The organism is Francisella salimarina (assembly GCF_007923265.1).
Taxonomy (GTDB): Bacteria; Pseudomonadota; Gammaproteobacteria; order Francisellales; family Francisellaceae; genus Francisella; species Francisella salimarina.
On record NZ_VOJA01000003.1, the window covers coordinates 461372 to 576714 of the forward strand.

Sequence of the window (115343 nt, forward strand, 5' to 3'; positions counted from 1 at the left end):
AGCTTATAGATAAAAGGTTTTATATACTAATATAATAATCTTAAATAAGAGGTGTTGTCCTTAATACAATATCAAAAATTTATTAATTGTTTTTATCTGTGATAATATAGAATTGTTTTAAGTAAATGGTATATATTTTGATTTCAATAGGAAAATATTCTAGATTAAAGATTCTTGAGAAAACTTCGAATTGGCTGGTTCTAGATGCTTTGGAGCTTGGTACAGCAAACATTGCTAGTTCGGAATTCTGTGATACAGTAAACGTTGGCGAAAGTGTAGAAGTTTTTTTGTATCATAACTCAAAGGCTGAGCTTATCGCGACTACAAAAAGAGTTCCAACCGTAGGTCAAGTATCTTATTTGAGAGTCAAAAATATTACAGATATAGGAGCTTTTTTAGACTGGGGACTTGATAAGGATCTTTTTGTACCATTAGCCGAGCAACATAGACCATTTGAAATTGGAAAGTCGTATATTGTCTATTTATATCTTGATAAGATTAATAGACGTATAACAGCTTCTTCAAAAATCAATAAGTTCATAAAAGATTACGCAGGTAATGATATAACTCAAAATCAAGAAGTGGATCTTATAATCGCGAATTCTACAGACATAGGTTATAAAGCAATAATTAATAACAGTTATTGGGGAATCATTTATTCTTCAGAGGTGTTTAAGAGATTAAGTTTTGGCGAATCTGTTAAGGGATATATAAAAAATATTCGAGATGATGGGCGTATAGATCTGTCGTTACAGCTAGTGCACAAAGATTTAGATAGAAATGCTGACTTGGTAGAAAAGTATCTTGTAGAGCATAATGGTTCTGCTCCTTTTAATGATAAATCTAACCCTAATGATATAGCGCGCGAGTTTGGAATTAGTAAGGCTGCTTTTAAGCGAGCTATAGGAACTTTGTTAAAAAGAAAAAAAATAGTAATTAGAGAAGGCAGTATTCATTTAAATGGATAATATTCTGTAAATATTATATTGTTATTAAGAGTTTATATTAGTATAATAATGTCTTGCTCTTTGCTATGCAAAATAATTTTGTATAGCTTATCAGTAAAAAACTAACAATGATAAACCGGAAGGAGTTTACAAAATGAAACATTATGAAATCGTGTTAATGATTCATCCAGATCAATCTGAGCAGCTTGATGCTATGCTTGGTAAATATCGTGGAATCATTGAAGAAAAAGGTGGAAAAATCCATAGATTCGAAGATTGGGGACGTCGTCAATTAGCTTATCCTATCGAGAAACTTCATAAAGCACATTATGTGTTATTCAATGTTGAGTGTGATGTTGAGTCTCTAGAGAAGCTTCAAGAAAACTTAAAGTATAACGATGCAGTTTTACGTCGTTTAGTAATTTCTAAGAAAGAAGCTGTTACAGAGCCATCAATCATGATGGAAACTAATGAAAAAGAAGTAATTTAATAGAGGGATTTTAAGATGAGTCGTCGTAAAGTTTGCCGTTTCACTGTTGATGGTGTAAAAGAAATTGATTATAAAGATGTGAATAAGTTAAAAGCTTATATTACTGAAACAGGTAAGATCGTACCTAGTCGTGTAACTGGTACATCAGCTAAGTATCAAAGACAGCTTGCTACAGCTATTAAAAGAGCTAGATTCTTGGCGTTATTACCATACTGTGATCGTCACTTTAACTAATACTGGAGGTTGATTACAATGCAAGTTATTTTAAAAGAAAAAGTTGAAAACCTTGGTGTATTAGGTGATATAGTTAATGTTAAGCCTGGTTATGCTAGAAATTTCCTTATCCCTTTTGGTAAGGCTGTTCAAGCTACTAAAGCTAACATCGAAACTTTTGAAGCTCAAAAGGCTGAGTTAGAAAAAGCAGAAAAAGCAAGATTTGATGCTGCAGTTGTAACTGCAGATGCTATCAAAGATAAAGTTTACACTGTTGCAGCTCAAGCTGGAGAAGGTGGTAAACTATTTGGATCTGTTGGTACTGCTGAAGTTGCTGAAGCAGTATCTCAAGCTTCTGGTAAAGAAATTGAAAAGAGCCAAGTTCGTATGCCGGAAGGAGTTATTAGAACTACTGGAGAGTTCGAACTTACTGTTCATGTATATACAGATGTAGATGCAGATATCAAAGTAAATGTTGTAGCTGCAGAAGCTTAGTTTTATAATATATAAACTAACACAATATCTTAATTAATATAAAAACCATGTGTTAGGCATGGTTTTTTTGTATATGAAATAAGGATTTTGATGTCAATGGATTATCAATTTAAAGTTGCTGAAACTGCTTATTCAGTTGATGCGGAAAAAGCAATACTAGGCAATATTCTTCTCAACAATGATAATATAGAGCTAGTTGAAGATTTTCTTCTAATTGATGATTTTTTTGATAAGAGACATAAAATTATCTATAAGCAGATAGCTGTTTTAAATCAGTCAAATACTCCATTTGATGTTCTAATTTTGAGTGAATATTTAGCAACTGAAGGTTTACTAAATGATGCTGGAGGCGAATCATATATTATTGATTTGGCAACTAATACGCCAACAGTTTCAAATATAAAAACATATGCAAATATTGTAAAAGATAAAGCTAAGCTGAGAAGTCTACAAACAAGTGTTAATGATATAGTTCAAAAAATATATTCATCAGACTCTAAGAATCCTGACGATGTTATTGATTATGCCGAAAGCCGGATTCTTGATGTGGCTAAGGAAAGAGAGACTTTAGTTAAGGGCCCTGAATCAATTAAATCAGTTATTCCTAAATTAGTTGATAGGATGAGTGCAATAGTCGATGCAGGTAGTGGATTGACAGGGGTTTCTACAGGCTTTATTGATCTTGATAAAATGACCTCTGGCTTACAACGAGCTAATATGGGTATTATTGCAGCTCGTCCATCAATGGGTAAAACCGTACTAGGAATAAACATAGCTCAAAATGTTGCTAAAATTGCAGATAAACCAGTTTTAGTTTTTAGTTTAGAGATGCCGTCAGAGGATATTGTCACAAGGATGCTAGCATCACAGGCTCGTGTAGAAATGAATTTGCTTAAAGAGTGTAATCGGCTTAATGATGCTCACTGGGTTAAGATTACAAGTGCAATGAAATCATTGAGTGATATGCCTTTATATATAGATGATACATCAAGCTTAACCCCAGCTGAGATGCGCTCAAGAGCTCGAAGACTATATAATGAGCACGGTGGTCTATCAATGATATTAATAGACTATCTACAGCTTATGAAAATACCTGGTTATGAAAATAATAGAACCCTAGAGGTATCAGAGATATCTAGATCATTAAAAGCACTTGCAAAAGAGTTAGATATTCCCGTTATAGCATTGTCACAGTTAAGTAGAGATCTTGAAAAACGTCAAGATAAGCGTCCGATAATGTCTGACTTGAGAGAATCTGGAGCAATAGAACAAGATGCTGACTTGATAATGTTTATTTATCGCGATGAGGTTTATAATAAAGAAAAAGAAGATAATAAAAATCTTGGTGAAATTATAATTGGTAAACAACGTAATGGTCCTATTGGTACAGTTCATGTTCGTTTTGATGGGCAGTTTGCAAGCTTTGCTAATTTGACTTATGAGAATGACAATATTTTACCTGGTGATATAGGTTATAATGAATAATTTTATAAGAATAAAAGAGAAATTCTATGCAACAAGATAAAGTGAATTTACTTGGGTTAAATCAAAAAGCTATGGAAGAGTTTTTTGTTTCTATAAATGAAAAAAAATTTCATGCAAGGCAAGTTTTTAAATGGATACATAAGAAAGGAGTCATTGATTTTGATAAGATGACAGATCTTGGTAAAAATTTGCGTAATAAACTACAGGAAACCTCAGAAATATTTATTCCTAAAGTAGTTTTTAGTAAAGCATCGAAAGATGGTACGCATAAATGGCTAATTGATGTCGGTGGAAGTGCTGTTGAAACAGTTTTTATTCCAGAAGATGGTAGAGGCACCCTCTGTGTATCTTCACAAGTTGGATGCACTTTGAATTGTAGTTTTTGCTCTACTGGTAAACAAGGGTTTAATAGAAATCTTTCATCTGCCGAAGTTATTTCTCAGCTTTGGATAGCTGCTAGAACCTTATCAAAAAATAATGGCGAACATGATTTTAGTGTTACAAACATAGTTATGATGGGTATGGGTGAGCCATTGATGAATTTTGAGAATGTGGTTCCAGCTATGGATATTATGATGGATGATTTAGCATATGGGCTATCTCGACGTAAAGTGACTCTTAGTACATCTGGTGTTGTTCCTAGAATATATGATTTACTTGAGCAATCAGGAGTGTCTTTAGCAGTATCATTACATGCAGCGACTGATTCTTTACGTAATGAGATAGTACCGATCAATAAAAAGTATAATATTGACGAACTTCTTGAAGCATGTAAACTTTATGCTGAGAAAGGTCCTCATAAGCACATAACATTTGAGTATACATTGATGGAAGAAGTTAATGATAATTTATCAGATGCTGAAGGGTTAGTTGAATTGTTACGCTCTCGAAATGTTCCAGCTAAAATAAATCTGATTCCATTTAATCCATATCCAGGAACACCATATAGGAAGCCTAGTAATAATCGTATCCATAGATTTAAAGAGTATTTACAACATAATGGTTTTGTCACTACAGTAAGAAAAACTAGAGGTGATGATATTGATGCTGCATGTGGACAGTTAGCTGGTGATGTTATGGATAAAACAAGTAGAAAACAAAGATATTTAAAGAAGCTTGGTGATAAGAATGCAGGCTAGTTTTAAAAGAGCTTTAGTTACTATAATATGTTTTGGGATGCTAACTTCGTGTTCTACTCCTAATAGTTCTAACAGTAGTTCAAGCCCTCAAGTTCAAAAGGATAATAGAAATCAAAATGTAGAAGAGGTCAATTATTCTTTTGATAATAGCTCTTTCCCCAAAGCTAACTATAAAGAAGCAACGAGAATTAATTCTGAATTAGCTATAATATACTCTACGGAAGGGTATCTTGAAAGGGCTAAGACTAAGCTTATAAAAGCACAAGAGTTAGCAAAAGAACATGATAATAATTTGGCAATTGTAGATTATGCAGGTGGATATTATTATCAAAGCATAGGAGCGAATACAATTGCTGAAAAATACTACAAAAGAGCTCTTGATAATCATCCTAAAGACTATGAAGCTATGAATTTTTATGCTCAGTTTTTATGCATGCAAGAAAGTGACTATAGTCGCGCTCAAGAACTCTTTGAAGAATCATTGTTTATGTCAAATAATAATGATATGGCTCAAACATTATTTTTATACTCTCAATGTATGTATAAACAAGGTAAAAAAGATGATGCTCTAGCGTATATGAAAAGAGCAGATAAGTTTAGAGAGGACTATAAGGCAGCCAAATTAAGATTAGCACAAATGTATTTTGAACGGGGTGAGTACAAAGAATGTTATAAGGTTATTTATGGCATGAAGAATGACACAGCGTTTTTTAATAATAAGCTTATTCTAGATATGAGGTTAAAGTTGGCAGAGTATGCGAATAATAAAAATGAAGCTGCGGCTGTAAGACTAGTTTTATCTTCTAATAACTATAATGATGAGGATATTGAAAAATTCTTTTCAGCAGCAGATCAAAAGGATATAGATGAAAATGCGTAGAATTAATCAAATGAGTGAAAGTACTCCAGAAAGATTACAGAAATTACTAGCAAAATATGGCATAGGTTCGCGTAGAAAGATAGAGGAATTTATCCAACAGGGAAGGGTACGTGTAAATGGTAAAGTAGCGACTCTAGGAGATAAAGCTACAGATAAAGATAAAATTAGTTTTGATGGAAAAGCCTTACATTTATATGGTCAACCTATGACTAGACCAAGAGTCATTATTTACCACAAAAGAGAAGGTGAAGTCTGTACTAGTAAAGATGAGAAAGATAGAAAGACTGTTTTCGATTCGCTACCTAAACTAGCTAAGTCACGTTGGATAATGGTAGGACGGTTAGATATCAATACTACAGGATTATTGCTTTTTACGACAGATGGGGATTTAGCTAATAGAATGATGCATCCATCTTATGAAATCGAAAGAGAATATGCTGTAAGAGTTTTTGGTCAACAATTATCAGATGAAACTTTAAGTAAGTTTAAAGAGGGAATACAACTAGAAGATGGCTTAGCCAAGTTTAACAGTATAAAATTTTCTGGTGGTGAAGGAGCAAACCTTTGGTATTATGTAACTTTATCTGAAGGGCGTAATAGAGAGGTTAGAAGAATGTTTGAGGCTGTAGGTGTTACAGTTAGTAGACTAACTAGAGTTAGATTTGGAGATATTGTTCTTCCTAAGTTTGTTGCAAGAGGAAAAACACTAGAACTTAATCCTTCAGAAGTTAATAAACTGAGAAAATCTGTTAAGTTAAAAGAATATAAGTTTCCTAAAAAACTAGTTGAAAGATTAGAGAAAAAATAATGGATTTTGTGCGTCAAGTAGAAGATGTTTTTGATATTGATATCTGGGAGTTGAAGCCAGCATATAGTTCTATAAAACAAACTCAAAGTGAAATCATAGATGAAAATTCTCACGATGCAACAACAAAAGAGCTGGAAATTATCTACACTAATATGGTAGATAGTTCTAAAATTATAAACATACTTTTAAGTGATAAATTAGATATTGGTTTTTTAAAACAAGTTGTTAATAGTTTATTTTTTAAGTCCAGTGTATCTATATATAAATCTAATGATATTAAAGATTTTAATGATTTAAAGGGGATTAATCTTTCAGAAAAAGACTTTATCTGTGATAATTGTGAGTTATTAAAGATTCAGAATAAAAAAGCGATATTATCAAATTTATACAAGTATGCAGATTTTAGAGCTTGATATTACATTTCTAACAAAAACAATTCAGCTAGTAAGAGCTACTGATAAAGATTTTAGCTGGTCAGATAAACAAATCGAAGATTCATTAACTAATGACACCGTTTTAGGTTTAATGATTGATAGTGAGCTTGCTGCTATTGCTATTTTTAACTATATATTTGAAACAGCAGAACTTTTGTATATATGTGTTGATACGGCTACGCAAGGTAGAGGAGTTGCATATAAGCTTTTGAAATATTCAATTAATCATCTTGCCAGCAAAGAAGTTAAAGAAATATTATTAGAAGTCGATATCAATAATACTAAAGCTATATCTTTATATAAAAAAGTCAATTTTATTGAGGTATCATTGCGCAAAAACTATTATAAAAAAGCTAATGATTATTTCAGTGATGCTTTGATTTACCGATTAAATATATCAAATTAATTTTGCCTATGCTATATTAACGCCTAAAGACAACAGGGGTGCTATCTTATTCGAATAAGATGGCTGAGAAAATAACCCTTTGTACCTGATCTAATTAGTATTAGCGTAGGGAGTTTGTTTGATTATTTTCTATAAATATCATTCAAATTCTTATTATTTAACTTAGAAATAATAGGAGATTAACCGTGGAATATTTAGGTTATATAACTTTAAACATATCATTAGTAATATATTTTATTCATTTTTTACCACAAACCATCCATAATCAGTTCAAGCATAAGACATTTGAAATTAGTCTCTGGACTCATTCGTTAATGATATTTGCTAATTCTCTAGATCTTATATATGCGATAGGGTTTAATATGCAATGGCAATATATCTTAGTTGATATTATTCTTTTAAGCTTTTTAACAGTCCAGCAACTTCAAATCTTAAATGACAGAAGGCAGAGAAATATATTTATACATACTGTGTTTATTTTGTTATTCTTACTGATTGTTATTTATATAGTCAAATTTATATCGCTGAGCCAACAGACTTTGTTATGGAGTGGCTCAATTAGTGGGGTAATATATAATGTATATTGGTTACCTCAGATATATAAAAATTTTCGCCAAAAACAAGCAGAAGGGTTTAGTATATTCTATTTAGGGCTTTCTGTACTTAGTCTTATGTGTGATATAAATAGTGCTATATTTTTAGGATGGCCTATTGTATCTGTAATAGTATCTAGTTGCCTACTTATTTTGGTATCTATACAAATTATTCAATATTTCTATTATAAAGGAATGCTTTCAAAGCAAATATTAAATACTTCTATAAACTAGAGTTATAGAACATCACGTGTTTTATGTTAAAATTAGTGATTAGTATTTTTAGAAAAAATTAAAGTATGAAAAAAATTATTAAATCTTTAGTGTGTATATTAGCTTTAGGTGCTTGCTCTCTAGTATTTGCATTGGATAATACCTCAAAAACATATACAGCTTATTCAATTGGTGATGCACTGGGTAAAGCTTCACATAAAAGTTTTAGTGCTATGAATCAAGAAATTATTAAAAAAGACTTCATCTCAGGTTTTGATGATACTATTTTAGATCATAAACCTGATATAAATAAAATTTCTGATAAAGATTCTTATGAAGTGGGAATGATTATTGCAACTCAATACAAGTCAAAACTAAAAAAGATGATTGTTATAAACAAACAAAATTGTGAAGAGTTTATTAAAGGCTTTGATGATGGGGCTAATAGTAAAGATCAGTCTTTAACCTCAGAAGATAAAGAGATATTAAAACATTTCAGAATTTCAAAAGATGAAGACAACTAGATAATATCAACTAAATATGGTTGATAAATATATTCTGCTACTTTATTCTTAAATCTAACTAACTCAAAGTCTTAAAATATATAAATAAAATGCAAAGCTTAAAAGATATTCAGAAGTTAATTAAACAAGATATTGAAAATAACAATGAGTTTATAATCAACTCTCTTTCATCAGATGTTGTTCTTATCAATCAAATTAGTCACTATATCATAAATAGTGGTGGCAAAAGACTTAGGCCTTTGTTAGTGATGCTATTTTCTAGAGCTCTAAATTATACTGGCAAAGATCATCTAGCATGTGCTGCAATTATAGAGTTTATTCATACAGCAACTCTTCTACATGATGATGTAGTTGATGATTCGCACCTACGTCGAGGCAAAAAGACAGCTAATAATGTTTTTGGCAATGCTGCAAGTGTATTAACCGGAGATTTTCTATACTCTAGAGCTTTTCAGATGATGGTAGGTTTAGATAATATGCAAATTATGCAAATATTAGCAGATGCTACTAATAAAATATCGGAAGGTGAAGTGCTTCAACTATTAAACGCTAGAAACATTGATTTGACAGAGGAAGATTACACTAATGTCATATATTGTAAAACCGCTAAATTATTTGAAGCATCATGTGAGTTAGCTGGTGTAATTAGCCTTGATAGGCAAAGTTATAGTAAATTTCAAAATAGTATTAAAAACTATGGTGTCTATTTGGGGAATGCTTTTCAGATAGCTGATGATGTATTAGACTATGTTTCTGATGCAGAAAGTCTGGGTAAAAATATTGGTGATGATCTAGATGAAGGTAAAATGACGCTACCAACGATTTATGCGTTAGCAAATACTTCAAATCAAGAACAACAGAAAATAAAAGAAGCCATTGAAAAAGGAAACTATGACATAAACGAAATTATAGCTATAGTTAAAAATAGTGGCGCTGTTGAATACTCTTATCGAGTTGCATGTCAATATGCTGATAAAGCAAAAGAATCGATAAGTTTCTTACCAGAATCAGAATATAAGCAAGCTATGATCTTGCTGTGTGATTTAGCTGTGAAGAGAAAAAATTAGTTATTATTTAAAATCTTTAAGTGTAATTTCGAAAGTTAACGCTTGATTAGGTCCTATTGTAGCAGGCGCTCTAGTTCCATAAGCTTTGTTTGGAGCACAGTATAATATAAAAGTAGAACCATTAGGCATCTTAGGAATAGCGTCTTTCCAACATTCTATTAGGTTTCTAAGAGGAAAGGTTGCGTTTTCACTTGAGTCAAAACTTGGTCCTATGAGTTTACCTTCTTTTACATCATTAAGCTTTGATTTGTCGTCCTCATAAGCTATTACTGGTGTTGTTCCTTTGTAAGCAATAGTTACTGTGCTATCTGCGGAAGGTTTTTTACCATCACCTTGTTTAATCATTTGGTAGTAAACACCATCATTTACTTCGACAGCATTATCCATTTTAGCAATTTGCGACATGAACTCATCTGATTTGACCTTATTTAGCTTAGCTATATCTAACTGCTTTTTAATCATCCTATCTTTTAGAGTTTCCATATTTCTTCTAATTTGACTTTCAGAAATTCTAGGCTTCTCATTGTTGAGAGCATCAGCAAAACCTGCGACTGTTTGTTTGTCATATAGCCCAAAATCTTGTCTAGCAATTCCAGACCCAACCTGGTATCCGACTACATAACTTGCATCAGAACCCATTTTTAAACTGTTATTAATTGAAGTATCCTTTGTTTGAGTTTGAGTTTGAGTTTGAGTTTGAGTTTGAGTTTGAGTACTAGTAGCTATAGCTTGAGTTTTAGTCTCACTAGTTGTTTCTTTTGTTGAGCATGAACCAATTGCTATTCCTAGGACAGTACATGACATTATCGCAACTATTTTTTTTAGTTTCATCTTATCTCCTTATTTATCTTTGAATATCATCTTTTGTGATATTAAAAAAGTCAAAAAGCTCTTTATCTAACATTTGAGATGGAGAAATATTTGATAGAGCTTTGAATATAACATTTTTTCTTTCAGGGTTGTTATTCTCCCATCTATTAAGCATATCTTTTATAAATACTCTTTGCAAATTATCTTGTGAACCACATAGGTTACAAGGAATTATCGGGAAATTTTTTAGTTCAGAATATTCTAGTGTTTCTTTTTCACTTACAAAAGCAAGGGGACGAATTACAATATTACGTTTGTCATCACTTAATAATTTCGCAGGCATTGATTTAATAGTGCCGTTATAAAAGAGATTTAAAAAAAATGTCTCTATGACATCATCACGATGGTGTCCTAAAGCAATTTTTGTAATATTGTTCTCCTCAGCAAAATCATACAGAATGCCGCGCCTCATTCTCGAGCATAATCCACATGTAGTTTTACCATCCGGTATAACTCTTTTGACAACACTATAAGTATCTCTTTCAATGATATTAAATTCTATATCTTTAGTTCTAAGATAATTAGGTAAAATCTCTTCAGGAAATCCTGGTTGCTTCTGATCCAAGTTTACAGCTATGATATCAAATTTTATAGGAGCTTTCTTTTGGAGTAATAAAAGCATTTCAAGCAAACAGTATGAGTCTTTACCGCCAGATAGGCACACCATTATTTTATCGCCATCTTCAATCATGTTGTATTGATTAATTGCTTGGGCTGTTTTTCTAAGTATTTGTTTTTCTAGCTTTTTTAAAAGTTGTTTATTAGTTTCTGTCATTTTTTTCTAAAATCATCTTTTTTAGTTCATTAGGTATTTTTTGTAATCTTCCTGTCTTTGTATTGTAACATGCAAGTTTAGCACTTGCTTTTGTAATAACTTGTTCATTATTAATTAAGCGTATCTCATAATCAAATTCGATGCTTACTGCACCAATTTTAGTAATATGTTGAGTTACTTCAATCTTATTAGGGTGTAGTAGTGGTAAGATGTATTTACAGGTTTGTTCTGTAATTACAAGTTGGATAGAGTTTTGAGTGGCCCAAGACATTAATCCACTATTTTCATATGCCCATGTTGTTCTAGCTTCTTCAAAATAGTTAAAGTAGGTACAGTTATTTACATGTCCATATTTATCAGTGTCAGCAAAGCGAATATTTACAGTATGCTTAAAAATATTTGATTTCATAACTTACCTTTAGAAAATATATGACAGTAGGGGTTTGCGAGGTACTTCACAGTTTTGTAATTGTATAGCATATTTTTGAGCTACATCAGCGGTTTTACGGGCATAGTTTTTTAAGAATGAATTATTTCTATGACTGCCTCTTCTATATCCTCCAATACCCTCATGGTATGCAAGATATAAATCATAAGTATTTGTTTTACTTATACCTGTTTTATTATGGACATTGTTTAAATACCAACCTATGAAATCTACAGCATCAGCATAATCAGAACGTGAGACAAAAGATTGTTTAGTTTCTTTCTTGTAATGCTCCCATGTGCCATCTAGAGCCTGTGCATAACCATAAGCGCTGGATGCTCTACCTTTTGGAATAAAGCCAAAATAATATTGCATAGAAGGTTGTGCATCAGCCCTGAATGAAGATTCTTGACGTACGAATGCCATTTGTATATTTAGAGGTATCCCCCAACGATCGTAGGAGTCTATCATGTCGTAGTACCAGTCAGGATATTGGTGGATTATACTACACGCATTGTTTATATTTTTTGGAGGCTCTGTTGAGCAAGAACCCAAGAGTAATATGACTGTGGTAATCAGTATTAGTTTTACTATCTTTTTCATTATAAATTCCTATAAAAAACATCCACAACTTTATCTTGGAATCTACGAGCATTGTAACGATCAGAGTACTTGAGATCATTTAGCATGATCGAAAATGAGATGCGATGGTTTTTTGCAGTTAAAACATAGCCTGATAGTGTTGATACTCCAGATAATGTACCTGTTTTTGCATGTACTCGACCAAGCAGTTTGCCTCCCATTCTATATGCGATGGTACCACTTATTCCAGATGAAGGTAGGTAATTATAGAATTGTTTACCAACTTTACTGTTAAAAGTTTTAGTCAAGAAATCAACCATAAATTCAGGACTAACTCTATCCAGATGTGATAATCCAGATCCGTCATACATAGTCAAAGCAGACGTGTCTAATCCTAGTTTTGAATATAAGATGCTTTGAACAGCTTCAGTACCCGCTTTAGTTGAGCCAATTCCTTTTTCTTGTAAACCAATAGTATTTAGTATAGTTTCTGCATATAAATTGTCAGAGTGTTTAAGAGTTTGGTCAAAGAAGTGTCCAATTGTTGCTGATCTTGTTGTTATTTGTGATTCATAACCAGCTGGAATATCACTAGCAATAAGTACCTTACCATGTTTTACTCCACTAGAACTTAAAAAATCATTAACAGTATCTACTGTCTTTAAAGCAGGGTTTCTAATTGCCAGTTTAAACATTTTTTCAGCTGTTCTAGATAAATATCCACTTATATATACCACGTTATCATCATTCATTGATAAAATCGTAGCCTTTGTTGCACTTGTATATTTAGCTGAATTTTTTATGTCAATGTTGCTAGCATTGCTAAGCTCTACAACTCTAGTAGTTAAACTATTTGGATTTTTAACTAGTTTTATAACAGTACAGTTTCTATTTAATGTAAAGCTAGAAGCCGGTGCACCATAGCATAATGTTTTATCTTCTTTAGACCAACCCCTAGGGATATATGGTCCTGAAAATACACCAACAAGATATACATCGCCTGTAATTTTAGATATTCCTTTTTCTGTTTTTATCTTTCTTATCAATGATGATAACTGACTACCAGTAAGGGCTGGATTACCAGTAAATTTTATATACATATCACCATAGAGAGTATGGTTTGATATTCTATTAGATGGATACATAACAGTAGTTGTAAATCTAAAGTTACTAGGAATAGCAAATAATCCTGAGACGATTGTAAATACCTTATTATTACTTGCAGGTTTCATTGATCTGTTTTCAGCATAGGCATACAGATCAGCACCTGTCATAGTTCTTTGGGCTGCTACAGCAATTTTAGCATTAGATAAGTTATACTTTTTTACAAGAGATTGTATTTCGCTACGAGTAGATGCGTAAGATAGGTTTGCGCTTGCTACAAATATAGATATAGCTACTAAAAGCTTAGTTCTTTTTATCAAAGTGATAAACCTATATATGTTTCTAATTTCTTAATTTGGAATAATAGCATTTTATACACTATAAATATAGTGGGGGTACTGTGTAATATATAGATAGGTTTTGGGTTAGTGTAAATAAGTTGTAGCTATGTTGCATTTATATTGTTATATGGTAGAATGATAGCCTGTAAATTTGTCTATCAGCTTTGGGTAAAGAGCTGTAGTTTTGTTAAATTTAAATTAAACTGGCATTTAAGTGAGGTGAGAGGGTATGCCAAGCGTTAGAGTTAAAGAAAGAGAACCTTTTGATGTTGCTCTTAGAAGATTTAAGAGATCTTGTGAGAAGGCTGGAATAGTATCTGAACTACGTCGTAGAGAGTACTTTGAAAAGCCAACTTGGGCACGTAAAAGAAAGAAAGCTGCTGCTGTCAAAAGAGCTTACAAGAGCAATATGATGGCTAGAAGGTAGTATATTATTTAATTCACCGTTGAGAGTTTAACTCTCCCTTTCACTAGGAATTCTTTTTTAAAATGTCACAAATTTTTGATCAATTGACTCTTGATATGAAAGAGTCAATGAAAAATAAAGATAAAAATAGATTAACTACTATTCGTATGGCTATGTCGGCCATTAAGCAAAAACAAATTGATGAGAAAATTGATATTACAGATGATATTGTTACAGTTGTAATAACAAAAATGATCAAGCAAAGACAAGACTCTTATAATCAATACATACAAGCAGAAAGAGCTGAGCTTGCAGAGGGTGAAAAAAAAGAGATTGAAATCTTGACTAAATATATGCCCAAACAGCTTAGTGATGAAGAGGTTGTGACTATTGTTCAAAAAGCAATAGAATCTGTTGGAGCTACCTCAATGAAAGAAATGGGTAAAATAATGGCTAGTGTAAAAAAAGAGCTTGCTGGTAGAACAGATATGAGTAAAGTGAGTGCTATAGTAAAGTCAAACTTATCTTAACTTTTAGATTTTATCAGTATGGCAAAAAAGATTTCAAATAGTTTTATAAAAGAGCTTGTTGCAAGTGCTGATATTGCAGATGTTGTGTCTAGATATGTCAACCTCAAGAAATCTGGAAAAAATTATAAAGCATGTTGTCCATTTCATAATGAAAAAACGCCTTCATTTTATGTTAATACTCAAAAGAAATTTTTTCATTGCTTCGGGTGTGGTGTATCTGGAGATGCCTTAACTTTCGTTAAAAAAATAAATAATTTAGACTTCGTAGAAGCAGTTAATAATTTAGCAGAGATTGTGGGGAAACCCATTGAATATGAGAATTATTCACAAGAAGATTTGCAAAGAGAACATCTTTTTAATAAGTGTATTGGTTTTTTAGCGATAGCTCAAAAATATTATCGTTGGAATCTTGGTAATTCAGTATCAAAAGAAAAAGCTATAGAGTATCTTAAGAAAAGAGGAATCGATAGTGGATTAGCTAAAGTGTTTGGTATTGGATATTCATCGGAAGGTTGGAATAATATTACCCAGCTTGCTAAATCTGTCAATGTATCTGAAGATATATTAATTGATACAGGTCTTTCAATAAAGAGTGATAAAGGAAATGTTTATGACCGTTTTCGCAATAGAATAATGTTTCCTATAAGAAATATTCAAGGAAGCGTTATTGGTTATGGCGGTAGGGTGATTGATGATTCTGATACAGTTAAATACTTGAACTCTCCAGAAACTATAGTTTTTCAAAAAAATAATATTTTGTATGGATTATATGAATATAGAGAGAGAAAAAAACAACATCCTGAGTTGGCAAATCAAAGTCTTATTGTTGTAGAGGGGTATATGGATGTTGTTGGGTTGGCTCAATATGGTTTTTATTCTGCTGTGGCAACGTTAGGAACAGCATTTTCACAAAATCATGCAAAAATATTATTCCGTGAGAGTAACTCAGTGATACTTTGCTTTGATGGCGATAGTGCTGGACAAAACGCGGCTATCCGAAGTATTAAAATAATTTTACCTATTTTAGATGGTAATAAAAAACTTAGAATACTTACTCTAAAGGAAGGAAAGGATCCTGACGATTATATCAAAGAACATGGGTTGATAAGTTTCCAGAGTGAACTAGATAACTCTTTGTTGGTTTCAGATTTTATAATAAGACATATAATAGGCAATAGAGATATTTCTAAAGCTGAGTGTAAAGCAGAAATTTTGGAGAATTTAAAAGATTTTTTATCTGATGTTGATGAAAATATTTATTCAGAGAGTATTGTATCAACCGTCTCAGAGAAAATAAATATTAGTTCTGATCAAGTAAAAAGATTAATCAAGCTAGGAAAGCAAAAATTTAGTATTGATACTATGAATAAGAGTAATCATATGATTAAGCAAAAAAGGCTTTCAAAAAATATTTTACTTGAAGAGGTAGTGTTAGCTGAAATTTTTGTTAATATTGATGATTTTCGCATTCTACTAAAAGAAAATGACTTTGAAATATTTTCTACTTCAAAAAATCTTGATATTCTTGTAAAAAGCTTGAAAATTTTAAAAGAAGACTCATCTAATCAAATAGAAACTGTGGTATTGATACAGTTTTTGGCAGAGGACTATCCTGACTATAGAGAGTATTTCTTTGAGTTATTGAGTTATGGCATTAACAAGGCTAGAAAAAAATCTGATGGTGAACAGTATTGCAGTCAGATATTAAATGACTTAAAAAGGGTTGAAGCTAATAGTGTAAAAGAGCAGCTTAATCATTTAGGGTCTCTACCTTTTAGGACAGATGTTCAAGAGATGGAACGTAAGTATTTAGTAGCAAAATTAGGTAATAAAATATAAAAAATTCTATTGGAGTATTAATAGATGACAAGAGAAGATTTACTTTCTGATCTAAAAGATTTGATAGTTGATGGTAAAGAAAGAGGTTATTTAACTAGAGCAGACATTCTGGATGCATTACCAGGAGATGTGTCAGACGATCCTAAAAAGTATGAAGAAATAGAAGCTATACTTATAGATGCTGGTATTGATGTTTATGATAGAACTCCTCAATTAGATGAAGATGATGAACGAAAAGTAAGTGAGGCGAACTTAGATGATTTGAAAGGTAAGACTTCTGATCCTATCCGTATGTATATGCGAGAAATGGGTATAGTAGATCTTTTAGATAAAAAAGGTGAGACTGATATCGCCATCAGAATCGAAGAAGGTACTACGGAAGTTTTTAGTACTATTTTGAGTTACCCAATAGTTATTAAAACTTATATTGAACGCTTTCGTGAATTAGAAGAAAAAGCTGATGATTACATGTCATCACAAGATATTGAAGATGAGTCTGTAGCTAAGTATATTCGCTTTAATGAAATTATAGCGGGCTTCAGTGATGAGCAGATTACAGAAGAAAAAGTTGCGGAAGATGATCATGATGAGAAGATTGATACTCAAAGAGCATATAATTTCTTTGTAAACCTTGAGAAAATGTTTGAGGAGTACCAGGAAAAACCTAATAAAAAGCTATATAACAAAATAGTCAAAGAGTTTGAATGTTTAAGGTTATCTACTTCTCACTTGCAGAAATTGGTTGACTACATTAGACTCCCTTATGCTCGAGTTAAAGAGTTCGAGAGAAAAATACTTAGATTGTGCGTAGAAAGATCAAAAACTCCTCGTCAGGAGTTTATCAAGGTATATGAAATTGGCTCTGTTGAGTGGCTGGAGCCTTTAACTAAAAAATATAAATTTACAGATAATACTATCAAAGAAATTAATAACTTAACTAAGCAAATTAATCAATTTCAGACTCTGATGATGATGAAAGTTGAAGAACTTAAAAAAGTTAATGTTGAAATTTCTAAGAGTGAAGCAAAAATTACTCAAGCTAAAAAAGAAATGATAGAAGCAAACTTAAGACTAGTTGTTTCAGAGGCTAAAAAATATACTAATAGAGGTTTGCATTTCTTGGATATTATACAAGAAGGTAATATTGGTCTAATGAAGGCTGTTGATAAGTTTGATTACAGAAAAGGTTTTAAGTTTTCAACTTATGCAACTTGGTGGATTCGTCAGGCAATCACTCGTTCTATTGCGGATCAAGCTAGAACAATTCGAGTTCCAGTTCATATGATTGAAACTATCAATAAAGTTAATAGAATTAAACGTCAAATACTTCAAGAGAAAGGACGCGAGGCTACAGAAGAGGAGATTATTGAATACACTCCAAATATGACTAAGGATAAGCTTAAAAAAATTCTTAATATCTCGCATACTCCTATTTCTATGGAGAGTCCAATTGGTGATGATGAAGATTCAACAGTAGGTGACTTTATTGAGGATAAGAATAATTATTCCCCAATTGAGGCAGCAAACTTAGAGAACTTAAGAGAGGCTATTAAGGAGCTTATTGATACGGGTTTAACTGAAAGAGAAGCAAAAGTTCTTATGATGCGTTTTGGTATTGGTATGAATACGGACCATACTCTTGAAGAAGTAGGTAAGCAGTTCAATGTAACCAGAGAACGTATTAGGCAGATTGAAGCAAAAGCTCTTAGAAAGCTAAAGCATCCATCAAGATCGGCATTCTTAAAAACATTTTTATAAATTTTCTTATTAATAAACTTCTCAACTAAAATGGCTTTTTATACTTAGCTGTGCTATATTTTTGCTAATTTTTATTTACTCAATTTTATGATGAAAAAAATAGTATTATTATTTATACTAATATCAAGTATCTTTAGTCTTAACAGCTGTTTATTAATTGGAGCAGGTGTTTATGGTGTTGATCAAGCTGCGTCATACTCTGAGAACCTTGACTACTCTGTTATAGATGTTAGCAATTCAGTTTTGCACGTTCTTAGGGAAATGCCAGGTGTCACTATTACTAAGAATATTATAACTAATCAAGCATCAGAGATTGATGGCGATGTTAACTCGGAGAGATTCAAAGGGACGTTTAGTATTAGTGTGACTAGAATAGCTGACAATTCATCAACGTTATCTATTAAGTACGATATATTTGGTGATAAAGTTCAATCGAAAAGATTCTTAAGAAATGTTAAAGAAGATCTGCATAAAAATGCAGCTTGAAATAAATAATTAAATCTTGGTTAAGCTTTAATTAGTTTTATAAACTCATCGACATATTGTTTTTGAACTATTTTAGTATCAATGTTATCGATAAAGTCCGATAGCTGGCACATCTCTAAATCACTATATCCACAGGGGTTAATATAACTAAATGGCGTAAGATCCATTTTAGTATTTATAGCAATGCCGTGGTAGCTTTTACCTTGCTTTATTCTTAAGCCAAGAGAAGCTATTTTTTTATTATCAATATATATGCCATGGGCATTCTCAATAATGTGAGGGTCAAGATTATAGTGCTTTTGAAGTATATTGATACAGGCTTGCTCTACTACATCAACTAATTTTTTTGCACCAAGTTTATTTCTTTTTATATCAAGCATAAAGTATATTACAACTTGACCAGGACCGTGATATGTAACTTGTCCACCTCTATCGGTTTCAACAATAGGTATATTGTGCGGATTTAGGATATGTTTGGATTTGCCATGTTTTCCTTGTGTAAAAACACTCAGGTGTTCAACAAGCCAAATCTCATCCTTAGTAGTATTGTCACGTTCGGTTGTGAAATCAGCCATTCGTTCAAAAACATTAGAGTATGGCTGTAATCCTAAATCTCTAATTATGATATCTTCTTTCATAGAGTAACGATTATTATAAAACCATGTGTACTTCAGGATGGCTAGAAATTTCTTTGTAAATATTATCTAACTGTTGTTTGCTATCAGCTGTAAATATGGCTGTAATAGATATATATTTACCAGTTTTACTTTCTTTGGTATTAAAATCAATCTCATCATGTTTTGGAACATGTTTTTCAAAGACTTTAAGAATAAATTCAACAGTCTCTTTCTGTGGGTTTGCCATAATCTTTATTGGAAATTGACAGGGAAACTCAAAAAAAGTTTCTGGCTGATTACTGTTATTATCTTCAGACATTATAAATCCTCTTATTTTAGGGTTACCACCAACCTCTTTGTGATATATCATTCATAGATATCACTGGTACACTTGCTATTTTTTCTTTAGTGTCTCCAAGAGTTATGACTAGTTCACCTACTGGTTGTCCTTTTTTAATTGGAGCTTTTAATCCGGATGTAAACACAATACCTTGCTTTAAGAATGGAATATAAGTTTTAGGTACGGTTTTATAAATATTTTGAGTTGAGGCTACAGTTATCTTTTGTCCAGCTTTGGCGTTAGGGATGTTATCAGCACTTATTGTGACTGGAGAGTTAGCTTTGTATAATAAGACATTTTCGTACTTACTTATAGCATACCTCAATAATTTAGAAGATTCTGAATCTCTTTTAGCCGAGCTACTAGTACCAAGTACTACAGAGATGAATCTCTCGCCATCTTGTTTTGCAGAGGATACTAAGCAATAGCCAGCTGCATCTGTGTGGCCTGTTTTCATGCCATCAGCACCATCAAAAGTGAATAGAAGCCTGTTTCGATTGTTTTGAAGTACAAAGTTGTCGCCTTTAGGGAATAGTTTTGAGCACTTATCTTGAGCTTGAGAGTCTAGCCCTTTTGCAGTAAAACTCTCTAAAACATTACCGCTTGAACGATCAAATTTAGGTAAACATTGCTTGCGATCTGCTATACTTACAGATTCTTGCTCTGTAGCATTCCAAACCAAACCTCTGTCATCGTATATCTCATATGCTTCAGGGAAATTATATATGTAAGATCTAGCTAGTAATGCCATGTCATGCGCAGTTGTATACTGTTCTCCTCCAGGCAACCCATCTGGGTTGGCAAAGTGAGTATTATTCATTCCAATTGCTTTTGCTGTTTGATTCATAAGATCAGTAAATGCATCGGCAGTACCACCGATATATTCTGCTAAAGCTATAGTAGCATCATTACCCGATACAACATCCATTCCTGTTACTAAATTTTTAACAGATACTTTAGCTCCTGCTTTCACATACATTTTAGATCCGCCAGTTGAAGCAGCTTTTGCACTTATTGGTACCATAGTATCCCAACTAAGGTTTCCTGCTTTGATTTCACTGGCAACAATATAAGATGTCATGATTTTGGTCAAACTAGCAGGAGGTCTTCTCACATCCATATTTTTCTCACTAACTACATCACCAGTGCGATAATTCATAGCTACCCATGCTGGAGCATCTAGCTCAATATTTACAGGTCTTACTATTATATCTTTCTGTGCTAGTCCGTTACCTCCATTAAAATATGGGTCTGAGCTAGAAGAAATATTGGGTGCTGCGAATGCTGTAGTTGCAACCAAACTAGCTGTTAATAAAGCCATCTTTTTAAATTTCATAATTTTCCTCTTTAAACTTTTGTTAAAGTGTAACTTATTAAGTAATATCTCAGAGTATTTTAATATTTATAGGTTATAAATACAAAGGTTTTTATGATAGACTCTTGTATAGTGTATCAAGCGTTTATGCTTTAGCAAAAATATAGGAGAAATTGTTATGCTAAAAAATATACCTTGTGGAAAAGATATTCCTAATGATTTCAATGTTGTTATTGAAATACCCCAAGATAGTGATCCGATCAAGTATGAGTTTGATAAAGATAGTGACATGATAGTTGTTGACAGATTTATGTCATCTACTATGAGATATCCTTGTAACTATGGTTTCGTACCAAATACTCTTTACGATGATGGAGACCCAATTGATGTGTTAGTATTGGCTCCATATCCTCTTGCGGTAGGTTGTGTGATTAACTGTAGAGCAGTTGGTGTTTTCAAAATGGAAGATGATGGTGGTGTTGATGCAAAAATTATTGCAGTACCAAGCTCTAAATTAACTAAGGAATATGATCATATAAATGATGTTGATGATTTGCCTGTTTCTTTAAAACAAAAAGTTGAGCATTTCTTCACTCATTATAAAGATCTTGATTCTGGTAAGTGGGTAAAAGTTGATGGCTGGGATGATGTCGCTTTTGCTAAAAAAGAAATCGAAAAATCTGTAAATAATTATAAATAATTTCTTCTTTTGTTTTTAATATTTTAGTCTCTAAGTCATTTGTGATAATATTTCATATCGAATTCAATATTTTCATGAAATTTAGTATGAAGCAAAATGTCGTAAATAGTATTAAACTAGTAATCTTTGATGTCGACGGTGTCCTTACAGATAGTAGAATAATAATCTCAAATGACGGAAATGAGTTTAAAAACTTTAATGTTAAAGATGGTCTTGGTATCGTTCTGTTACAGAAATTGGGTATTAAAGTTGCAATTATAACTGGTAAAGAATCAAAGATTGTTCAGCAGAGACTTCAAAGTTTAGGTCTAGATCCCCAAGATATTTATCAAGGCCAAAAAAATAAAATCAAAGCATATGAAAGCTTAAAAAATAAATATAGTCTAAATGATCAGAATATTGCTTATATGGGGGATGATTTGCCAGATCTTGTGTTAATGAATAAGGTAGGGTTGTCTGCAACGCCTACAGACTCAATATCACTAGTAAAAGAATATGCAAACTATGTATGCCAAAATAATGGTGGTAATGCTGCAGTTAGGGAGTTTTGTGACTATATTATTAAGCAATCAGGTTTTTATGATAAGGTTATTAAAGATTTTATTGAGACTGGTGAGGTTAAATAAACAAAAATATGAAGTTTTTCACTAAGTATTCTTTATTTGCTAACGTACTTTCCATAGTCATTATTATCGTAGCTATGCTATATATAAGTTACAATGCTTTAGATGGTGCAAAACCATTAAAATCTAGTCAACAGAAGAATAGAGTTGAATTAAAGGCTTATGATTTTACATACAATAAATATGATGTAAAAGGTAATTTAGTAACGAATTACTTTTCAAAAGAGTTAAGACGCTATATTAATCAAGATTTATTTATGATTAATCTTACAGAAAAAAGTTATGATGATAAAACAGGCAAGTTACAGTGGCAAGTTAAGTCTAAGTATGGCTATATTCAACAGTTTACTGGTCAAAATTTGACTCACTTATATGATGGTGTTGATGCAATTATTTATACTAGTAATGATTCATCAGGTAATCAAACTAATGAGGGTAAAAACTCCTCTTTAGATAGAATCTTTATTAAAACTTCAGAGATGTTTTATAACTCTGGTTCAAAAGATTTTTATAATGCTAGATTTACAAAGATGTATGATCCTGAGACTGGTAACAATACAACCGGTATTGGAGTATCAGGAAATTCAGACTCAAAAGTTATAAGACTAGGTCAGAATGTGAGGAGTTATTATGCATCTAGTTAGAATGATAGGATTAACGCTACTAGTATTTGTTTCTAATGCTTTCTCAGAAACACAAGTGAATCAAATAGATGATGCTCTTCCGATGTATAATGCAGCAGCACAAGAAGATAGTGTTACTGATAATGAAAAAGAGGATAATTCTGAGAGCAATAGTTTGAAAGAATATGGACCGGTAACAATATGTGCCGATAGTGCTACATATGATGATAGTCAGCATGTTATTACCTATTTAGGCAATGTATTTGTAATGCAAATCCATAACAAGCATATACTTTGTCATAAACCTATAGCACCTAAAAAAGATGTTATTTATTTTGAAAGAGATGCAAATTTATCTCTGGAACAATTACAAGAGAGTTGGTTAAAAACAGCTAAACAACTATGTTCTGAACAAAAAGAATGTAACTTCATATCTGGACAGAGACTTGTAATAAATTTGGATGAGAATAAGAAACTGAAAACCTTCACCATGATTTCAGATGATAATCATAATTCCCAATTCTATACATATCCAACAAATTCAAACCCTGACTATAAAGATGTTAAGACTGCGACAAGAGGTCCTGTTGAGGGTAAGTCAAAAATGATAATCTATCATGTTGATGACAAGCATCTAGAAATGTACAGAAAGGCTGTAGCTTTCCAAAACGATAATGTTTATAAGGGTGAAAAAGTTATTTTTGATATTGAACATGATCTAATATCAATTCCTGGTAGTGAAAATAAAAGATCAACAATAATATTAGATGGAGTACAGAAACAGACTAAAATTGATACAGGTCTAACTCCTATTAGTGACTATGAGAAAGATAGACAAAAAGGAAGTGTTAGAGGCTTAAATACATATAACTCTACAACTTAATTAAAGCAGACAGGTTTAAAATGGAAAAATATACATTAGAAGCAAAAAGACTAGGTAAAAAATATGGTTCGCGATGGGTTGTAAATAATGTCTCCATGAAAGTTTCAACTGGTGAAATAGTTGGTCTCCTGGGACCTAATGGAGCCGGGAAAACAACATCTTTTTATATGATTGTAGGACTTGTCGCTGCAACACGTGGTAAGGTGCATATGGGGGATGATGATGTAACAAAGATGCCAATTCACCTTAGAGCTAGAAGAGGCTTGGGTTATCTTCCTCAAGAGGCTTCTGTTTTCAGAAAACTAAGTGTTGAAGATAATATTGTTGCTATTTTGGAGACTCGTAAAGAACTTAGTAAAATCCAAATTGAAGAAAAACTAAATCAACTTTTGGATGAGTTTAGTATTCAGCACATACGTAAAAGTTTAGGTATGAGCTTATCTGGAGGAGAGCGAAGAAGAGTTGAAATTGCAAGGGCTCTTGCTATGGATCCTAAGTTTATACTTCTAGATGAACCGTTTGCCGGAGTTGATCCAGTATCTGTAATAGAGATTAAAGAAGTTGTGAGACATCTTAAAGATAGAGGGATAGGTGTGTTAATTACAGACCATAATGTACGAGAGACGCTTGATATTTGTGAGAGAGCATACATTGTTAATGCTGGAAATATGCTCGCTGCTGGTACACCAGAAGAAGTCTTAGCTGATGAAACGGTTAGAAAGGTATACCTTGGAGAAGACTTTAAGCTGTAATAATCACAACTCATAAAAGGAATTAAATTATGCAAATTGATCTGACAAAATCAAAAGTAATTTGTATAGGTAGAAACTATGTTGAACATATTCATGAACTGAATAATGAAGTTCCAGATAGTCCGGTAATATTTATCAAACCTAACTCAAGTATAGCTAAAAATCTTAAATTATCGTCAGCTAGAGAAACACACTATGAGTGTGAGATAGTTTTTGCTTTTGATAATGATTCAAATATAAAAGCGGTAGGTTTAGGTTTAGATTTAACTGATAGGAATGTACAATCAAAGCTTAAATCAAAAGGACTTCCGTGGGAGTTAGCAAAAGCTTTTGATAATAGTGCTGTGATTAGTGACTTTGTTGAAATCAATAATCAGGATGTTGAATTTTTAAACTTCAAAGCATATAAAAATAGCTCTTTAATTCAGCAAGGCAGTTATGATTTAATGATTTATAAACCCCAACAAATTATAGATTTTTTAAAACAAAATGAAATCACTATAGCTGAAAATGATTTGTTGATGACAGGAACACCCAAAGGTGTCGGGGTAGTAAGTATCGGTGATAAATTTAGAATAGAGCTTTTTTGTAAAGATAAAAAAATATTAGAAACAACTTTTGGATAAATGAGATATGTGGGCAATTGTAGGAAGTAGTGGTTTTGAGTCTTTTGATGATTTTGAAATTATAGAAGAACTCTCTCGAGAAACTCCATATGGTTTGTGTTCTAATGGTTTATTTAAAATAAAAATAGAAGATAAGGAAGCATTATTTCTAAATAGAACTGGTTTAGGTCAGAATATATTACCGCATCAAATAAACTACAAAGCGAATATATATGCTTTGAAAAAATATGGTGCTACTTCTATTATTGCATTATCTTCAGTTAGAAGTTTAAGAGAAGAGTTAAAACCTGGAGATATGGTTATTCCATATCAGTTTATTGATAGAACAAAATCTTTACGAGAATTTACGTTTTGTGAACAGGGGTTGCTTAACTATGTATCTCTTTCAAAACCTATAACAGAGAGTATAGCTGAAGAAATTAGAGCAAAGAAACAAGAGTTTGATTTTGATATTCATTTTAAGCAGAGCTACGTTTGTATAGAAGGACCCCAATTTCCTACTATAATTGATGCTAAATGCTTCCAGAGTATGGGAGGTGGTGTCATAGGTATGACGGCTTTTCCAGAGTTTGCTTTAGCAAGAGAAGCGGGGCTTAATTATATTAGCTGTAACTTTATTGTTGACTATGTTCCTTGGTCATATGATGTTAGAAATTTGTATAATGTATTAGAAATAAGGGAAACAAATAATTATAAAGCTGAAAAAATTGTCAAGTGGATGATAAATAACTTGTCATTTTATGCTGAAAATGATTGTCATGAACTGGGTATTGCTCGATATTTATCAACACCTATTGAGTCATTGCCTCCAAATAAGAAAGAGTGGCTAAAAGTTATAGCTAAGGATAACTCTGAGCATGAAGAAGCACTTGAAGCTGAAATTCTTAAAAAGGTTCCAGATCTATATGGAGGTATTAAGACTATACCACCTAAGCTTCAAGACTTACTGACATTTATTAGTAAATTTGATAGGGATGGCAATCGACAAGATATCGAAGCAACTAGAAAGGCAGCGGCATCGCTAGGCTTATATAGTTATCCTAAGGTAGATCTAGAAAGTGTTGAAGATATTGAAATAAAACATGCTGATAATGGTCATAATATCCCTGTTAGAGTATATAATCCTAAAACTGATGAGAAACTTAAAGTAATAATCTTTTCTCATGGTGGAGGGTTTGTATCTGGTACTTTAGACTCATTTGATGCTTTTTGCCGCAAGCTTGCTTTAACTACCAATAGGATTGTTTTTGCTGTTGATTATCGTCTTGCGCCTGAACATAAATTTCCAGCTGGTTTGAATGATGTTGAGTTTATTACAGAATATGTTTATCAACACTCTAAAAAACTTGGTGTATCTCGTAAGAAATTTACTTTAATGGGTGATAGCGCAGGAGCTAATTTGACAGTTTTAGCAACTTATAATCTATTACAAAAAGGTAGTGTTAAAATTGCCAATAATATTATTTTATACCCATCTGTAGATTTATCGCATATGCCTACGAAATCGCTTGAAGACTATTCTAGTGGCTATATTTTAACTAAAGCAAAAACAAAATGGTATTCTGAGTTATACGTGCCTGAAGGTATGGATAAATGCTCTCCTGAAATATCACCGTTTTATATCAAAGAATTAGATAATATGCCGAGAACTTTAGTTATGACAGCAGGCTATGACCCTTTAAAAGATGAGGGCTTATTATTTGCTGAAAGGCTTCTTAGACATGATGTTGAGGTACAACATTATCACTTTGATAGTTTGGTACATGGTTTTATCAATTTCTCAAAACTGATTCCAAAAGAGATGGAAATACTTCATTCTAGAGTTGTTAAATTTCTTGGCTAATTATGAAAAATTATCTACTACAAATTGAATATTTTGGTAAAAACTATTGTGGTTGGCAAAGGCAATCGCATTCACCAAGTGTTCAAGAAGAGCTAGAAAAAGCACTCTCAAAAATTGCAAATCAAAATATCGAAGTTACTTGTGCAGGGCGAACTGATACCGGAGTACATGCGACTTCGCAAGTTGTTAACTTTCATTCAGATGCAGATAGGAATCTTAGTTCTTGGATGAGGGGAACGAATGCTCTTTTACCACAAGATATTAAAATACTAGATATTAAAGAAGTTGAAAATAATTTTAATTCGAGATTTACAGCGATAAATAGAACCTATAATTATATTATCTATAATTCTGCAATTAGCTCTCCAATATTTGCTGAGCATTGTTTGTGGGAGAATAGAGAGTTAAATATAGATAAAATGAATCAAGCCTGTAAATACTTATTAGATGAGCAAGATTTTACATCTTTTAGATCATCTCAATGTCAGTCAAACACACCATTTAGAAATATTCAAAAAGCTGAGTTTATTAAACAGGGAAGTTTTATAGTATTTGAGGTTGTTGGCAATGCTTTTTTGCACCATATGATTAGAAATTTTATAGGCTCCTTACTAAAAGTAGGTTTAGAATTTGAATCTCCAGAATGGATTAAGCTAGTATTAGAAGCTAAGGATAGGACAAAAGCTGCTGAAACAGCTAAAGCACACGGTCTATATTTTGTTGGAGTTGAATATCCTCAGTTTAGTTTTAAACGTCGAGTAATAGAGCTTTTTTGTTAGTCTAATCATTTAGTTTTCTAAGAAAGTCTTTTGTAAGTATTTATTTAATGTTACTTTTATTACTAAAAGCTAATTACAATCAAATTCATTTAGGTTAAAATATCCTTTTAAGAAAATCTTTATTTCTATAAAAATGACAGATATACATAATCATAAGATTTTGATTTTAGATTTTGGTTCGCAATATACTCAACTTATCGCGCGTAGAGTGAGAGAGGTTGGTGTGTTTTGCGAAATATTTCCTCACGACATAGCAGATGATTTTATCAAAGATTATCATGCTAAAGGTATAATTCTTTCTGGTGGTCCTGAGTCTGTATATGATTCAGATGCTAAAGCCCCAGAAATAGTCTTTGAATTAGGTGTTCCTGTTTTGGGTATCTGCTATGGTATGCAGACAATGGTAATGCAGCATGGTGGAGAAGTAAAAGGAGCTGATCAAAGTGAGTTTGGTAAAGCAATCATTAATATCTTAAAATCATCAGAAAATATATTTTCAAATCTTAAAACAGAACAGTCTGTATGGATGAGTCATAGCGATAAAGTTACTCAAACTGGCGAACATTTTGAGGTAATAGCATCATCAGCTAATGCTCCTGTTGCAGCTGTTGCTCACAAGAGTAAACCTTTTTATGGAGTACAGTTTCATCCAGAAACCACTCATACAGAGAATGGTAAACAGATTATAGAAAATTTTGCCTTAAATATCTGTAAATGTGATGCTCTTTGGAATATCGAAAATATTATTGAAAACGATATCAAAGAAATAAAAAAACAGGTTGGAAATGATAGAGTGATTTTAGGCTTATCAGGTGGTGTTGACTCATCTGTGGTAGCAGCAATATTACATGAAGCTATTGGCGATCAACTTACCTGTATATTTGTAGATACTGGACTACTTCGTCTTAATGAAGGCGACCAAGTGATGGAAGTATTTGCAGAGCATATGGATATTAATGTTATTCGTGTAAATGCTAAAAATAGATTTTTAGACGCTCTAAAGGGGATTGGTGATCCTGAAGAAAAGCGTAAAATCATAGGTAAGCTTTTTGTTGATATTTTTGATGAAGAAGCAGCTAAAATCGAAAATGCGAAATGGCTTGCTCAAGGCACGATCTATAGTGATGTAATTGAGTCAGCTGGTAATAGCCAGTCTAAAGCTCATGTTATCAAATCTCATCATAACGTTGGTGGTTTGCCAAAAGAGATGAAGCTTAAGCTATTAGAACCTCTAAGAGAGTTATTCAAAGATGAGGTGCGTAAATTAGGACTAGGCTTAGGCTTACCGTATAATATGCTTTATAGACATCCGTTCCCAGGTCCAGGTCTTGGTGTGCGTATATTAGGTGAAATTAAGAAAGAGTATGTTGAAACTCTACAAAAAGCAGATGCTATCTTTACTGAAGAGCTCTATAAGCATAATTTGTATCATGATATTTCTCAGGCCTTCGGGGTTTTCTTACCAGTTAAGTCAGTTGGGGTTGTTGGGGATCAGCGTAGATATGAATATGTTATAGCATTAAGAGCTGTGGTTAGTATTGATTTTATGACTGCAACATGGGCAAATTTGCCTTATGACTTCTTATCTATAGTTTCAAATAGAATTGTAAATGAAGTTAAACAAGTATCACGAGTCGTTTATGATGTAACAGGTAAACCACCTGGAACAATTGAGTGGGAGTAACCACTAGCTGACGAAATGTTTAATTTATTAAAGTATATATTCTTTAGAATTGTACTTTTGGGTTAGATGAAGATTTTATACTATGTCGAAATATACTATTTTAGATAAGATAAATACCCCTACAGATCTTAAGCTTGTACCTGAGGGACAACTTAAAGAACTAGCATCTGAGTTAAGAACTTTTTTGGTAGATACATTGGATGTAAGTGGTGGACATTTTGCAAGTAGTCTTGGTGCTACAGAGCTTACAGTAGCGCTACACTATGTTTTTAATACACCTTACGATAATATTGTATGGGATGTTGGACATCAAACATATATTCATAAAATCTTGACAGGTAGAAAAGATAAGCTTATTACTATCAAAAAAGATGGTGGAATTTCAGGTTTCCCAAAGCGATCTGAAAGTGAATATGACACTTTTGGAGTAGGGCACTCAAGTACATCGATAAGTGCAGCACTTGGCATGGCTATTGCAGATAGACTACAAGGTAAACACTCTAGCTCAATTGCTGTTATTGGAGATGGTGCTATAACTGGAGGTATGGCATTTGAGGCACTTAATCATGCTGGGGGAATTAAAGAGGACATTTTAGTTATTCTCAATGACAACGAAATGTCAATTTCTGATAATGTTGGTGGTCTTTCTGCTCATTTTAGCAAGATTATTTCAGGTGGCTTTTATAACTCTATTCGTGAAAAAGGTAAGGAAGTTCTTAAAAATATTCCACCGATGTTTGAGTTTGTGAAAAAGATAGAAACACAGACTAAAGGAATGTTTGTCCCTGCAAATTTTTTTGAAGATTTAGGTTTTTATTATGTAGGACCAATAGATGGCCATAATGTTACAGAGCTAGTAAAGACTTTAAAAATTTTAAAAGATCACAAGGGTCCGAAACTTTTACATGTAATTACTAAAAAAGGCAAAGGTTATACTAGAGCAGAGTCTGATCCAATTAAGTTTCATCATGTTGCACCAAGTTTTCACAGTGGAGATGCTCAATCAAAAGCTTCTAAGCCAACTTACTCAAATATATTTGGTAACTGGATTTGTCAAAAAGCAGCTAAAGATGAGCGCTTAGTAGGTGTAACTCCAGCTATGAAGGAAGGCTCTGATTTAATTAGATTTTCAGAACAATATTCAAATAGATACTTTGATGTAGCAATTGCTGAGCAGCATGCAGTAACTTTTGCAGGTGGTTTAGCCTGTCAAGGACTTAAGCCTGTAGTTGCTATTTACTCAACATTTCTACAAAGAGCTTATGATCAGGTTATACATGATATAGCATTACAAGATTTAGATGTCTTATATGCTGTTGATAGAGCTGGTCTGGTTGGAGCAGATGGAGCAACTCATGATGGTAGTTTTGATATATCATTTATGCGTTGTATTCCAAATCATGTAATTATGACTCCAAGTGATGAAAACGAGACATATCATATGCTTGAACTTGGATATGAATACAAGGGACCTGCAATGGTACGCTATCCTCGTGGAGCAGGTATCGGAGCTGAAATTACTGATAATCTTGATATAGAATTAGGCAAAGCAAAGCTTATTAAGAAAGGTTCTAGAGCCGCAATTTTAAATTTTGGAACTTTATTACCTCTTGCTAACCAGATAGCAGATAAGTATGATATTACTGTAGTTGATATGAGATTTGTAAAACCTCTTGATGAACAGCTGATTGATGAAATATGTCAAAACCATAATATTATATTTACACTTGAGGAGAGTTCAATAGCAGGAGGAGCGGGTTCTGCGGTTAATGAGTATATACTTGCTAGCGATCTAAGTAAAAATACAATTGTCAGAAACTTTGGTCTCAAGGATGAGTTTTTAACTCATGGTACAAAAGATCTTCTGCTAGATTATTCAAATCTTTCTTTTAGCAAAATATCAGAAGTCTTAGAAAAACTTTTAAGTCACAAAGGATAATTATTTGTCTAAATTCTACTTATTATTAATAATGCTATAGATAGTATTTTGTTGGTTACTATTTTATAATTTCAAATATATTATTTTTAGAAACGCTTATCTAATGAAGAAATTAATTTTACTTATTTTTGTAATAGTTTTATTAGCATTGTCATACTATTATTTTATCTATCAAAACTATAATAATTGGCCTATTGTTAACCAAAATCCACAAGGCGAGACTATTGTTGCTTTTGGTGATAGCTTAACAGCTGGATATGGTGTAGATAAATATGATAATTACCCATCTCAATTATCAAGGATGATTGGTGAACCTGTAATAAATATGGGAGTATCTGGTGAAACAACAGGTCAAGCACTATTAAGAATTGAAGATGTTGTGCAAGCTAACCCTAAGATAGTAATGGTGTCATTGGGAGCTAATGATTTAAGAAAAAGAATTCCTGCAAAAGAAGCGTTTGCAAACTTAAAGCGTATAGTGAATATACTACAAGCAAACGGAGCGTTAGTTATTATCGGAGGTCTAGATATACCATATTATAAAAATGATTATGCTGAAGACTATATTAACTTTGCTAAGAGCTATGGATGTTTATTAGTTCCTAATGTTTTAGAAGGTGTAATTGGGAATAAAGATTTAATGGTTGATGCTGTACATCCAAATGCAAAAGGATACAGGATTATGGCAAATCAGTTCTATAATGTTATAAAAGAATATGTAGATTAATTGTTAAAAAAATTAGATACCTTTGTTAAGGTTAGAAATACCTTCTTTTTGATAAACGTGATAGACATCTAAACCAAGCTTTCTTCTAATATATGGTAAAGAAAAATAACCACGGATATATTTTTCACCATTTTCATTTTTATCATACACTACGATATGATGATAGTCTGAGTTAATTAATGTGTTTAGGATATGGCCAATTTTAGTACTTTTTATAATTGAATAAGATACTGTGTTTACTTTGGCAATAGGTAACATAATATCATGTGCAACTAAATCAGCTGGTTTTGTACCAGAACTTCTAGCTCTTTCTTGAAGGGCTTGGCTCTCTATATAATGAAGAGCAATTGTTCCCACAACTTTATCTTCAGCACTAATTACCAGTGCAAAATCTTTATGATTATCAATAATTTTTGTTTTTACATCCTTTAGGTTAAGATCTGCTCTAACTGTTAAAGCATCATGATCTTTATAGTCTCTAAAGACATCTAAAGCAGAGCTTTCTAAGTAAAGAAGGTGACTAGCATCATCTCTAAGATAATTTATTGATTTAGTATCACTGAAATGAGAAAGTTCTATTTGTTTGAAATCTTTTAAATCCACTATTTTCTCCATATATTAATGTCGATTCTATTATTAGATTTTAGACAAAACATTTACCTTTTTCAAAGTTTATCACTCAACATTTTACTATATTGGTATAATTTAATTTTTATATTAGTTACAACCGCAAAAATATGCTGTATATAATCCAAAGTCAAATTGAGAGCAATAAAATGTTATAATAAAAATTAAATCTTATTAGAACACTATAATATGATAGAAACTGACAGAATAATATCAGCAAATACAGCACAAAATAAAGATGAAAACTTCATTGATAGAGCTATAAGACCAAAAACTTTAGCTGAATATGAAGGTCAGCCTGCAGTACGCGAGCAAATGGAGATTTTCATTCAAGCTGCAAAATCTCGAAAGGATGCGCTTGATCATACTCTTATATTTGGGCCCCCAGGTTTAGGTAAAACAACATTATCAAATATTATTGCCAATGAAATGGAAGTGGAACTTAAGCAAACAAGTGGTCCAGTTTTAGAAAAAGCTGGAGATTTGGCAGCACTTTTGACTAACTTAGAAGAGAACGATGTATTATTTATCGATGAAATACATCGCTTAAGTCCTGTTATTGAAGAAATATTATATCCAGCTATGGAAGATTATCAGCTTGATATTATGATTGGTGAAGGTCCCGCAGCAAGATCAATCAAGATTGATTTACCTCCATTTACATTAGTAGGAGCTACAACTAGAGCAGGGCTTCTGACTTCACCCTTGAGAGATAGGTTCGGTATAATTCAAAGGCTAGAGTTTTACTCAGTTGACGATTTAGCTAAGATAGTTTATCGTTCGGCTAAGCTTTTAGATCTAGATATTACAGACGATGGTGCTAATGAAATTGCTAAACGTTCAAGAGGTACACCAAGAATAGCAAATAGATTACTACGTAGAGTTAGAGATTATGCTCAAGTTAAAGCTTCTGGAGTTATATCTTATGATATTGCTGATAAAGCTCTTACAATGCTAAAAGTTGATCCTGTAGGATTTGATCATATGGATCATAAATATCTACTTACATTAATGGAAAAATTTGGTGGTGGTCCAGTAGGATTAGATACGATGGCAGCTGCACTTAGTGAAGAAAAGGGAACTATTGAAGATGTCATAGAGCCATATTTAATCCAGCAAGGATATATAATGCGTACAGCAAGAGGGCGTATTGCTACTTTGCTAGCATACAATCATTTTAAATTAAAAATACCAGATAGTTTATCATCAGATCAACAACAGAATTTATCTCTTTAATTCAGAACTTATTCTTTAACAAGAAGCTTTAAGCTTATCTAAATTATTTGATTTAATTACACTATTTAATCTATTTTGATATTCATCTCCCTCTAACGCAGAGTATTCTGTCAGAGTATTAATGAGTTGAGAAGTATCGCCATTAGCTTGTCTTACTTGTCTAAATTTAGCAAACTTTTCTCCAGTATTTAATCTAAAGTAGTATCCAAGAATACTATCTCCAACATCTTTAAAAGTTTCTACTTGGACATCTGAATCTTTAGCTTTGACACCACAGTTTTCTTCAAAACAATGTAATCCAAAGTAATTATTATAGTCAACTGCAAATCTAGATGTTCCCCAGCCAGTTTCAAGGATTGCTTGAGCAATTACTAGACTTTTAGGTGCTATATTAACTTTTGTAACTAAAGCATTAACTTGCTCTTGTAACGTCTTAGCATTCCATATTTTATAGAAGGAAGTATATTTTTTAATTTTTGTTTTTTGATTTTCATCTAAATCTTCTTTACTATTAAGAATTTCTTGTAGTTTCATAATAGTTTTTCTTTGTTTACATAACTCTTGATTAGCTTCATCTATTTCTTTTGACATAAATTCTATAAAGACTTTTTTCTTTTCAGATACATCTTTAATATCTCTAAAGTCAGGTTTATAAGTTCCTGCCGGTATTGGAGGAGTTTCCAAATGATATTTATCAGAACTTGCAAAACTTATATTTATGAAAAATATAGTTAAAACAAAAAAATACTTGCCTAAATTGATTGTATTCATAATTTATATTATCTAAGATTAATTTTATTTGAATACAATTGTAACAATATATATAGAGTATTAGTATATTTATATTTTATAAGAATTTAATCCTCATAAATTAATATGTCTCCTGGTTGGCAACCTAGATACTTACAAATTGCTTCTAGAGTAGAAAATCTAATAGCTTTTGCTTTTTCGTTTTTTAATATTGATAAGTTTTGCTCTGTAATTCCAATAGCTTTTGCTAAATCTTTAGATTTAATTTGTTTATCAAGCATTATTCTTGCTAAGTCAATTCTTATAGACATCTAAATATCCTTAAATTGTTAAATCATTTTCTTCAGCAAGTTCATGAGCTTTTTGCATAACTTTTGATATTGTTATAATCACTCCCCCACATAATAATGCTAGAATTTCGTTAGTACCAATTGATACACTTACGAAACGTTCACCTACAGGATTATGATAACTTAGAGTCAATGATATTAAAGGCTCAAAAATGATTTGAGCAAAAAAATAATATACCAACCCCCATCCTAATCTTTTGTATATCAAAACTACTCTAGAAGAAAAAACCTCAAGCTTTTCATAACACGTAAATAATTTGACTAAAAGAGCGATTATATAAAGTATTACTGAAACTGGTATCAAGCTAACTAAAAGTCCTATAATTCTAGTATCTAAAGCTATTGGTTGTGACATTTGATCGATATAATGCTGCGCAGTATCTGTGACATTAGGTATATATTCACTTTGTGCAAAAGCCCAAAATGATACAACAGATATTACTATCAATATAAATACTATTCTAAAAATATTTTTATAGAACTTACTAATTTTTTCTAAGTTTTGCATGACTTTATCTCCATATTTAGATTTTGATATCTATTTTAGATTAAAATTATCGTTTATCAATAATTATTTATTGTAAAACAGTAACCATTTTGTAAAAATATTTTAAAAATAGAGAGGAATATAATATATGCTTAGAAAAATTTTATTAATATTTAGCTTTTGTTTATTTATGAATTTATCAGTTGCTAATAAGTTACAAAATAATCTGAAAGAATATAATTACAAAGCACTGAAATTAGAAAATAAAAAAGAGTTTGAAGCACCATATATACTTGCAAAGGTAAACGATAGACCTGCTTATGTGATTTTTGACTCAGGATCAAAAGGAATAAGTATTTTTAATCACTCAGTTGATCAATTAAAGCTTAATCAAGAGAGTGGTTCTGAATATTCATCAAATATGGTAGGACAAAAATCTAGGATTCAAAATGTAATATTAAAAAAAATACAAATAGGAAATGTTTTACTTAAAAATGTCAAAGCTAATATAACCAATCAACCTAAAGAAAAGTTGTATCCAGTAATTGTCATTGGTACAGATTTCTTAGCAAGATATGATGCAATTTTTGATTTTTCAGCAAATTTGATATATCTAAGCAAAAATAACTTAACCGCTAAACAACACCATGAAATAGGAAAGGTATTAGATGAAGAAAGTTATTTATTAATTAACTTAACTAAATTATTATCTCAGCATCAGACAATTGCCATATCAATAGATAGTAATCAACCGGTTAATTGTTTACTTGATACCGGAACTTCTAATTTTACAATTTCAGATAAATATCTGCAGAGCATAGACTTAGCACCAACTAAGCCCAAGAAAACAATTAAGGCAACAGATGGAACATTAACAGTCAGTGATATTAAAATTAAGAAGCTAGTGCTAAACCCTTTAAATCTATTTTTCCAAGATAAAGTTCAAATGGTTAATCTAGAAGCAACAGCTGCAAATATTAAGATTATGAGTAAATTTTTAGGAGTTGTATGCATTTTAGGATATCAGGAGCTAAAGGCAGAAAAAGTAATATATGATTTTTCTGCAAGTAGAATTTATGTCAAGAAATAAGAACTGATGGATATATCAATTAGTTAGGAATAACTTTGCTTAAATTTTCGAACATAGTCGCTTGAAGAGCTACATAAACTTGTTCTTCGAAAGCAGCATCGACAGTTTGGTCTTTAGCTATTTGGCTAGCTATCTGTTTTGTAGCTGCAACCATTGCTTTAGCTACAGGGTTATTACTGTTTTGTGCAGCAGTAAAGTTACAAGCATTTTCTCCAAATAGTATACCATCAGCATCACTTACTTGCTTGTAGATACCGTTTTCAGCGATAGCATTAGCTACTGGAGCAGCAACAGCACTTGCAGGTCTTAACATTAAAGTATGATCTTTAACGTAAATAACACCTTCAGAGCCTATAGCAACAGCAATAGCATTGACAGCAGCTTTAACAGCCCAGTTATTTCCAAGTTTATCTAAATCATATACTTTAATATCACCAACATTTATGATATCAAGGAATTGAGTAAGAATAGATTCTACTGCTTTTTCATCAGATAAGTCTTTTAATACGTTTCTAGCTGTAGCTACATTGCTGTTAGCTCTAACTTCAAGTAAATCAGCTTCACATATTGATTGAGCAGTTCTAGGAGAAGCTATTTTCTCTTGAATACCACTTTCTAAGTCGCCCAATGTAGTCACTGTATATGCAAGAGTGTTTACATTAGCATAAGTAGTAATTGCCTTATCATTATTACCACCTTGGATCAGCTGAATAGCTTGAATAGTTAAGTAGTTAGTTATATCGTTAAATTCTATAGCTGTTTGAGCATCTTTGCTATTTATATTATATTGACCATTCCAAAGAGCAACCCTTGCGCTCCAGAATTTATCTATGTTATTTCTATAACCGATATAATCAAGAGCGGTAGCTGAATTCCATGCAGCTGTTAGCTCAGATGAAACTGGTTTAGCAATATCATTATAGTATACTGTAGGACCATTTACAGTTATATTTTGGATAATATTGAATTGAGCAATCTTTTCTTCTGCATAAGCTTTATCGCCTTTTTCAATGCCTTTTAAGATATCAATTTTAGTGTTTATGGCTTTTAACTCAGCTTTCTTTTGAGCTATTTTACGATCATAATTTAATTGTTTAACTTTTTTACCGATTCCTGAAACATTATTTCTTTTTTCAGTCCATCTTTCGATAGTTTCATTAATTTCATCTCTTTCAGCTCTATATTTTTCAAGACCTTGAGCAGCAGAAGCTTCGTCTTTCATATACATATCTTTAGGCTTAACAGAATTAGGTATTTTAACTTTACCATTGTTAGTCAATACTAGACCTCTAGCTATTTTTTCACCGTTTGTTTGGATATCGCCAGCGTCTGCAGCTATGCTTTTAACAGCATAAATTGGTGAATTAGGATCAGTATCCGCAGCTGTTTCAACTTTATTTGAATAATCAACGATAGAGTTGTTTACAATGTTAGCATTTAAATCATCTGCATAAACAGAAGTAGCTGCAATTGAACCTAAAAGAGCAATAGTGATAGTTTTTTTCATTCTAATCTCCATGATTAATAAAATATTAAATTAGTGTTACTAAAGTATTTAAAATACACGACCATTATATTTAATATTTATTGTATGTCAATATTAAAATTAAAATAATATTTAAAGTATTTATTTTTTATTAATATTTGCTTTGTATTTATATGAACTTTGTATCTAAAACATTTAGGAGTAATGATTTTATAAATAAATATAAAATTAATGTATGGTGTGGTTATTGAACAATATTAAGTGTATTGAGAACGAAGATGAGTATTTATTTATTAATAGAATATTTATATAAACTTTTATACCATAAAAATATAATTCCAGCAGCTAGCAATTTACAAAGACAAGGTAGAACACAGTATATAAACCTAAGAGATATTTCAAGATTTTCAGTATTAGATGAAAATGAGGAGTTAATAAGAGGAAATGTTATAATTGTTGCAATAGCATAACTAAATTTAGTTATAAATGCTAGCATAGCATAATAACCGTTACCAAGTTCTTTTCTCTCTGGATAGCTATCTATCCATTTAGCTAGAAGTATATTTGGAAGAATTAATTCAGTTGCAAGTCCAGCTCCAGAAATAAAACATATCAACGTAAAGAGTATATAATCGCCATCAGATAGAGCAAATACAAAAGAAAATATATTTGCATAGAATAAAAGAGCATAACCCCATGTTTTAATAATTCCAAATTTAAGAGAGATTTTTTTCATTATAGGAATGAAAAATATTGCCCCAAAAAAATACGTAAAAATATATAGTCCAGTTAAGTCTGGTGTTTTGAGAATATATTTACTAAAGAATATGATAGTAACTGCAGGTAAAGTTGATCCTACAGCACTAATTGTATATCCGACAAATAAAAATATACCATCTTTGTCAAAGTGATCAATGTAATTCTTAATGTTGAAACTATAAATTGTATGTTTAGATTTATTATCTAGATTAACTCTATTAATCCATTTAAAGAAAAATATGGTAGCTACTAAGATTAGTATTATTGCAATAATAGCATATAAAAAATAGCTTCTTCCATGCGGCATTAAGGTAAGTAAAACAGATAGTAATACCGAAGCGATTAATACACCTAGTATATTAGAAATTTCACGGGCAGAAATCACTAAAGATTTACTATTGTCATCTTTTAACCAAAGAGCCCCTTTTGTAGTTGAAAATATTGTAATATAGCTAAAAGCAAGCGTAGATAAAAAAATTCCAACAGAAAGATTAAGTAAAATATTTGAAAATATTGGTACGCATATAACGTATACTCCAACTATAAATATAGCAACTACAGCTACCAAACTAATTTTACTTAGATAGTGAAATCTATCACAGTACCAACCAATTAAGGGATCGAATATAGCATCTAATGCTCTTAGTATGAATAAAACTATACTTAGTATAGTTAAGTTTATTCCAAAATTGGTATGGTAGTATTCAGGTATAAATATATATATAGGAATACTAGCAAAGGCTACAGGGAAAGCTATAAATGCATAGTTAAAAATATCTGACTTTTTAATATTCATATAAATGATAAATTATTATACTAATACTATAATACCATTTACCTAAATGCATTTTGATTTAAATTTTATTACCAGTTAATTTTTTTATTTGGAACCCATTTATCTAACAGGCTTTTATATTTTTTCTCTAAAATCTCTTTGGGTGGTAGTTCAGGCAGTTTCGAATATAAATCAGCTTTCTGGAAAGCTTTTAATAGAGGTAGTAATAGCCAATCTTTTTCATTAGCAAGTTCTTGATAAGCATGTCCTCTAGTTTGAGGAGTGTGCCATGGATAAAATGAGTGATATCGTAGAAGATATAATCCTTCATACGGTATATCACTACCTTGCTCGAAAACTTTATAAATATATTCATCATGGCCAAAACTCATATCAACATTATCAAAGCCACATTTTTTCTTATATTTTCCATAATGAGTTTCAGATTCGGTATTATAGTTATTATAATCTTTAGAGTCCTTGACAAACTCCCTATGAGAAAAAACATTAGCAGAAGCAAAAGGGCAAGCAATAGGATATGTATCACCAACAGTTGACCATTGAGGTAATTGACCATATTCTGGTAATGTCATAATTTTGCCTAAATCATGCACAAAACCAACTAGAGGGAACCAAGACCAGTCTTTAATATGGGTATACAGATTTCCTAGACTTTGTTTTTCAATATAAAAATCTTGCCAAATTTTAGGAATACTTTGCCACTCGTGATCTCTAAATAGTGATCTAATTAAAGCATTTTCTCTAAGTTCAGTATCACTTTTTAAGAACTTATTTTGGCAAGCTTCTGCTGTTTGATAGGCATGTTCAATTTGTGGAAGATCGTTGTCTGGATCACTTTCATCATGAACGTTTTCTAAAAGCTTAAATACTTCGTAAACATCCATTTTTCCCAAATCAAGTTTGAAGTATTTATCCTTCATTTGAGTAACATATTCAAGATTTTGATTGATATGCATATCTTTATATGTTCTTTCTACACGATCTTGGAATTTACTATCTGTATAGTTACGAAATTCGCCAAATGTATTTTCTACTGTTTGAGACATAATATCCACCTCTATTAATCAATAATTTCTTTACCTAAATATCTCGTTTTTATACCTTTATTCAGGTTGTTTTCAATAGTTTCTAAATCAACTCCTTTTGTTTCTGGAACAAAAAGATATGTTACAATAAACGCTAAGCTGGCTACGCATGCATATATCCCGAAAGTAAATGAAACGCCTAGTTTTGTTAAAATAGTTAAAAATGTAGCAGCAACAATAAAATTAGCTAACCACTGTATTGACGCAACAAAACTCATCGCAGACCCTCTAACACTTAAGGGAAAAATCTCCGAAATAATTAGCCAGAAAAGAGAACCAACACTAATACAATATCCCACAATATATATTAAAAGACAAATTAAGGCTAATATTGCGACAGTACTACTTGTAACATTATTAAGCAAATAAATCATGCTAAACAGACTCAAAGCAGCCATAGCGGATCCAAGTAGTAGGAATTTTCTTCTACCTAATCTGTCAATAAACATTATAGTTATAATTGTAGCTATGAAGTTAACGAGTCCTAAAGAAAGGGTCATAAGCATCTGCATTTCACTTCCATTAAAACCTATATTTTCCATTATATATGGCCCATAGTACATTACTGTATTTATACCAAAAAATTGTTGAAATATCCCAAGAGCTAAACCTATATATAGAACTGGTCTAATTTTTTTATTAAAAATTGCAGAGAACTTAGGTTTAGTTGCTTTTTCTAAATTATTTTGAATGGCAGATAATTCTTCTGAGACATCATTTGCATTTTCTCTAATTTTTGTAAGTGTCTCGTGAGCCTCTTGCTTTCTTCCTTTAGAAAATAACCATTTAGGTGAGTAGGGCATGAAACACATACCTACAAATAGCATAATTGCTGGTACTAGTCCTGTAGCTATCATAATACGCCAACTACCGCTGCTTGTTAGAAAATAATCAACAATAAATGCTATAACTTGGCCACCTGTAAGAAATGCTCCATTCCAAAGAACTAATGAGCCTCTTTTAGAAGCTGGAGCAACTTCAGCAATAAATAAAGGCACTGCGTAAGATGCTACACCAATAGCAGATCCCAACATAAATCTGCCAAGGACTAATGATTCTATATTTGGAGCTAACGATGCCACCAGAGTGCCTACTATAAATAACAAACTGGTAGAAATCATTACTTTTTTACGGCCAAATTTGTCGGTAAAATAACCACTAGCAAGAGCTCCAAAAAAGGCTCCTAGAACACAGAAACTGACAACCATTTCTAATTGCCAATGCTCAGCTAAGAAATCTTGTTGAATAAATGGCGTAGCGCCAGCTATTATAGATGTATCAAAGCCAAATAGTAATCCACCAATTGCAGCTACTGCAACAATAATAATTACATAAAGTTTCGATGATTTATGATGATTTTGTCGCATTTTATTATCCTAATAGATGACTCATATTAAATATCTTTATAGATTGTGTATATGTGATATCGTAAGCAATATCTAAAGCATCTTTTTTAGATAGTCTTCCCTGTAGAGCCATTTCAGCTAAATAAACAGCATCAACACGTCTAGCGATATCATGTCTTACTGGTATGGACAGCAGAGCTCGCGTATCATCAATGAATCCTGAACAATTATAAAAGCCAGCAGTTTCAGTTACAGCATGACGAAATCTTTTCATACCTTCAGCAGAATCATTAAACCACCAAGCAGGACCTAAAAACACACTTGGGTAATGTCCAGCTAATGGTGCTAATTCTCTAGTATAGGTTGACTCATCCATAGTAAATAAAACTGTCCTAAAGTTGCGATTATTACCTACTTTACTTAAAAGAGGGTGAAGGCCATTTACAAAATCACACTTTAATGGAATGTCGCAACCTCTGTCATTACCAAATTTTCTTTGAATTCTTGTGTTATGGTTTCTAAAAACTCCAGCATGAATTTGCATTACAAGACCGTCATTAGTCGCCATTTTTGCCATTTCGGTTAACATTTGTCCACTGAATACACGCTTATCTTTATCTGAAGCAACATTTGTAATTATTTTTTTGAATAGGTTACGACGCTCTATTTTATCTAAATCATATGTTTTAGGTATAGTTATACCATGATCTGAAGCTGTGGCACCATTAGCCTTAAAAAACTCTCGTCTCTCCGCTAATATTTTAATAAAATCGTCATAGGTTTCTATATTTTTATTTAGTTTCTTGGCTAATTTTTTTATATTCTTATGGACAGGGTGAAGTTCTGGGTTGGTCACACTATCAGGACGAAAAGTTGGAACTACTTTACATTCGAAATTAGAGCTAGCAATATTTTTATGATGATGCAAATCATCAGCTACGTCATCTGTAGTAGCAATAACCTTTATATTGAATTTTTTACATATCTCACGAGGAAGGAAATCTTTCTGCTTTAAACAATTATCTATATGTTCATATAATTCATCAGCAGTTTCAAGATTAAAAGGTTTGTTGTAGTTAAATACATCTTTGAGTTGAGCATCAAACCATAGACCAACTTGTGTGCCTCTAAAAAGGTACCAGTTTTCTGCCACTTTTTTCCATATTTTCTTAGGGTCAGTTTCAACTGGCTTATCATCTTTTCTAGATATGCCAAAATCCTCAAGGCTTAAGCCTTGTGAATAAAACATTCTAAAAATATAATGATCTGGTTTTATAAGTAGTTCAACTGGGTTTTCAAAGGCTAGATTTTCATCAAACCATTTTGGATCGGTATGGCCATGAGGACTAATTATTGGTAAATCTTTAATATGATTATAAATCTCTAGAGCTAGATCTCTAGTTGTTTTATCTGCCGGCATTAATACGTTATCGTTTAACATATATTCCTCCTTTATATTAACGATGAACTTCCTATAGCAATAACATTCTCTTGATCTAAGTATTCTTGTTGGTTTTGAGTATTAATTCCTCCTGTTGCACAAAATTTGACCTCAGGGAAAACTGCTCTATAATTTTTTAAGAGTTTAACTCCTCCAAATGCTTCTGCTGGAAAAAACTTAATAGTTCTAAAACCATAGCTCATAACAGTCATGATTTCAAAAGGTGTTACAGCGCCTGGTAGATATTTGAGATTATGTTCTTGAGCGAACTTTAGTAATTCATGATTAGCTCCTGGAGAGACATAAAAATCAGCTTCAAGAAAACGAGCTTTTCTAAAAAGTTCTATATTAGTTATCGTTCCTATACCAATAATTAAATCTCTATTTGACTCTATTACTTTTTTTACAACTTCTAGAGAGTTGGGTGTTCTAAGAGTGAATTCAACTATATTAAGCTTTTTTTCCCTTACCTTTTCTAAAATAGCATTTGCCTCTTGAATAGTGTCTGCAGAAACTACTGGAATAATAGGATTATTTTTAAGAATCTCACCTGTAGGCATTTGTTAACTCCTTTAATTTATTTAAGTACTTATCCGTATATTTTTTATCAATTATGGCTCCATTATGTTGTATTATTTCTGCAGCAAAATCTTGTGCGAATTCAATACTTGCTTGTAAGCCCAAATTATTAATAAAAGCAGCTAAGAAAGCAGCATTAAAACTATCTCCTGCTGCAGTCGTATCAACTGGGGTAACTACCTTGTTAGCTTTTACTAAATTAATTTTGTTTTGATATTGTAATAGAGTTGGATTTTTACCGTGTTTTATAATGACTATTGGAATATTGAATCTATTATATCTGTCTAAGGTTTTTTGGTAATTAACATCGTCAAAAAGTAACTCTTCGTCATCAAAAGTTGTTAAAACTATCGTTACATACTTTAGTACTTTTTCTAAAAGCTCTTTAGTCTGTTGTTTGGATTTCCAGCATTTAGGGCGATAATTTAAATCAAAAATTATCTCCTTATCATCACCTGAGCTTCTAAAATCTTTTAACCAGTTTGCAAATATTTCTAACTGCCTATTGTCCCATCTTGAGAGGGAGATACCTGAAAAATATAAATAATCATACTCTTTACAATACTTATCCAACTCTTCTTTGGATAAATGATAAAAAATATCTTTAATAGGAGCTTGCTCACGCCAATAATAAAAACTTCTTTCTCCGAGATTATCTGTTTGTATAGCATACAAGCCTGGGACTTTATCTTTTATTTTTAAAACTTTTAATGTATCAATATTTTCATCATTCCATTTATTTATCATTTGGTTTGATAAGTTATCATCGCCTAGGGCTGTTAAAAAAGAGACATCACCGTTTAATCTAGCATAATATAGAGCAGTATTTAGAACATCGCCTCCAAAATTTAATTTTACTTGTGAGTCTAGCTGAGCTTGACCGCTTAACTCAAGCATACATTCGCCAATAGCTAAAAGCTTACTTTGATTCATTTTCTAGCTCTCTTTTTACAGCATATGCAACACCGCGAACTTCAGCAAGACCTTTCATACGGCCAATACATGAGTATCCAGGATTAGTTTTCTTATCTAAATCTGATAGCATTTGTTGGCCATGATCTGGTCGCATATAGATTGGCTGAGAATCTTTTTCTATTTTTAAAATCTCTTTCACAAGGGCATACATATCAGTATTGCCACATAAGTGCTCAGCCTCATAGAAACTGCGATTATTAGGATTAAGAGCAACATTTCTTAGATGTGTGAAATAAATTCTTCTACCAATTTTTTTTGCCATAAGAGGAAGATTATTATCCCATCTAGAACCTAGTGACCCAGCACAGAATGTTATACCATTCGCCATAGATGGTATATTCTCAAATAACCAATCATAATCTTCTATAGTGCTAATTATTCTTGGTAAGCCGAATAATTCAAACGGAGGATCATCAGGATGTATAGCTAACTTCGCACCGACTTCTTCAGCTACAGGAATTACTTTCTGCAAGAAATATATTAAATTCTCGCGTAATTTTTCTTTATTAATGTCTTTATATTCATCAAGAGCTGCTTGAAATTGTTCTAATGAGAAACTTTCTTCAGCTCCAGGTAAGCCAGCAATTATATTACAAGTAAGTTTATCAATCTCATCTTGAGTCATATTTTCAAAATATTCTTTTGCTTGAGATATTATTTCAGCCTTATATGCTTTTTCTGAACCCTTACGTTTAAGTATATGAATATCAAAAGCCGCAAATGCTATCTCATCAAAAGATAATGTCTTTGCACCCGTAGAAGTTTGTTTACCTAAGTCTGTACGCGTCCAATCTAATACTGGCATAAAATTATAAATAATTAATTTAATACCACATTTGGCTAAATTACGGATACTTTGACAGTAATTATATATATATTGATCACGTGAAGATTTACCTTTTTTGATATCTTCATGAACTGGTATACTCTCAACAACAGACCATGTTAAATTTGTTTTACCCAGTCTAGTAGAGTTTTCAACTTTAAATTGTCTTTTTTGAATTTCTTCTACAGACCAAACCTTACCATTTGGTATATGGTGTAGGGCAGTTACAATATCAGTAACTCCAGTTTGCATAATATCTTCAATACACACAGGATCATTTGGACCAAACCAACGCCATGACTCTATCATTTTATTCTCCTAATTTAGTAAGAGTTTTAATAACACCATTTTTATTAATTTCTTCAATAAAAAATACTATTTTTTCTTTTAAATCTTTATTTATTGCTATTGTTTCCGGGAATATGCTTTTTAATGATAAAAAGTTATTAACTATATCAATAATTTGAGTATTCTCTTGATATATCAATTTATAGTCATTTTGTAGAGGATCACTAATTTCTAATATTTTTCCATGTTGATCTTTACCACTACAAAATAATATCCAACCAGCCAATCCCAAAGCTAAAATATCATAATTTTGCTTGCTTTCTAAAAGATATACTAAAGATCCTAACCATCTTTGAGGAATTTTTTTAGAGCCATCCATAGCTATCTGTTCAGTTCTATGTTTTAAATGAGGGTTAGCAAATCTATGTAAAAGTTTATCAGCATATTCACTAGTTGAGATCTCTTGTGATAAACCATCTACTAAAGGAGCTGCAATTTCTAACATATATTTTCTAATGAATGTATAAAATTCATATTGAGATATAACTTCATCAACTGTCTTTAAGCCAGCGTAAGCACCAAGATATGCAATTAAACTATGACTACCATTTAACATAGTTAGCTTTAATTTTTCGAAAGGTTCTATATCTTTAACAAACTCAACCCCAACTTTTTCTAGAGCAGGGCGACCATTAACAAAATCATCTTCGATAACCCACTGAGAGAATTCTTCAGTTGCCACTGCTGAGATATCTTTTTGACCAATCATATTTTCAATGTTATCTAGAGCCTGTTGAGTAACAGCAGGAACAATTCTATCTACCATAGAGCTAGGGAAGCTAACATTCTCTGCTACCCAAGTACTAAACTGCATATCTACTTTACTTGAGAAGTCTAGAATAGCTTTTTTTAATATTTTGCCATTATTTGGCATATTGTCACAACTTAGTAGAGTAATAGCACCAGCATTTTCCTGCCAACGTTTATATAGCCCAGCTATAGTAATTCCTATAGCAGTTTTAGGTGAGTTAATATTAGCTAAATCATAAGCTATATCAGGGTTTTCAAAATTTAATTCTTGAGTTGATAAATCAACATAATAACCTTTTTCAGTAACTGTATATGTGATTATTTTTATATTAGGATCTGAAATTTGGGTTATTAGATTTTGAGATTGACCATTACCTGCAAAGTAAACATCTTTTAATGCACTTATTATAGTGTTTTTAGTGCCAGATTCATTATTGGTTGATAAAGTATATAAGCAGTCATTTGCTTTTAAATCATCAATTAATTTTTGGTTAGTTCTAATAGTACCACTTATATAGCCCCAGTTTAGGGCATTTTGATTACCAGTATTAAGTAACTTATCAATATAGAATACTTGATGAGCTCGATGAAAAGCTCCTATACCTATATGCAATATTCCTGGCTTTAAATTAGTACGTTGATAGTTTGGTAAACTACAATTATGTAATTTTTGAAGATTAAGCATTATATTCTAAATCCTTATTCATATTGATTATCTGAGGGTGAGTCACTTTGAAATTATCATGGCCCTCATATTGCCAATTAATATCTAGTTTATCATTTCTATTAGTGATTTGAATATTTAAGAAACCACATTCATCGTCTAAGTACTTAGTACTTTCACCATCATCTAAATATATTTGATGTTGAGTAGCTTCTTCACTTAAAGAAGGATAAATTTTATAAACAATATCTTGTCCGAAATTATTAAATTTAGCCTTATATTTATTTATAGCAATTACGCTTCCTTCTTTAACAAATATAGGAATACTTTCGATATCAATATTCAGACTTATAGTTTTACCACCTTCATATACTTCACCAGTATAGTAGTCATACCAGCTTGAACCTTTAGGTAGGTAGATTTCTCTGACTCTTTGATTTTTATCAAGAATATTTGCAACAAGCAGGTTTCCAATCATAAAATCCTTACTTTCTTGAAATGTTTTCTCATCAGATTCAAAATCATAAAAAGTTGGCTTTAAAATTGGTTTAGCATTAGCATGAGCTTGATAACATAACTGATAAATATATGGACTTATCTCATTACGCAAATCAAAAGCTTTTTGAATAGTCTCTAAAGCTTCTGGATACATCCAAGGAGTATTCACTGATTTATCATCGTTCCATGAGTGAATTGTAAATCTAGGATAAAATATACCATGCTGAATCCAGCGAATTAATAATTCTGAATCTGGAGCAGGACCACTAAAACCACCAATATCATGACCAAAATTATAAATTCCTGATAGAGATAGGCCTTTCGCCATTTCTAGATTATATTTCAAAGTTTTCCACTCTGTATAGTTATCACCAGTCCAAGTTTGAGCATATCTTTGCAGCCCAGCACATCCTGATCTTGTAATTAGGTAAGGACGTTTATTAGGAGCGAAAGCTTTTTGAGCTTCAAAGCTCGCTTTAGTCATTAGCAATGATTGAACTGGCTTTATATGTTTGATTTTTATTTCTTTGTCAAAACCATAACAAACAGCCTCGCCATTATAGACTTCATATTCATTATTATCATTCCAAGTTGATTCAATGCCTTTTTCTAATAATTGTTTTGTAATATTATCTTGCCACCATGAGATAGTTTTTGGATTCGTAAAATCAAGGTAATATCCTAATTCATCCCAAAACTGTGCTAATTCAGGTCTTTGATATTGTTTGTTATATATGAAGCCACCAAAACTGGCAACTTCATCTAATTTAGGATGGTCTTGAAGTAGACAAGGTTTGATATTTGCACATAGTCTAATACCATTATCTAAATATTTCTTAGTGAATCCTTCAATATCTGGAAATTTTGTATGATTCCAATTAAATACATATCTCTTATCACCAATAGAGGTATACCCTGAACTTAGCTGAAATGATCCACATTGGATATTATATTTCTGGCAATCATCGATAAAATTATCCATTTGGCTCTGGGCATCTGGAAGGTCTGTATAAGTCATTGTAGAACCAGAATAATACAAACTCCAATAGGGTGGTAATATAGTTTTACCTGTTATTGTGCTAAAAGTTTCAGTAACTTCAGCGATATTATTACCTATTATAAAATAGTAATCTAAGTTACCAGCTTTTGCCTCATAGCTAATGTATGGACCATGATAATTATCAATTTCTTTACCAAAGTTAAAAACACTATCACTTAAATTATCATAGAAAATTCCAAAAGAACTTTTATTTGTAGGATTATGAGATATAAAAAAAGGAATGTGTTTATATAAAGGGTCAGAGCTTTCTGCATCATAGCCCATGGGATCTATTGATTTCATCTCATAACGTTTTTTATTACGGTTGAGAGAACCAGATTTTTCACCAAGACCAAAAAACATAGCTTCAGGTTCTTTCTTAATAGCGTGGTATACACCTCGATCTGACCAAAAGTCTAAATTATATGCTTGAGTTTGTAAATCTTGAGATACTTTTATCCAGCTATCAACACTTTTTTTATACCAACTAATTCTAAAGCCATTAAGCTCAATTTTACATTTTAGCTTTGATGTTTCTATAAAAGCAAAATCATCATTACCATAAGCTTCAAACTTAGGACAACCAAAACTAGATGTGTCTAATCTATCAGTCCCTTCAAATGGAATGTCATCTTTTGTTATTGACCAAGTTTTATCTAAAGATGGTTTTAGGGATTTAGTGAAGAGTACTCTGAAAATATTTTCTTCAAGAACAAAAACTCTAGCAAATATTTGTTTTTCTTCTAACTCAAATAAAATGTGATCTACCCTAGTATCTTTAAGTTTAAATTTACAAATGTCTAACATAATTCAAAATCCTAAAATGTATTATTATGGCCCCAAGTTTTTTGATGAGGCCAGCCTGTAAGTTCTTCAACAACATTGATTGCTTCTTTGGGAGCTTTTTTGAGTTCTCCTCCAGCTCTTAGTCTTTCTAGTTCAGTTACTAATATAGAGTGTTTCGCTTGAGTTAATCTGAATCTTGAGCTTGCAATAGCTCCAATAATACAAAACAGTATAGTGCCACCAATAAAACAGATATTTATTCCCAATAAAGCAGATTCTGATTGAGTTATGACTCCTGCTTTAAAATTAAAAATTGATAAGGTAAAACCAACAATTGCAAACGCTAATGCCTGAACAAGTTTACGTGAAACGGTCATTGTACTAGCAAAAGTTCCTTCTCTTCTTTTAGTGGTTAATGCTTCATCTATATCTGCAATAAAATTATAGATATTCCATGGTGTAAAGTAGCATCCTGCTCTAGCAAAACCTAAAACAAATATAATTGCAACAAATGAGGTTAAAGCAAGAATCGGAGTAAACATAGGAATGATAAGGAAACTAAGCATGCTTACAAGTAGGCAGCTAATAGCAATTCTATAACTCATCACACTACCAACTTTTATACATAAATATGCAAATATAGGTACTGAAATAACCTGAATTATTGAAAAACATGTATATACAATTGATGCAGAACTAATATTGTAATCTAATATAAAAGTAAAATAGTAAGCAAAACTAGCTCCAAATACATCTAATGCGACAAAAGCACCAATATACATCAGGAGATTAAGTCTAAATGCTCGAACTCGTAGTGTCGAAAATATATTAATAAATATGAATTTTATTTCTTTAAATAAAGAAGAATGTTCTTTTTTTGAAACTTCAACTTTTCTTTCCCAAGTGAACTTATAGACAAAGAACCATGGTAGCATGAATAGTATTGAACAAATAACTCCCATAATTATAAAAGAGGTTTTTTCATCAGCAAAAAAATACATAATAGCTGCAGGTAAAAATCCTGCAACAATATTAGAGCTTTGTGAAAAGACCATTCTAATTCCAGTCATCTTAGATCTGATATGATAACTATCTGTCATTTCCGCAGCTAATGTTTCATAAGGAACTTGAATCATTGTGAAAATGAAATTAAAAGCAATATAGCCGAATAAATAGTACCAAAAGCCAAATCCAGGAATCCAAAGTAGAGCAAATACTGAAACTAAAGGAGCGCCTATTACAAAGAAAAACCTTCTTCTGCCTAATGGACCTCGCCAATTATCTGAAATATATCCCATAATTGGATCTGCAAACACATCGAGACCTCTACCAATTGCTACTATTAATCCTGCTTCTGCTGCAGATAATCCAGCAATGTTTGTATAAAAATACATCAGCCATAATCCAAGAATAGTAAAGGCACCACCGCCAAAAAAATCTCCTGACCCGTAGGCAACCATGTTCTTAAATTTAACTTCTTTAGTATTTGACATCATTCTTGTATCTAAGATAGTTATAACTTCAAATATAAGTAATTTAGAGCTGATTTGAAATATAAATTTAATATTTGGTATGATTTTTTGATTAACTATCATCATACAAACAAATATTTTTTCTTATAATATAAGTTAATAGTAGCTATAATCGAATTCTAAATAAAATTATCTTGGATATAAAGTTGATGAATATTAGAAAACAAAATTCATTTTTTTTGTTATGTTTTTTCGAATTTTTTGAAAGATTTGGTTACTACGGGTTTAGCTATACTGCTATTTTGTTTTTTATGAGCGAGTATGGTTTTGATTTTACAGAGAAACAAGCTGTACTTCTATTTGGAGGCTTTGCTTCATTAACATATGTTTTTAATGCTATTGGTGGATATGTCGCAGATAAAATTTTTGGCATAAAAAGAACCATGTTTTTAGGAGGTTTTTTTCTTCTGATTGGATATTTTAGCTTAGCGTTAAGTCCTTATTTTGTGAGTATAGATAATTATGTTTATATAAGTTTGGCTTGTATTATTGTTGGGTCTTCATTGTTTAAACCGGCACCTACAAACTTAATATCTAGAATATATACCGATAAACTAAAATTAGATTCTGTTTATACATATTTTTATATGTCGATAAATTTAGGATCATTATCCGCGTCTCTTTTGATACCAGTTTTAGCAACTAAATATGGTTATACTGTTGCATATGGTGTGTGTTCTGTAGGTTTTGCGATAGGTATATTGAATAGTATATTGAGCTATTCTAGTATCAAAAATATTGGTAATGAAGTAGATTTTAAAAACATGGGATATCTAAAAACTATTCTTATAGTTTTGATATTCATTATCGCTATAATGGGACTAAGCATAATATTACAAGCCAATGATACTATAAACTACATATTATGGTTTGGAGCGGGACTCATTTTTGGAGTCTTTGCTTTTCAAATTTATGTTGAAAAAGATCCTAGTTCAAGAAAAAAGATAGTCGCGGCGATTGTTTTATTAGTGTATGCAGTATTATTTTTTATAATATATCAGCAAAAATCAACGTCATTTTTCCTGTTTAACGTGCATCATGTTAATTTAGATTTATTTGGTTATAGTGTCAATCCTCAGAGTATACCTGGAGTTTTGAATACTGCTGGTGTGATTATATTATCACCTATATTAGCTTTTATATATACAAAGCTAGGAGCAAAAGATTTTAGCTTACCATTTAAATTTGCCTTAGGAATCTTATTCTGTGGTTTAGCATATGGCAGTATGTTTTTAGCATGTATAATCAACGATCCCACATCTAAAGTCAGTATACTTTGGGAAGTTTTAGCTATAACAGTGTTTTTCTCAGCTGGTGAGTTATTGATTTCAGCCCTAGGATTGTCTTTAATGGCTAAGCTTCTACCACAGAGAATCACAGGCTTTGCTATGGGAACATGGTTTATAACATCAGCTATTGGTATTAAGATTGGTACAACAATTGCTCAAGCAGTTACAAGTGGTATACAGTATGATGAGTCAAAAGGTTTTGATACTCAGATGACTATAAGTAGTTTCCATAAATATCAAGAGTTATTCGGTTATGTTTCCTTAGTCGCGATAGTTTTTGCAATAATTGCTTTTGTAATTGGCAAAAAACTTAATAAAATGATTCAAGATTAAATAATATCAACCAATTAATAATGATGCATAATCAACTTTCTGCTAAAAAGGCATTAATATTGTTACTACTGACCATAACAATGTGGTCAACAGCTTTTATTGGAATCCGTTATTTGATGTTAAATGGATTTAGTGCTGGAGGCTTATCATTAGCCAGATATGCTATAGCTAGTATTGTTATGCTTATAATATTTTTTAGACAAAAAGATAAAGCTAGGCCTAGTTTTAAGGATTTGTTGAGATTTGCTATTTTAGGCTTCTTTGGTTTTTTTGCATATAACGTACTGTTAAATTCTGGAGAATCTAGAATTACGGCATCTAGTGCTAATTTTATCATAGCACAAGCTCCCATAATTGTAGCTGTATTTGCATTTATATTCTGGGGTGAAAAAATTAATAAATATGGTATTTTTGGATTTATTTTAGCTATCATAGGTGCCGCAGTAATTTTTTGTTCAAAGAATGATACCTCATTTGAATTTATTGGTATTTGCTTAGTTTATGGAGCCTGTTTTTCAGGTGCTATTTATTCGGTTTTCCAGAAAAGTTTATTTATGAAATTTCACCCAATTGAAGCTATTACATATTGTATTTGGTTTGGCACAATTATGTTAATGATATATTCTAATGAGGCTTATACAGAATTATCTACTGCAAATTTTACAAGTATCTTTGTTGTTATCTATATAGGAGTATTTCCTGGAGCATTAGGTTATTTATTTTGGGGATATGCTTTTAGAAATATTCCTGCGACAGTTGCTATTAGCTCGTTATATTTTATGCCTATTATTTCTTTATTCTTAGGTTGGATCTTTTTAGGAGAGACAGAAGCATATATATCAATAATTGGTGGAATAATAAGTGTTGTAGGTGCTTTTATAATTAGTAAATATGGCTTAAATAAAAAAACTAACTAAAACTCTTAAATTGTTTGTCTTACCACATTTTAATAAAAATCTTTTTTGTCTATAATATCTGCAAGTTTTTAAATAAAGGATTAGTATGCAAATAGTTGATCAAATGAGAGATCAGGCTCTTGAAGAGTTAAATCTTGTCAGTGATAAAAAGTCTCTAGATGATATTCGAATAAAGTATCTTGGTAAAAAGGGTGAGTTAACTGGTATGATGAAGCTGATAGCTACATTGCCAAATGAAGAAAAACCAAAGCTTGGTCAAGCAGTAAATATTGCAAAGCAAGCATTACAAAATGCTATTAATGAAAAACTAGCAAAATTTGAAGAAGCAGAATTAAATGAAAAATTAGCTAATGAGAAGATAGATGTTACATTAAAGGGAGTGGGGCAAAATCAAGGTTCTCTTCATCCTGTAACAAAAACGCTTAATCGTATCGAAGCATTTTTTAAACAAAATGGTTTTGCAGTAGAGGTTGGTCCTGAGATTGAGAGTGACTATTATAATTTTGAGACTCTAAACATACCATCACATCATCCAGCTCGTGCTATGCATGATACTTTTTATATTGATGATACTCATGTACTTAGAACTCATACATCAGGTGTGCAAATTCGTACTATGGAGAAGCAAGAGCCACCTATTAGGATTATAGCTCCGGGTAGAGTATACCGTTGTGATTCTGATATTACTCATACTCCAATGTTTAATCAAGTAGAAGGCTTATTGGTTGATACAGATGTTTCTTTTGCTGATTTAAAAGGGCTTTTACACGCATTTCTAAATTCATTCTTTGAAAAGGATTTAAAAGTAAGATTTAGACCTTCATATTTTCCATTCACAGAGCCATCAGCAGAGGCAGATATGGAGTGTGTAATGTGTGATGGTAAAGGTTGTAGAGTATGTAAGCATACTGGTTGGTTGGAGGTGCTAGGTTGTGGCATGGTGCATCCAAAAGTCCTAAAAGCTGGCAATGTTGATACTGAGAAATATCAAGGTTTTGCTTTTGGTATGGGTGTCGAGAGACTAGCTATGCTTAGATATGGTATTGATGATTTGAGAATGTTCTTTGAAAATGATCTAAGATTTTTGAAACAGTTTTAATTTTTATTATTGAGGTTTATAAATGAAATTTTCACATAATTGGTTAAATGAATATCTAGATGATACTCAAGATAGCCAAAATCTAGCAGATACTTTAACTTTAGCTGGTTTAGAAGTTGATGCGATTGAGCCAGTAGTTGCTGAAAAAGTAACAGGTGTCGTAGTAGGGCAAATCAAAACTATCAACAAACATCCAGATGCTGATAAACTAAATATATGTAGTGTAGATGTAGCAGAAGAAGAACTACTAACTATAGTTTGTGGTGCTAGTAATATTTATGAAGGAATGAAAGCTCCAGTTGCAACAATAGGTGCAGTTTTACCTGGTAACTTTAAAATCAAAAAATCTAAGCTAAGAGGGCAAGAATCTTTTGGGATGATGTGCTCAGAAGAAGAGCTTGGTCTAGCTGAGAAGGCTGATGGTTTGATGGATCTACCAGCAGATGCTCCAGTAGGCAAAGATATGAATGAGTATCTAAATTTAGATGATAATATTATCGAAGTTGATTTAACCCCAAATAGAGCAGATTGCTTAAGTGTCTATGGTATTGCTCGTGAAGTATCTGCCCTTACAAAAACACAACTTAAAGACATTGAAATAAAAGCGACAGACGTTTCATTGGAAGAAACAAAAGATGTACAAATATTAGCTAATGACGCTTGTAAATCTTATCTAGGCTGTATTATCAAAAATGTAAATAACAAAGCTCAAACTCCACTATGGATGGTTGAGAAGCTAAGAAGGAGTGGTGTGGGCAGTATTTCATTTTTTGTTGATGTGACAAATTATGTGATGTTACTAACTGGTCAGCCGATGCATGCTTTTGATTTGGATAAACTAGAAGGTGGTATTAATGTTCGTTATGCAAATGATAATGAGAAGCTGACTCTGTTAGATGAAACACAAGTTAAATTACAATCAGATACTCTAGTAATTGCAGATGATAAAAAAGCTCTTGCAATAGCAGGTGTGATGGGTGGTTTAGATTCATCAATTACAGATGCTACTACTAACATTTTCTTAGAAAGTGCTCATTTTGTACCAGAAAAAATTGCTGGTAAAGCGCGTAAATATAACTTACATACTGACTCTTCACATAGATTTGAAAGAGGTGTAGATCTTAGACTACCACAGGATGCAATGCAACTAGCCATTAATTTAATAGTAGAAATTGCTGGTGGTGAAGTAGCACCTATATCTGGTGTAGAAGATTCTGAATCCATAGAGAAGACTACACCTATCAATCTATGTATCAATAAACTAAATAGGGTTTTGGGTACGCAGTTTACTATTGAGTATGTAGCTGAAGTACTTACAAACTTACACATGCAAGTTACAAAAATAGATGAATGTTGTTTGGAGGTGATTCCACCATCATATCGTTTTGATATGGAAATTCCAGAAGATTTAATTGAAGAAGTTGCTCGTGTATATGGCTATTCAAATCTACCAGAAACTATGCCTAAGTATCAAGCTTCTAAAATTAATATATCAGAAACAAAGCAATCTATAGATACTTTAAATGCTAGACTAGTTGATAGAGGTTATCATGAAGCTATTAATTATAGCTTTATAGATCCTAAGTTTGATGAGTTTTTCTTTGAAGAAAAGGGTATAGCTATTCAAAATCCAATATCACAAGATTTATCTATAATGAGACAATCTTTGATACCAGGATTAATTAACTCTTTTAAAGCTAATACTGCCCGTCAGCAAAATAGAATTAGAATTTTTGAGAAGGGTGCTTGTTTTAAGTTAGAGAATAACCAACGAGTTCAGTTTGATAGAATTGCAGGTATAGCTTATGGAGATCTTTTAAACCCTAATTGGTCAAATACTAAAAAAGTTGATTTCTTTGATGTTAAAGCAGATATCGAAGGGCTTTGTGCTGATGTTATAAATCTAAGTTTTGAAGTTTGTGACGATGTTAAATGGCTTCACCCAGGTCAGTCAGCTTATATACTAGCAAATGGTGAAAAGATTGGTGTAATTGGTGTGATTCATCCATCTGTACTAAAAACCTTCCAAATCAAAGCCAAAGCACCAGTAGTATTTGAGTTAGACTTAGCTGTTTTAACTAACAAAAAAATACCTAGTTTTGAGAAAATTTCTAAATATCCGTCTGTATCAAGAGATATATCATTCTTAGTTGATAAATCTGTACTTGCTGGAGATATTATCAAAGCTATAAATGACCTTAATATAAGTATACTAAAAGATGTAAATATTTTTGATATCTATGAGTCTGAAGAAAATGCAAGAAAGAGCATAGCTTTAAGTATGCTTTTCCAAGATAATGATAAAACTCTAGATGATACAATTATAAACCAAGCTGTAGATTCTGCTTTATCTACTCTAAGAGATAAGTTTGGTGCAGAACAAAGAGTTTAATTTTATGATAGAATGAAATAACACAGTCATACTCTAAAGGATGAGTAGATGTTATTTCTAGCTATATGTTTCATAATTACGGGTGTTATCGTTGGCATTCTTTCAGGACTTTTTGGTCTTGGTGGTGGCTTAACAATAGTACCTTTGATGATGACTTTTATGTCAATTTATGAACCTGCATATAGCTCTAATGCTATGCATGTTGCTATTGCAACTTCTCTTTTTGTAATGATTTTTACATCTAGTATTACGACCTATGCTCATCATAAGTCTAATAATATAATATGGGAAGTAGCTATTCCTCTGAAATTTGGAGTTATAATTGGTGCCGTACTAGGAGCAATTTTTGCTAGTTTTTTGCCAGGTAACATACTCAAGATATTTTTCATAATATTCCTTATATATACAATAGTTAAATGGGCTATCAAATCTTTTGCAAAAAAAAGTACTAATAACAATAATGCTAATAGACTAAACCCCAAAAAAATAGTATCGGTCATTTATGGTGGCTTTACTGGCGCCATAGCTGTACTTCTTGGTATAGGTGCTAGCGTAATGATAGTACCTTTTCTAAAACATAAAAACTTTACTATGGGTCAGGCTGCTGCTATAGCCGCTGCCGTAACACCATTTATTGCATTACTTGGCGCGAGTACCTATATAATCACAGGTTTATCTGAATCAGCATTGCCTAAGTTCTGTCTTGGATATGTATATATACCAGCAGCTATTGGTATGATATTTGGTTCGTTGCTCGGAGCCCCAATTGGTACTAGACTATCATCTGTAATACCGCATGTTGTCCAAAATGTTATATATTTTATATTTTTAATTATTATATTAGTCATAATGATTGGATAATTAAGCTTTCAAAATTAAATTCTTTTGTATTCCTAAGCCCTCTATTTCTAATTCAAGTACATCATTTTCTTGTAAATAATTAGTTTCTAATCCAAGAATTTCATTTTCAAGCTGAACGCCCTTAGGAGTTCCTGTTAAAATAACATCTCCAGCTTCTAAGGTAAAATACTCACTTAATTTAGCTATTAATGTTGGGATTTTAAAAATCATTGTTTTAGTTGAACCATTTTGCATGATTTGATTATTTACTTTAGTTTTTATGTAAAGATTATCTGGGTTAATCTCATCTTTGCTAACGAGATAAGGCCCTAGTGGACAGAAAGAGTCACAGCTTTTACCCATATTATATTGCCCAGGTTGTTGAAATTGTAGTCCTCTTTCAGAAGCATCATTAGCTATACAATATCCAAATATGTATTCATAGGCATCAGATACTTTGATATTCTTCGCGGGTTTACTAATAATAACAGCAAGTTCGTTTTCATAATCTAGTTTATTACAGTTTTTGGGGATATATATAGGATCGTAAGGTCCTGTAATACTACTTGAAGGTTTCTGAAAAAATATAAAATTAGTTGGTTTAATTTTAGGTCCACCAAGAAAATTGACTCGCTCTAAATGATCTAAATAATTCATTCCTATAGCGACTATTTTTCCAGGGTTATTAATGCAGTTAGTTATATTATTTTCGTTTATATTTATTATTAATACAGGTAAAGTAGTTATATCAATATTGCTTATTATAGAGGTAAGTTTGACAATATTTTGCGGTGAAATATCTGATACGAAATCTTTAATATTGTATAAAATGTCTTTTGATAAGATACATGGATAAATATCATTATTATACTTATAATGTAGAAATTTCATAATAATTCGTTTTTATTGTTAAAATTTTAGATGTATCAATAATCTTGGAGCAAGTTGAAATTATAGTTAATTTAGTGCTATAAAACTAATATTACACTAACTTTCATTGAGACATTTATCGCATAATCCTCTTAACTCAAGGTTCCAACTCTCAATTTGATAAGGTGTAAGTTTTTGAAACTCTTTAAAAATATCTAGATTACAAAAATGTGATTCATCAACAAAACCACAATTTTGGCAAACAAATACTTCAAAGCCTTGATGCTTGTGATTTTCTTTACATTTTACATAACAATTTTGACTTTCTATCCTATGGATAAAACCATGTTTTAACCAAAAATCTATTGCTCTATATACAGTAGGGGGATTTGTTTGTTTTTTTGCTGAAAGAATTTCTAAAATATCATAAGCACTTAGTGGAGTGTTTTGATTATAAATAGTTTGGAGCACTTGTTCTCGAGGTTTAGTAAATCTGTATTTATTCTTTTCACAGAAATTTTTAGCTATTTGTATACTTTTACTCATTAATAGAAGTCAAACTTTGTTTAATTTACTCGACAAAGTATAACTCATTTCTTATCATTTAATAAACTGTTATATTGTAACATATTGTATGTTTGTGTATTATATCAATCAAAATTTAACTACAAAGAAAACTCTATATGAAAAAATTACCTGTTACAGTTTTATCTGGCTTTCTAGGGGCAGGTAAGACTACTTTATTAAGTAATATTCTCAATAATAGTAATGGTTTAAAAATTGCTATGATTGTTAATGACATGAATGAAATAAATATAGATGCTGAGCTAATCAAAAATCATGATTCACATATCTCAAAAACTGAAGCAAAGATGGTTGAGCTTAGTAATGGCTGTATTTGCTGTACACTACGTGAAGATTTGCTAATAGAAGTAGAGCAGTTAGCAAAATCACAAAAATATGATTATTTAATTATTGAAAGCACTGGTATCTCAGAACCATTACCTGTTGCGACAACTTTTGAGTTTAGAGATGAAGAGGGTAAGAGTCTAGCCGATGTTGCTTATATAGATACAATGGTTACGGTAGTCGATAGTGTTAATTTTATGAGTCATTACAGCTCTTGTGAATATCTAAAAAATACTGGTGAGAGCTTAGGGGATGAAGATGATCGAGCAATAGTTGATCTTATGGTTGAGCAGATAGAGTTTGCTAATGTCATAATATTAAACAAAATTGATGAATGCTCGACGGCAGAAAAAGAGACTGTCAAATCTATAGTCAAAGGTCTAAATGTTGATGCCGAAATAATCGAAACAAGTTTTTCAAAAGTTGATATAAATAATGTTATAAATACCAAGAAATTTAATTTAGAAGAAGCTGAAAATCATCCATTGTGGAGCAAAGAACTTTATAACTTCAAAGAGCATGTACCAGAAACAGAAGAGTATGGTATTAGATCATTTGTTTATCATTCAATAAACCCTTTTGATCCGGTTAAGATAAAAAACTTTTTTGACAATGTAGAGTGGCCAGGCGTAGTTAGAGCAAAGGGATTCTTTTGGCTAGCTACAAGACCAGATTATGTTGGTGAAATTTCTCAAGCTGGTGCTTTAGTAAGGCATCAAGGTATGGGCATGTGGTGGGCTAGTATGGATAAAGAACAATGGCCAAATACTCCAGAATTTCAACAGATGCTGAAAGATAGATGGAATGATATCAGTGGTGATAGAAGACAAGAGATAGTATTTATTGGTCTAAAAGATGAGATGAAAGATGAGCAAATAAAAGCGGCTCTAGATGATTGCTTAATAAATGACTACTGGGATAATCCAGAAAAATATACCGATTTAGCAGATCCATTTCCTGCTTGGTTTGAATCAGATGATGAAGAGGCTTAAAAATGAGTAACTTTCAATTAACAATTCTGCTTGTGATTTTATTCGTAACGGCAATTTCTGGTATATTTCCTTTTGTAAAGAAAGCAAATAATCCTGAGGGATTTCACTTCCCAATAGGTGATGCTTTGGCAAGCGGTGTATTTTTAGGTGCTGGTCTAATTCATATGCTAAGTGATTCAGCTGGAGATTTTTCAGAACTAAATATAGACTACCCATTTCCATTTTTGATAGCAGGGATAACTATTTTACTCTTTTTGTTGTTAGAACATATAGGTGGAGCACTATCAAAGAGCAATAAAGGCAATCTATCTTTTATGGCTATAATGGCAACAATAATGTTATCTATTCATAGTTTCTTTGAAGGTGCAGCATTAGGTTTATCAGAACAGTTAAGTGTCGCATTAGTAATATTTCTAGCAATTATTACTCATAAATGGGCAGCAAGTTTTGCTTTAGCTATAAGTATTAATAAGACAAGCCTAAGATTTTTAGCAAGGATAATCCTATTTATAATATTTGTTTTTATGACACCATTAGGAATATTATTTGGACAAGCTGCACATAACTACGTTTCAAATCCATTTGTTGAGCCTACATTTACTGCTATAGCAGCAGGTACTTTTATATATATGGGAACTTTACATGGTTTAGATAGATCTGTACTTGTTAAAGACTGTTGTAACACAAAGCAATATAGTTTTGTAATTATTGGCTTTGCAATTATGGCAATAGTCGCTATTTGGACTTAGAAATTAACAATAATTTAGACTCTAATTACCACTATAATATTTATTATCTTTGAAATTCTTACAATAATTAATTGTACCATGCTCTAATATTCCTGATTTAATTCTATCATAGCAACTTTGAGTAGGAGCAGTAACAGTCATCAACATACAGTTGCTAGGGTTATCATAGTTATTAGGTACTATATTACTTTGGAATAGTTGATTTGGGAATTTGACTTTTAAACCACTATGAGAGCCGTACCAATCAGTCATTTGATCACCAATAGACATAAGCCAATATACATTTCTTTGCTCTGATAGGGCTTGTCTAAATGAATCTTTATAAGCAACTTTATCATTTGCACCAGACGCACAAAGGCTATTTTCAATTGAACCTGACAAAAACACATATTTATCAATCTGATTATCTGTAAGATTGAGATTATTTTTTAGCCATTTTGCAGTAGTAGTTGCTGAGGCAGTATTACAATACCTAGCAGTTATAAAATAGCAATCAACACCATCTTTAAAACATTGTTTTTTTACAAAGTCAGTAATATACGGAGTTGGTTTAGTACCTTTGCTATCATAATCATCATTAAAAGAAGTTAACTCAAGAGTATTATCAATATCGAACATAATAGCAGGGTGTTTACCACTTTGCTCTATAGCTTTAATAAAGCCAATATCTTTAAATTCGTACATTAGCATATTTAAGCTATCTACTAATTTTTTTGCGGTTTGGGCATATTGAGAATTATCTGTGTAGTCATAACCTGTTTTGCTATCCATATACTTAAATACATCCGAATTTTTGGTAATGTTTGTAGTACATTGTTTAGCATTTTGGGGTAATTTGAATGTATCGCCATACTGCTCATCAAAAGCTGCTTCAAGCTGAGTAACTTTTGTATAAAGTTCTAGTGGATTAACACTACTTTTGTCATTATCATCTGAACATGATGCTAGTACAGTTGTGCCTAATCCTAGTATTAACAATGCTTTCGATGTGGCTTTGAGTTTTTGCATAATAGTATATATCTCCTTGGTTTAACTAAAATAAATCAAAAACAAGGATATAATAATTTACAAATTCAAGAGATTAACTAGTTTTTATCAAATAAAAAAATATCAACAAAAGTCTATTTTAAAGATAGCAAATAAGTGTTATGATCTACGGTTACATTAACGGAGTAAGTATTTTAAGAATACTTTCTGCGATCAGGCTACCTCTACTTGTGGTCATATGCTGTGTGCTTTGAGTAGAATCAGCTAATATTTTGTCAGCCCACTGATATATTTTTTCTACATCGTTCTTACTATACAAAAAAGTAGCAATTTCATAATTCAAAAATAAGCTACGATTATCTAAATTAACAGAACCAAGCATAGCGATATTATTATCTATTAACACGGCTTTTGCATGGATCATATTCTTTGTAAAATGAACATCAATATCATTTGCTAGAAAATCTCTTATATAACTGGCTCTAGCACGATCAGCTAGTTGATGATTAGATTTTTTAGGTGTAATAATTCTGACATCTATGCCTTTCTTTTTTGCTAGTATAATTGAGTGGTATAGTTCAGCAGATGGTATTAGATATGGAGTTATTATCCAGAGCTTTTCTTTGGCTGAATTAATAGCTGTAATAAGACCAGAATATAGTTGATCTTCCTGTAAGTCTGGTCCTGAAGGTATTACTTGAACAAAACCTTCCTGAGAAATAGTGTTTTCAATTTTAAATTCAAGCTCTTCACTTGTAGCAAAGTGCCAGTCTGAGCAAAAAACTTTAAGAAAATATGCTAATGAATCTCCTTGGATTTTAAATAAAATATCATCCCACATTCCTTCATGCTCAATTGGCGACATATATTCATCACCTATATTCATACCGCCACTAAATACAGTTTGATTATCAAAAATATATATTTTACGATGATTTCTATAGTTAATATAGTTACGTAATGGATTTGATATTACCGGCATAAAAAATACAACTTGAGCGCCTAATTTACGTAAGTTTTTAAAGATTTTTCTATTATGGCGATATATATAGAATGATCCTAAAGAATCTATCATCATTTTAACTTCAACACCTTCAGCAGCTTTTTTTTCTAAGGCACTGATTACAAGTTTAGATGTTGTGTCATTTTTAAATACATATGTTTGAATGTAGATATTTTTCTTAGCGGCTTCAATCGCTTCCATAAAAGCTTCGAATGACTCAACCCCGTTAGTATACATCTCAAAAGAGTTTCTACTTGTTAAGGTTGGTAGATCCATATTTGTAAAAACATTTATTGTTTCTATCGGTAAATTTTTGCAACTATGATTATCATTAATACAAAATGACTGTAAGCTTGATTCGCTAATATCCATATTTTCCTTTTGCCAAAAACTACGCTTATCTTTGCGTTGGAATATAAAGAAAAAAGGTATAGCCACATACGGAATAAAAAGTATAGCTAATAACCATGCTATTATATTAGAAGCAGACTTCTTATCGACTATTAATTTTAGAACAATTAATATTGTAAATGCCTGACATACAAATAAAATAATGTTTGCTTCAAGGATGTATAGTAAATGTAGTAAGAAATTTTCCATTTATTTATATGGTGATAACAAATTATTAAGCTAGATTGTAACACAGCCCTGATTTTCTGGGTAGCTTACATTAATGGTGTCAATATCTTCATTATACTTTCAACAATTAAACTTGTGCGTTTGGTTGGTAGGTGAGATGCATCCTGTGTTGAGCCTTCTATTACAGTTTCTGCCCATGTATATAATTTCTTAACTTGTTTAGGTGAGTATATAAAAGTTGCTATTTCATAGTTCAAAAATAGACTACGATTATCTAAATTTACTGAACCTAAGATAGCTATATTAGAGTCAACAAGTACAGCCTTTGCATGTAGCATGTTTTCAGTAAAATATACGTCTATGTTACACTCGAGTAAATCTCTAATATAGCTAGATCTTGCTCGATTAATTATTTTATGGTCAGAGTTTTTAGGTGTGATTACTTTTACATCTATTCCACGACATTTTGCTAATAGTATAGATTGTAATAAATCAAGTGATGGGATTAGGTATGGTGTTATAATCCATAACCTATGTTGAGCAGAGTTTATGGCAGTAATTAATCCAGCATAAAGCTGATTTTTATGCATATCTGGACCAGAAGGTATTACCTGAGCGAAACACTCAGTTGTGATTTGACTTTCAATTTTGAAGTTTACTTCTTCTGATGTTGCAAAGTGCCAGTCTGAACAAAAAACTTTCAGAAAGTGGACTACAGATTCTCCTTCAATTTTGAACAATAAATCACTCCACATTCCATTATGCTTAGTTGGTGACATATATTCATCACCTATATTTATTCCACCACTAAAAGCTGTGTTATTATCAAAAATGAATATTTTACGATGATTACGATAATTTATATAATTACGCAAAGGATTAGATATTATAGGCATAAAAAATACTACTTTAGCACCTAGCTTTCTTAGATTCTTAAATATTCTTTTGTTATGACGATAAACATAAAATGATCCTAATGAATCTATTAATATTTTAATATCTAAACCCTCAGCAGCTTTTTGTTCTAATGCTCTTATTACAAGCTTTGATGTTGTATCATTTTTGATAATATATGTTTGAATATAAATACTATGTTTGGCTGATTTTATAGCCTCTATAAATACTTCAAATGACTTTGTTCCATCAGTATAAATATCAAACGAGTTTTTCATAGTTAGAGTAGGTAACTCAAGATTTGAGAATGTTCTAATAACACTAACAGGTAAGTCCTGACAACTATTTTGATATATACATGATTTATCAAATGATTCGGTATCATCCATACTCATAGCATTTTTTTGCCAAAATTTACGCTTATCCTTACGCTGAAAAATAAAAAAGAATGGGATCGCAACGTAAGGAATAAAAAGTATAGCCAATAGCCAAGCTAATATATTTGATGGTGATTTTTTGTCAACAATTAGTTTTAAGACTACAAAAATGGTAAAAGCTTGGCATATAAACAAAATTGTATTTGCTTCTAAAATATATACTAGACTGTTTAGGAAGTTTTCCATGGTAAAACTAAATAAAAGAAATATAAGAAAAATTTTATCATAATGATAGCAATCTATATAGCTATGTTATGTTGACCAAATCTTTTAGTGACAAGTAAAATTATAATGGAAATGATAACTACGGTTAATATTAGATATAGAGGCGTTAATATATATCCCTTAGCGATCCCTAAGCTCGCTAGAGCTAAAAAAGCACCATTAAACACTGCAAAACTAATATTATAACTAAAACCTAATCCACTAGCTCGTACTCCTGGCGTAAATAGGGTGCTCGCATAATTAGATGCCACTCCAACAACAAGTCCCATAAAGATATTGTTAATAAGGATTATTTCTAAAAGATATTTTGAATTAGTTATAACACTATAGTAGAAAAAGCTTCCAAATATCATTAAGCCTAAAGCACCAATCAAAAGTATACGTAAAGGTGTAAATTTATCAGCGAGATATCCTGCAGGTATAGAAACTACTGAAAAAACAAAAAGATTAATAAGTATTAAACTAGGTCCATTTTCTATATGATTTAGCTGAAAGTAAGTTGGTAAATATAATGAGAAAAAACCAACTACCATAGCAAATATTGAGACTGCAGCTGTTGCTCTTACGATTGCGAGCTTTTCTGTTTTGAATAAATCAATTAATGGAACTTTGTGATGATCTTCCTTATTTAAAAAAGTGTTGGTTTCATGTATCTCTTTTCTAAAAAAATAACTAATGATAGCAGCAAGGCCACCAAACATAAAAGCTACCCGCCAAGCATAATCATCAGTAAGAAAATGAGTTGTTATAATCTTTGTAATCTCTGCAAAGAAAATACCAAAGTTAATAAAGCAAAAAATAATTCCACAAGCAAGACCGCCATTTTTAACTAAAGATTCCTTCACAAAAACTACAGCACTTGGGATTTCGCCACCAATTGCTGCTCCTTGGATAATTCGTAGTACTACAAATAGTAATGTGGCCAATATACCTGCATTTTGATATGAAGGTAGTAGTGCTATCAAAAAAGATGCTAGACCCATAAATAGTATTGTAAGAATAAATGATTTTTTACGTCCGTATCTATCGCCAATATGTCCAAATAATATTCCACCAAATGGTCTAGCAAAATAACCTACTGCAAAAACTGTAAATGCAGAGAGCGCTTGTAATGCAGGAGATCCTTCTGGTGGGAAAAATGTCTTGCCTAAGACGATTGCAAACATACCGAATATGACAAAGTCATAAAATTCTAACATTCCACCAATGCTTGTCAGCAAAATCGTTTTAAAATCATCTTTTTTAAGCATATTTAATTAAGTATAATTACAGTCAAATTGTATCTATGATAGCGAAAACGCTAGTAATTTGAAATCATGAAAATTGAAAATGTCGCTAAAAGGAAAGTCCAAAAAGGACAGAAGCTTTTGCCTAATATAAAAAATATAATCTTGATTGCATCTGGTAAGGGTGGTGTTGGTAAATCGACTGTTACGGCTAATCTTGCAGTTAGTTTCGCAAAGATGGGTGCTAGTGTTGGTATATTAGATGCTGATATCTATGGTCCTAGCCAACCAACATTATTTGATCTGAAACAAAACCCTAATACAACAGATAAGAAAAAGATTATTCCGTTGGAAAAATACGGAGTTAAGATGATTTCTATAGGAAATCTAATAGACTCTGAATCAGCAGTAATTTGGCGTGGTCCTATTGTATCTAGAGCGTTGATGCAACTTTTGAATGATACTGACTGGGGAGATCTTGATTATTTATTTTTAGACTTGCCACCTGGAACAGGAGATATTCAGCTTACTATCTCTAAAAATATGCCTGTAACAGGAGCTGTAATCGTTACGACACCACAAGACTTATCACTGATTGATGCAAGAAGAGCACTTGCAATGTTCCAAAAAGTTGATATAAAAACTCTTGGTGTCATAGAGAATATGAGTTACTATATTTGTCCGAAATGTGGTAATAATGATCACATCTTTGGTGAAGATGGTGCTCATCTATTGTGTGGTAAAAATAACATTGAATTTTTAGGAAATTTACCACTACATAAATCTATCCGTGAAAATGCTGATAATGGAAAACCATATGTCAGTTTAGATAAAGATGATGCTATCAATACTAGTTATATGACAGTTGCTGAAAATATTGTAAATGAAATTGAAAAACTACCTAAAGCAAGTAGTTTAGATTCTATTGGTGTTAAATTAGAAAATTAAGAGAGAAATAATAGTAATGACTATAAAATCAGATAAATGGATCAAAAAAATGTCTCAAGAGCATAATATGATAGAACCTTTTGAGGCAGGACAAATTAAAGTTTCTAATAACCAAAAAATTGTTTCTTATGGAACTTCAAGTTATGGGTATGATGTACGTTGTGCAGATGAGTTTAAAATATTTACAAATATAAACTCTTCAATAGTCGATCCCAAAAGCTTTGATGATAAAAACTTTGTAGATTTTAAAGGAGATGTTTGTATTATTCCTCCTAATTCTTTTGCCTTAGCTCGTACAGTTGAGAAATTCAAAATCCCAAGAGATACTCTAGTAGTCTGCTTAGGTAAATCCACATATGCTAGATGTGGAATTATTGTTAATGTCACTCCTCTTGAACCAGAATGGGAAGGGTATGTAACTTTAGAGTTCTCAAATACTACGCCACTTCCTGCAAAGATATATGCTAATGAAGGTGTAGCTCAGATGCTATTTTTCCAATCAGACGAAGAGTGTGAAACTTCTTATGCAGACAAGGGCGGTAAATACCAAGGCCAGGTTGGTGTTACATTACCTAAGTGTTAGTTTTTACTATCTATTCTACCTCTAATATCTTGGAATGCCCTTAAACCAAATAAATGCATACTTGCATAAATATAATCAAAAATTCCAGCTTGTATAGCTTCATAATTAGCCCAAACTGTATCTGTTGTATACATATACAGTTGGATTGGTAAACCTTTCTCTGTAGGTTGTAATTCTCTTACAATAAATAACCAACCGGGCTCTGTATGAATTTTTGGATGATCTTTTAAATAGTGTTCTAAATATTTCCTGAACAATGTTGTATTAATTAACTCATCTTTATTACAAGAGTTTATAATGTTATCCATATAATTTAGCTTTCTTAAATTATCAAGAGTTTCGACATCACAAAACTTAATACTATCAACATCAATATTGAAAGATCTTTTGATCTGTCTGCCACCCATTTCAAACATACCACGCCAATTTTTAACGCTATTTGTGATTAATGAGTAAGTAGGAATGTTATAGATTGTCTTATCAAAACCTCTAATTTTTACAGTATTAATTGATATTTCTTGGACAGTTCCTTCTACACCTAATGACTGTATACTTATCCAATCACCAACTCTAACCATATCTAAAGCTGCTACTTGAATATTAGTAGCAAAGCCTAAAATTGTATCTTTAAAAACTAGCATCAACACTGCTGATAGTGCGCCTAAGCCAGTTAAGAATGCAATAGGTGATTTATTTAGTAACAAAGATATTACTAATATTACTCCAACTAAATATAATAAAATCTTTACTACTTGTGCATAGCTTTTTAGAGAGTAATATTTAAATTCATGCAAGGATTGAAAGTAGCTAAAAATAGCATCAATCAAGGATATAAAAAAAGAAATTATTGATATTGTAATGTATACCTCAGCTATTAACTGGATAAAGGAAACTAATTGTGTAACCCACGGATACTCATTACTACTTATAAATCCAATTACAATATATATAAAAACAGCAGGAGCAATATGAGCCAACTTATCAAATATTTTGTTTCTTATAAGTGATTTGCCTAATGATGAGTTAGCCTTAAAAAAAATCTTTTCAGCAAGGGTTGATATATATTTGCTAATTATCTTATTTATAAGCCATGAGAAGAATAGAACAGCTAACAATAATACCATAAAACTCAAGACTACCGTTAACGTAGAATCGTTTGTCAACTTTATATAATATTCCTTTAAAATATCCATTATATCAAACTTCCTTAGTTTTCTATTTTGTCTCTTTACTAGGTAATAATTCTGCAACTTGAAGAACTATTCTTGTTAGTAAATCAGATTGTAAATAACCCCAGATTCTAACTAGTTCATTATTCTGAGCTAATTGTGTACTTGAGTTTGATTGCCAGAACATTTGTGCATTAACAGTACTATCAGGAACAACAGGTGTTTTGACATTAGGTTTAACAACATTATATGTTATTGTGTAAATAGCAAGGAATGTGTTATTTGATGCACCACCCACGATACTAGTCATTTGAGTATTCTTGGTTGCACCCTGGATATTTATTATATAATCAGCGTACTTTTCTTGTTTTTTACTTCTTATAACAACAGCACCATATCCTATAAGCCTACGTCTTAACTCGTTAATTAAGCTTTGAGGTGCCCCACCTGCATTATAAATATAGAACTTAGTATCAATAAGGCTACTAAAATTTCCAGCATTACCATCAGCAAGGTCACCACGAAGGTGGAATCCACAACCTGATAATAATGTAGCAATTATTAATAAATATAAGGTCTTAGTATAGTTTTTTATCATTGTATATACCTATTTGACTACAATATTGATTAATTTCTGAGGCACATATATAACTTTTATTATTTGCTTATTTTCGATAAAAGTTTTGATATGCTCATCATCTAATACCTCTTGTTCAACTTGATCTTTTGTTAATGAGGCATCTAACTCAAGTTTTGCTTTAACCTTACCATTTATCTGTACAATTAAAAGAAACTCATCTTTTTCAAGAGCTTTCTCATCAACTATTGGGAATTTAGTATGTAGAATATCATCTCCTAGACCGATCTCTTGCCATAAATAATGACAAATATGTGGTGTGAAGGGTGATAGTATTCTTAATAAAATACTAAAGCCTTCCGACTTAACACTATTTGATAAATTATCATAATTGTTAAGCGTATTTAAGATTTTCATACATGCTGAAACAACTGTATTAAATTGACTCTTTTCAAAATCAAAAATAGCTTGTTTCAAATTAGCATAGATCTCATAACGAGCTTTTTTATCATTTTTTGATAATGCCCCAGTATCTATAGTGACATTTTTTGCTAATATCTCTTTATTTGTATAAGCATAATTATATACTTTACGTAGGAACTTATTAGCTCCATCAACACCAGTTTCTGACCATTCAAGTGATTGCTCAGGAGGCGCTGCAAACATACTAAATAACCTAACAGTATCAGCACCATATTTATCAATAAGCTCTTGAGGATCAACAGTATTGCCCTTAGATTTAGACATTTTAGCGCCATCTTTTAGCACCATACCTTGTGTTAGTAGGTTTTTAAATGGCTCATCAGAAGTTATTAAACCTTCATCTCGCATTAATTTATGGAAAAATCTTGCATAAAGCAGGTGCATAATAGCATGTTCAATACCGCCAATATATTTATCAACTGGCAACCAATAATTAGCTTCTTCATTTAGCATTTTATTAGCAGTAGGGCATGTATATCGTGCATAATACCAAGATGATTCAAAGAATGTATCAAACGTATCGGTCTCTCTTTTAGCAGGTTTTCCACATTTTGGACAAGCAACATCTAGAAACTCAGGCATATCTTTTAATGGAGACCCAGCTTCTGTAAGAGTTACATTTGTTGGTAATTTAACTGGTAGATTTTCTTCTTTTTCAGGAACAACACCACAGTCATTACAATGTATCATAGGAATAGGACATCCCCAGAATCTTTGACGTGAGATACCCCAATCATGAATTCTAAAGTTTGTAGTTTCATAGCCTTTATTGTTATCAAAAAGGTATTTTTTCATTGCTTGATATGCTTTTTTGAAATTCAAGCCATCAAACTCTCCAGAGTTAGTCAAAATACCTTTTTCTGTAAAGGCTTCTTTATCTAAGTCTAATTTTGACTTATTATCACTAGGCTTAATAACTTGTTTTAGAGCAATATTATATTTTTGTGCAAATTCCCAATCTCTTTGATCATGTGCTGGGACTGACATTACAGCTCCAGAGCCATATCCCATAAGAACAAAGTTTGCTACCCATACATCTACAGTTTCACCAGAAATAGGGTGGATTACTTTTATAGAAGTTTTGAAACCTTTCTTTTCTTGAGTAGCCAAATCAGCTTCCATAGTTGATAATTTCTTACATTCCTCTATAAAAGAGGCTAACTCAACATTAGTTTCTGCTTGTTCAAGAGCAAGAGGATGCTCAGGTGCTATACCCAGATAGCTAACTCCCATAAGAGTATCTGGACGAGTTGTAAATACCTCAATTTCTTGATCAGAATTTTGAATTTTAAACTTAACAGTCAGACCTTTTGATTTGCCAATCCAGTTAGTCTGCATAGTCTTCACAGCTTCTGGCCAACCATCTAACTGGTCAATATCTTTTAGAAGTTCATCTGCATAATCTGTGATTTTCAAGAACCATTGAGGAATTTCTTTCTTCTCTACCAAAGCTCCAGATCTCCAACCTCTGCCATCAACCACTTGCTCATTTGCAAGTACTGTTTGATCAACAGGATCCCAATTAACTACTGAATTTTTACGGTATGCTAAGCCTTTTTTGTATAGTTGAATAAAGAACCATTGTTCCCATTTATAATAATCTTCATCACAAGTCGCTATTTCTCTAGACCAATCAAAGCTAAACCCAAGAGAATCTAGCTGTGATCTCATATATGCAATATTGCTTTTTGTCCATTCATAAGGAGATTTTTTGTGTTTTATTGCAGCATTTTCGGCAGGCAATCCAAAAGCATCCCAGCCCATAGGGTGAAGAACATTTTTACCTTGCATTTTTTGATATCTTGCAATTACATCTCCAATTGTATAATTACGCACATGTCCCATATGAAGGGTACCACTTGGATATGGTAACATTGACAAACAATAGAATTTTTCTTTATTTTTATCTTCTACAGCTTTAAAAGAATCATTTTCACGCCAATATTCTTGAGCTTGTTGCTCAATCTGAGTAAAGTTATATTCGCTCATTTAGATATTAATTCCAGTTAATAATTTATTGAAAATATAATTGCTTAATTTTATTTGAAAATGAGTAAAATATCTAGGAAGTTTATTATGATATAGTATTTACTTAGCCCAAAAGAAATATTTAACAGTATTTATCTAAAATAAGCTTAATTCTCTGCCATCCAAGTTTCTAAGATTACACAAGCTGCCAAGGCATCTACTTTTATATGTGATACTTTTTTACTTTTTACTTCTTCTAAACGCCATCTTGCTTCACGAGTTGAATATGCTTCATTGATAAGATGAATATTTCTTTTATAGCGTTCTTTAACTTCTTTAGCAAAATCTTTAGCTGCTTTTGTAATATCTGTTTCAAAATCTTGAGTATCTAATGGTAATCCTATAATAATATCAGAAGGATTCCAGCGTTTAATAATCTTATCAAGCTCAATCCAGTTAGGCACTCCATCATAGGCTTCAACTGTACCTATAGGAGTAGCTGTTTTGGTAATCATTTGCCCACTAGCTAATCCAATTCTAGCTTTACCATAATCTATTGCTATTAAAGATTGAAACATTAGCAATTCCCTATGTTTTTGAATAAACTATCTAGACTTTGTAAAGTATAGCCAGCATGTTCAATATGGTTTTGCCATTTTACTTTATTCTCATGATTAAATAATATTTTTTTGCTTAATTTACTTGTTACAATCCAATCATTGGATTTTATTTCATCCGTAAGTTGATCAGCTGTCCAGCAACTATAGCCAACTACTGGCAAAAAATACTCAGGTAAAATATTATTTGCTAAATCTTCCAGAATATCCATAGAAGCAGTTATAGCAAGACCTTCATCTAGTTTAATTGTAGAGCTATAGTTTCTGCCATTTGTAGTATGCAAAATCATGATTTTATGGGGACTAATAGGGCCACCCATATAAAGAGGGTAATCTAAAATCTCATTAAATGTATTGTTATGAGGAATCTCTAATTCTTCAAAAACATCTTTTAGTGTATCACTTAAAGGTTTATTGATAATCAAACCCATAGCACCATGACGATCATTTTGGCATAGATAAATTACAGATTTAGTAAATATAGCATCATCTTTGATAAGTGGAGTTGCTAATAAAATTTCACTTTTATGGTTTTGGAACATATTATATTTCTTAAGTATAAAAATTTTTTGTAAAAAATGGCAAAAATAAATGCCGCAGTGGCGATAATTTTAGATGAACAAAGTGCTAAAGTCTATATAAGTCTAAGACAAAAGTTTCAAAGCTATAGTGACTACTGGGAATTTCCTGGTGGTAAGGTAGAAAAAAATGAAACTTTTGAACAATGTATAAGAAGAGAGGTTTATGAAGAAGTTGGCGTAATAGCCAAATCAGTAAGTTTTTATTTTCGCAAAAAACATATAAATAAAGATAACGATGAAGTTAATCTAGAGTTTTTTATAATTAAGGATTATGAAGGTAAACCTTATGCTAAGGAAAACCAACAATTAAAATGTATAAACATTCTTGAGCTTAATAATTATAAGTTTCTTCCAGCAAGTTTAGAAGTAATAACAATGTTACAACAAGATTACTTATACGATAGTTAGTATCAGTCAATAATTAAGCATTTTGTGAAAAGGTTAGAATATAAATTAATTATCTAGAAGGAAGCATGTAATTTAACATAATATATATTATGCGAATTTGTATATTTTATTATTCCGCAGTAATAATCTTAGTTGATTTAGATATATTTGCCCAAATTATTATAAATATAGCAATTGTTGCTATGCCTACTATTATATTGATTACGGGAACTATATTTAATAAAGTCAATCCCACATACCAATATACAAGTGAAGCTTTAAATTTTAATTTTTTTTTGTGCGTTTGATTATATAATTTAGTTTGCTCATCTAACTTTACAGCTGTTACCACTAATGCTATATATGACCATATTGGTATTAGTTGAGTCCATAGCCATGCTGGGTGTATTTGCTCACCACTATTTACAGTAACTAAAGCTTTTGCTAATTTCTGTTGCGATAAAATAAATAAAACTGAAACAATCAAAGATGTAATTATTAAAGCTACTGCACATATTTGTATAATGAGCATCATTGTTTCTGGAGATATAGAGTTTATCATTTTGGACTAAATGTATAATTAAGCTTGTTGATTATTTTATATAATAATTAAGTATCAGTAAATCACACAATTAGTTTTGCTAATTAATATTTCTTATTATTTTGATATTTAAATATTTTGTTAAAGACTTAGGTTATGGAATAATTCATATAGTTGAAATATTTCTGAAGTTTTTAATATGGACGACAAGAATAATTTAAAAAGAGATATATTATCACGCCATATAGTTATGATATCTCTTGGAGGTACTATCTCAGCAAGTTTTTTTCTTGGTATAGGTAGTATTCTAAACTCAGTTGGTGCATTTGGTACTGTACTAGGATTTCTAATTGGTGGGATAATCATGATGCTAGTAATGATAAGTCTTGCAGAAATGGCTATAGAGATACCTGTAAGTGGTTCCTTTCAAAACTATGCTACTAGATTTATTTCGCCATACTCAGGCTTTTTGACTGGCTGGTTATACCTAATAAATTGGCTTACAGCGGCTGCTGGAGGTCTTATTGCTGCTGGGATTATATGTCATAACTTTTACCCTGCTATTAGCGTTTGGCAGTTTTGTATAGTTACTATATTTATCATAAGTTTATTAAATTTATGTGCCGTAAAAGTCTTCGCAGAAATTGAATTTTGGTTATCTGCAATAAAAATCATAACTATTATAATATTCATACTAATTGGTATTGGAATTATAACAGGATATTTAAATACTAATAGGCCAATTTCAGGCTTAGTAAATTTCTATGCAGATGGTTTATTTCCAAATGGATACAAAGCATTTTTATTTGGTCTAGTTATTATAGTATGTACATTCCAAGGAGCCGAACTAGTTGGTATTACTGCGGGAGAGACAAGTAATCCTGAAAGAAATATTCGTAAAGCAATAAAAAGTGTAGCTATTAGAGTATTACTTTTTTTTGTATTATCATCATTCATAATAGCTTATATTATTCCATATAAAGACTCTAGCGTAGCTAATACTCCTTTTATTACAGTGTTGCAACTAGTCAATATTAAGTATGTCGATACCATTATGCAACTTGTGATTCTTACAGCAAGTTTATCAGCTGTAAACTCGTGTTTTTATACTTGTGCAAGGCTTATGTGGTCTATGGCTTCAGATAAACAAGCACCAAAAATATTTACAAAACTCAGCAAAAAACAAGTTCCTATATATGGCGTCATATTTGTAGCTATACTTTCTTGTCTTTGTTTGATTACAAAATTTATTGGTGCTGAGAAAATATTTATACTTGTAGTTTCATCTTCAGGTATGGTTGGATGTATGATTTGGATAATTATTAGTTTATGTCATATCTACTTTAGAAAATCTCTTTCTTCAGAACAAATTAAAAATCTCAAATTCAAAGCATGGGCTTTTCCATTAATCCCGTATTTGAGCATATTGTTTAATTTTTTTGTAATATTAGGAATGTTCTGGGACCCTGATCAACGCATGGTTATTTATTCAGGAATTGGTTTAATTATTCTATTTTCATTATGTTATAAGCTATTTTATAAAAATCAGTAAACTCTACTTTGAAAGTCCCCTACTTTCGTGAGATATCTTTTTGATTTTTCACATTTTGAAACATACAAAATATTATTAATTACATAATAGATCGCATCCTGCGAAAATTCCGCACCTAAATTACAAGCTTCATCAAGCGATTTAGCATCAAACATAAAACCATTTTCTTTGTGCTTAGATGACTTATCAAAACCATTAATTTCATAGAGCCAACTATATGACTTTTCTAATTGATTTCTTAATATTTGATTTCTAGCTAAATTTTCTTGATCTGCAAGAAGCTGATTAAATGGATTGTATGCTGTAATAATCGCAAATTGGTTAGGATACCTGCTAGGTAATATAGGAACTTCAAATTTAGTTGTAAAATACCATTCACAAAGATCTAAATTAGAACTATTATTCATAAGCCTTTAGCTTTTGCTCTAATTGGCTACCTGTATGGACACCAGTAAGCGTTTCTACAGGCTGACCTGCTTTGAAAATTATCATAGTTGGTATACTTCTTATGCCAAATTTAGCTGCTAGACTTTGATTATCATCGACATTGACTTTGACAATCACAGCTCCTGTATAATCTTTTGATAGCTGATCAAGTATCGGCGATAAAGTCTTACAAGGACCGCACCAATCTGCATAAAAGTCTACTAATATAGGTTTTGCAGAACTACTTATTAATTTATCAAAGCTAGCTTCATCAGTTTTTATTACTTTGCTTAATGCCATACTATCTCTCCATAAATGTTACATTTGCTCTTATATTAATATCCTGAGATACAGCTACTGGATTATAGCTATTTGCATCATTTTCATTATAAGCTGCTGTTTTCATTAACATAACTGTATTTCTAGGCTTATATCCGTCTGTATCAATATACTGTACTGATTGAATAATATAGTTACTATTAGTCTGTTTATTAAAATTAGTAAGATAATCCTTTGTATCCTTAAAAAGTTGTATCATAAGTTTTTGTTTTGCAGCCTCGACTTCTTTAGCAGGAGGATTATAATCTAATACTTTTACAGCTAATCTTTTTCCAGAAGATCTGTCTTGATTTTCAATTGCTTGTTGTAACTTATTCAAATCACTTTGAGAAATTCTAGATTGAAGTTGTATCGTAATATTGATAGCACCGCTATTGTTAGTATTTTGTTCAATGTTTTTGACTTTCCAGTCAGACTTTACAATGTTGTTGATACTATCTGTAATTTGATTTTCTATACTATTTTGTTTATCTAATGAAGTTGTTGCATAACCAGTCACTTCGACAAGTATGCTATCACTCTTTATCGTGGTTTCACCTTGAGTTGTATACTTAATGGTGTTGTACTCGGCACAGTTATCTGATGCTGCTACGGCAAGAGAGACAGAGCTAACAAACCCAATCAAACAAAATAGAACTAACTTTTTCATATATACGTCCTTTAGAAAACACTTATATAAATTTAGTCTAGCAGATAATGAGATATTAATCAGGTTCAAATGTAGCAATTGTTACTAAGAATTATATTATATCGTGAAGAATATCATCTAATGCCTCTAAGATTTGCTCTTTCATTTCATTTTCAAATGGGAAATCATCTGATGTTAATTGAGATTTAACAAAGCTCTCTAAAAGTAAATGCTGAGCACTTTCTAAAGACAATCCTCTAGACTGTAAATAAAAAAGAGCATCTTTATCAAGCTCCCCTATTGTAGCACCATGTGTACACACTACATCATCAGAGAAGATCTCTAATTCTGGTTTTGTATTAATCTCAGCTTTATTACTTAATTGGATATTTTTATTGTTCTGAAAAGCTTGAATTTGCTCTATACCTTTATTTACGACTGCTTTTGCATTAAACCATGCTTTAGAGCTACCATTAGCTACACCTCGGAAGTTTACATTACTATATGTGTGAGATGCATTATGATTAACTAAAAAACATGCATTAGCAATAGCATTATCATTTACTAAATATAATCCTCTGATATCAAATCTAGAGTACGGCTTATTTAGATTTACTACAAAATCATTTCTAAGAAGTGCATCCTTATTCAATAAGTTAAATCCATTAAATTCAGCAGCGCGATCTAAATTGATTAGATAATTAGCTGTAGTAATTAACTGAGTATTATTTGGATTATCAGCATTGTTTGTGAAGTTTACTTTTGCTGATTCTGCAATATTTATGTCTAAAAACAGGTTTATGGCTGAATTTTCTGTAAGACTGACAAAGTCGATATCTAAATCTAGATTTGCAAACATATCAACGTCTAATTTTAGAGATATATTTGTTAGCTTATCTTTAGCCATATCAGTATTTATAAAAATTAGACTTAAAGAATCTTTAGTATCTTTAGGTATACTTATAGCCAAGTGTTTAGAATTTTCTATTGCTAACTTAGACATAGTTCTTTGATCTCTATGTAGCTCTAAAGCACTAATATGATTCAGTTTTTTGTTGTAATCAATAGCTAAAACACCATCTAGTATTATTACAACATTTTCTTCCGTATCAAATTTAAAACCTTCTAAATAATCTTTAGATTTAGGAGAATCTTTAAGCATTTCAGATATGCCACTTTTGCTATATATAGTAGCTAAGTTAGTATATTTCCAGCTTTCTTGTCTAGTAGTTGGTAGAGATTTATTATCTATTAACATTATTATCAACCTTTAGCTATTTAACCAAGAATATCCTTTTTCTTCTAGCTCAAGAGCTAGCTCTTTACCACCTGTTTTGACAATTTTACCATCAGCTAAAACATGAACAAAATCAGGTTGTATATGATCTAAGAGTCTTTGGTAGTGAGTAATTACCAAAAAGCTTCTATCGTCAGATCTCATATTATTTGCACCTTGAGATACCACCTGAAGAGCATCAATATCTAGTCCAGAATCAGTTTCATCTAAGATAGCAAGCTTAGGTTCAAGCATCATTAGTTGTAGCATTTCATTACGTTTTTTCTCTCCACCTGAGAAGCCTTCATTAACTCCACGCGACATGTATTTCTGATCTATTTTTAGAACTTGCATATTTGCTTTTAGCTTTTTCATAAAATCTATAGCATTGATTTCTTCTTCGCCATTTTGCTTTCTAATGCTATTTACAGCTGTCTTTAAAAATTGAACATTACTAACACCAGGAATCTCAATAGGATACTGTAAGCTTAAAAAGATACCTGCTGCGGCTCTTTCGGATATAGATAGATCATCTAAATCTTTACCGTTAAATGTTATCGACCCTTGAGTAATCTCATAGCCATCTTTACCAGCTAAAACATTACTTAGTGTACTTTTACCAGCTCCATTAGGTCCCATAATTGCATGGACTTCACCTTTGTTAACTTTTAGATTTAAGCCTTTTAGAATCTGTTTCTTTTGTTCGCCAACACTTACATGTAAATCTTTAATTTCTAATAACATTTTATTAACCTTTTAACTTATATAATTCTAAAGTTTAACCAACAGCACCTTCTAAACTAACTTCCATTAGTTTTTGAGCTTCAACTGCAAACTCAAGTGGTAACTTTTTAAATACTTCTTTACAAAAACCATTAACAATCATAGCAATTGCATCTTCTTCCGAAAGACCTCTTTGCTTACAGTAGAAAAGCTGATCATCAGAGATCTTTGAAGTTGTAGCTTCATGTTCAATTTGAGATGAATTACTCTTATTTTCTATATACGGGTATGTATGCGCACCACAATTATGCCCTATAAGTAATGAGTCGCATTGAGAAAAGTTTCTAGCATTAGAGGCATTAGGTGATATTCTCACAAGTCCTCTATAGGCTTGAGAAGCTTTACCTGCAGAAATACCTTTTGAGATAATCGTACTCTTAGTATTTTTGCCAAGATGAATCATTTTCGTACCAGTATCAGCTTGTTGAGCGTGACGAGTTAAGGCTACAGAATAGAATTCACCAATTGAGTTATCTCCACGTAATACTACTGAAGGGTATTTCCATGTAATAGCAGAGCCGGTTTCAACTTGTGTCCAAGAGATTTTTGCGTTCTTATGACAAACACCTCTCTTAGTAACAAAGTTGTATATACCACCTTTACCTTCTTTATCTCCTGGGTACCAGTTTTGTACTGTAGAATACTTAATTTCAGCCCCATCTAAGGCTACTAACTCAACCACTGCTGCATGAAGCTGATTTTCATCACGCATTGGTGCAGTACATCCTTCTAAATAACTAACATAACTGCCTTCATCTGCAACAATTAATGTTCTTTCAAACTGTCCTGTATTCATTGCATTTATTCTGAAGTATGTTGACAGTTCCATAGGGCAAGTCACACCTTTAGGAATATATACAAATGAGCCATCACTAAAAACCGCAGAATTTAAAGCTGCAAAAAAGTTATCACCTTGAGGTACTACAGAACCTAGGTATTTTTGCACCAGTTCAGGGTGCTTTTGTACAGCTTCTGAAATAGGACAAAATATTACCCCTGCTTCAGCTAATTTTTCTTTGAATGTTGTTACAACTGAAACTGAATCAAATACAGCGTCAACAGCTATGTTTTTAACTCCAGCTAGCATCTCTTGCTCATGCAAAGGAATACCAAGCTTATTATATGTATCAATAATTTCTGGATCTACCTCATCTAAACTTTTAGGATGATCTTTTAATGATTTTGGCGATGAATAATAGCTTATGGCTTGAAAGTCAATCGGAGGATAGTTCAAATCTGCCCATTTCGGTGATTTCATTTCTAACCATTTATGATACGCTTTGAGGCGCCACTCTAGTAGAAATTCAGGTTCATTTTTTCGCGCAGATATCAGACGGATTACATCTTCATTAAGACCTGCATCGATAGTCTCAGCTTCTACTTCAGTTACAAAACCATGTTCATAATCTTGTTCAATGATTTTATCTAAATTTTCGCTCATATCTTAACTTTTGCCCTTCTTGTTGACAATATCATAGATTGATGTTCTTGAAAGTAAATCTAACAGTTGGTTATTCAACACTTTCCAATAACTACTTACGGTACAGTTTCCTATACTACACTTTTTTTGTAAATCACAACACTCTGTAAGATTTACATCCTTTTCTACAGATCTAACCACATCTAATACAGTAATATTTTGAGGATCATCAACAAGTGTGTATCCACCTTCTATACCGCGCTTTGAGACTACAACATTTGATATTGAAAGCTGATTTAACAACTTTCTTACTGTAGGAATATTTAGTCCCGTGGTTTCTGCAATTTTTGCAGCACTATAAGGATTTGAGTTATTTTCAGCAATTGTTACAACTACTAGCAAACCGTAGTCGAGTAATTTACTTATTTTTAGCATAATTAACTCTAATCTATACTAATTTAGTATCATATTGTGAATATAATAATATTTATAATGCTTAAAGTAAATTAAAAAATTGATTATTTTTAAACCTTAGACTAGTATTTGTAAATAGTTAAATACTACATTTGTTATTATAACAACTAATTATGAGAATAGCTATTTTAGGCGCAGGACAACTTGGAATATATTTGACACAGAGATTAAGTCTGGATCATCAGGTTTCTATAATCGATTTAGATGAAGAAAAACTTGGGTTTATATCTTCTGCTTTTGATGTCCAAACGATTATTGGAGATGTTACAAAACCTAACATAATGATGGAAGCTAATTTTAAAGATACAGATATGATCATAGCGGTAACATCTAATGATACAACCAATATAGCTGTATGTGATATGGCTTATAAACTTTATAAGACTCCATACAAAATAGCTCGAATCCGTGATACAGAATATAATAGATTCCCAAAACTGCTTAATAATATCGACTTAGTTATAAAATCATTTTTTGAAACAACTAAGAGACTAGAACAGCTATTTTTTTTATCAGGGGCGTATTTTATTTCATCATTTTTTGATAAGCGTATCCAACTGGTTGGAGTTGAGGTTTCACAAGACTCACCGCTAATAGGCTTGTCTGTTAAAGATATATACTTAGGTTTAGGTGATATTAAAGTTGACATAATTTCAGTACATAGAAATGGTAAAAAGTTAGATATAGACGACACTGATATTCTAGTTGAACCAGGTGATAGAGTTATGTATTTGTCAGAAAAAGCATACTCTTCTCAAATTCTATCAATTTTTCAGCCTAAAAAAGCAAATATTAGAAAGATTTTCATTGCTGGGATCAACTATGCAAGTATCACCCTTGCAAAATCATTGGAAAATAAAGGCTATATAATAAAAATGATTGATCCTAATGCTGAAAAGTGTGAATTTGCTCTGAATGAGTTATCAAAGTCTACAATTTTACATTACAATCCTGTAAATAATAATTTATTAGTTGCTGAGGGTATTGATGAAGCAGATATGTTTTTTGCCTTAACTAACTCCGATGAGATAAATATCATGTCGTCAATTTTGGCAAAAAAACTTGGTGCTCAAAAAACAGTTGCTACTGTAAATAGTTCTGAATACTATGATATAACTAGAGATTTGAAACTTATAGATATCTCAATTTCTCCTCATAATTTCTCATACACAACAATCAAAGCGTTTCTAACTCAGGTAGATATGCTTAAAATGTATGAAGTTGAAGATAGTGAGGAGATGTTTGTAGAGCTAAAAGTACATGGTCAAGAAAACATGTCTACAGTTATTGGCAAAAAAATAACAGATCTAAAACTGCCAAGTGGCTTACAAATATTAGCGATTATGAAAGATGATAATACTCCTAAATTTTTTACTGATAATTCTCTCATTAATGATGGAGATAGACTAGTTATAAAAGTTGACAATAAAAGTGCATTGCAGACCCTTGAAAAACTTTTTCAAGTAATGCCTTTATACATCGCATAAAATATTGATAATATATATGTGGTTAGGTTAATATAAATCTATCGTATAATTTGTTCATATATAACCCATGGTATCAAACTCAACCGGAAAAGAAAAAATTGGTTTAATTCTGCTTATATTATTAATGACAGGAGCAATTGATAATATAAGAAACCTTCCTTCTACTGCTACTTCAGGAACTTATATATTTTTCTTTTTTATTGTCGCAGTATTTTTGTTTCTAGCTCCTGTAGCTTTAGTATCAGCGGAAATGACAGCAACATATACTGCTAAGGGTGAAGAAGGTGTGTATGGTTGGGTAAAAAAAGCTTTTGGTCCTAATATAGCAATGTTGGCAATATGGTTCCAATGGATCAATACTTTAATATGGTTCCCAAGTATACTAACATTTATTGCAGGAACTATTGCATATATATTCAATCCTGATCTAGCACAGAATATTAAATTTACTATTATTTTTATTACAGTAGTTTTTTGGTCTTTGACTATTCTAAATCTCAAAGGTTTACGTGTTTCTGCGATTTTTGCAAGCGCCTGTACATTTTTTGGTATGGTAGTACCTATGCTGCTTATGGTTATTTTCGCATTAATATGGTTATTAAATAGCTATACTATAAACATTCATTTTGAATTAGGTAATTTAATCCCTAGCTTTACATCTACCGAGTCTTGGATGGGGTTGACAGCAATAATTGCTTCTTTTTTAGGACTTGAATTAGCAACAGTTCACATAAGAAATGTTGCAAACCCTAAAAAAACATTCCCATTAGCTCTATTAATTTCAGTGGTTTTCATTGTATTTACTATGGTATTAGGTGCTTTGGCAGTAGCTATAATATTTCCTCAATCTGAAATAGATGTTGTACATGGAACAATTAAGACTTTTAAAGTTTATCTAGAAAGCTTAGGCATACCTATGTTTTTCTATTATGTTCTAGGACTAATGATTTTCATAGGGTCTATAGGGTCTATGATCAATTGGATGATTTCACCTGCTCGAGGTTTGTTACAAGCTGCAGACGATCATTTTTTGCCTGATGCTCTAGACAAAACTAATAAGCATGATGTACCAAGTGGTATCCTTATATTACAAGCAGTTATTATGACAATAATATGTCTTCTGCTAGAGCTTGTACCATCAGTTCAAGCCTACTATTGGCTTCTTACTGCTTTAAGTACACAAATTTACTCTTTGATGTACCTGATGATGTTCTTTGCAGCATTGAAGCTAAAGTTATCGAGTAAAGAATCTATGAAGAATACAGAGGACTTTAATATCCCTGGCGGTAAATTTGGTATGGTTTTTGTTTGTATCTTAGGTATTGTAGGAACGATCTCTTGTGTAATAGTTGGTTTTATTCCGCCTGATAATTTATATCAAAATCCTTTTGAATTTATTCAAATGTTATCAATATGTTTTGTACTATCAATTCTTCCTGTAGTATTATTCATGGTTTATAGAAAGATCAAACTTAAAAATATCTAATGCTTGAATCATTAATTCTCTTTATATTCCTAATTATTGGCTATTATATTTTTAATTTCTCACAATCATTAAAAGTTATAAGACTTATAAACTTATCATTAGACATTATTGTAATTTCTATAATTTTTTTACTAGGTTATAATTTTAGTATATTTACTAATACAAATACTATAGTTCTAGAAGTTATAGGTATAAGTTTGATATACATTATAATTATTACAGTTGCTAATATATTAGGGATTTTTGTTTTTTGTAAGAAAGATCCTAGTATAAAAGCTCACTTTGTATCTGATAACATAAGTCAAGCTAAAGAAAATCTATTTATTACAATCCTCAAAGCAAGCAAGTATCTAATATATTTAGTTATAGGTTATGTACTAGGTGAAATTATTAACATAAATATTACTTCACTTATAAACGACATTGTATTTGTAATGTTATTACTTCTTATGCTGATTATTGGTGGTTTATTAAGATTTGAAAATATATCACTTATAAGTCTCTTTAAAAATAAATTAGCTATGTCCGTGGTTGTTATAGTAATTGCAACATCGATAATTTCAGCTATTTTGATCAGTTATATGATTAATATACCAGTCAAACAAAGTATCATGATCAGCTCAGGCTTAGGCTGGTACTCTTTATCAGTTGTCTTAAATACTGACTTCATTGGTGAATATTATGGAATGATAACATTTATGGTTGATTTCTTACGAGAAATACTAGTAATCGCGATGGTACCATTACTCAAACAATACTTTTCTGTAGAGATGGTCGGATATGCTGCTAATACAGCTATGGATTTCTGCTTACCAATCCTTAGAAATAATTATGGTAATAAAATAGTTCCATTAGCTATAACTATTGGCCTAACGATGACAATCATAACCCCTATTCTTCTAGTATTAGAGAATATGGTCTTATAATTTCTATAAAGCTTATGAGTGACTAGATTAAATAAAGAGGATTATTTACTACGGAACTTAATACGACCTTTAGTTAAGTCATAAGGAGTTATTTCAACTACTACCTTATCTCCAGTTAATATACGAATATAGTTTTTTCTCATTTTACCCGAGATATGGGCTGTTACAACATGCCCATTCTCAAGTTCTACCCTAAACATTGTGTTTGGAAGAGCTTCTAAAACAACTCCTTCCATTTCTATACAATCTTCTTTTGCCATATTGGCCTCATCTCCGGTTAAATTACTTTTTAATAGTTACACAAAACAGCATCTATTTTAAAAGGAATTATTTAAAAACTCAAATCTTTTGAAAAAATAGTTATTAAAAGGTTATAATTTATTATCAAAATTCCAATATTTAAGCATTCCATAGTGGAAAAATTCTTTTTCTTTGAGCTAGTAATATTTGTAGTAGCTGTCTTAGGAGGCGGCATAGGTGCTATCATCGGTATTGGAGGAGCTTTGGTAATAACTCCTCTACTATCAACTGTATTAGATGTACCTCTTCATTATGCTATAGGAGCATCTTTAGTAGCTATAATCTGTACATCAACTGCAACATCTCTTGTCTCTTTAAAATCTCATGGATTAACCAAAGAAAAGCTAGGGTTATTTTTAGCATTAGCAACTGCTATAGGAGCTATTTTTGGTGCTAAACTAGCCCTAACACTAAAATCACAAGCATTATTTCTTATATTCGGTGGAATTTTATTTGTAGTGGCGGTTTTGAGTTTTATAAAAAAGAAACAAAATAATAATTTTATTCAAAAGACTACCAAAGTATCGATCATTGCTGAAAAACTTCAACTTAATGACTCGTTTGCTGTAGATAAAATAAAGCATCAATATAGTGTCCAACATCCTATACTTGGTTTTATATTTATGTCTGGAGCTGGGTTTATTGGGGGGTTGCTGGGCATTGGTGCTGGTATTTTTAAAGTAATTGCTATGGATAAAGTTATGAAAATACCTTTTAAAGTTAGTGCATCTACTAGTAATTTCATTATGGGTATTACTGCATTTGCGGCAACTTCAACGTATTATTTTGCAGGATATATTGATAGTTCTATAACGGCTCCTGTTGCTTTAGGTACTTTATTAGGGGCTACTATAGGCTCTAAAATTATGCCTCATATTTCAACAAGAGTTTTAAGACTTACATTTTTTATAGTTTTATTTATTTCAGCATTACAAATGATAATTAAAGGATTTATATGATCAAAGATAATGTCGTATATCGTGTTATAAAATTAAATCTATCATTAGCTGTTTTTATAATCTGTCTAGGTGCTATAGATGCTATTTTTGGAAGTAGCGAAATTGCAAAAAATATCGTTAATTTTGGAATCTTTTTGATAATAGTAACGCCAGTTTTAAGGATTCTTTTAGAACTTATCTTTTTTATCAAAGCAAAAAATTACACTTACATACTTATATGTTTAATATTATTCCTAATAATAGCTGTTAGTATAGTCTGTTAGATAGTATATTTATTCTAAAAATGTTAATATTTTCTCTATTGTGATAATTGTGCTCATAAGAGCTGAAAACTTATTGAAATATGTTTACTAGTTTATCAGATAAATTACAGTCTTCATTTAAGAAGATAAAAGGACAAACTTCTTTAACAGAAGAAAATATACAGTCAGCCTTGCGTGACATCAGGGTTTCTCTTTTGGAGGCAGATGTTGCGTTACCAGTGGTCAAAAAATTTATAGAAAATATAAAAGAAAGAGCCATAGGTGAAGAAGTTAAAAAAAGCCTTACACCAGACCAAACATTCATTTCATTTGTAAAGAAAGAAATAGAAAAAGCATTAGGTGAAGAAGCTGTACCCATTAACTTAAAAACACAGCCTCCTGCTGTGATACTAATGGCTGGTTTACAAGGTGCTGGTAAAACAACATCTACAGCTAAGCTTGCTAAATATTTAAAAGAGCAACACAAGAAAAAAGTAATGGTAGTCAGTGCCGATATTTACCGCCCTGCTGCTATTGATCAATTAAGAACTCTTGCAAATAGTTTAAACATAGATTTTTTTGAATCTGATGTATCTCAGAAACCTGACTATATTGTTACAGAAGCTATTAAAACTGCTAAAACAAAATTAATAGATGTTCTGATAATAGATACTGCTGGTAGATTGCATATTGATAGTAATATGATGGATGAAATAAAACAAATCCATAAAATTGCAAACCCAATAGAGACATTCTTCACTGTAGATAGTATGACAGGTCAAGATGCTGCTGTTACTGCCAAAGCATTCAATGATGCTTTAGAGTTAACAGGTGTTATTCTTACAAAGACTGATGGTGATGCTAGAGGTGGTGCTGCTCTTTCAATTAGAGAAATCACAGGTAAGCCAATTAAGTTTTTAGGTACTGGAGAAAAAACAGACGCATTAGAGCCATTCCACCCAGATAGAGTAGCTTCTAAAATACTAGGAATGGGTGATGTTCTTAGTTTGATTGAAAGTATTGAGCAAAAAACAGAAAAAAAATCTGCTGAAAAATTAACTAAGAAGCTTAAAAGTGGTAAAAACTTTGACTTAGAAGACTTTAAAGGCCAAATCCAACAGATGAAAAGTATGGGCGGTGTTGGCTCAATCATGTCTAAATTACCAAATATGCCAGCAAATATGCTAGGTAATGTTGGTGATGAAATGTTCAAAAAAATTGAAGCTATGATAGACTCAATGACTCCACTTGAGCGTAAGAAACCTGAATTAATTAAACACAGTAGAAAACAAAGAATTATTAAAGGATCTGGAACAACAATACAAGACCTTAACAAACTTCTACAACAACATACACAAATGAAAAAAATGATGAAAAGTGTAGTTGGTAAAAAAGGAGGTATGGCTAATATGATGAAACGTATGTCTGCTATGCAAGGTATGGGAAATATGCCAGGTCTTTTTGGTAAAAGAAAATAAGAATAAAAATTATAAGGAAATCTCTAAATGATAGGTGATAAAAACTTTGATAAAGTCTCAAATATAAATATTAAAAAGGAAAAAGTATTGATTCCAGCGGAAGTTCTAATCCAAGATATGCCTCTTTTAAAGACTTCTTATGAAACTGTCAAAAAGTCTCGTAAAGAAATGGCAGAAATTATTCATGGTAAGGATGATAGAGTTGCTGTTATAGTCGGACCTTGCTCTATTCATGACACAGAAGCTGCCGTAGAATATGCTAAAAAGCTAAAAGAACAAGTCAAAAAATTTCAAAAAGAAATCCTTATCATTATGCGAGTATACTTTGAAAAACCTCGTACAACTATAGGTTGGAAAGGACTAGTTAATGATCCAGATCTTGATAACTCTTATAATATCAATAAAGGTCTTCGCATGGCACGTACTTTGCTGTCCGAAATTACAAATATGGGCTTACCTTGTGGGACGGAGTTCTTAGATGTAATTACTCCTCAATATTTTGCAGAACTTATCACTTGGGGAGCTATTGGGGCTAGAACTGTTGAGAGCCAAGTTCATAGAGAACTTGCTTCAGGTCTTTCTGCTTCTATTGGTTTCAAGAATGCTACAAACGGAGATATTCAGGTAGCTGTAGATGCAATTAAATCAGCTACTTACCCTCATCATTTCTTGAGTACCACAAAATCAGGCTCTACAGCTATCTTTGCTACTAAAGGCAATCAAAACGGTCATATAATTCTTCGTGGTGGAGCATCAGGACCTAACTTCAGCAAAGAGCATGTTGATGACTGTATTGAAAAGTTGAAAAAGTCTGAAATTGATACTAAAGTTATGATTGACTGTAGTCATGGTAACAGTAAAAAAGATCATACTAAGCAAATCGCAGTATTAGAAGATATTTGTGAGCAAATTAAGACTAGTAATGATGTGTTTGGTATTATGATTGAAAGTAATCTTGTTGCAGGTAATCAGGATATTAATAATAAGCCTCTAACTTACGGACAAAGTGTAACAGATAAGTGTGTTGATTTTGATGAAACAATCAAAATGCTTGAAATGTTAGCCGATGCAGTTAAAGCTAGACGTAACTCACAAGAGAAAAAAGAAACTAAGGAAGAGTCTCAATTTTCCTTATTATAAATACTTTTATTGATACAAATGAGACACTGTATTCTACAATATTTTCGGATATTTCTGATAGGATTCAGTATTTTATTACTTTCTAATTGTGCCGATCAGAGCGTTACTTTCAAAAATCTTCCTCGAGATAGGCAACCAATTATTGGTAAAGTTCCTAATATCTATATACTAGGTGGATTGGGACAAACATCAAAGGTAACTCCTGCTGACATTTGTGATGGGCATCAAGAGAAAGTTGCAAAAGTTACTTTTACAAAACCTTTTCTGTGGGATGGACTAATATCATTGATAACCTTAGGTATAATAACTCCTCGACATACTTATGTTTACTGTGGGTAGCCCTTATGAAGAAGATTATAACTTTTAACATATATATAATACTAGCTGGTTGTGCAACACAAACTGTAAATTTTGAAAAGTCTAAACAGGTATTAGAAAAGCCTACTTATTATAAAAAAGATACCTTCTTGTTAGGTATGGGACCATCAACTAATATAAATGCTAGTAAAATATGTAAAGGTAGCAACAATATTTATAAAGTTGATGCTGAACAGACAACCTCAGATTTGATCATAGCATGGGCCACTTTTGGTATATATACTCCTCGTAGCATAGCAATTTATTGCAAAAAATAAGATATAAGTAAAACTTATAACTACTATAAAATCTATATATTTAACATTAAAAAATCTTTGTCATAATACTCTCAGAAAATAAATCAAATATAAAAATGAAAAAGTTAATTCTATCAGTAGTAGTTATGTTTAGTCTAGCAAACTTAGGTTTTGGTGGTAGTTTACACCCAATAAGTGGTTTTTCTCATAATGTTTCATATGCTGCACCTGTAATGATTCTTGCAGAGTAGTTAGATAAATAGGAAAATTATTAGTTATTAATTAATGTCTGTTTTATCTCTTTACCAAAGTCTGTAGCTGATTGAGGATTTTGCGCAGTAATAATTTTACTATCAGTTTTCACACAAGATTGCCACTCCAAAGCACTACTATATTTAGCACCAGCTTTGACTAAACTATCCTCTAGAGAAAAAGGCATAACATCAGTCAAACCGACGATTTTTTCTTCATTATTACTAAAGCCGGTTACTTCTTTATCTCTAATAATATTTTTCCCATCATTATCTTTAACATTTATCAGAGCTGTTACACCATGACATATTGCACCAACTACTCCATATCTAGAATAAACATCTAGAATCTTATTCTGTACATTAGAATCATTTGGGAAATCCCACATTGCCCCATGTCCACCAGCAAATACTATTGCATCATATTCTTTGATATTTACATCTCTGAGACTAGTGCTATTTTTCATAATATTTTTCAAACTATCATCGGCTAAAAACCTATCATTTAGAAGATCTTTTTCAGCAACACTATTAGGATCAATAGGGATTTCTCCACCAGTAATTGACACAATATCAATTATGATGTTTTCATCAAGAATACTGTAATATGGGTGAGTAAGCTCTGATAGCCATAATCCAGTTTTTTCATCCAAATCACCCATTTTGCTATGACTAGTTGTAACCATTAATACTTTTTTCATGACGTTTTCCTATTTGTTAAAAACTTTATCTAAATGGTTTTTATAATTCTCAGTATACTCCTCAATTTTAGGATCTTTAATAACATCGTTTGCAATAAATGTTGGTAATCCTTTCATACCTATGAATTCATGAGCTTTATGAAAGTGTAGATATACCCCATCAACTCCAACACCTTCAAAAAGCTGATCTTTCTCCACAAAAGCCTCTAATGGAGCATTCCATGTTAATGAGAACATATATGTTTTACCCTGAAGTAAACCACCAGAACCATATTTTTTGCTAGCATCATGTCTAGATCGACCATCACTAGCATACATAACACCATGACCTGTGGTGAATACTTCATCAATATATTTTTTGACAATCCAAGGTGGACCCATCCACCAACCTGGCATTTGATAAATCACTGTATCAGCCCAAAGCCACTTTTGAATTTCCTCATCTATATCATAACCATCGTCAATAACTGTAACTTTGACATCATGACCAAAGCTTTTAAGATGCTTTTCAGCGATATCATTTAGATATTGATTCAAAGCACCTTTTGAATGCCCAAATTCCTTTTTACCATTAATTAATAATATTTTTTTCATATATTTTGCCAGTAATAATTAGATAATAGCCAAGTTAATCAATTGGCTTCCTTGACAGACTGCACCAGTATTATGAATACTAATTACAACACCACCATAAGGTAGAATTAAGTCTTTCTTTTGCATGGTAGATGTCTGAATATATTGACCAATTACATCTCCAGCTTTGAATATATCACCTGGCTTTATAAACCATTCATATAATCCACCTTCAATTGCTTTTAGGTGTTTATAGTTAGCTCCATAGACATGATGTCTAATATCAGTATTCAATAAATTTGTATCAAAAGGTGAATCGATAATATCTTTATGTTTCAGGTAATTAAGGATGCCTTGAGTTTGCATTTTAGCATTAGCAAAATTTATATATTCCTCAGAACCTAATTCAAGTGTATAGCCCTCTTTTAGTATTTGTTCATCTCTACCTTGTTTTTTAAACTCTTGAGATAAGTGCCACCATGGACAAAATGTGGCTTCATCAAGAGCACCACCAGCTTTATCATTATCTATAATCAACATATCCTTATAGCCAAATTTTTCTGCGATTTCTTTTGCAAAATCTGCAGTATATAAATAAGTAGTAGCATCTGTATCAGTATGTAAATCAAGGACATAATCTGCCTTTTGGGCTTCTCTTTGGACTAGAAGATTTAATCTTTTTGCTCTAGATAGCTCCCACTCATTTGCTAGTTCTTTATCTAAGTGTTGCTGTAAAAGATTTTCAAAAGCTTGCTTATACTCCGCTGTAGTAGAGTTGATATGTTCTTTGACAAATGCTGAGTAATCAATAGATGGGTAAAAATAGTATCTATTAAAATTATCTCCTGTTGCAGAATCAAATCTACCTTGGTGCCCTGCTCCTATAAATACATCTTTACCGATAGGGTTGCATTGAGGGATTAGATAAACATCGCCTTTTGGCTGATGTTTTTTGAAATACTCTAAAAGCTCTATCATTACAGCATTTCCTTGTAATTCTGAAGCGTGCATACTTGCTTGCATATATACACTTGGTGCTGATGAATCAGAACCTTTGATAGTTATTTTCTCTACATGAATATCTTCACCTGTCGATGATTGACTTACTTTGATTTTTTGTTTGGAAATATAGTTAGACATAATGCTAATTCAATTTTTTATGATTACGTAATTATAACAATATAAAACTTGTACTATAAGAATATTTACTATCAAAAACATTTATTGACTCAATAAGTATTTACTATTACACCACTAGTTCTAAAATGCTAAAATGTCTCAATAAATCTTAAAACTTAGTAATAATCTGATGATAAAAGTAATGACATTCAATGCTAATGGTATACGCGCAGCTGCTCGGAAAGGATTTTGGGAGTGGTTTAAAACTCAAGATATTGATTTTTTGTGTATACAAGAAACTAAAGCCCAATTTCATCAGATAGAAAAGGATGAACAGCATTTCCCAGATGGCTATTACTATGATTTTAAAGATGCTGTCAAAAAAGGCTATAGTGGTACAGCTATTTATGCTAAGAAAAAGCCTCTAAAGGTAATCAAAGAGCTTGGATTAGATTGGGCTGATGACGAAGGAAGATATATTCAGTTTGACTATGAAAAATTCAGCATTGCCAGTCTATATCTACCTAGTGGTTCTAGTGGAGATATTCGCCAAGACTACAAAATGCAGTTTCTTGAAAAATATAAAGAAATACTAAAAGAACAAGCAGAATCTGGTAGAGATTTTATAGTTTGTGGTGATTTTAATATTGTGCATAAAGAGATAGATATCAAAAATTGGAAGTCAAATTATGGTAAGACATCTGGGGTATTACCAGAAGAGCAAGCTTGGTTAGATCATATTTTTGATGATCTAGGTTGGGTTGATACTTTCCGAGTGATTAATCATGAGCCGTTACAATATACTTGGTGGTCAAACCGTGGTCAGGCTAGAGCAAATAATGTCGGCTGGAGAATTGACTATCATATTTCAACGTCTGCTCTAAAAAATAAAGTTGTACCAGAATCTGATTATGTTTACAAAGAAAATTGGTTCTCAGATCATGCGCCACTAACTATTAGTTATGATTATGAGGTTTAATCTATCAAGGAGCTCTCAAAATGCTTAATAGAACTGTTTTAATCACAGGTGCCACAAAAGGAATTGGATTAGCTACAAGCTTATATTTAAATAATCAAGGGTGGCAAGTTATTGGAATAGCGAGATCATATATTGATAATTTTCCCGGAGAGTTGTTTTTATGTGACTTGGCTAATGAAGAACAAACTGCCTCTACACTCATTCAAATAAATGAGATTCACGGATGTCCGGATGCAATTATTAATAATGTTGGAATAGCTATTCCAGAACCATTTGGAAAAATTTCTATTTCAGCACTTAATGACGTCTATAATTTAAATGTTAGAAGTGCTGTACAAGTATCACAGTTTTTTATTGAAAAAATGAAATTAAAAGAACAATGCAAAATTGTTAATATTGCAAGTAGAGCTATCTTTGGAGTTAAAAATCGTACAAGTTATTCCGCTGCAAAATCTGCTTTAGTTGGATGTACTAAAACCTGGGCTCTAGAGCTTGCTAAGTATGGGATATGTGTAAATGCTATAGCTCCGGGTCCAGTAGATACTGAATTATTTAGAAAAACTAGACCTATTGGTAGTAGTGAAGAAAAAGAAGTTTTAGATTCTATTCCTATGATGCGCATAGGGAAGCCTGAAGAAATAGCTGCAACAATAGCTTTCTTATTATCAAATGAAGCATCTTTTATCACAGGACAAGTTATTTGTGTTGACGGTGGTGGAAGTTTATAACAATGTACTATATTTATATATTCTCAGGTTTGCCAGGAGTAGGCAAAACAACTTTAGCTAAGCAACTAGCTCAGGCTCTGACTAATGTAGCCTACTTCAGAGTAGATACTGTTGAGTACTATCTCAAAAAAGCATATTCGCAAGAGCTAAATAAACAAGGCTATGAAATAGTTTATTATCAAGCTAAGGAAAACCTTGAGCTTGGTAAAAGTGTAATTATAGATTGTTGCAATCCTATTTTAGAGTCTCGAGAATTATGGAACTCATTATCAGAGATAAATGATACAAAAGTTATAAATATAGAAATTATCTGTAGCGATATACAAGCTCATCAAAATAGAATAGAAACTAGATATAAATCAAACCCAAACAAGTACCCTACTTGGCAAGATGTTGTAAATAGAGATTATCAATCATGGAAAGAAGACATTATTAGAATTGATACCGGAGAAACTGATATTATAGAATCGTTTAATATACTTATAAATCAACTCGAGGAATATTAATGAAAGATAAATTATTTTATAAGTTATTTATTTTATTTGCATTTCTGTTTATCACACTAGATAGCTTTGCAGAGAGTTTCAAACAGTATAATGTTTATCTAATCCCAGATACTACAGCTGATAAATATGTTAAAGAATTTGATGATTCTTTAGCTAAAACAAATGTACTAGAAAAATACAAGACTACTCCGTTTATCAAAAATCATCCAGTACATTTGACATTGTATTTAACAAGTTTTCAAAGCAAATATCTTAATGATATTGAGATTCAATTAGCTGATCTTGCTAAGAATACAAAATCATTTTTTATAATAGCTACTGGTTTTAGTGCTGGTAAAAGTGGCTTTGTAATGCTCGATATCAAAAATTCTCAATCATTACAGCAATTATCCAACACTGTAATAAGTAACTTAGCAAAATATAGAGATAAAGACTATCCTGCCCCAAGTTGGGTTAAATTCTATCCGAGCAAATTAGTATCTTTTGAAAAATATGGTTCACCAAATGCTTTTGCAGAATTTAATCCTCATATAAGTATATTAGCTGCTAATTTACAAACAGATCAAGAAAGAGATAGCTTTGACAAAGATTTTAATGCGATTATCAAAGATACGAAACTAGAACCAATTAGCTTTAAGATTAAAGCAATCGGTTTTGGTGAAGTAGATGAAAATGGACAAGTAACTAAAACTCTACATATTTACAAACTAAATAAGTAAAATTGTATTCATAAAATAAATAGTAAGGAAATAGAATGAGTAATAATCATTTTGATGTAATAAGTTTAGGTGGTGGTTCTGGTGGTATAGCATCTGCTGTACAGGCTGCTAAGTTTGGTAAAAAAGTTGCAATTATCGAAAAACGTGAACTCGGTGGTACATGTGTAAATAGAGGTTGTGTACCTAAAAAAGCTATGTGGTATGGAGCTAATCTAGCAGAAGCTTTAAAACACGATGTCGCAGGCTATGGTTTTGATGTTGAAGTTAAAGGATTTAACTGGGCAAAGCTCAAAGAAAAAAGAGCTACTTACATAGGTAATATTCATGGTTTCTATGACAGACTATTAGATAAATGGAACATCACTCATTTTAATAACTGGGGTAAGTTTAAAGATAATAAGACTATCATTCTAGATGATGGTACAGAGCTGACAGCAGATCATATCTTTATTTCTCCAGGTGCTTACCCTATTGTGCCAAAAAATATCGAAGGTTCTGAACTTGGTATCACATCTGATGAGTTTTTTGAATTAAAAGAAACTCCAAAAAAAGCTGTGATCGTTGGTGGTGGCTACATAGGTGTTGAGATTGCTGGAGTACTAAATGCTCACGGTACAAATACAACTGTTATGGTGCGTAGAGATAAGCCATTGATGGAGTTTGATAATTGTATTAGTGATGCTCTGGTTGAATGTATGGAAATGACAAACCTAAATATCATGAACCATACAAATATCATTAAAGTTGAAAAAGCTGGTAGTACTTTAAAAATCACTACTGATACAGGTAAGGTTTTAGAAAATGTTGATACTCTAATATGGGCAACTGGTCGCGCGCCAAATACTCATAATTTAGGTATAGAAAACACCGATATAGAAATTACTGATAAAGGTATAATTCCTGCTAATGAATGGTCTGAAACAAATGTTAAAGGGGTGTACTCTTTAGGTGATGCTTCAGGCGTGCCACAACTTACACCTGTAGCTATCAAAACAGGTAGATATCTAGCTCGTAGACTATTTAATGGTGAAACTAATCTAAAAGCTAATCTAGAATATATCCCAACAGTAATCTTCTCGCACCCTGCTATTGGTACTGTAGGATTAACTGAAAAAGAAGCTAGAGATAAGTATGGTGATGGTAATGTAAAGATATACAAATCTCGCTTTACAGCTCTATATTGTGCTATCTCTGGTCATAGAATGCCAACCGTTATGAAGCTTGTTGTAACAGGTGATAATGAAAGAGTTGTTGGATGTCATATGATTGGTATAAATGTTGATGAGATGCTACAAGGATTTGCAGTAGCTATCAATATGGGCGCTACAAAGCGTGACTTTGATGATACTATAGCTATCCACCCTACTAGCTCCGAAGAGCTTGTAACTATGTAAGGAAATCTTATGATATTGACTACAGCTGATACTCTTGGTAAAAGAGAAATTATAGAACACAAAGGTCTAGTTACAGGGATAATTGTGCGAACTCCAACTATAACTCAAGGAATACTAGGTGGACTAAAAAATATAATAGGTGGCAAAAATACCTCTTATACTAATGTCTGTAAAGAGGCTAGATTGCATGCTGAGCAAGAGATGATAAACCAAGCTCAAGAGTTAGGTGCTAATGCTATAGTAGCTATACGATATGATTCAAGCAGTTTAGGTGGAACTACTAGTGGTACAGAAGTTTTTTGTTATGGGACTGCTATAATTGTTAGATAGTTGATATTAAACGTATATTAATACATATTGAATAAAAATATAATCCTCCCTGTTATTTATCATTGTTTTTACAGCTTAAATACTCTATGATGAATTTTTGGCCTTTTTTAAAAGGTTATTTTGTATTGTTCAAAATAGGAGAATAATTGTGACTATTAGTGATGTAAATCATTCAAAAAAAAGTAATCTTACCCCTTTCTGGGTATTGTGGACATTAGAGTTATGGGAGAGATTTGGTTATTATGGTCTGCAAGCTATATTAGCCATATACTTTGCTAAAAAATTAGGCTTCAGTGAATCTGAGGCAATGTTGATTTTTGGTTCATTTTCGGCACTATTATATGGTGGTCCATTAATTGGTGGTTGGATTGGTGATAACTATTTGGGTGCTAAGCGTACGATATTTATCGGAGCAGGAATTTTATTTTTATCTTACCTATCTCTTAGTTTTAGTGCGGTTATAGCAGATTCATTCGGTAGTACAGAAAAAACTGTCGTAATGTACTCATTAGCAGGTGTTGCGATAGGTGGAGGTCTATTTAAAGCTAATCCTACTTCTTTAATTTCAAAATTATTTGAAAAAGGTGACCCAGCTCTAGATGGTGCTATGACTTTATACTATATGGCTGTTAATATTGGTTCATTTGTATCTATGCTTATAACCCCTATATTAGCTGCAAAGTATGGCTATTTACATGCTTTTTTATGCTCTGCATTTGGTATGTTTCTTGGTTTGATTAGTTATACTGTTTTCTATCCAAAAATCCAGAGAATTGCTACAGAGGCTGGTAAGCAAAAAATGTCTTGGATGAAAGTCTTAGTAGTGATTATAGGAGCTTGTATAGCTATATTTATTACAGGTAATATTTTAGAAGATACTACTTTATGTACTAGTATAGTGGTTGTAATTGCGATACTAGCACTAATATACTTCTTTATGCAAATGTTCAAACAATCTGACCATGAAAGAAAAAGAATGTTAGTAGCTCTAATATTGATTGTTCAAGGAATTATCTTCTTTGTACTATATCAACAAATGCCTACTTCACTTAATTTCTTTGCAGTTAATAATGTTGATCCTCACTTCTTAGGTATGACTGTTCATGGTGAGCAATGGCAGGTACTTAATCCATTAGTGATTGTACTAATGTCACCTTTATTATCTGTAATATATAAGAAGATACCTGGTACGCATGTAACAAAATTCTGCTTTGGTATGACACTATGTGCTATGGCATTTTTAGTACTATACTTCCCACAGTTTACAGCTACTGATGGTATTGTATCTGGATGGTGGTTAGTTGCTAGCTATTTCTTCCAATCTACTGGAGAGCTTTTAATCTCAGCATTAGGCTTATCTATGGTTGCTGAGCTATTCCCACGCAAAATGAGTGGTTTTGCTCTAGGAATGTGGGCTCTAACAACAATGGTTGCTGGTCCAATTGGTGGTTATGTAGGTGCTTTGACAGCTCCAGAAGCAGGTACTGTATTTACAAAAGTAGAAGGTCTAGCTGTATATGGACATGTATTTTTAACTATAGGAATATTTGTAGCAGTAATCGCAGCTATTATGTGGGTTGCTCGCGGATGGTTAAACTCTATCATTGAAAGTACGAGAGTACATTTCGTATCTGAGAACACTCATGGAATGCATGAAGAGAATGCTGTATTACCTACAAAATAATTAATCTTGAGCCTTTGGCTTTCTGACACTTTTATTCTGATGAATTTTTTGTTTTATCTTTTTTGCAAAATCTTTATTATGATTTGAGCTTTTCTTTTGATTAGTGTTTTTATTATTTTTATTAGCTCTTTTGGCTGCTATTATTTTGACTTCATCAATTTTTTTAGCCTTAGTTTTACGTGACATACTTGTAATAGGTACATTATGAGTAGCCTCAAAACCTTCTAACTCTTCTCGTGGTAACAGATGCCCAATTAAATGTTCTATATTTGATAGTGATTCAACTTCATCTGCGCTTACTAAAGAAATAGCTAGACCATCTTGCCCTGCTCTACCAGTTCTGCCTATTCTATGGACATAATCTTCAGCTACATTTGGTAGATCAAGATTGATTACACATGGTAGTTGGGCAATATCAATTCCTCGTGCTGCGATATCGGTTGCAACTAAGACGTTTATATCTTTGGATTTAAAATCTGCTAATGCCTTTGTTCTAGCTGTTTGGCTTTTATTACCATGTATTGCACTACTTGTTATACTAGCTTTATTTAGCTTCTCTGATATCTTATTAGCGCCATGCTTTGTACGCGAAAAAACCAAAACCTGATGTAGATCTTGATCTTTTATTAGTGAAATCAGAGCATTAATCTTAGTTGATTTATCTAGTGTATAAATTTTCTGCGTAATCTTTTTGACTGTTGTATTTACAACATCAGCCGATACTGATTGAGGATTATCAAGAAACTCACATGCAAGATTTTTTATCTCTGGTGAAAATGTAGCTGAGAACATTAATGTTTGTAACTTTTTTGGTAAAAGCTTATGAATTCTTTTTAAATCATTAATAAAACCCATATCTAACATTCTGTCTGCTTCGTCTAAAACAAATGTATTTAAACTATCAAATTTAAGAGCATTTTGACTATATAAATCAAGTAACCTACCTGGAGTCGCTATCAAAATCTCAACTCCTTTGCGTAACTTCATCATTTGAGGATTGATACTAACACCACCAAAAACCACTGCTGAACGAATATGAGTATTCGCTGCATATATTTGAATTTGTTCTTGTATTTGTGCTGCCAACTCTCTTGTTGGAGTTAGGATTAGAGTTTTGACTCGATTTGCTTGAGCTTTTGGTTGATCAAGAAGTCTTTGGATAATTGGTAATGTGAAGCCTGCTGTCTTGCCTGTTCCTGTTTGGGCAGATGCCATGACATCATTACCTTTTAGAACTAATGGAATCGCTTTGGCTTGAATTGGAGTTGGTTTTGTATAGCCTTTTTTTTCTAAAGCGCTACATATTAAAGGATTTAAACCTAAATCTGAGAATTGCATGAATTTTTTATTTCCGGTATTTTTTAGCATAGCTATATTAACACTAATAGCCTCTATTTACTCTATAAAGATGAGTTATTAAATAATATAATACCTAAAGCCCATTTAATTAAATTGAAAGCTAATAAAACATGAATGATAAATACTGTTCTAAGCTAGGTAGAGATGTACAACAACATCTCATAAAATTAGGTCTAGAACAAGCGAGAAATTTTGAACTTGATAACGATGCTAAAATTGCTAAGATCTCAAAAGCATATCGTGAAATATTAGATGCTCTAGGATTACAGACACATGAATTTGAAAAAACACCTTTTAGAGTAGCTAGGATGTTTACTCAGGAAATATTCAATGGCTTAGATTATGCTAATTTTCCAGCTTGTGCATTATATGAGAATGAATTCAAATATGAAGGAATACTTACACAAAAAAATATAACTATAATGTCATTTTGTGAGCATCATTTTGTGCCATTTGAAGGTATTGCTGAAGTTTCATTTATTCCTAAAAATAATAATATTATAGGCTTATGTCGTATCAATAGTATTTGCAACTTCTTTGCAAGACGTCCACAAATACAAGAAAGAATGACTGCTCAAATATTTGAAACTCTAAAATTCATCCTCTCAACAGATGATGTAAGTGTAAAGATAAAAGCAAAACATACCTGTGTATCATTTAGAGGTACAAATAATCAAAACTCTGAAACATATACCGAAATGCTTGGTGGTCTCTTTGCTAAAAAAGAATGATTCTAAAATGAGTAGTTTATTAGATATTGGATTTTTATTTTTTATTATCCTAATACTTATTTGTATATTTGCAACAGGCTATCTTAGATATTTTGTTATCATTGTAACAATTATCTACTATCTCGTGGGTAATGGCGTTATTGGTAATATCTTGGCTAAACCTATTAAATTAGAATCCACAGATATTGAACAATGTGCGAATACCAAAGCAATTATTCTATTAGGAGCTGGTATCAATCAAGCATTTGATAAATTAGAACCTAGCATTAGTGCTTATGATCGTATCCTTAAGACTGCTGAAGTCTATAACGAATATCCTCAAGATATTATAATAAGTGGTGGTTCTCCATCTGGTTATAAGTTATCAGAAGCTGAAGTTTATGCTGATATTCTCTATAAGTTAGGAATTCCTAAATCAAAAATAAGATTAGAAAAACAATCTAAAAACACTTACGAGAATGCTCAATTTACCAAAAAGATTTTAAGCGATCACAATAATACATATTGCTTAATTACAGGAGGTATTCACTATCAAAGAGCTAAGTTAATCTTTGATAGCTTTAATATAAATACAATAAACATAGCTTCATCTAAAGTAACTCCTGAAATAGGTTTTCTACCTAGTGCATATAATTTTTATATAACGCAGGCTATAGTCCATGAGTATTTGGGAATAGCTAAATTTTACTTAAAAAGATATTTTTAGTTTATTAAAAGATTGAGCCGAGATTGAAGAAAGATTTTAAAACTATATAATGGTATAAATGTTATAATTTTATATTGTGGAATAATATGTTCAAAGAAATGTTATTGAAAGTCGCAATTATATTCGGTCTCACGATTGGTATGCTTTTTTTGCTTTTAGATACATCTGATGCTCATGCAGTAAGCAATCCACCTATTTTAGAGATAGTCTCTTTTAAAACATCGGAAGATACATCTACTAAACAAGTGCTCGATTTGTCTAGTAAAGTGACACAAGAGCTAAAAGGATATCAGGGTTTTATAAAAAGGACTCTAACGCAAAATACTGTTAATCCAAATCAATGGGTTGATATCATTGAGTGGAAATCAATAGATGATGCTCATGCTGCTATGAATCAAGCTCTTAAAAATAAAGATGTAGAAGCATTTCTTAAACTAATGAAGAATGGCTCTAAAGTTTATCAAACTAAATCAGAATATCTAAGTATACAGTCTCAGGCATCTTAAGATCTAAAAAGTAAATTACTAATCACTTTCCTAGATAGGAGAATAACTAGAATGGTTAAACACCTAAAATATTTAATAATTATCATCATATTTATTAGCAGTTATGGATATAGCCAAACAATTAATATTGCTGCTGCGCAGATGCTAATCAAACAACAGTCTTTTGATGAGTTTGCCAAAGATATGAATAGACTAACTAAGCAAGCTAAAGACCAAGGAGCTGAAATTGTAGTTTTTCCTGAAGATAACACGGTAAACTTAATTGATGGTTTACCATGGGGCAAGGATAGTATTATTAAACTTAGTGAATACTATAGTAAAACTAAAAATTTGGTTACCGACTTAGCTAAAAAATACCAGATGATTGTTATAGGTGGAACTATTGCCAAAAATAATGATGGTAAAATATCCAATACTGTTTTGGTAGGTTTGCCCAACGGGCAAGTAATAGAAAATGATAAAATTTATCTAACTCCAGAAGAAAGAAATGTTGGCTATAATAAGTTTGGTAAAAATATATTAGTACTAGATTATAAAGGCACTAAAATTGCTGTTGTAATATGTTATACAAGTGAATTTCCGAATGTCTCTGAACAACTCTCAAAAGTTAAGCCAGATATTATAATCGCACCATCTTACACCAATGATTTGTATGGTTTAAATAGAGTTCATACTGCAATGAAAATGCTATCTATTCAAAATTTTGCATATGGTATGGTAGTAGGTATGGCTTCAGGCTTAGATAAACAAAATACCCAAGGAGTTGATGGTGTAAGTCAAATAATTTTTACATCTCCTCAGAATAAAGCTTTTAAACTCAATCATTTAAATATGGGTAATTTCAATAAAGAAGATGTAGTTGTCGAAAAACTAGATATTACAAAATTACACCAAGCTCGTAAAAATTATGATGCATTCCCTAATGCAGATATTAAATATAATCCAACAATATCGACTAAATTAGTATCTATAACCCAATAAAAATATTTAAATAGAATAACTTCAATTTTAAGATATAATTTCTACACAGATTTAAATTTAAAAATTAGCTATGAAATATACTAAACTTGGTAAAACTGATATTGATGTTAGTAGAATATGTCTTGGTACTATGACTTGGGGACGTCAAAATACTCAAGATGAAGGCTTTGAGCAGATGGATTATGCTCTTGCTCAAGGTATTAACTTTTGGGATACTGCCGAAATGTATGCAATCCCCCCTACTGCTAAGACTTATGGCAAAACTGAAGAAATAATCGGTAACTGGTTTAAAACAAGGCAGAAACGAAATGATGTAGTATTAGCGACTAAGTTTTCGCCTATGACATGGGCTAGAAATGAGCAAAACCCTATCACTGATAAGACAAATATTATTGATGCTGTAAATAATAGTCTAAAGCGCTTACAAACTGATTATATTGATTTATACCAATTCCACTGGCCGACAAATAGACCTCACTATCATTTTGGCAATTGGTGGGATTTTGAACCTTTAGTAGGTCAACAAAATAAACAGCGCATAGTTGATAATATCTATGAAATTCTAATTACTTGTGATGAGTTAGTTAAAGCTGGAAAGATTAGACATATTGGGCTGTCAAATGATTCAGCTTGGGGGATAAATCAATTTATTAACTTAGCAGAAAAACATAATCTACCACGTCTTGCAAGTATTCAGCATGAATATAATCTAAATCGCCGTAGAGATGAAACGGATATCATGGAGACATGTGCTCTTGAAGAGATATCATATCTTGCATGGTCACCACTTGAACAAGGAGTTTTAACGGGTAAATATCGCAATGGTGCTCGCCCTGCTGGTACTAGAATGTCTGCTGAAATTCTAGATGGGCAAGAAGATCGCTATGCTTTTAGATTTGCTACTAATGATGATGCTGTCACTGAATATATCAAAGTCGCTGAAAAACATAATCTTGATATATGTCAAATGGCTATAGCTTTTACAATTAGAAAAGCCTATATGAGTTGTAGCATAATTGGTGCTACATCTATGGAACAACTAAAAACAAATATTGAATCTATTAATCTAAATCTCTCTGATGAGGTTTTAGCTGATATTGAAAAAGTTAGAAGAAAATATCCTGTTCCATTTTAGAAAAAAATACAAATCAAATTTTGGCCATTATTTGCTATAATTTTTACAGTTTTAAATAATTAAAGATAAATATGAAATATACAAAACTAGGTAAAACTAACATTGATATAAGTAGAATCTGCCTTGGAACTATGACTTGGGGGGCACAAAATACTCAAGATCAAGGTTTTGAACAAATGGATTATGCTCTTTCTCAAGGAGTTAATTTTTGGGATACTGCTGAGCTATATGCTGTTCCACCAACACCTGATACTTATGGTAAGACAGAAGAAATAATTGGTAACTGGTTTGCTTCTAGACAAAAAAGACAGGATGTTATATTAGCTACGAAATTCTCGCCTATTCCTTGGGCTAGAAATGAGGAAAATCCTCAGATAAATCGTGAAAATATTATTTCAGCTGTTGATAATAGCCTTAGAAGATTAAAGACAGACTATATCGATTTATATCAATTTCACTGGACTGTAAATCGACCGAACTATCATTTTGCAGATTGGTGGTCATTTGAACCAGCTCAGGGTGCTAATGCTAAACAACAAATACAAGATAATATTCTTGAAACACTTAAAGCATGTGATGAACTTATTAAAGCTGGGAAAATTAGACATATTGGATTATCAAATGATTCAGCTTGGGGTCTAAATCAGTTTATTAACTTAGCAGAAAAACATAATCTACCAAGAATAGTTAGTTTACAAAATGAGTATAACTTACTTAGAAGAAGAGATGAAACTGATGTAATGGAGACTTGTGCTATTGAAGATATATCTTATCTAGCATGGTCACCACTACAAATGGGAATTTTAAGTGGTAAGTACTTAGATGGTAATATCCCCGCTGGAAGTAGAATGTCTGATGAGGTTATGGGATCACCTGAGCAGAAAGCTCGATTTGCAACTAGACAAAATGCTACAGTTGACTTGGCTGTTAAAGAATATTTAGAAATCGCTATGAAACATAATTTAGATGTTTGCCAAATGGCGATAGCTTTCACAATTAGAAAAGAATATATGAGCTCTAGTATAATTGGGGCAACTACTATGCAACAACTAAAGACTAATATTGATGCTATAAATCTTGAGTTGTCAGCTGAAGTATTAGCAGATATCGAAAAAGTTAGAAGAAAATATCCAATACCGTTCTAATACAGGTTCAAAACATTGTCCAAAAAAATCTTCCTAATCTTAATATGGTTAAGTGCAGTAGCATTTTATATGTATACTCGCATGATAAATACTTCACTTTCAGCATTTTCTATACCATTGGTAAATCAATATGGATTTTCTAGTATTGACATTGCTTTTGCGATATCAATATATAGTGTCGCAATGCTAATTATGAAGATACCTGTTGGAATTATAGTTGATAGATATGGTATTGATATCCCTGTAATGGTTGCGATGACAGTAGTTCTAATTGGAACTATAATTTTTGCTTTCCCTATTAACTCAGCTACTCTACTAGCTTCACGATTTATTATAGGTGTCGGTACAGCTTTTGCTATGTTGAGTGCTTATAGACTAACAAGTATTATTCTTAGTAAGCGTCTATTTGCAATTGCGACAGGTTTTATTTATTTCTTTGGCTCGTTAGCAGTTTCTATTTCAGGAGCGCCACTAAATTATGCTGTTAAGCAATACAGCTATACTTATATAGTTTTAACATTAGCAGGTATTATGCTTGTTATATTGATGCTCTACTCTATTAGCAGATTTAAATATGGTAGGATTCCTAGAAGCGATGATATCAAATCATTTAGTGATTATTTTGCTGGTATTAAAGATATTTTCAAAGATAGACAAATAATCTTTACGATACTTTATGCTAGTCTTTTTACCTGTGTCTTTTTCAACACTATTGGCTATTGGGGAAATACTATCTTATTAAATACTAAGCTAGCTAGCCAACAAGCTGGTTTAATAGGTAATAGTATTGCATCACTTGCTTCTGGTATTGCTTCAATCGTTGTTGGTCTAATTATTGCTACTCAATTTCTTAAAAGAAGTCATATTTTTATTTTTACATCACTAGCTAGTATTTCGGTTATTATGATCTTTTATACCAACATCAGTAATATTTATATACTTAGTTTGGCTGCATTGTTTTTTGGTATTGGTTTTGGTTTTACAGGTATAGTTTTTGATACTGCAAATAAACGTAAGCAAAGTTATCTTGTTAGTATATTATCACTACTATTTTTGGTTGAATATATCTTAAATAGCATTATTAATCCACTAGCTGCGTATATCCAAAAAGCTATCGTAGATTGTGGTTTTGCTACTTTTTTGAGTTATAAAATAGCTTATGGTTTATTCTTGGGATTATTGATTATTGCTAATATTTTAAGCTTTTATATAAAACCTCAAAAAATATAATCAAAGAGCTAAAAAATTCTTTAAAGTTAATAAACCGTATTCGGTCAAATATGCTTCTGGATGATATTGAACACCAAAAATATTTGCATTTCGATGAGCAAAAGACATAATTTCATCATTCTCGGTTGAGGCTAAAGTAATCAAAGGCTCTTTAATATCATTAACAATTAAAGAATGATAACGTGTTACAGCAAATTTCAGTGGATGATCTTTATATAATGCTGATGATTGAAGCTGTTTAATCTCTGAGAGTTTGCCATGGCATATTTGTTTAGCTTTTATGATTTTTGCTCCATAATATTGAGCAATAAGCTGATGACCTAAACATATTCCTAACAAAGGCAAATTATTTTGCTGACAATACTCAATGATTGGATAGATATTTTTAATCTCATCTGGATGACCTGGTCCTGGGCCAATAATAATATGTGAATATTGCTCAATATTATCAATTTGCTCATCAGTTTTTACCATTGATACTTGATAGCCAAGATAAGTTATATAATCAACAATCGTACTACTAAATGAATCATAATGATCAATATATAAAACCATCTTAAATCTCCAAATACGCTGGTATCAAACCTCTGACACTATTAATAAGATATATTTTATCAGCTGTTTTTAGATCATTTAAATTTAGGCTTTTGGATTGCAGTTTGCCTTGAGAAATTAAAGATTTTCTTGCAACACCTGCTAAGACACCATCTTCTAATTTTGGTGTGTAAAGTTTATCATTTTTCTCAATAACTATATTATGAAACCTAGTTTCAGTAATATTATCTTTTTCATTTAAATAGATAAGCTCACAATTTTTATCTTGAATATATTTATGATGTATTTGAGTATAAAAGCCTCGTGTCGAACTATGTGTAGTTTTGTGCTGAAATAATTTATTAGCTGAATTTATTTTCTCAGGGCAGATTTTTAGTTTAATAGCTTGTTGATCTGTAGTATTAATTTCAGTATGCTCGATATTTATAGACTTATCATAATGATATTCTAGTCGGATTTTATATTCTTTATCATCAGTTAATTGCTCTACATAATCATATAGTTGATCTTTAATCTTGCAAATATCAACATCAAAAAATAACTGCCTAGCAGAGTCCTCAAGCCTATCTAAATGTAACTCTAAATTTCTAAATTTATTATGGTAATAAAGGCTCTCAATTAAGCAAAAATCTGGTTGGTAAATTTGGCGTATAAAATTTATCTTGGTATTCATTTCTTGCCATTCTGACTGTGCATCTGAATAAACAGTAATACCACCACCTACACCAATTTGTAAGTTATCATGATATTGTTGAATCGTGCGAATAGCAACATTAAAGCACATATCATTATTTGGCATAATATATCCAATACTTCCAGTATAAACTCCCCTTTTACCTTTTTCTATTTGTTTGATTAGTTCCATAGTTCGTTTTTTAGGTGCTCCTGTAATCGAACCACATGGAAATAAGCCATCTAAAAGCTTTCGAAAAGATATCTGTTTATCTACTTTTGCTGAAATTTGTGAAGTCATTTGTAGTAGATTCTTGTATTTCTCTATTGAGAAAAGTTTATCTACCTTAACAGTATGAGTTTTTGCAATAGCGGATAAATCATTACGCAAAAGATCGACAATTATTAAGTTCTCCGCCCTATTCTTATCACATGATAATAATTCCTTGTATATCTTTTGATCTTCTAAGTCATTACCTGTCAACTTTGCTGTGCCTTTCATTGGATTAACAAGTAAATTATCAGCTTCTTTTTTAAAGAAAAGCTCAGGCGAAATTGATATTATATCTGGGTTTAAAAATGGTAAATATGCAGCATATTTAACTGATTGTTGTTGTTTGAGCTTATTGTACAACTCATAGCTAGTAAGCTTTGTAGTAGCTAAGATGTTTTTAGTTAAATTAATCTGATAGCTTTCACCATTAATAAGTGCTTGTTGAACTTCATCAAAGCTTTTTTGATAATCTGCAAAATGAAGACTATCTATCATTAGATCTATATTTTTATCTGAAACTATATTCTTGGGGATTTCATTTGAATAATTACTAAAAGCGACAAAATGAAGTAATTTACCATCATCAAAATCGCATAAATCATAAAGATTATTATTAAGATAATAACTAGCTTCATAACTTAAATACCCAACTAGATATGAGCCTTGTTGCTGCAGTTCTTCCAATTGCCTAAAAGCTAACTCAAGTGATTCTTTATCGTTAGCTATAACTTCTGCAACTGGATTGTAAAAATAGTAGCTTTGCTTATTCGTTAAAGTATCTTCAAGAATTGCAAATTGTGGTAATTGGATATTACTCATGATTAATCATTTCTTTTAGTTTTTTTCTATCAGTTTTACCAGTTGTCGTTGTTGGAATTTCATCAATATAAATAATTCCAGCTAATTTTTTGTATTCAGCTACATAATTGCCTAGCTTATTATTTATAAACTCTAATGAGTACTGCTCAGATGCTACCAAATATGCCCAAATAGTTTCCCCCCATATTTTATCTTTTTTAGATGTAACTATGCAATTATCTATATTTGGTATTTTCAAAATCGCTGCTTCTAACTCAATTGGAGATATATTTGAACCACCTTTAATTATTATATCTTTATAACGTCCATAAAAACTAAGCTCATGGCTTTGAGCATCGAAACTACCTATATCTCCTGTTTCTAACCACTCAGTTTTGATATTTAGAGGTAGCATATTATTTTTGATGAAGATTTTACCATAGTCACTATTTTCAAATTTAACTATTTTTACTTGAGTATCTGCAAAAACTTTAACTTTATTAACTGTATTGGCAGATATATTTTGACCATATCCAAAAACCTCTGTCATACCTAAACCATTTAGCAATGGTATACCAAGTTTATTTTCAACTTGATTTGCTAAACTTTCACTAACTATATCACCAGCAACACTTAGATAGCATAAATTATTATTACTATAAATATTTTGCTCTAACAAAAAATGATACATTGTCGGTAACAGTGCTAAAGCAGTTACATTATTTTGGTTAATAATCTCTGCTATTAATCTTGCATCAAATTCACGGATAATTGTTATATTTAATCCAATAGCTAATGCTGGTAAGATTTGATAAGAAAAAGCAAAAGCATGATTTATTGATAATGCTACTAATAAGTGGTCATTTTGTTTAAGACCTAAATCATTAATTCTATCATTAGCATATTTGATTATTTGATTAATATCATGAAGATGCTTTTGATAAAATCCTGTTGTTCCAGAGCTTACATGCGCTGTTAGAGATCTAGCATAAATCGAATAATCTTGCGTATATTCAAGACTTTCAAAAAACGATATCGGATTTTCTATATACAATTTATTTACTTCAAGACTAGATATTTTATCTGTAATAAATAAACTATCATCTTCAATTATCGCTGCTAGCTCATTATCAACCAATCTTGGATTCATTGGCACAAAAATATCTATATCTGCTATCCAACTAGCTATATATAAGCTTACAGATAATGGCGAGTTTTTTAGATTTGAGTATGTTTTCCTATAACCACAAGACTCTAAGAATCTAGCTAAACTATATGATTTTTGCAAAATTTCATAATAGCTATATCTTATGTTATCAAAATATATATAAGTATCTTTACCATATTTTTCTATATTTGCTAAAAAATCTCTAAGTTGATGCATATTTGCGGGCAATAAGTTATATAAGCATTTGCCAATATGATATATTAAATAACAAAATTTACTCTAATTTATCTAACAAAATGAAACAATCTCTGTTTTTATCTAATATGGAAATATATGTAAGTCTTGGCTGCTCTGAAGAGGAAAGATCTCACAAGCAAATGATAACTCTAGACTTAGAACTTGAGTTTAGCCAAAACTATAGCGCAAGTAATTCTGATAATCTTGAAGAAACTATTTGCTATTATACTCTGAGAAATAACACTCAACACTTTTGTGATAACATTAGCTGTAATCTTATAGAGTACTTAGCTAAGCAAATTTATCTGTTTATTGGAGAAAAACATAGAGATATAACAATCAAATACTTGAAACTTAACAAAAAGCCCCCAGTTTCACAGATAGGCTCTGCTTCTTTTATTATTAGGAATTAATGTGCAATATATTATAGGGATTGGAACAAATATTGGTTTCACTATCGAGAATATTCATCTTGCGTTAGATGCTCTAGCATCATACCAGAACATAAGAATTATTAGAAAAGCTAGCTTATATAGTAGTAAAGCATTACTCAAAGAAAATGCCCCAAAAGAATGGGATATTACATTTTTAAATACCGCTGTAAAAATTAGTACGTCTCTCAAACCTCAAGATTTGTTGATAGTTTTAAAAGATATAGAAGAAAAAATTGGTAGAGATCTAGATGCTCCAATTTGGTCTCCTAGGCTTATTGATTTAGATATACTATCAGCTGAGGATTTAGTAGTAGATACAGCTAAACTTACAATTCCTCACAAAGAATTAATAAACCGTAGCTTTGCTCTAGCTCCATTACTAGAATTATCCAAAGGTTGGCACCATCCAAAATATGTTGAATGGAATCTAAGCCTAAGACTAAAAGAGCTAGAACCAATTGAAAAACTTAATCAAACACTATCAAATACAATGCGCATGGGTATAGTTAACTTATCAGATCAGTCTTTTTCAGACGGAGATTTTGATGATACTAAGCGTAAATCAAATTTTATTGAGCTAATAAATAATGGTGCTGAAATTATTGATATTGGTGCTGAATCGACCAAGCCTAATGCTACTGCTACTAGTGTAGATGAAGAGTTTAATAAATTAGATGAATTCTTTGAATATCTTAAAACACAACTTAATGATTTAAATTATAAACCTCTTGTAAGTATTGATACACGTAGATTTGAAGTCATGAGTAAAATCTTAGAAAAACATCATGATATCATCTGGATGATAAATGATGTTGAATGTAATGATATTGAGAAAAAAGCTCAACTTATAGCTAAATATAAAAAGAAATATGTAATAACTCATAATTTAGGCATCACAGATAGAAATCAATATTTAGATAAAGAAAACGCTATAGATAATGTATATGAGTTTATTGAGAACAAAAAACAAGTTCTCCTAAACCATGGTGTAGAGCAACAAAATATATATTTTGATGTAGGCTTTGGTTTTGGTAAAAAAGCAGATACTGCAAAATACTTATTAGAAAATATTGTTAATATAAAACAAAAACTAAATCTAAAAGCATTAGTTGGACATTCACGTAAACCATCTGTATTAGGTATTCCTAAAGATAGTCACATCAGTACTTTAGATAGTGCTACAAGAGAACTTTCAAGAAAGTTAGAAAAACTCAATATTGATATTATAAGAGTACATAAAATTTAGTAAGGAAAAATTATGCCATACCATCCAGCATTAGAGTCGCTATTAGATACTCCTGAAATAAGAAGAATAAAAAAATTAGATTTAAGAGATCAGCGTAAGATATTTGCAGATCTTTCAATAGCACAAATCAAGCGCCTACCTCGCCCTGATATTATCGAAGAAGATATTAAGTTAGAAAATGATACTATATTAAGGCATTATAAACCTAAAAAAGCATCTGATAAAGCTGTACTTTTTATTCATGGTGGTGGTTGGTGTTTAGGATCAATAAATACTTATGATAATGTATGTAGATACTTATGTAATCAGGGAAATTTAAATATTTTCTCATTAGAGTACGGTCTGGGTCCTGAACATAAATATCCTGTTGCTGTTAATCATGCGCTATATGCTTATGATTGGCTTTATGAAAATATTTCTAAGTTTAATTTATCTACTAAAAATATTTTTGTAATGGGAGATAGTGCTGGTGGAAATCTTGTAACTATAATATGCCATGAACGTCAAGAAAATATGCCAAAAGCACAAATCTTGGTTTATCCTGCAGTTGATATGTATACTAAATATGACAGCAATACTAAATTTGATGAGTATAAATATCATCTCACTACCGAATGGTCAGAGCTATTTCTAAAAGCATATATAGACGAAGATATAATGTCAGAGCCTAAAAAGCTTAGACAACCAAGAATCTCTCCACTATTTTATAAAGATACAAAGCAGCCTGATACACTAATTGTAGCGGCTACTCATGATATCCTTATAGATGGTATCTATGCTTATGAAGAAAAGCTAAAACAACAAGGTACTTATGTCGAAACTCACTATGATGATGAAATGTATCATGGTTTTATGGGGGGGCTTGGAGTAGTTCCATTTGAAAACCCTAAAATAGCTTTAGATAAAGTAATTGAGTTTATAAATAAACGATAGATATTGGTTAGATATATGATTCCAATTTTTAAAACTGATAAAAAATCTGGCGAGAAATCAGAAGAACTTATTAGAAAATTTAATGACTTACCTGCTTTTGTTGCAACTGGTGGTGAGATAGTTTTTGTATCAAATGACTTTTTGGAAGTACATCTAAGGTTTAATTTGACAGATAATACCAAAAACTATCATGGTACTGGTTTTGGTGGAGCTATATACTCATCATTAGATCCAATTTATCCATTACAGTTATGTAATATTCTTGGTGATGATTATGTGGTTTGGGATTTATCAGCTAATATAGATTATCTTAGACCAATTACACATCATGTTTATGCAAGATTTCTACTATCACAAGAGATTATCAATAAAATAAAGCAAGATGTTATAACCAAAAATAAATCTGTAATTAGTTTACCTGTCTGCTATGAAGATACTGATAATAATATTTATGCTGAAGCAACCAAAACTATATATATTGCCGATCGAGAGTATTTCAATAATCGTAAAAAGTAGTTTAAATAAATGTATTTAATATAGATTGTATTGTTGCGTTCTTTAACAACTCAATTTCTTGTTGTGTACTATTTAGTGGTGGTAGCCAGTAGATAGTATTTCCTAGTGGTCTTAATAATACGCCTAATTTTATAGCTTCTCGATAGACATCTAAGCCAGCTCTTTTTTTATCAATATTTAAATCTGTCGCTATAACAGCTCCAATACCTCTGATATTTTTTATAATCGGTAATTGTTCTTGTAGTTCTAAAAATGATTCACAAAATTGTTTTTCAAGATCTTTAACATTGTTAAGTATATGTTCTTCTTCAAATATATCCAATACTGCATTTGCTACTACAGCTCCTAAAACATTACCACTATGAGTATGTGAATGTAAAAAGGCTTTAGTTAACTGATCATCATAAAACATCTCATAATACTGATTTTTTGTCAAAACAATACTAAAAGGTATAATTCCAGAGGTTAATCCTTTTGATACACACAAAAAATCAGGCTTAATATCAAGATATTCATAAGCAAAAAATTTACCCAGTCGCCCTACTCCGGTCATTATCTCATCAAAAATAATATAAACATCATTTTCCTTACACCAACTGCAAAGTCTATTTAAGTAATCTTTGCTATAAATCAACATACCTCCTGCACCTTGACAAATTGGCTCTACTATTAAGGCATTAATAAATTCTTTGTGTTGCTCAAGATATTCCTGCGATTTATTCCAATACCCTTCAGCATCTGACCAGAGTGGATCACTTTTGCCACTAACATACGGAATATTTTTCAGTTTAAAACTATCAAATAATAATGGCTTATACGGATCAGAGTATAAACCACAATCACTAACACTCATAGTTGCCAATGTCTCACCATGATATGAGTTTTCAAGACAAAT

At 31.5% G+C, this 115343-nt stretch carries 121 protein-coding genes and 1 riboswitch (1 of these 122 cut by a window edge); of the genes, 70 read left to right on the forward strand and 51 right to left on the reverse strand.

Features of this window, described 5'->3' with window-relative positions; genetic code table 11:
- Positions 1-137 precede the first annotated feature (137 nt).
- The 13 genes from FQ699_RS04595 (at position 138) to FQ699_RS04655 (ending at position 9694) form a co-directional block, all read left to right on the forward strand.
- Positions 138-968, forward strand: coding sequence for a CvfB family protein (locus tag FQ699_RS04595; RefSeq protein ID WP_146421319.1), 831 nt, complete (start codon positions 138-140; stop codon positions 966-968).
- Between the two features lie 133 nt (positions 969-1101).
- Complete coding sequence (rpsF, locus tag FQ699_RS04600; RefSeq protein WP_013923199.1) at positions 1102-1437, forward strand: 30S ribosomal protein S6; 336 nt, start codon at positions 1102-1104, stop codon at positions 1435-1437.
- A 15-nt stretch (positions 1438-1452) separates the two neighbouring features.
- Positions 1453-1671, forward strand: a complete 219-nt coding sequence (gene rpsR / locus FQ699_RS04605) for a 30S ribosomal protein S18 (protein ID WP_004287690.1) — start codon at positions 1453-1455, stop codon at positions 1669-1671.
- A gap of 18 nt (positions 1672-1689) precedes the next feature.
- Entirely contained in the window at positions 1690-2145 is a 456-nt protein-coding gene (rplI, locus tag FQ699_RS04610) for a 50S ribosomal protein L9 (protein WP_013923198.1), read from the forward strand.
- Positions 2146-2235: 90 nt separating this feature from the next.
- Complete coding sequence (dnaB, locus tag FQ699_RS04615; RefSeq protein WP_179951663.1) at positions 2236-3630, forward strand: replicative DNA helicase; 1395 nt, start codon at positions 2236-2238, stop codon at positions 3628-3630.
- Positions 3631-3656: 26 nt separating this feature from the next.
- Positions 3657-4769: a dual-specificity RNA methyltransferase RlmN gene (gene rlmN, locus FQ699_RS04620; RefSeq protein WP_013923196.1), complete on the forward strand. Its 1113-nt coding sequence runs from the start codon at positions 3657-3659 to the stop codon at positions 4767-4769.
- Positions 4759-5649 carry a CDC27 family protein gene (locus FQ699_RS04625; protein WP_146421321.1) on the forward strand — a complete coding sequence of 297 codons (891 nt, stop codon included), beginning with the start codon at positions 4759-4761 and terminating at the stop codon, positions 5647-5649. The genes rlmN and FQ699_RS04625 overlap by 11 nt, the downstream gene beginning before the upstream one ends.
- On the forward strand, positions 5642-6457 hold the full coding sequence (rluB, locus tag FQ699_RS04630) for a 23S rRNA pseudouridine(2605) synthase RluB (RefSeq protein WP_013923194.1): 816 nt from the start codon (positions 5642-5644) through the stop codon (positions 6455-6457). The genes FQ699_RS04625 and rluB overlap by 8 nt, the downstream gene beginning before the upstream one ends.
- Positions 6457-6870: a chloroquine resistance protein gene (locus FQ699_RS04635; protein ID WP_146421322.1), complete on the forward strand. Its 414-nt coding sequence runs from the start codon at positions 6457-6459 to the stop codon at positions 6868-6870. The genes rluB and FQ699_RS04635 overlap by 1 nt, the downstream gene beginning before the upstream one ends.
- Positions 6851-7297 (forward strand): GNAT family N-acetyltransferase, encoded by a 447-nt coding sequence (locus tag FQ699_RS04640; RefSeq protein WP_146421323.1) that lies wholly within the window; start codon positions 6851-6853, stop codon positions 7295-7297. Before FQ699_RS04635 ends, FQ699_RS04640 begins: the two co-directional genes overlap by 20 nt.
- Positions 7298-7321: 24 nt before the next feature.
- Positions 7322-7427, forward strand: a riboswitch (TPP riboswitch).
- Between the two features lie 55 nt (positions 7428-7482).
- Positions 7483-8124 (forward strand): PQ-loop repeat-containing protein, encoded by a 642-nt coding sequence (locus tag FQ699_RS04645; RefSeq protein ID WP_146421324.1) that lies wholly within the window; start codon positions 7483-7485, stop codon positions 8122-8124.
- A gap of 65 nt (positions 8125-8189) precedes the next feature.
- Entirely contained in the window at positions 8190-8627 is a 438-nt protein-coding gene (locus FQ699_RS04650; protein ID WP_146421325.1) for a hypothetical protein, read from the forward strand.
- Positions 8628-8716: 89 nt separating this feature from the next.
- Complete coding sequence (locus FQ699_RS04655) at positions 8717-9694, forward strand: polyprenyl synthetase family protein (protein ID WP_146421326.1); 978 nt, start codon at positions 8717-8719, stop codon at positions 9692-9694.
- Positions 9695-9697: 3 nt separating this feature from the next.
- Here the strand turns inward: FQ699_RS04655 and FQ699_RS04660 are convergent, their stop codons facing one another.
- Genes FQ699_RS04660 through dacB form a run of 5 tightly spaced genes read right to left on the reverse strand, consistent with a single transcriptional unit; the run spans position 9698 to position 13772 of the window.
- On the reverse strand, positions 9698-10525 hold the full coding sequence (locus FQ699_RS04660; RefSeq protein WP_146421327.1) for an FKBP-type peptidyl-prolyl cis-trans isomerase: 828 nt from the start codon (positions 10523-10525) through the stop codon (positions 9698-9700).
- Between the two features lie 13 nt (positions 10526-10538).
- The gene (gene ttcA / locus FQ699_RS04665) at positions 10539-11339 is read right to left on the reverse strand and encodes a tRNA 2-thiocytidine(32) synthetase TtcA (RefSeq protein WP_146421328.1); all 801 of its coding nucleotides are present in this window, start codon (positions 11337-11339) and stop codon (positions 10539-10541) included.
- Positions 11326-11748, reverse strand: a complete 423-nt coding sequence (locus tag FQ699_RS04670) for an acyl-CoA thioesterase (RefSeq protein WP_146421329.1) — start codon at positions 11746-11748, stop codon at positions 11326-11328. Before FQ699_RS04670 ends, ttcA begins: the two co-directional genes overlap by 14 nt.
- A gap of 9 nt (positions 11749-11757) precedes the next feature.
- The gene (locus FQ699_RS04675) at positions 11758-12369 is read right to left on the reverse strand and encodes a transglycosylase SLT domain-containing protein (protein ID WP_146421330.1); all 612 of its coding nucleotides are present in this window, start codon (positions 12367-12369) and stop codon (positions 11758-11760) included.
- Positions 12369-13772 (reverse strand): D-alanyl-D-alanine carboxypeptidase/D-alanyl-D-alanine endopeptidase, encoded by a 1404-nt coding sequence (gene dacB, locus FQ699_RS04680; protein WP_013923184.1) that lies wholly within the window; start codon positions 13770-13772, stop codon positions 12369-12371. Before dacB ends, FQ699_RS04675 begins: the two co-directional genes overlap by 1 nt.
- 250 nt (positions 13773-14022) lie before the next feature.
- Between dacB and rpsU the strand changes: the two genes are divergently transcribed.
- The 5 genes from rpsU to FQ699_RS04705 all read left to right on the forward strand — a co-directional run bounded on the left by rpsU (position 14023) and on the right by FQ699_RS04705 (position 18812).
- Positions 14023-14220 (forward strand): 30S ribosomal protein S21, encoded by a 198-nt coding sequence (gene rpsU, locus FQ699_RS04685; protein ID WP_013923183.1) that lies wholly within the window; start codon positions 14023-14025, stop codon positions 14218-14220.
- A 62-nt stretch (positions 14221-14282) separates the two neighbouring features.
- The gene (locus tag FQ699_RS04690) at positions 14283-14729 is read left to right on the forward strand and encodes a GatB/YqeY domain-containing protein (RefSeq protein WP_146421331.1); all 447 of its coding nucleotides are present in this window, start codon (positions 14283-14285) and stop codon (positions 14727-14729) included.
- A gap of 18 nt (positions 14730-14747) precedes the next feature.
- Positions 14748-16568 (forward strand): DNA primase, encoded by a 1821-nt coding sequence (gene dnaG, locus FQ699_RS04695; protein WP_146421332.1) that lies wholly within the window; start codon positions 14748-14750, stop codon positions 16566-16568.
- 24 nt (positions 16569-16592) lie between these two features.
- Entirely contained in the window at positions 16593-18326 is a 1734-nt protein-coding gene (gene rpoD, locus FQ699_RS04700) for an RNA polymerase sigma factor RpoD (RefSeq protein ID WP_013923180.1), read from the forward strand.
- Positions 18327-18413: 87 nt separating this feature from the next.
- Positions 18414-18812, forward strand: coding sequence for a DUF3568 family protein (locus FQ699_RS04705; RefSeq protein WP_146421333.1), 399 nt, complete (start codon positions 18414-18416; stop codon positions 18810-18812).
- A 20-nt stretch (positions 18813-18832) separates the two neighbouring features.
- On the opposite strand, the gene lipB is transcribed toward FQ699_RS04705, so the two are convergent.
- From lipB to FQ699_RS04720, 3 genes are read right to left on the reverse strand one after another with little or no spacing between them, the layout of a single operon-like run.
- Positions 18833-19450, reverse strand: a complete 618-nt coding sequence (gene lipB, locus FQ699_RS04710; RefSeq protein WP_146421334.1) for a lipoyl(octanoyl) transferase LipB — start codon at positions 19448-19450, stop codon at positions 18833-18835.
- Between the two features lie 13 nt (positions 19451-19463).
- Positions 19464-19748, reverse strand: coding sequence for an HP0495 family protein (locus FQ699_RS04715; RefSeq protein WP_013923177.1), 285 nt, complete (start codon positions 19746-19748; stop codon positions 19464-19466).
- A gap of 22 nt (positions 19749-19770) precedes the next feature.
- Positions 19771-21105 (reverse strand): D-alanyl-D-alanine carboxypeptidase family protein, encoded by a 1335-nt coding sequence (locus FQ699_RS04720; protein WP_146421335.1) that lies wholly within the window; start codon positions 21103-21105, stop codon positions 19771-19773.
- A 157-nt stretch (positions 21106-21262) separates the two neighbouring features.
- Between FQ699_RS04720 and ppa the strand changes: the two genes are divergently transcribed.
- The 11 genes from ppa (at position 21263) to FQ699_RS04775 (ending at position 32263) form a co-directional block, all read left to right on the forward strand.
- A complete protein-coding gene (gene ppa / locus FQ699_RS04725) occupies positions 21263-21784 on the forward strand; it encodes an inorganic diphosphatase (RefSeq protein WP_146421336.1) in 522 nt (173 codons plus the stop codon).
- Between the two features lie 86 nt (positions 21785-21870).
- Positions 21871-22410, forward strand: a complete 540-nt coding sequence (locus FQ699_RS04730) for a KdsC family phosphatase (protein ID WP_146421337.1) — start codon at positions 21871-21873, stop codon at positions 22408-22410.
- A gap of 8 nt (positions 22411-22418) precedes the next feature.
- Positions 22419-23051, forward strand: coding sequence for an LPS export ABC transporter periplasmic protein LptC (gene lptC / locus FQ699_RS04735; protein ID WP_146421338.1), 633 nt, complete (start codon positions 22419-22421; stop codon positions 23049-23051).
- A complete protein-coding gene (locus tag FQ699_RS04740; RefSeq protein WP_146421339.1) occupies positions 23038-23913 on the forward strand; it encodes an LptA/OstA family protein in 876 nt (291 codons plus the stop codon). Before lptC ends, FQ699_RS04740 begins: the two co-directional genes overlap by 14 nt.
- A 20-nt stretch (positions 23914-23933) precedes the next feature.
- Entirely contained in the window at positions 23934-24665 is a 732-nt protein-coding gene (gene lptB / locus FQ699_RS04745; protein ID WP_146421340.1) for an LPS export ABC transporter ATP-binding protein, read from the forward strand.
- 29 nt (positions 24666-24694) lie between these two features.
- Complete coding sequence (locus FQ699_RS04750; RefSeq protein WP_146421341.1) at positions 24695-25291, forward strand: fumarylacetoacetate hydrolase family protein; 597 nt, start codon at positions 24695-24697, stop codon at positions 25289-25291.
- Positions 25292-25298: 7 nt separating this feature from the next.
- Positions 25299-27134, forward strand: a complete 1836-nt coding sequence (locus FQ699_RS04755) for an alpha/beta hydrolase fold domain-containing protein (RefSeq protein ID WP_146421342.1) — start codon at positions 25299-25301, stop codon at positions 27132-27134.
- Between the two features lie 2 nt (positions 27135-27136).
- On the forward strand, positions 27137-27913 hold the full coding sequence (gene truA / locus FQ699_RS04760; protein ID WP_146421343.1) for a tRNA pseudouridine(38-40) synthase TruA: 777 nt from the start codon (positions 27137-27139) through the stop codon (positions 27911-27913).
- A gap of 133 nt (positions 27914-28046) precedes the next feature.
- Positions 28047-29597, forward strand: a complete 1551-nt coding sequence (gene guaA / locus FQ699_RS04765; RefSeq protein ID WP_146421344.1) for a glutamine-hydrolyzing GMP synthase — start codon at positions 28047-28049, stop codon at positions 29595-29597.
- Positions 29598-29679: 82 nt separating this feature from the next.
- Positions 29680-31536 (forward strand): 1-deoxy-D-xylulose-5-phosphate synthase, encoded by a 1857-nt coding sequence (gene dxs / locus FQ699_RS04770; protein WP_146421345.1) that lies wholly within the window; start codon positions 29680-29682, stop codon positions 31534-31536.
- Between the two features lie 103 nt (positions 31537-31639).
- Entirely contained in the window at positions 31640-32263 is a 624-nt protein-coding gene (locus tag FQ699_RS04775) for an arylesterase (protein WP_146421346.1), read from the forward strand.
- Between the two features lie 12 nt (positions 32264-32275).
- Here the strand turns inward: FQ699_RS04775 and FQ699_RS04780 are convergent, their stop codons facing one another.
- Complete coding sequence (locus tag FQ699_RS04780) at positions 32276-32866, reverse strand: CBS domain-containing protein (RefSeq protein WP_179951665.1); 591 nt, start codon at positions 32864-32866, stop codon at positions 32276-32278.
- Positions 32867-33079: 213 nt separating this feature from the next.
- Between FQ699_RS04780 and ruvB the strand changes: the two genes are divergently transcribed.
- A complete protein-coding gene (gene ruvB, locus FQ699_RS04785; protein WP_146421348.1) occupies positions 33080-34126 on the forward strand; it encodes a Holliday junction branch migration DNA helicase RuvB in 1047 nt (348 codons plus the stop codon).
- A 15-nt stretch (positions 34127-34141) separates the two neighbouring features.
- Here ruvB and FQ699_RS04790 read toward each other — a convergent pair whose 3' ends face one another.
- The 3 genes from FQ699_RS04790 to FQ699_RS04800 form a co-directional block, all read right to left on the reverse strand.
- Complete coding sequence (locus FQ699_RS04790) at positions 34142-34897, reverse strand: glucosaminidase domain-containing protein (protein ID WP_224728097.1); 756 nt, start codon at positions 34895-34897, stop codon at positions 34142-34144.
- A gap of 86 nt (positions 34898-34983) precedes the next feature.
- The gene (locus tag FQ699_RS04795; protein WP_146421349.1) at positions 34984-35187 is read right to left on the reverse strand and encodes a helix-turn-helix domain-containing protein; all 204 of its coding nucleotides are present in this window, start codon (positions 35185-35187) and stop codon (positions 34984-34986) included.
- Between the two features lie 10 nt (positions 35188-35197).
- Positions 35198-35734: a DUF2975 domain-containing protein gene (locus tag FQ699_RS04800; RefSeq protein WP_146421350.1), complete on the reverse strand. Its 537-nt coding sequence runs from the start codon at positions 35732-35734 to the stop codon at positions 35198-35200.
- A gap of 127 nt (positions 35735-35861) precedes the next feature.
- Between FQ699_RS04800 and FQ699_RS04805 the strand changes: the two genes are divergently transcribed.
- On the forward strand, positions 35862-36803 hold the full coding sequence (locus FQ699_RS04805; RefSeq protein ID WP_146421351.1) for a retroviral-like aspartic protease family protein: 942 nt from the start codon (positions 35862-35864) through the stop codon (positions 36801-36803).
- A 19-nt stretch (positions 36804-36822) separates the two neighbouring features.
- Here FQ699_RS04805 and FQ699_RS04810 read toward each other — a convergent pair whose 3' ends face one another.
- The 11 genes from FQ699_RS04810 to FQ699_RS04860 all read right to left on the reverse strand — a co-directional run bounded on the left by FQ699_RS04810 (position 36823) and on the right by FQ699_RS04860 (position 51779).
- Positions 36823-38310: a coiled-coil domain-containing protein gene (locus tag FQ699_RS04810; protein ID WP_146421352.1), complete on the reverse strand. Its 1488-nt coding sequence runs from the start codon at positions 38308-38310 to the stop codon at positions 36823-36825.
- A gap of 265 nt (positions 38311-38575) precedes the next feature.
- The gene (locus FQ699_RS04815; RefSeq protein WP_179951666.1) at positions 38576-39844 is read right to left on the reverse strand and encodes an MFS transporter; all 1269 of its coding nucleotides are present in this window, start codon (positions 39842-39844) and stop codon (positions 38576-38578) included.
- A 68-nt stretch (positions 39845-39912) separates the two neighbouring features.
- Complete coding sequence (locus tag FQ699_RS04820; RefSeq protein WP_146421353.1) at positions 39913-40890, reverse strand: inositol oxygenase family protein; 978 nt, start codon at positions 40888-40890, stop codon at positions 39913-39915.
- A 14-nt stretch (positions 40891-40904) separates the two neighbouring features.
- The gene (locus FQ699_RS04825; RefSeq protein ID WP_146421354.1) at positions 40905-42296 is read right to left on the reverse strand and encodes a sugar porter family MFS transporter; all 1392 of its coding nucleotides are present in this window, start codon (positions 42294-42296) and stop codon (positions 40905-40907) included.
- Between the two features lie 4 nt (positions 42297-42300).
- Positions 42301-43716: a glucuronate isomerase gene (gene uxaC, locus FQ699_RS04830; protein WP_146421355.1), complete on the reverse strand. Its 1416-nt coding sequence runs from the start codon at positions 43714-43716 to the stop codon at positions 42301-42303.
- An 11-nt stretch (positions 43717-43727) separates the two neighbouring features.
- Positions 43728-44276: a bifunctional 4-hydroxy-2-oxoglutarate aldolase/2-dehydro-3-deoxy-phosphogluconate aldolase gene (eda, locus tag FQ699_RS04835; protein WP_146421356.1), complete on the reverse strand. Its 549-nt coding sequence runs from the start codon at positions 44274-44276 to the stop codon at positions 43728-43730.
- Positions 44263-45228 (reverse strand): sugar kinase, encoded by a 966-nt coding sequence (locus tag FQ699_RS04840; protein WP_146421357.1) that lies wholly within the window; start codon positions 45226-45228, stop codon positions 44263-44265. The genes eda and FQ699_RS04840 overlap by 14 nt, the downstream gene beginning before the upstream one ends.
- Positions 45215-46405 carry a mannonate dehydratase gene (gene uxuA / locus FQ699_RS04845; RefSeq protein WP_146421358.1) on the reverse strand — a complete coding sequence of 397 codons (1191 nt, stop codon included), beginning with the start codon at positions 46403-46405 and terminating at the stop codon, positions 45215-45217. The genes FQ699_RS04840 and uxuA overlap by 14 nt, the downstream gene beginning before the upstream one ends.
- Before the next feature lies 1 nt (position 46406).
- The gene (locus FQ699_RS04850; protein ID WP_146421359.1) at positions 46407-47879 is read right to left on the reverse strand and encodes a mannitol dehydrogenase family protein; all 1473 of its coding nucleotides are present in this window, start codon (positions 47877-47879) and stop codon (positions 46407-46409) included.
- Positions 47872-50202 carry a glycoside hydrolase family 31 protein gene (locus FQ699_RS04855; protein ID WP_146421360.1) on the reverse strand — a complete coding sequence of 777 codons (2331 nt, stop codon included), beginning with the start codon at positions 50200-50202 and terminating at the stop codon, positions 47872-47874. Before FQ699_RS04855 ends, FQ699_RS04850 begins: the two co-directional genes overlap by 8 nt.
- A gap of 11 nt (positions 50203-50213) precedes the next feature.
- Positions 50214-51779: an MFS transporter gene (locus FQ699_RS04860; protein WP_224728098.1), complete on the reverse strand. Its 1566-nt coding sequence runs from the start codon at positions 51777-51779 to the stop codon at positions 50214-50216.
- A gap of 80 nt (positions 51780-51859) precedes the next feature.
- Here FQ699_RS04860 and FQ699_RS04865 point away from each other — a divergent pair, with 80 nt between their 5' ends.
- From FQ699_RS04865 to FQ699_RS04885, 5 genes are all read left to right on the forward strand, one after another.
- Positions 51860-53335 (forward strand): peptide MFS transporter, encoded by a 1476-nt coding sequence (locus tag FQ699_RS04865; protein WP_146421361.1) that lies wholly within the window; start codon positions 51860-51862, stop codon positions 53333-53335.
- Positions 53336-53358: 23 nt separating this feature from the next.
- Positions 53359-54252 (forward strand): DMT family transporter, encoded by an 894-nt coding sequence (locus tag FQ699_RS04870; RefSeq protein ID WP_146421362.1) that lies wholly within the window; start codon positions 53359-53361, stop codon positions 54250-54252.
- Between the two features lie 85 nt (positions 54253-54337).
- Positions 54338-55351, forward strand: a complete 1014-nt coding sequence (pheS, locus tag FQ699_RS04875; RefSeq protein WP_146421363.1) for a phenylalanine--tRNA ligase subunit alpha — start codon at positions 54338-54340, stop codon at positions 55349-55351.
- A 22-nt stretch (positions 55352-55373) separates the two neighbouring features.
- Positions 55374-57743 carry a phenylalanine--tRNA ligase subunit beta gene (pheT, locus tag FQ699_RS04880; protein WP_146421364.1) on the forward strand — a complete coding sequence of 790 codons (2370 nt, stop codon included), beginning with the start codon at positions 55374-55376 and terminating at the stop codon, positions 57741-57743.
- A 48-nt stretch (positions 57744-57791) separates the two neighbouring features.
- Entirely contained in the window at positions 57792-58604 is an 813-nt protein-coding gene (locus tag FQ699_RS04885; protein WP_146421365.1) for a sulfite exporter TauE/SafE family protein, read from the forward strand.
- On the opposite strand, the gene FQ699_RS04890 is transcribed toward FQ699_RS04885, so the two are convergent.
- The gene (locus FQ699_RS04890) at positions 58605-59474 is read right to left on the reverse strand and encodes a fumarylacetoacetate hydrolase family protein (protein WP_146421366.1); all 870 of its coding nucleotides are present in this window, start codon (positions 59472-59474) and stop codon (positions 58605-58607) included.
- A gap of 96 nt (positions 59475-59570) precedes the next feature.
- Positions 59571-59999, reverse strand: a complete 429-nt coding sequence (locus FQ699_RS04895; RefSeq protein ID WP_146421367.1) for a Fur family transcriptional regulator — start codon at positions 59997-59999, stop codon at positions 59571-59573.
- 137 nt (positions 60000-60136) lie between these two features.
- Between FQ699_RS04895 and FQ699_RS04900 the strand changes: the two genes are divergently transcribed.
- Together FQ699_RS04900 and FQ699_RS04905 are read left to right on the forward strand one after the other, a co-directional pair.
- A complete protein-coding gene (locus FQ699_RS04900) occupies positions 60137-61354 on the forward strand; it encodes a GTP-binding protein (RefSeq protein ID WP_146421368.1) in 1218 nt (405 codons plus the stop codon).
- A gap of 2 nt (positions 61355-61356) precedes the next feature.
- Positions 61357-62103 (forward strand): ZIP family metal transporter, encoded by a 747-nt coding sequence (locus tag FQ699_RS04905; protein WP_146421369.1) that lies wholly within the window; start codon positions 61357-61359, stop codon positions 62101-62103.
- A gap of 21 nt (positions 62104-62124) precedes the next feature.
- On the opposite strand, the gene FQ699_RS04910 is transcribed toward FQ699_RS04905, so the two are convergent.
- The 4 genes from FQ699_RS04910 to FQ699_RS04925 all read right to left on the reverse strand — a co-directional run bounded on the left by FQ699_RS04910 (position 62125) and on the right by FQ699_RS04925 (position 67478).
- Positions 62125-63111 carry an HAD family hydrolase gene (locus tag FQ699_RS04910; protein WP_146421370.1) on the reverse strand — a complete coding sequence of 329 codons (987 nt, stop codon included), beginning with the start codon at positions 63109-63111 and terminating at the stop codon, positions 62125-62127.
- 151 nt (positions 63112-63262) lie between these two features.
- On the reverse strand, positions 63263-64693 hold the full coding sequence (gene cls / locus FQ699_RS04915) for a cardiolipin synthase (RefSeq protein WP_146421371.1): 1431 nt from the start codon (positions 64691-64693) through the stop codon (positions 63263-63265).
- 65 nt (positions 64694-64758) lie between these two features.
- The gene (gene cls, locus FQ699_RS04920; protein WP_146421372.1) at positions 64759-66189 is read right to left on the reverse strand and encodes a cardiolipin synthase; all 1431 of its coding nucleotides are present in this window, start codon (positions 66187-66189) and stop codon (positions 64759-64761) included.
- 53 nt (positions 66190-66242) lie between these two features.
- The gene (locus FQ699_RS04925; protein ID WP_146421373.1) at positions 66243-67478 is read right to left on the reverse strand and encodes an MFS transporter; all 1236 of its coding nucleotides are present in this window, start codon (positions 67476-67478) and stop codon (positions 66243-66245) included.
- Between the two features lie 63 nt (positions 67479-67541).
- Between FQ699_RS04925 and FQ699_RS04930 the strand changes: the two genes are divergently transcribed.
- On the forward strand, positions 67542-68402 hold the full coding sequence (locus FQ699_RS04930; protein ID WP_146421374.1) for an Mrp/NBP35 family ATP-binding protein: 861 nt from the start codon (positions 67542-67544) through the stop codon (positions 68400-68402).
- 16 nt (positions 68403-68418) lie between these two features.
- Positions 68419-68985 carry a dCTP deaminase gene (dcd, locus tag FQ699_RS04935; RefSeq protein ID WP_013923129.1) on the forward strand — a complete coding sequence of 189 codons (567 nt, stop codon included), beginning with the start codon at positions 68419-68421 and terminating at the stop codon, positions 68983-68985.
- On the opposite strand, the gene FQ699_RS04940 is transcribed toward dcd, so the two are convergent.
- From FQ699_RS04940 to FQ699_RS04960, 5 genes are all read right to left on the reverse strand, one after another.
- On the reverse strand, positions 68982-70178 hold the full coding sequence (locus FQ699_RS04940; RefSeq protein WP_146421375.1) for a mechanosensitive ion channel family protein: 1197 nt from the start codon (positions 70176-70178) through the stop codon (positions 68982-68984). The genes dcd and FQ699_RS04940 overlap by 4 nt on opposite strands.
- Before the next feature lie 22 nt (positions 70179-70200).
- Positions 70201-70752 carry an LPS-assembly lipoprotein LptE gene (locus tag FQ699_RS04945; RefSeq protein ID WP_146421376.1) on the reverse strand — a complete coding sequence of 184 codons (552 nt, stop codon included), beginning with the start codon at positions 70750-70752 and terminating at the stop codon, positions 70201-70203.
- A gap of 9 nt (positions 70753-70761) precedes the next feature.
- Positions 70762-73203 (reverse strand): leucine--tRNA ligase, encoded by a 2442-nt coding sequence (gene leuS / locus FQ699_RS04950; protein ID WP_146421377.1) that lies wholly within the window; start codon positions 73201-73203, stop codon positions 70762-70764.
- A 146-nt stretch (positions 73204-73349) separates the two neighbouring features.
- Positions 73350-73760: a Holliday junction resolvase RuvX gene (ruvX, locus tag FQ699_RS04955; RefSeq protein ID WP_146421378.1), complete on the reverse strand. Its 411-nt coding sequence runs from the start codon at positions 73758-73760 to the stop codon at positions 73350-73352.
- Positions 73760-74341: a YqgE/AlgH family protein gene (locus tag FQ699_RS04960; protein WP_013923124.1), complete on the reverse strand. Its 582-nt coding sequence runs from the start codon at positions 74339-74341 to the stop codon at positions 73760-73762. Before FQ699_RS04960 ends, ruvX begins: the two co-directional genes overlap by 1 nt.
- Positions 74342-74377: 36 nt before the next feature.
- On the opposite strand from FQ699_RS04960, the gene FQ699_RS04965 reads away from it, so the two are divergent.
- Positions 74378-74788 carry a (deoxy)nucleoside triphosphate pyrophosphohydrolase gene (locus FQ699_RS04965; RefSeq protein ID WP_146421379.1) on the forward strand — a complete coding sequence of 137 codons (411 nt, stop codon included), beginning with the start codon at positions 74378-74380 and terminating at the stop codon, positions 74786-74788.
- A gap of 109 nt (positions 74789-74897) precedes the next feature.
- On the opposite strand, the gene FQ699_RS04970 is transcribed toward FQ699_RS04965, so the two are convergent.
- The gene (locus tag FQ699_RS04970) at positions 74898-75329 is read right to left on the reverse strand and encodes a hypothetical protein (protein WP_146421380.1); all 432 of its coding nucleotides are present in this window, start codon (positions 75327-75329) and stop codon (positions 74898-74900) included.
- Positions 75330-75507: 178 nt separating this feature from the next.
- On the opposite strand from FQ699_RS04970, the gene FQ699_RS04975 reads away from it, so the two are divergent.
- Positions 75508-76860, forward strand: a complete 1353-nt coding sequence (locus FQ699_RS04975) for an amino acid permease (protein WP_146421381.1) — start codon at positions 75508-75510, stop codon at positions 76858-76860.
- Here the strand turns inward: FQ699_RS04975 and FQ699_RS04980 are convergent.
- The 7 genes from FQ699_RS04980 to FQ699_RS05010 form a co-directional block, all read right to left on the reverse strand.
- On the reverse strand, positions 76854-77267 hold the full coding sequence (locus FQ699_RS04980; RefSeq protein ID WP_146421382.1) for a DUF3293 domain-containing protein: 414 nt from the start codon (positions 77265-77267) through the stop codon (positions 76854-76856). The genes FQ699_RS04975 and FQ699_RS04980 overlap by 7 nt on opposite strands.
- Complete coding sequence (gene trxA / locus FQ699_RS04985) at positions 77260-77586, reverse strand: thioredoxin (RefSeq protein WP_146421383.1); 327 nt, start codon at positions 77584-77586, stop codon at positions 77260-77262. The genes FQ699_RS04980 and trxA overlap by 8 nt, the downstream gene beginning before the upstream one ends.
- A gap of 1 nt (position 77587) precedes the next feature.
- Positions 77588-78274, reverse strand: coding sequence for a hypothetical protein (locus FQ699_RS04990; RefSeq protein ID WP_146421384.1), 687 nt, complete (start codon positions 78272-78274; stop codon positions 77588-77590).
- Between the two features lie 91 nt (positions 78275-78365).
- The gene (gene sufD / locus FQ699_RS04995) at positions 78366-79511 is read right to left on the reverse strand and encodes a Fe-S cluster assembly protein SufD (RefSeq protein ID WP_146421385.1); all 1146 of its coding nucleotides are present in this window, start codon (positions 79509-79511) and stop codon (positions 78366-78368) included.
- 12 nt (positions 79512-79523) lie between these two features.
- The gene (gene sufC, locus FQ699_RS05000; RefSeq protein WP_013923116.1) at positions 79524-80273 is read right to left on the reverse strand and encodes a Fe-S cluster assembly ATPase SufC; all 750 of its coding nucleotides are present in this window, start codon (positions 80271-80273) and stop codon (positions 79524-79526) included.
- A 34-nt stretch (positions 80274-80307) separates the two neighbouring features.
- Complete coding sequence (gene sufB / locus FQ699_RS05005; protein WP_146421386.1) at positions 80308-81753, reverse strand: Fe-S cluster assembly protein SufB; 1446 nt, start codon at positions 81751-81753, stop codon at positions 80308-80310.
- A gap of 3 nt (positions 81754-81756) precedes the next feature.
- On the reverse strand, positions 81757-82167 hold the full coding sequence (locus FQ699_RS05010; protein ID WP_146421387.1) for an SUF system Fe-S cluster assembly regulator: 411 nt from the start codon (positions 82165-82167) through the stop codon (positions 81757-81759).
- A 152-nt stretch (positions 82168-82319) separates the two neighbouring features.
- Here FQ699_RS05010 and trkA point away from each other — a divergent pair, with 152 nt between their 5' ends.
- From trkA to FQ699_RS05025, 3 genes are all read left to right on the forward strand, one after another.
- Complete coding sequence (gene trkA, locus FQ699_RS05015; protein ID WP_146421388.1) at positions 82320-83693, forward strand: Trk system potassium transporter TrkA; 1374 nt, start codon at positions 82320-82322, stop codon at positions 83691-83693.
- Positions 83694-83760: 67 nt separating this feature from the next.
- Positions 83761-85179, forward strand: a complete 1419-nt coding sequence (locus FQ699_RS05020; protein ID WP_146421389.1) for an APC family permease — start codon at positions 83761-83763, stop codon at positions 85177-85179.
- A 197-nt stretch (positions 85180-85376) separates the two neighbouring features.
- On the forward strand, positions 85377-86105 hold the full coding sequence (locus tag FQ699_RS05025) for a LysO family transporter (protein ID WP_257217887.1): 729 nt from the start codon (positions 85377-85379) through the stop codon (positions 86103-86105).
- A gap of 41 nt (positions 86106-86146) precedes the next feature.
- Here the strand turns inward: FQ699_RS05025 and infA are convergent, their stop codons facing one another.
- Positions 86147-86365 (reverse strand): translation initiation factor IF-1, encoded by a 219-nt coding sequence (gene infA / locus FQ699_RS05030; protein ID WP_004287780.1) that lies wholly within the window; start codon positions 86363-86365, stop codon positions 86147-86149.
- Between the two features lie 153 nt (positions 86366-86518).
- Here infA and FQ699_RS05035 point away from each other — a divergent pair, with 153 nt between their 5' ends.
- The 7 genes from FQ699_RS05035 (at position 86519) to FQ699_RS09800 (ending at position 91089) form a co-directional block, all read left to right on the forward strand.
- A complete protein-coding gene (locus FQ699_RS05035; RefSeq protein ID WP_146421391.1) occupies positions 86519-87364 on the forward strand; it encodes a sulfite exporter TauE/SafE family protein in 846 nt (281 codons plus the stop codon).
- Positions 87361-87627 (forward strand): DUF1634 domain-containing protein, encoded by a 267-nt coding sequence (locus tag FQ699_RS05040; protein ID WP_146421392.1) that lies wholly within the window; start codon positions 87361-87363, stop codon positions 87625-87627. Before FQ699_RS05035 ends, FQ699_RS05040 begins: the two co-directional genes overlap by 4 nt.
- A gap of 80 nt (positions 87628-87707) precedes the next feature.
- A complete protein-coding gene (gene ffh, locus FQ699_RS05045; protein WP_146421393.1) occupies positions 87708-89084 on the forward strand; it encodes a signal recognition particle protein in 1377 nt (458 codons plus the stop codon).
- Between the two features lie 27 nt (positions 89085-89111).
- Positions 89112-90224 carry a 3-deoxy-7-phosphoheptulonate synthase gene (locus FQ699_RS05050; protein ID WP_146421394.1) on the forward strand — a complete coding sequence of 371 codons (1113 nt, stop codon included), beginning with the start codon at positions 89112-89114 and terminating at the stop codon, positions 90222-90224.
- An 18-nt stretch (positions 90225-90242) separates the two neighbouring features.
- Positions 90243-90563: a Bor/Iss family lipoprotein gene (locus FQ699_RS05055; protein ID WP_146421395.1), complete on the forward strand. Its 321-nt coding sequence runs from the start codon at positions 90243-90245 to the stop codon at positions 90561-90563.
- Between the two features lie 5 nt (positions 90564-90568).
- Positions 90569-90859: a Bor/Iss family lipoprotein gene (locus tag FQ699_RS05060; RefSeq protein WP_146421396.1), complete on the forward strand. Its 291-nt coding sequence runs from the start codon at positions 90569-90571 to the stop codon at positions 90857-90859.
- Positions 90860-90954: 95 nt separating this feature from the next.
- Positions 90955-91089, forward strand: a complete 135-nt coding sequence (locus tag FQ699_RS09800) for a hypothetical protein (RefSeq protein ID WP_013923104.1) — start codon at positions 90955-90957, stop codon at positions 91087-91089.
- Between the two features lie 20 nt (positions 91090-91109).
- Here FQ699_RS09800 and FQ699_RS05065 read toward each other — a convergent pair whose 3' ends face one another.
- From FQ699_RS05065 to FQ699_RS05075, 3 genes are read right to left on the reverse strand one after another with little or no spacing between them, the layout of a single operon-like run.
- Positions 91110-91775: a type 1 glutamine amidotransferase domain-containing protein gene (locus FQ699_RS05065; protein ID WP_146421484.1), complete on the reverse strand. Its 666-nt coding sequence runs from the start codon at positions 91773-91775 to the stop codon at positions 91110-91112.
- Between the two features lie 24 nt (positions 91776-91799).
- Positions 91800-92384: an NAD(P)H-dependent oxidoreductase gene (locus FQ699_RS05070; protein WP_146421397.1), complete on the reverse strand. Its 585-nt coding sequence runs from the start codon at positions 92382-92384 to the stop codon at positions 91800-91802.
- 18 nt (positions 92385-92402) lie between these two features.
- On the reverse strand, positions 92403-93503 hold the full coding sequence (locus FQ699_RS05075) for a succinylglutamate desuccinylase/aspartoacylase family protein (RefSeq protein ID WP_146421398.1): 1101 nt from the start codon (positions 93501-93503) through the stop codon (positions 92403-92405).
- Positions 93504-93672: 169 nt separating this feature from the next.
- Here FQ699_RS05075 and FQ699_RS05080 point away from each other — a divergent pair, with 169 nt between their 5' ends.
- The 7 genes from FQ699_RS05080 to FQ699_RS05110 all read left to right on the forward strand — a co-directional run bounded on the left by FQ699_RS05080 (position 93673) and on the right by FQ699_RS05110 (position 99822).
- Complete coding sequence (locus FQ699_RS05080) at positions 93673-94461, forward strand: exodeoxyribonuclease III (RefSeq protein ID WP_146421399.1); 789 nt, start codon at positions 93673-93675, stop codon at positions 94459-94461.
- Between the two features lie 20 nt (positions 94462-94481).
- On the forward strand, positions 94482-95189 hold the full coding sequence (locus tag FQ699_RS05085) for an SDR family oxidoreductase (protein ID WP_146421400.1): 708 nt from the start codon (positions 94482-94484) through the stop codon (positions 95187-95189).
- Positions 95190-95191: 2 nt separating this feature from the next.
- Entirely contained in the window at positions 95192-95695 is a 504-nt protein-coding gene (locus FQ699_RS05090; protein ID WP_146421401.1) for a P-loop nucleotide/nucleoside kinase family protein, read from the forward strand.
- Positions 95695-96414: a 2'-5' RNA ligase family protein gene (locus FQ699_RS05095; protein ID WP_146421402.1), complete on the forward strand. Its 720-nt coding sequence runs from the start codon at positions 95695-95697 to the stop codon at positions 96412-96414. Before FQ699_RS05090 ends, FQ699_RS05095 begins: the two co-directional genes overlap by 1 nt.
- Before the next feature lie 35 nt (positions 96415-96449).
- A complete protein-coding gene (gorA, locus tag FQ699_RS05100; RefSeq protein WP_146421403.1) occupies positions 96450-97808 on the forward strand; it encodes a glutathione-disulfide reductase in 1359 nt (452 codons plus the stop codon).
- A 9-nt stretch (positions 97809-97817) separates the two neighbouring features.
- Entirely contained in the window at positions 97818-98138 is a 321-nt protein-coding gene (locus FQ699_RS05105) for a YbjQ family protein (RefSeq protein WP_146421404.1), read from the forward strand.
- Positions 98139-98286: 148 nt separating this feature from the next.
- A complete protein-coding gene (locus FQ699_RS05110) occupies positions 98287-99822 on the forward strand; it encodes an oligopeptide:H+ symporter (protein WP_146421405.1) in 1536 nt (511 codons plus the stop codon).
- On the opposite strand, the gene FQ699_RS05115 is transcribed toward FQ699_RS05110, so the two are convergent.
- On the reverse strand, positions 99823-101160 hold the full coding sequence (locus FQ699_RS05115) for a DEAD/DEAH box helicase (protein ID WP_146421485.1): 1338 nt from the start codon (positions 101158-101160) through the stop codon (positions 99823-99825). It abuts the gene before it with no gap.
- A 131-nt stretch (positions 101161-101291) separates the two neighbouring features.
- Between FQ699_RS05115 and folE the strand changes: the two genes are divergently transcribed.
- The 7 genes from folE to FQ699_RS05150 all read left to right on the forward strand — a co-directional run bounded on the left by folE (position 101292) and on the right by FQ699_RS05150 (position 107615).
- Positions 101292-101912 (forward strand): GTP cyclohydrolase I FolE, encoded by a 621-nt coding sequence (gene folE, locus FQ699_RS05120; RefSeq protein WP_146421406.1) that lies wholly within the window; start codon positions 101292-101294, stop codon positions 101910-101912.
- A gap of 7 nt (positions 101913-101919) precedes the next feature.
- A complete protein-coding gene (locus tag FQ699_RS05125) occupies positions 101920-102618 on the forward strand; it encodes a YdcF family protein (RefSeq protein ID WP_146421407.1) in 699 nt (232 codons plus the stop codon).
- An 86-nt stretch (positions 102619-102704) separates the two neighbouring features.
- The gene (locus FQ699_RS05130; RefSeq protein ID WP_013923090.1) at positions 102705-103124 is read left to right on the forward strand and encodes an antibiotic biosynthesis monooxygenase family protein; all 420 of its coding nucleotides are present in this window, start codon (positions 102705-102707) and stop codon (positions 103122-103124) included.
- A 51-nt stretch (positions 103125-103175) separates the two neighbouring features.
- Positions 103176-104105, forward strand: a complete 930-nt coding sequence (locus tag FQ699_RS05135; protein WP_146421408.1) for a nitrilase-related carbon-nitrogen hydrolase — start codon at positions 103176-103178, stop codon at positions 104103-104105.
- A 70-nt stretch (positions 104106-104175) separates the two neighbouring features.
- Entirely contained in the window at positions 104176-105240 is a 1065-nt protein-coding gene (locus FQ699_RS05140) for an aldo/keto reductase (RefSeq protein ID WP_146421409.1), read from the forward strand.
- Positions 105241-105311: 71 nt separating this feature from the next.
- Complete coding sequence (locus tag FQ699_RS05145; RefSeq protein ID WP_146421410.1) at positions 105312-106385, forward strand: aldo/keto reductase; 1074 nt, start codon at positions 105312-105314, stop codon at positions 106383-106385.
- A gap of 69 nt (positions 106386-106454) precedes the next feature.
- Entirely contained in the window at positions 106455-107615 is a 1161-nt protein-coding gene (locus FQ699_RS05150; protein WP_146421411.1) for an MFS transporter, read from the forward strand.
- Here FQ699_RS05150 and FQ699_RS05155 read toward each other — a convergent pair whose 3' ends face one another.
- The 3 genes from FQ699_RS05155 to FQ699_RS05165 are packed head-to-tail and all read right to left on the reverse strand — an operon-like array spanning position 107616 to position 111298.
- Positions 107616-108170 carry an anthranilate synthase component II gene (locus FQ699_RS05155; RefSeq protein ID WP_146421412.1) on the reverse strand — a complete coding sequence of 185 codons (555 nt, stop codon included), beginning with the start codon at positions 108168-108170 and terminating at the stop codon, positions 107616-107618.
- A 1-nt stretch (position 108171) separates the two neighbouring features.
- Positions 108172-109935: an aminodeoxychorismate synthase component I gene (pabB, locus tag FQ699_RS05160; RefSeq protein ID WP_146421413.1), complete on the reverse strand. Its 1764-nt coding sequence runs from the start codon at positions 109933-109935 to the stop codon at positions 108172-108174.
- Entirely contained in the window at positions 109928-111298 is a 1371-nt protein-coding gene (locus tag FQ699_RS05165) for a class I adenylate-forming enzyme family protein (RefSeq protein ID WP_146421414.1), read from the reverse strand. Before FQ699_RS05165 ends, pabB begins: the two co-directional genes overlap by 8 nt.
- An 80-nt stretch (positions 111299-111378) precedes the next feature.
- Here FQ699_RS05165 and FQ699_RS05170 point away from each other — a divergent pair, with 80 nt between their 5' ends.
- Genes FQ699_RS05170 through FQ699_RS05185 form a run of 4 tightly spaced genes read left to right on the forward strand, consistent with a single transcriptional unit; the run spans position 111379 to position 114448 of the window.
- Entirely contained in the window at positions 111379-111732 is a 354-nt protein-coding gene (locus FQ699_RS05170; protein ID WP_146421415.1) for a dihydroneopterin aldolase, read from the forward strand.
- Between the two features lies 1 nt (position 111733).
- On the forward strand, positions 111734-112999 hold the full coding sequence (gene folP / locus FQ699_RS05175) for a dihydropteroate synthase (RefSeq protein ID WP_146421416.1): 1266 nt from the start codon (positions 111734-111736) through the stop codon (positions 112997-112999).
- A gap of 12 nt (positions 113000-113011) precedes the next feature.
- Positions 113012-113932, forward strand: a complete 921-nt coding sequence (gene bioJ / locus FQ699_RS05180) for a pimeloyl-ACP methyl ester esterase BioJ (RefSeq protein WP_146421417.1) — start codon at positions 113012-113014, stop codon at positions 113930-113932.
- Positions 113933-113947: 15 nt separating this feature from the next.
- Entirely contained in the window at positions 113948-114448 is a 501-nt protein-coding gene (locus tag FQ699_RS05185) for a PaaI family thioesterase (RefSeq protein WP_146421418.1), read from the forward strand.
- A 1-nt stretch (position 114449) separates the two neighbouring features.
- Here FQ699_RS05185 and bioA read toward each other — a convergent pair whose 3' ends face one another.
- Positions 114450-115343, reverse strand: the 3' portion of a protein-coding gene (bioA, locus tag FQ699_RS05190; protein WP_146421419.1) for an adenosylmethionine--8-amino-7-oxononanoate transaminase. 393 nt of this gene lie beyond the right edge of the window; 894 of the gene's 1287 nt are visible here — the last part of the coding sequence; its start codon lies beyond the right edge, outside the window; it ends in the stop codon at positions 114450-114452.

Bases quoted from the DNA above. Each gene is read 5' to 3' on its own strand.
- FQ699_RS04860 (WP_224728098.1), bottom strand. From the start codon at position 51,779: ATGATGATAGTTAATCAAAAAATCATACCAAATATTAAATTTATATTT.
- FQ699_RS04795 (WP_146421349.1), bottom strand. From the start codon at position 35,187: ATGTCTATAAGAATTGACTTAGCAAGAATAATGCTTGATAAACAAATT.
- FQ699_RS04675 (WP_146421330.1), bottom strand. From the start codon at position 12,369: ATGAAAAAGATAGTAAAACTAATACTGATTACCACAGTCATATTACTC.
- FQ699_RS04905 (WP_146421369.1), top strand. From the start codon at position 61,357: ATGAGTAACTTTCAATTAACAATTCTGCTTGTGATTTTATTCGTAACG.
- FQ699_RS04895 (WP_146421367.1), bottom strand. From the start codon at position 59,999: ATGAGTAAAAGTATACAAATAGCTAAAAATTTCTGTGAAAAGAATAAA.
- ppa (WP_146421336.1), top strand. From the start codon at position 21,263: ATGCTAAAAAATATACCTTGTGGAAAAGATATTCCTAATGATTTCAAT.
- FQ699_RS04945 (WP_146421376.1), bottom strand. From the start codon at position 70,752: ATGATAAAAAACTATACTAAGACCTTATATTTATTAATAATTGCTACA.
- FQ699_RS04655 (WP_146421326.1), top strand. From the start codon at position 8,717: ATGCAAAGCTTAAAAGATATTCAGAAGTTAATTAAACAAGATATTGAA.
- FQ699_RS04870 (WP_146421362.1), top strand. From the start codon at position 53,359: ATGCATAATCAACTTTCTGCTAAAAAGGCATTAATATTGTTACTACTG.
- ruvB (WP_146421348.1), top strand. From the start codon at position 33,080: ATGATAGAAACTGACAGAATAATATCAGCAAATACAGCACAAAATAAA.
- FQ699_RS04965 (WP_146421379.1), top strand. From the start codon at position 74,378: ATGGCAAAAATAAATGCCGCAGTGGCGATAATTTTAGATGAACAAAGT.
- lptB (WP_146421340.1), top strand. From the start codon at position 23,934: ATGGAAAAATATACATTAGAAGCAAAAAGACTAGGTAAAAAATATGGT.
- FQ699_RS04660 (WP_146421327.1), bottom strand. From the start codon at position 10,525: ATGAAACTAAAAAAAATAGTTGCGATAATGTCATGTACTGTCCTAGGA.
- FQ699_RS04980 (WP_146421382.1), bottom strand. From the start codon at position 77,267: ATGAATAATAGTTCTAATTTAGATCTTTGTGAATGGTATTTTACAACT.
- pabB (WP_146421413.1), bottom strand. From the start codon at position 109,935: ATGAGTAATATCCAATTACCACAATTTGCAATTCTTGAAGATACTTTA.
- FQ699_RS05065 (WP_146421484.1), bottom strand. From the start codon at position 91,775: ATGGTTACAACTAGTCATAGCAAAATGGGTGATTTGGATGAAAAAACT.
- FQ699_RS05125 (WP_146421407.1), top strand. From the start codon at position 101,920: ATGAGTAGTTTATTAGATATTGGATTTTTATTTTTTATTATCCTAATA.
- FQ699_RS04670 (WP_146421329.1), bottom strand. From the start codon at position 11,748: ATGAAATCAAATATTTTTAAGCATACTGTAAATATTCGCTTTGCTGAC.
- leuS (WP_146421377.1), bottom strand. From the start codon at position 73,203: ATGAGCGAATATAACTTTACTCAGATTGAGCAACAAGCTCAAGAATAT.
- uxaC (WP_146421355.1), bottom strand. From the start codon at position 43,716: ATGTTAAACGATAACGTATTAATGCCGGCAGATAAAACAACTAGAGAT.
- FQ699_RS05140 (WP_146421409.1), top strand. From the start codon at position 104,176: ATGAAATATACTAAACTTGGTAAAACTGATATTGATGTTAGTAGAATA.
- rpsF (WP_013923199.1), top strand. From the start codon at position 1,102: ATGAAACATTATGAAATCGTGTTAATGATTCATCCAGATCAATCTGAG.
- FQ699_RS04640 (WP_146421323.1), top strand. From the start codon at position 6,851: ATGCAGATTTTAGAGCTTGATATTACATTTCTAACAAAAACAATTCAG.
- FQ699_RS05185 (WP_146421418.1), top strand. From the start codon at position 113,948: ATGATTCCAATTTTTAAAACTGATAAAAAATCTGGCGAGAAATCAGAA.
- FQ699_RS04625 (WP_146421321.1), top strand. From the start codon at position 4,759: ATGCAGGCTAGTTTTAAAAGAGCTTTAGTTACTATAATATGTTTTGGG.
- FQ699_RS04855 (WP_146421360.1), bottom strand. From the start codon at position 50,202: ATGTTAGACATTTGTAAATTTAAACTTAAAGATACTAGGGTAGATCAC.
- FQ699_RS04810 (WP_146421352.1), bottom strand. From the start codon at position 38,310: ATGAAAAAAACTATCACTATTGCTCTTTTAGGTTCAATTGCAGCTACT.
- sufB (WP_146421386.1), bottom strand. From the start codon at position 81,753: ATGAGCGAAAATTTAGATAAAATCATTGAACAAGATTATGAACATGGT.
- FQ699_RS04850 (WP_146421359.1), bottom strand. From the start codon at position 47,879: ATGCTTAATCTTCAAAAATTACATAATTGTAGTTTACCAAACTATCAA.
- FQ699_RS04800 (WP_146421350.1), bottom strand. From the start codon at position 35,734: ATGCAAAACTTAGAAAAAATTAGTAAGTTCTATAAAAATATTTTTAGA.
- FQ699_RS04970 (WP_146421380.1), bottom strand. From the start codon at position 75,329: ATGATAAACTCTATATCTCCAGAAACAATGATGCTCATTATACAAATA.
- FQ699_RS05055 (WP_146421395.1), top strand. From the start codon at position 90,243: ATGAGACACTGTATTCTACAATATTTTCGGATATTTCTGATAGGATTC.
- truA (WP_146421343.1), top strand. From the start codon at position 27,137: ATGAAAAATTATCTACTACAAATTGAATATTTTGGTAAAAACTATTGT.
- FQ699_RS05130 (WP_013923090.1), top strand. From the start codon at position 102,705: ATGTTCAAAGAAATGTTATTGAAAGTCGCAATTATATTCGGTCTCACG.
- FQ699_RS04940 (WP_146421375.1), bottom strand. From the start codon at position 70,178: ATGGATATTTTAAAGGAATATTATATAAAGTTGACAAACGATTCTACG.
- FQ699_RS05135 (WP_146421408.1), top strand. From the start codon at position 103,176: ATGGTTAAACACCTAAAATATTTAATAATTATCATCATATTTATTAGC.
- FQ699_RS05095 (WP_146421402.1), top strand. From the start codon at position 95,695: ATGAAAGATAAATTATTTTATAAGTTATTTATTTTATTTGCATTTCTG.
- FQ699_RS04900 (WP_146421368.1), top strand. From the start codon at position 60,137: ATGAAAAAATTACCTGTTACAGTTTTATCTGGCTTTCTAGGGGCAGGT.
- FQ699_RS05105 (WP_146421404.1), top strand. From the start codon at position 97,818: ATGATATTGACTACAGCTGATACTCTTGGTAAAAGAGAAATTATAGAA.
- uxuA (WP_146421358.1), bottom strand. From the start codon at position 46,405: ATGATAGAGTCATGGCGTTGGTTTGGTCCAAATGATCCTGTGTGTATT.
- sufC (WP_013923116.1), bottom strand. From the start codon at position 80,273: ATGTTATTAGAAATTAAAGATTTACATGTAAGTGTTGGCGAACAAAAG.
- FQ699_RS05145 (WP_146421410.1), top strand. From the start codon at position 105,312: ATGAAATATACAAAACTAGGTAAAACTAACATTGATATAAGTAGAATC.
- FQ699_RS05010 (WP_146421387.1), bottom strand. From the start codon at position 82,167: ATGCTAAAAATAAGTAAATTACTCGACTACGGTTTGCTAGTAGTTGTA.
- trkA (WP_146421388.1), top strand. From the start codon at position 82,320: ATGAGAATAGCTATTTTAGGCGCAGGACAACTTGGAATATATTTGACA.
- FQ699_RS04925 (WP_146421373.1), bottom strand. From the start codon at position 67,478: ATGCTTAAAAAAGATGATTTTAAAACGATTTTGCTGACAAGCATTGGT.
- lptC (WP_146421338.1), top strand. From the start codon at position 22,419: ATGAAGTTTTTCACTAAGTATTCTTTATTTGCTAACGTACTTTCCATA.
- FQ699_RS04815 (WP_179951666.1), bottom strand. From the start codon at position 39,844: ATGAATATTAAAAAGTCAGATATTTTTAACTATGCATTTATAGCTTTC.
- eda (WP_146421356.1), bottom strand. From the start codon at position 44,276: ATGCCTACAGGTGAGATTCTTAAAAATAATCCTATTATTCCAGTAGTT.
- dnaB (WP_179951663.1), top strand. From the start codon at position 2,236: ATGTCAATGGATTATCAATTTAAAGTTGCTGAAACTGCTTATTCAGTT.
- FQ699_RS04720 (WP_146421335.1), bottom strand. From the start codon at position 21,105: ATGAAATTTAAAAAGATGGCTTTATTAACAGCTAGTTTGGTTGCAACT.
- FQ699_RS05090 (WP_146421401.1), top strand. From the start codon at position 95,192: ATGTACTATATTTATATATTCTCAGGTTTGCCAGGAGTAGGCAAAACA.
- ruvX (WP_146421378.1), bottom strand. From the start codon at position 73,760: ATGTTTCAATCTTTAATAGCAATAGATTATGGTAAAGCTAGAATTGGA.
- rluB (WP_013923194.1), top strand. From the start codon at position 5,642: ATGCGTAGAATTAATCAAATGAGTGAAAGTACTCCAGAAAGATTACAG.
- lipB (WP_146421334.1), bottom strand. From the start codon at position 19,450: ATGAAAGAAGATATCATAATTAGAGATTTAGGATTACAGCCATACTCT.
- rplI (WP_013923198.1), top strand. From the start codon at position 1,690: ATGCAAGTTATTTTAAAAGAAAAAGTTGAAAACCTTGGTGTATTAGGT.
- FQ699_RS04705 (WP_146421333.1), top strand. From the start codon at position 18,414: ATGATGAAAAAAATAGTATTATTATTTATACTAATATCAAGTATCTTT.
- FQ699_RS04775 (WP_146421346.1), top strand. From the start codon at position 31,640: ATGAAGAAATTAATTTTACTTATTTTTGTAATAGTTTTATTAGCATTG.
- FQ699_RS04820 (WP_146421353.1), bottom strand. From the start codon at position 40,890: ATGTCTCAAACAGTAGAAAATACATTTGGCGAATTTCGTAACTATACA.
- cls (WP_146421371.1), bottom strand. From the start codon at position 64,693: ATGGAAAATTTCTTACTACATTTACTATACATCCTTGAAGCAAACATT.
- FQ699_RS04750 (WP_146421341.1), top strand. From the start codon at position 24,695: ATGCAAATTGATCTGACAAAATCAAAAGTAATTTGTATAGGTAGAAAC.
- FQ699_RS05075 (WP_146421398.1), bottom strand. From the start codon at position 93,503: ATGTCTAACTATATTTCCAAACAAAAAATCAAAGTAAGTCAATCATCG.
- cls (WP_146421372.1), bottom strand. From the start codon at position 66,189: ATGGAAAACTTCCTAAACAGTCTAGTATATATTTTAGAAGCAAATACA.
- FQ699_RS05040 (WP_146421392.1), top strand. From the start codon at position 87,361: ATGATCAAAGATAATGTCGTATATCGTGTTATAAAATTAAATCTATCA.
- FQ699_RS04990 (WP_146421384.1), bottom strand. From the start codon at position 78,274: ATGAAAAAGTTAGTTCTATTTTGTTTGATTGGGTTTGTTAGCTCTGTC.
- rpsR (WP_004287690.1), top strand. From the start codon at position 1,453: ATGAGTCGTCGTAAAGTTTGCCGTTTCACTGTTGATGGTGTAAAAGAA.
- FQ699_RS04910 (WP_146421370.1), bottom strand. From the start codon at position 63,111: ATGCAAAAACTCAAAGCCACATCGAAAGCATTGTTAATACTAGGATTA.
- FQ699_RS04740 (WP_146421339.1), top strand. From the start codon at position 23,038: ATGCATCTAGTTAGAATGATAGGATTAACGCTACTAGTATTTGTTTCT.
- bioJ (WP_146421417.1), top strand. From the start codon at position 113,012: ATGCCATACCATCCAGCATTAGAGTCGCTATTAGATACTCCTGAAATA.
- FQ699_RS05150 (WP_146421411.1), top strand. From the start codon at position 106,455: ATGTATACTCGCATGATAAATACTTCACTTTCAGCATTTTCTATACCA.
- ttcA (WP_146421328.1), bottom strand. From the start codon at position 11,339: ATGACAGAAACTAATAAACAACTTTTAAAAAAGCTAGAAAAACAAATA.
- dcd (WP_013923129.1), top strand. From the start codon at position 68,419: ATGACTATAAAATCAGATAAATGGATCAAAAAAATGTCTCAAGAGCAT.
- FQ699_RS05080 (WP_146421399.1), top strand. From the start codon at position 93,673: ATGATAAAAGTAATGACATTCAATGCTAATGGTATACGCGCAGCTGCT.
- FQ699_RS04730 (WP_146421337.1), top strand. From the start codon at position 21,871: ATGAAGCAAAATGTCGTAAATAGTATTAAACTAGTAATCTTTGATGTC.
- infA (WP_004287780.1), bottom strand. From the start codon at position 86,365: ATGGCAAAAGAAGATTGTATAGAAATGGAAGGAGTTGTTTTAGAAGCT.
- FQ699_RS05070 (WP_146421397.1), bottom strand. From the start codon at position 92,384: ATGAAAAAAATATTATTAATTAATGGTAAAAAGGAATTTGGGCATTCA.
- folE (WP_146421406.1), top strand. From the start codon at position 101,292: ATGAATGATAAATACTGTTCTAAGCTAGGTAGAGATGTACAACAACAT.
- FQ699_RS05170 (WP_146421415.1), top strand. From the start codon at position 111,379: ATGAAACAATCTCTGTTTTTATCTAATATGGAAATATATGTAAGTCTT.
- FQ699_RS04890 (WP_146421366.1), bottom strand. From the start codon at position 59,474: ATGAAATTTCTACATTATAAGTATAATAATGATATTTATCCATGTATC.
- FQ699_RS04650 (WP_146421325.1), top strand. From the start codon at position 8,190: ATGAAAAAAATTATTAAATCTTTAGTGTGTATATTAGCTTTAGGTGCT.
- FQ699_RS04755 (WP_146421342.1), top strand. From the start codon at position 25,299: ATGTGGGCAATTGTAGGAAGTAGTGGTTTTGAGTCTTTTGATGATTTT.
- FQ699_RS04960 (WP_013923124.1), bottom strand. From the start codon at position 74,341: ATGTTCCAAAACCATAAAAGTGAAATTTTATTAGCAACTCCACTTATC.
- FQ699_RS04825 (WP_146421354.1), bottom strand. From the start codon at position 42,296: ATGCGACAAAATCATCATAAATCATCGAAACTTTATGTAATTATTATT.
- FQ699_RS04885 (WP_146421365.1), top strand. From the start codon at position 57,792: ATGTTATTTCTAGCTATATGTTTCATAATTACGGGTGTTATCGTTGGC.
- FQ699_RS04715 (WP_013923177.1), bottom strand. From the start codon at position 19,748: ATGTCTGAAGATAATAACAGTAATCAGCCAGAAACTTTTTTTGAGTTT.
- guaA (WP_146421344.1), top strand. From the start codon at position 28,047: ATGACAGATATACATAATCATAAGATTTTGATTTTAGATTTTGGTTCG.
- FQ699_RS05050 (WP_146421394.1), top strand. From the start codon at position 89,112: ATGATAGGTGATAAAAACTTTGATAAAGTCTCAAATATAAATATTAAA.
- ffh (WP_146421393.1), top strand. From the start codon at position 87,708: ATGTTTACTAGTTTATCAGATAAATTACAGTCTTCATTTAAGAAGATA.
- dnaG (WP_146421332.1), top strand. From the start codon at position 14,748: ATGGCAAAAAAGATTTCAAATAGTTTTATAAAAGAGCTTGTTGCAAGT.
- sufD (WP_146421385.1), bottom strand. From the start codon at position 79,511: ATGTTAATAGATAATAAATCTCTACCAACTACTAGACAAGAAAGCTGG.
- rlmN (WP_013923196.1), top strand. From the start codon at position 3,657: ATGCAACAAGATAAAGTGAATTTACTTGGGTTAAATCAAAAAGCTATG.
- gorA (WP_146421403.1), top strand. From the start codon at position 96,450: ATGAGTAATAATCATTTTGATGTAATAAGTTTAGGTGGTGGTTCTGGT.
- rpoD (WP_013923180.1), top strand. From the start codon at position 16,593: ATGACAAGAGAAGATTTACTTTCTGATCTAAAAGATTTGATAGTTGAT.
- FQ699_RS04635 (WP_146421322.1), top strand. From the start codon at position 6,457: ATGGATTTTGTGCGTCAAGTAGAAGATGTTTTTGATATTGATATCTGG.
- FQ699_RS04790 (WP_224728097.1), bottom strand. From the start codon at position 34,897: ATGAATACAATCAATTTAGGCAAGTATTTTTTTGTTTTAACTATATTT.
- FQ699_RS05020 (WP_146421389.1), top strand. From the start codon at position 83,761: ATGGTATCAAACTCAACCGGAAAAGAAAAAATTGGTTTAATTCTGCTT.
- FQ699_RS05115 (WP_146421485.1), bottom strand. From the start codon at position 101,160: ATGCAATTCTCAGATTTAGGTTTAAATCCTTTAATATGTAGCGCTTTA.
- trxA (WP_146421383.1), bottom strand. From the start codon at position 77,586: ATGGCATTAAGCAAAGTAATAAAAACTGATGAAGCTAGCTTTGATAAA.
- pheS (WP_146421363.1), top strand. From the start codon at position 54,338: ATGCAAATAGTTGATCAAATGAGAGATCAGGCTCTTGAAGAGTTAAAT.
- FQ699_RS05085 (WP_146421400.1), top strand. From the start codon at position 94,482: ATGCTTAATAGAACTGTTTTAATCACAGGTGCCACAAAAGGAATTGGA.
- FQ699_RS05165 (WP_146421414.1), bottom strand. From the start codon at position 111,298: ATGCATCAACTTAGAGATTTTTTAGCAAATATAGAAAAATATGGTAAA.
- FQ699_RS09800 (WP_013923104.1), top strand. From the start codon at position 90,955: ATGAAAAAGTTAATTCTATCAGTAGTAGTTATGTTTAGTCTAGCAAAC.
- pheT (WP_146421364.1), top strand. From the start codon at position 55,374: ATGAAATTTTCACATAATTGGTTAAATGAATATCTAGATGATACTCAA.
- rpsU (WP_013923183.1), top strand. From the start codon at position 14,023: ATGCCAAGCGTTAGAGTTAAAGAAAGAGAACCTTTTGATGTTGCTCTT.
- FQ699_RS04690 (WP_146421331.1), top strand. From the start codon at position 14,283: ATGTCACAAATTTTTGATCAATTGACTCTTGATATGAAAGAGTCAATG.
- FQ699_RS05060 (WP_146421396.1), top strand. From the start codon at position 90,569: ATGAAGAAGATTATAACTTTTAACATATATATAATACTAGCTGGTTGT.
- FQ699_RS04840 (WP_146421357.1), bottom strand. From the start codon at position 45,228: ATGAATCAAAGTAAGCTTTTAGCTATTGGCGAATGTATGCTTGAGTTA.
- FQ699_RS04975 (WP_146421381.1), top strand. From the start codon at position 75,508: ATGGACGACAAGAATAATTTAAAAAGAGATATATTATCACGCCATATA.
- FQ699_RS05155 (WP_146421412.1), bottom strand. From the start codon at position 108,170: ATGGTTTTATATATTGATCATTATGATTCATTTAGTAGTACGATTGTT.
- FQ699_RS04805 (WP_146421351.1), top strand. From the start codon at position 35,862: ATGCTTAGAAAAATTTTATTAATATTTAGCTTTTGTTTATTTATGAAT.
- dxs (WP_146421345.1), top strand. From the start codon at position 29,680: ATGTCGAAATATACTATTTTAGATAAGATAAATACCCCTACAGATCTT.